The sequence below is a fragment of the Microbacterium sp. gxy059 genome (assembly GCF_050958665.1).
GTDB lineage: Bacteria > Actinomycetota > Actinomycetes > Actinomycetales > Microbacteriaceae > Microbacterium.
Window position 1 is genome coordinate 1 of the sequence record NZ_JAMXWT010000007.1, and the last position, 114304, is coordinate 114304.

Here is a 114304-nt window from a genome sequence, read left to right on the forward strand (position 1 = left end):
GGGGGGGGGGGGGGGGGGGGGGGGCGGGGGGGGGGGGCCCCCCCCCCCCCCCCCGTCCGCGCGCCGGGCGTCAGGCGTCGTGACCGGCGGCGCGGCGATGGTGCTGGATGACCTCGGCGACGACGAAGTTGAACCACTTCTCGGCGAACTCGGGATCGAGGTCGGCGTCGTGCGCGAGCTCGCGCAGCCGCGCGGTCTGGCGCTCCTCGCGGGCCGGATCGCTCGGCGGCAGGCTGTGGCGGGCCTTGAGCTCGCCCACCTGCTTCGTGCAGCGGAAGCGCTCGGCCAGCATGTACATGAGAGCGGCGTCGATGTTGTCGATGCTGGCGCGCAGGCGCAGCAGGGTGTCCATCGGATCCTCGTTCGTGTCGCTCATGCTTCGAGGGTATCCGCGATGGGGACTCCTGCCCGCGTCGGATGTCGGGCGTCGGATATAGCGTGGGGGCAGACGACGAATCCGCGTTCGAGAGGCTCGCCGATGACGACACCGCAGCAGAAGACGGCCCCCGCCGAGGAGGAGATCGCCCGCGCGCGGGCGGTGCTGAACCGCATCTCGCAGGCCTACTCGGCGAAGGTCGTGGGCCAGGAGCAGCTGCGCACGAGCCTCCTCGTGGCGCTCATCGCGGGCGGCCACGTGCTGCTCGAGAGCGTTCCGGGCCTCGCGAAGACGACCGCCGCGTCGACGCTCGCCGACACGGTCGAGGCCTCGTTCAAGCGCATCCAGTGCACGCCCGACCTCCTGCCGAGCGACATCACGGGCGGCCAGGTGTACGACGCCTCCACGGGCCGCTTCCGCACGGTCCTCGGCCCCGTGCACGCCAACTTCGTGCTCCTCGACGAGATCAACCGCTCGAGTGCCAAGACCCAGAGCGCGATGCTCGAGGCCATGCAGGAGCGGCAGACGACGATCGGCGGCGAGGTGCACCGCCTGCCGGATCCGTTCCTCGTGATCGCGACGCAGAACCCGATCGAGCAGGAGGGCACCTACGAGCTGCCCGAGGCGCAGCTCGACCGATTCCTGCTGAAGGAGATCGTGAAGTACCCGAGCCCGCAGGAGGAGTTCGAGGTGCTCGAGCGCCTCGACACGGGCGCCCTCGCCCCCGACCACCACGTGTCGGCCGACGCGACGCTCGACGACGTGCGCCTCATGCAGCAGGTCGCCTCGCGCATCCACGTCGCCCCCGCGATCCGCAACTACATCGTCGGGCTCACCTACGTCACCCGCAACCCGGGCGAGTACATCGGAGAGGAGCGCGCCCGCTACATCCGGTACGGCGCGAGCCCCCGGGGATCCATCGCGTTCCTGCAGGCGTCGCGCGCCCTCGCCCTCCTGCACGGCAGGTCGCACGTCATCCCCGAGGACATCCGCGACCTGCGGCACCTCGTGCTGCGCCACCGGGTGCTCCTCACCTTCGAGGCCGAGGCCGACGGCGTGCGCAGCGAGGAGCTCATCGACGCGATCTTCCAGGCCGTTCCGACCCCGTAGGGCGCGCATGACGGCACTGCTCACGCGGGTGAAGAGCCGCCTCTTCATCCACTCGCGCCTCACGTCGACGCACGCGCTCGACGGGGGATACGCGTCTCTGCAGCGCGGGCGCAGCCTCGACTTCGAGGATCTGCGCGCGTACGAGCACGGCGACGACGTGCGCGACATCGACTGGCGCGCCACCGCCCGGCACGGCGACCTCCTCGTCAAGCGCTCGCGGGCCACCCGCATGCACACGGTGCTGTTCGCGGTCGACACGGGCCGCGCGATGGCGGCGCTCGCCCCCGACGGGCAGCCGAAGATCGTCACCGCGATCACGGCCGTCGGAGCGCTCGGCATGCTCTCGACGCGGCACGGCGACGACGTGTCCGTCGTCTACGGCGACCGCGCGGGCATCGTGCGCACTCCCCCGCGCCGCTCGGACGGCGGCCTCGAGCACGCCCTGCGCGCCCTGCAGCGCGCGGCCTCCCCGCAGGCGGCGGCGAGCGACCGCGCGGGGCTCCTCGGCGCGATCACCCGCACCGTCTCGCGGCGCATGATCCTCGTCGTGGTCACCGACGAGGCCCCCATCTCGCCAGACGACGAGCGCCTGCTGCGCCGCCTGCAGGTGCAGCACGACGTGCTGTGGCTGACCGTGCGCGACGCCGACCCCGTCGCCCCCTCGGGGGATCCGCGCGGCCGCCGAGACGCCGACAGCGGCTGGGCCGTGCCCGCCTTCCTGCACGGCGACCCCGCCGTGCTCGCCGAGCTCGCCAGGGAGCGCGCCGAGGGCGACCGCGCCCGCGCGCACCTGCTCGAGCGCCTGGAGATCGACCACGCCGAGCTCGCGGGCGAGTCGGAGGCCGTCGCTCCCCTGCTGTCGCTGCTCGCGAGGAGGTCGCATGGACGCTCCTGAGCAGCTCTATCCCCCCGCGCAGTACGGAGGCGGGTGGATCCTCCTCGCCCTCGCCGTGCTCGCCGTCATCGCGGGCGGCGCCTGGCTGCTGTGGGCGCTGACCCGGCCGCCCCGGCCGGAGGACCTCCGCGACGCGACGCCTCCGCCGCTGCCCGTCGGAGCCGCCCTCGAACGGCTGAGGGACGACCACCTCGCGCAGATCCAGGGCATCGAGGACGCGTGGCGGCGAGGCGAGATCACCGCGCGGCAGGCCCACTACGACCTCAGCCGCGTGACGCGCGCCTTCGTGAACGCCTACACGGGCCTCGAGACGCCGGTGCTGTCGCTCGACGAGCTCGCCGCGCGCGGCGTGCATCCCGCGCTCCTCGACGCCCTCGAGCGCCACTACTACCCCAGCCTGTTCCGCGACGACGTCGTCATCGATCCGGCAGCGGGCGCCGATGCGGCGCGCAGGGTGGTGACCGCATGGCACTAGAGCACGTGTGGATCCTCGTCGCCCTCGCCGCGCTCCTCGTCGCCGCGGTCGCCGCCGGTCTGCTGCTCGGCGGCCGCCGCCCGCGCCGCGACGCGGCAGACGCCCCGGCGGTCGCGCGGGCGGAGCGCGTCGCCCGCCTCGACGCCACCCGGCGCGCGGTGCGGCGCCGCACGGCCGCCCTCGCCGCCGTCGCGGGCCTCGCGGTCGTCGGCGGCCTCGCCGCGGCCGCCGTCGCGGCGCGGCCGATGTCGACGCAGACGATCGTGCCCGAGAACACGAGCCGCGACATCATGCTCTGCCTCGACGTGTCGGGATCCATGACCGACGTCGACGCCGAGGTCGTGCAGGTCTTCGAGCAGCTCGCGCGCGGCTTCGAGGGCGAGCGCATCGGGCTGACGATCTTCAACTCGTCGGCCGTGCAGGTGTTCCCCCTCACCGACGACTACGCGTTCGTCGCCGAGCACCTGCAGCGCATCCGCGAGGGCTTCACGGGCTACGAGAGCAACCCCGAGCACTGGGCAGGCACCCTGGAGGGCGCCGGATCCTCGCTCATCGGCGACGGCCTCGCCTCCTGCGCGATGCGCTTCGACCACGACGACGAGGAGCGCTCGCGGTCGATCATCCTCGCCACCGACAACGAGCAGGTGGGATCCGGCATCGTCGACCTCGACGAGGCTGCCGCCTTCGCGGCGGATCGCGGGATCCGCGTCTTCTCGATCGATCCCGTGACCGACACGGAGGGCGAGACGGCCACGGCCCTCGCCGCGGCCGCCCGGCACACGGGCGGCGCCGGATACAGCCTGCGGGGGACCACGACCGTCGCCGACGTCATCGACGAGGTGCAGAAGGAGGAGGCGCGCGCCATCGCCGGGATGCCCGAGACCGTGCGCACCGACGCACCCGCGCCGTGGATCGTCGTGCTGCTCGCCGCCGCGCTCGCCTCGATCCTCGTCGCCTGGAGGATACGCGCATGAGCTTCCTCCCGATCCTGCCTCCCCTGCTGCTCGCCCTCGTCGTCGTGCCCGCGCTCGCCCTCACCGTCTGGCAGCTCGTGCGGGCGCGCGGCGCGGCGACCCGCACCGCGTGGGCGCTGCGCGTCGCGCTCGTCGTCGTCTGCGGGCTCCTCGCGCTGCGCCCGGGGCTGCCGGACGGATCCGCGCGCACCGTGGCCGCCGACGTCGACGTGTTCGTCGTCGTCGACAGCACGACGAGCGTGATGGCCGAGGACTGGGGCGACGGCGAGCCGCGCATCGAGGGGGTGCGGGCCGACGTGCGCGCGCTCGCGGAGGCCTATCCGGGGGCGCGGTTCTCGCTCATCAGCTCCGACAACAGCGCGACCGTGCGCCTGCCCCTCACCACCGACCGCGGCGCCCTCGCCGTCTCCGCCGACGTGCTCACTCCGCCCGTGACCGTCTACGCCACGGGCAGCTCGATCGCGGTCGCCGCGCCCCTCCTCGCCGAGACGCTCGAACGGGCGGCGGAGACCTCGCCCGACCGGGCGCGGCTCGTGTTCTACCTCGGCGACGGCGAGCAGACGATCGACGCCCCGCCCGAGTCGTTCGCCGACAGCGCCGAGTGGGTCGACGGCGGCGGCGTGCTGGGATACGGCACGGCCGAGGGCGGAGAGATGCGCCGCGTCACGGGCGTCGTCGGCGCGGACGACGCCGGCAGCCGCGACGACAGCTACCTCCAGTACCAGGGCGAGCCGGCCCGATCCGTCATCGACGAGCAGAACCTCCAGGCGATCGCCGACGAGCTCGGCGTCGCCTACCAGCACCGCACGGCAGGCGACGAGCCGACGTTCCCGCCCGCTCCCGCCACGACCACGACGACCGACGACGACACGGCCTCCCGCGCCGAGCTGTCGTGGGTCCTCGGCATCGCGGCCGCCGCGCTGCTCGCCGCCCTGGCGGGCATCGACGCCGGCCGCATCCGCCGCGTGCGCACGAGCGCGCGCCCGACCGGGGAGGGCGCGTCATGACCGTTCCGGATCGCCTCTCGGCCCTCGCCCGCAGCCGACGTCGCGCGCGCGTCTGGGGCATCGCGATCGGCATCCCGCTCGCGCTCGTCGGCCTCGCGCTCGTCGCGAAGATCCTCACGATGTACGCCTTCGCCCACCAGACGCTCGCCGCCTACGATCGCGAGGACGCGCCGGCGGCGGTCGCGGCGGCGGAGTCGCAGCAGGCCGTCAACCTGTTCGAACGGTGGCGCGCCCCGTACAACCTCGGCACCTCGCTGGCGCTCGCCGATCGCCTGCCCGAGGCGCGCGGCGCCCTGGAGAGCGCCCTCGACCTCGCCTCTGGCCTCGACGTCTGCCCCGTCGGCATCAACCTCGCGCTCGTGATCGAGCGCCAGGGCCTCGCGGCGCAGCAGCAGGATCCCGATCAGTCGGCCGCGCACATGGCCGACGCGCTCGCGGTCCTCGACGCCCTGCCGGAGGAGTGCGCGAGCGAGGAGGCCGCCGAGACGTCGCCCGACCCCGAGCGCGACCCCGACCAGATGATGACCGACCTGCGCGAGCGCCTCGAGCAGGCGCCTCCCCCGCCCGATCCGTCCGACGATCCCTCCAACGACGAGGAGCCGGAGGGCCCAGAGGGGCCGGAGGACGACAAGCTCGGCCAGCTGGAGGAGCAGCTCGAGAAGGGCGCCGAGCAGCGCGAGGCGCGCGACCAGCGCGGCGACGGAGACGGCGAGAACGACGGATTCCCGGAGGGGGACAAGCCGTGGTGACCGAGCACGAGCAGCGGGCGCACGCCAACCGCCACCTGTCGCGCGACTACCTCGCGAGCCGGGTCGGCGCGCCTCCCGTGCCGCCGCCTGGCGGCTACCGGGGCGTGCGGCGCTTCCCCTCGGATCCGTCGCAGCTGCCGCCGCCTGGCGCCCCTGCCGTGCCGCCGCGCGCCTCCGCGCCGCGGCCCCGCGCGCACCCGCTCGGATGGATCGCCCTCATCGGGGTGCTCCTGTTCGTCCTCGTCCTGCTCCTCGTCGCGCTCTCGGCGGGCCCCGGCGGCGTGTTCTCCACGGGCATGCTCATCGGGCAGCTCATCGTCGTGGGTCTCGTCGCGGCCGGCCTGTGCGTCCGGAGGGCGCGGCTGGTCGCGTCCATCGCGCTCACGGTCGCGCTCCTCGCCAACATCGGCACGGTCGGCGCGGCCTCCGCGGCGCTCGCGCCCCTCTCCCCCGCCCCGTTCGCCGGCGGCGCGGAGCGAGCGGGTCCGGGCGCGGTCTATCCGGGCAAGCACGACGTCGATCCGACGACCGTGCTCGAGGCGGCGCCCCTCGAGGAGACGCAGGCCGAGGGGGACGCGCTCATGGCCGAGGTGCGCGAGGCGCTCAGCGACCGCTTCGGCGTGACCTGGGTGCAGACGACCGATCCGATCACGCGCTACGAGCGCAACGGCTACGGGGGCGAGTCGCTGCTGCAGGAGTACCGCGGCGCCATGTGGGCGACCGAGCAGCCGGTGCAGGGGTACGAGCACAAGCTCGCGGTCATCGACGAGATCAACCGGGTGCTGGCGGCGTCCGAGCACTATCCGCCGATGTTCGCCCTGAACGATCCGACGCAGAGCCGTCAGGACGACGAGGTGCTCGAGCAGTTCTACGGCACGACGGATCCCCGCACGCAGGCCGTGTGGGAGTGGGTGACGAGCCGCGACTACGTGCTGTCGTCGACGGGCCACGTGGCGAGGCCGCCGCTGTTCTACGCGACGATCACCGACCTGTCGAACGACCCGACGGGCGAGTTCCGCCGCGGCGCCGACGGGACGGATGCGCCGCCGGAGGGCCTGCAGCTGCTGTTCCTCGCCCGCGAGCAGCTGAGCGAGGACGACCGCGCGGCGTTCGAGGAGGGCACCCGGGGCGGCCCGCCGCCCGACTCCGCCGTCGTCGAGGAGGGAGACGAGGAATGACCCGGATCTGGTCGCTCGCGCGGATCGCGGTGGCTCTGCTCGCGCTCGGGACCCTCGTGTTCCAGTTCGCGCACGACCTCTCGTACGTCGTCGCCGCCGAGGAGCCGTACGCCTCGCACGTGCCCACGTTCGCGTGGAACTTCGCCAGCTTCTTCACGAACCAGTCGAACGTGATCGCGGCCGCGTTCCTGCTGCTCGCGGCGTGGTGGTCCCTCGCGCGGCGAGACGGCGGCGAGCGCCCTCCGGTCTGGCTCGCGGCGCTGCAGGTGGTCGCGGCGACCTTCATGACGGTCACGTGCGTCGTCTACAACGTGCTGCTGCGCGGCACCGACACGGCGGGCGGGGTCGCCCCGCACGTCGAGTGGTCGAACGAGGTGATGCACGTCGTCGTGCCGGCGTTCGTCGTGCTCGACCTGCTGCTGATGACCGTGCCGCGGCGGGTGTCGTGGCGGCTGCTCATCGTGCTCGTCGCCTATCCGGCGCTGTACGCGGCCTACTCGCTGCTGCGGGCGCCGTTCGTGACGGCGCCCGTCGGCGGCGCGGCGGTCTGGTACCCGTACCCGTTCCTGGATCCGCAGGCGCAGGGCGGCTGGGGCGGCGTCGCGCTCTACGTCGCCGTGCTCGCGGCGGCGGTCACCGCCATCGGGGCCGTCTTCGTCGCGTACGCCCGGTGGCGGGTGGGGCGTTCGGAACGGAGAATGACGCCATGACCATGCACGATCCGGTGCACCCCGGCGCCATCCTGCGCGAAGACGTGCTCGGCGAGCTCGACCTCACGGTCGCGGAAGCCGCGGCACGCCTCGGCGTCTCGCGCGTCGCGCTGAGCCGGGTGCTGCACGAGCACGCCCGCGTCTCGCCGTCGCTGGCCGTGCGCCTGGAGGAGGCGGGCGCGGGAGATGCCCGCACCTGGCTGGCCCTGCAGACCGCCCACGACCTCGCCCGCGAGCGCGCGGCGGGCCGCCCGGAGGTGCGCCCCCTCGACGCGGCGTGACGCCCTGCGGCGGGTCGTCGGGCGGTGGCGCGCCCCGAGCGCATGTCTCACCTTCTGCGGAAGAGGCGATCCGATTCCCGCGCTTCGCGAGACATGGGCCAGGTGCGCGGCGAACCATGTCTCACGTTGGGTGGGTATGAGGCGCGCATACCCGCCGAAAGCGAGACATGCCCTCCCCGCCCGCGATCCGGTTGGGCCGCCGAGAACTGCGGCCTCGCGGCGGAGGCGACGTCCCCTGGTGCGCCACCGGGGTGACGAGCCGCCGTTCCGCCGGAGGGATCGGGAACAGCGGACGGGATCCACGCCCTCCATCCGCCACCGGCGAGATCTCCGCCGGAACGGGGCGCGCGGGGTCCCCTACCCGTCCTGCCGCCGCACGATCTCCGCGATCCAGAGGGGAGCGAAGGGCGACGTGCAGTTCGGCGGCGTCGGATAGTCCTTGAGCACCTCCAGGCGCTCGCCGATGTCGATCGCGCGGGCGCGCAGGTCGGGGTGCGAGATGCCGATCTGCGCGAGGCAGCTGTTCATCTCCCACTGCAGGCGCGACGGGGCGTCTGCCATCTCGGCCTCGATGCGGTCGAGGAGGCCGGGCAGGTCGAGCCCGTCGGGGTCCTTCGCGATGCGCGTCTGCGTGAGCGCCCAGCCCGCCGCCGCGATGTCGGGATCCGGATCCGCGAACCACGCCGCGCGCAGCGGCTCGGCGTGCGGCCCCTTCTTCACGACGTACGCGAGGAGCCAGTCGACGACCTTCGGATAGCGGGCCTCGCGCAGCATGGCGTCGAGCTGATCCGCGGCGAACTCCTTCGGACGGCCGACGAGCAGGGCGAGGAGGCGCGCGTTCGTGTCGCCCGTCGCCCAGAGATCCTCGGCGAGCGGCTGCTGCGTCTTCAGGCGCTTCGCGACGGCACGCAGCTTCGTGAGGTTCACGCCGTGATCGTCGCCGTGCCTCTCGTTGACGGCCCGGATCTTCGGATCCTCGAGCCCGCGCAGCTCCTCGAGGATCGCGGGCACGCGTTCGTCGCTCATGCGCCCACGGTAGCCGGGAGGGCGCGGCGGGCCCCTATTCCTCCCCGAGCTCGAGCCGCATCTCCCACTCGAGCCCGTACGGCGGGAGGGGGTACTCGGCGCGGTGGCCCGTGTCGACGAAGCCGCGGCGCGTGTAGAACGCGATCGCGCGGGGGTTGTCGGCGTGCACGTGCAGGGTGAGCCTGTCGTCGAGCTCGCGCGCCCAGTGGATCACGAGGTCGAGCAGCGCGTCGGCCACGCCCCGGGCGGCGCCGCGGGCGTCCGGATCCACGAAGACGCCCACGAGCATCGGCCCGAGCGCCTCGTCGATGTAGCCGCGCATCACGCCCAGCCAGCGGCCGTCGGCGTCGATGGCCGCGAATCCTGCGTCGCCGTGCCGCTCGACGCGCGCCGCCCGATCGCGCCAGACCTCGTCCGGCAGCGACTGCGCGTGGTCGAGGGTCTCGCCGAAGGCGATGGGCGTGTCCGCGAGCATCCGCAGGCGGATCTCCCGGTACTCCTTCCAGTCGTCCGCTCCGAAGGGCCGCACCGCGAAATCCGTCATGCCTCCCATCTCACCATCCCCCGGCCGTCCGCACCCCCTCGGAGGTGCGATCACCCGTGCACGACGACGCCGATCCGCACCCCAGCGGATCCAGAACACGCGAGAATCCCCGCATCTCACACCGCGCAGCACACGGATTGGCGTCGTCGTGCATACCGCGCGCCCGCGCAGCACGGCACCGCCTCGGCCGACAACGCACCGCGCACCGCGCACCGCGCACGCGTTGAAGATCTCGCGACCCAGCCGATGCGCAACGACGCCATTCCCCACCCGGCCGGATCCGAGACCCGCGGGAATCCGCACTTCTCACGCAACGCAGCGCACGAATTGGCGTCGTCCTGCACGACACCACGTCCGCACCACCGCGGAAAGCGGGGCCGGGCGACGCACGCCCGACCCCGCTCGCCTCCGCGCCTCAGGCGGGGCGCACCTTCGGGGCGGGCACCGGGGGCGCGGTCGCCGCGGGCGTCTCGTCGAGGCGGGCGAGCGCCTCCTCGATCGCGCGGTCGAGCTGCGGGTCGCGCTCGCCGAACAGATCGGCGGGCGTGTGCACGACCTCGATGTCGGGATCCACGCCGTGGTTCTCGACGCCCCACTCCTTGCCCTCGAGCCAGTACGCGTAGCGCGGCTGCGTCACGCGCGTGCCGTCGACGAGGTCGAAGCGGCTGTCGATGCCGACGACGCCGCCCCAGGTGCGCACGCCGACGACCGGGCCGATGCCCAGCGCCTGCGCGCGGGCGTTGACGATATCGCCGTCGGATCCCGAGAACTCGTTCGCGACCAGCACGACGGGGCCGCGCGGAGCCCGGTCGGGGTCCGGGATCATCGACGCGTACTGGCGGGCGTGCGTCCAGGCGATGACGCGGGTGGCGAGGCGCTCGATGACGAGCTGGCTCGTGTGCCCTCCGCGGTTGTAGCGCACATCGGCGACGATGCCCTCGGCGGCCGCCGCCGTCCGGAGATCGCGGTGCAGCTGCGCCCAGCCGGGGCTCGCCATGTCGGGCACGTGCACGTATCCGAGGCGCCCTCCCGAGACGCGAGCCACGTACTCGCGACGCGAGCGCACCCAGTCCTGATAGCGCAGAGGCTCCTCGTCCGCGAGCGGCACGACCACCACGCGGCGGTCCGCCCCGTCGCGGCGCAGCGTCAGCTCGACGGGCTTGTCCGCGGCGCCGACCAGCTGCGCGCCGGGGCCCGCGACGGGATCCACGGGGGCGCCGTCGACGGCGACGACGACGTCGCCCTCCTCCGCGCCGACGCCGGGCTGGCGCAGCGGGGAGCGCGCCCCGGGGTCGCTCGACTCCCCGGGGAGGATCCGCGTGATCCGCCACCCGTCGTCGGCGGGCTCGAGGTCGGCGCCGAGGAATCCGAGGCGTCGCGACGCGTCGCCCGGAGACGAGGCGGGGATGACGTAGGCGTGCGACGTGTTCAGCTCGCCGACGTGCTCCCAGAGGATGTCGACGAGGTCGTCGTGGGTGCGGGCGAGGGGGACGACCTCGCGCCAGCGGGCCGTCGCGGCCTCCCAGTCGACGCCGTCCATGTCGGACCGCCAGAAGTGGTCGCGCATGAGGCGCGCGTTCTCCTCGAACATCTGCCGCCACTCGGCCCGCGGATCGAGCTCGAAGCGCAGGCGCGACAGGTCGACCTTCACGGGCTCGTCCTTCGACTTGGCCTTGCGCGCCGCGTCGACGACCACGACATCGGATCGGCGCCGCACGACGAGCTTCCGGCCGTCGCCCGAGACGGACAGCGCGTCGACGCCCTCCCAGACCGTCCACGCCTCGCGGTCGTCGAACGACCAGCGCTCGATGCGGTTCGGCTGCCGGTCTCCGGCGACGCCGGCGCGGCGGGATCCCAGCACGCCGACGTCCTCCCCCTCGGCGATCCAGACGATGCCGCCGTCGGTCGCCGCGAGGTCGCGGTAGGCGGCGGAGGGCACGGGGAACGCGACGATCCGCTGCTCGGCGCCCTCGGCGTCGAGGCCGGGCGACGCGGGCGCGCCGCTCTTCTTCTGCTCGTCGCCGTCTGCGTCTCCCGCGGGGCGCCGCCAGCCCTGGGCGGTCGGTCCGAAGGGAGCGGGCTCCTCGGCCGACAGGGGGATGAGCCAGGGCCGCGTGGATCCCGAGAACGCGAGGTCGAACGCCTGCTGGTTGTACTCGGGGTCGAAGGTGCGATCGGAGAGGAGCACGATGTGCTTCCCGTCGCGGGTGATGTCGGGCGAGCGGTCGTGGAACTGCCCCGACGTGAGCTGCCGGGGCGCGGCGCCCTCGTCGCGGGTGTCGAGGATCCACACGGCGTGCAGCTCGCTCTCGCCGCTCGTCGGCTGCGACCACACGAGGTAGCGTCCGTCGGGCGAGAAACGCGGTGTGAGCGACTCACCCTGCGTGGAGCGCTGCACGTCGCGCGCGGTCCCCGAAGCGACGTCGATGAGGCGGATCCACCCGTCGTGCGAGATCGCGGCGAGGCGCTCGCCCGCGGGGTCGGCGGCGAGGTGCAGCACGCGGCCGAGCTGGCCCGTGAGCAGCGGCCAGGCGTCGTCTCCGGCGGACCCGTCGAGGGGCGCGATCTCGATGCCGTCCTCGCCCTCGGCGTCGGTGACGAAGGCGGCGCGGCCCGTGGATCCGAGCACGAGGGGCTCGCGCACGCGCACGCCGGAGTCGGCGGCGAGGGCGCGAGCGGGTCCTTCGCGGTGGGCGATCCAGAACGCCTTGCCGCGCCAGGCGACGACGCTCGCCTCGCCGGTGTCGTCGGAGGCGATCCGCGTGAGGTTGCGGGCCGGGTCGAGCGGCTCGTGCTCTGGCTCGACGCCGGGCAGCGACACGTCGATGGTGCGCGGCTCGCCGTCCAGCCCGTCGAGCAGGCGGATCCGCCCGCGGCTGTGCCAGACGATGCGGCGCCCGTCGGTGGTCGCGTCGCGCACGTATCCGTCGTCTGAGGTCTGGAACGTGATCTGCCGGGGCTCTCCCTCGCCGGGCGTCTCCCAGGCCCAGAGGTTGGCCTGCTCGTCGGCGCGGTCGGGGAACCGCGCGGCGCGGTCGGAGGCGACCACGAGCGCGTCGCCGACCCACATCGGGTCGGTGAGGGCGGCGTGCTCGTCGCGCAGCAGCGGCTGCCAGACGTCGCCGTCGGCGCGCAGCCAGAGCTTCGGCGCGGTGCCGCCGCGGTAGCGCTTCCACCAGGCGGGCGGGCGGCTGCCTGGCGTCGTGAGGGCGACGCGGCCGTCGGCGTGCACGGCGATCCCCGAGGCCATGCCGTGCTCGAGGCGGCGCACGCGCCCGTCGATCGAGACGGCCTTCACGACCGTGTGGCGCGAGTTCTGCTCGCCGGCGTTGGAGGCGATCAGCACCTCGCCGTCGGCCGTCCACCCGAGCAGCAGCGTCGACTGCGCGCCGGAGTAGGTGAGGCGGGTGACGGATCCGCTCGCCAGGTCGGCGAGCATCGCCTCCGGGTGGCCGTCGCGCAGCGACACGAACGCGATGTGCGCGCCGTCGGGCGAGAACCGGGGCTGCCGGACGGGCGCGTGATCGCTGGTGAGCCGCCAGGCGCGGCCTCCCTCGACGGGCGCGACCCAGATGTCGTCGGCGGCGGTGAAGGTGATGAGGTCGTCGTGGATGTGCGGATAGCGCAGGTACGCGGAGCTCATGGGGTCAACGTATCCCCGAAGCGCCGACCGCGGGGCGGGGCGCGGGGAATTCATCCGGGGCGATCCCCGCGGACGACGAAGCGGCGCGGGGATCCGTCGGATCCCCGCGCCGCCCGTACGTCTCGTCGTCAGTCGACGAGGTCATGGCGCACGATGACCTCATCGCGGCCGGGGCCGACGCCGATCACCGAGATGCGCGTGCCGCTCATCTCCTCGAGCGCGAGCACGTAGTCCTGCGCGTTCTTCGGCAGGTCGTCGAAGGTGCGGGCGCCGGTGATGTCCTCGGTCCAGCCGGGGAACTCCTCGAGGATCGGCGTCGCGTGGTGGAAGTCGCTCTGGTTGACGGGGACCTCCTCGAAGCGCTCGCCGTTCACGTCGTAGGCGACGCACACGGGGATCGTCGGGCGGCCGGTGAGCACGTCGAGCTTCGTGAGCACGAGGTCGGTGATGCCGTTGATGCGCGTCGCGTAGCGGGTGATGGGCGCGTCGTACCAGCCGACGCGGCGCTCGCGGCCCGTCGTGGTGCCGTACTCGTGCCCGCCCTCGCGCAGCCAGTCGCCGTCGGCGTCGAACAGCTCGGTCGGGAAGGGGCCGGCGCCGACGCGCGTCGTGTAGGCCTTGACGATGCCGACGATGCGGTCGAGGCGGTTCGGGCCGACGCCGGATCCCGTGGATGCGCCGCCCGCGGTCGCCGACGACGACGTGACGAACGGGTAGGTGCCGTGGTCGATGTCGAGCATCGTGGCCTGGCCGCCCTCGAACACGACGACCTCGCCGCGCTCGAGCGCGTCGTTCAGCAGCAGCCCCGTGTCGCACACCATGGGGCGCACGCGGTCGGCGTACGAGAGCAGATCCTCGACGATCTCGTCGACCGTGATGTCGCGCCGGTTGAACACCTTCACGAGCAGGTGGTTCTTCTGCTCAAGGGCGCCCTCGACCTTCTGCCGCAGGATCGACTCGTCGAAGAGATCCTGCATGCGGATGCCCATGCGGTTGATCTTGTCGGCGTAGGTGGGGCCGATGCCGCGCCCGGTGGTGCCGATCTGCCGCTTGCCGAGGAAGCGCTCCTGCACCTTGTCGAGGGTGCGGTGGTAGTGCGTGATGACGTGCGCGTTGGCGGAGATGCGCAGCTTCGAGATGTCGATGCCGCGCGCCTCGAGCGCATCGAGCTCCTGGAACAGCACCTCGAGGTCGACGACGACGCCGTTGCCGATGACGGGCGTCACGCCGGGCGAGAGGATGCCGGACGGGAGGAGGTGCAGGGCGTACTTCTCGTCGCCGATGACGACGGTGTGCCCGGCGTTGTTGCCGCCGTTGAACTTCACCACCCAGTCGGTGCGCTCGCCGAGCAGGTCGGTGGCCTTGCCCTTGCCCTCGTCGCCCCACTGGACGCCCACGATCACGATTCCCGGCATGGCTAGCCCCCTGAAAGCTCGGGTGTTGGACACCTCATCCTATCGGGAGGGTGCGACAGCACGAGGATCCGGGGATCGCGAGGCGACGCGGAGAGCACCCTGCGGATCCCTGCGGACCCCTCCGCGACGCCTCGGGGCGCCCCGGTCAGGCCCGGCCGACGCCGCGGCTGAACGACTGGCCGGCCTCGACGCCGTCCTGCATCTCCATGAGGCGCAGCGCCTCGTAGGCCTGAAGCGCCTCGACGGGCGAGTCGGCGTGCGCGAGCACCCGCCCGAGGACGAGGGCGTCCTCCGCGGCCTCCTCGAAGCCGGCGCCGGTCATCGGCGTCTGCGCGTGGGCGGCGTCGCCGAGCACCGCGACGCGTCCGGATGCGACCTGCTGCGGCACGTACTCCGTGATCGGCGTCGCGATGACCTCGCGGTCGCGGAAGGCCTCGATCACGCCCGAGCGGGAGGGCTCCGCCCACTGCGCCGCACGGCGGATCATCGCGTCGTAGACCTCGTCGGGGATCGCGGAGGCGCGCGGCGTGTGCAGCGCCTCGGTTCCGCGGATCGCGCCGATCTCCCGCAGGAGCCGGTTGTGGCCGGGGTCGAACCAACCCCAGCCGTAGCGGCGCACGCCGCCGTCGGCCTCCATCAGCGGGTAGGTGGCGAGCATCTCGCCCCCGCGCATGTCGAAGTCCGGGCCGCCGATGCGGCCGGCGAGGCCCGCGGGCAGCTCGGACTGGCCGAGCCACACGACGTAGCCGGCGTAGTCGGCGACGGGGTGGGTCTCGTCGACGTGACGGCGCACGATGCTGCGGCACCCGTCGACCCCCAGCACGATCTCGGCCGCGCGAACGGATCCGTCCTCGAGCGTCACGCGCGCCTCGTCGGCGTCCTGCGCGACGCCGACGACGCGGGCGTCCTCGACGATCTCGATGCGCGGATCCGCGTCGGCGGCCGTGCGGAGGGCCGAGTACACGTCCCACCACGCCTGGGGATAGGTGCCCTGCTGCAGGGCGCGCTCGCCGAGGGTGCGCTCGACGATGTCGTAGGCGTCCGCGGGCATGAGCCGTCGCAGCGCGCGTCCCGCGGCGCGGATGGCGACGCCGCGCTGCGTGCGGCCGGCGGTGCGCTCGAGCACGGTGGACGAGCGGCCGATGTTCGAGAGCGAGAGGGCGGTCGCGAGGCCGCCGAGGGAGCCGCCGACGATGATCGTCTCGGCGCGCGAGGAGGTGGTGGGGTCGTTCGGAGTCGACACGGTGCTCTCTTCTGGAGGAAGCGGAAGGGGATCCGCCCGGGCTCGGGCGGGGCGGGCGAGTCCGCGGGGTTCCGCGGCGTCGGGCGCGACGGCCCGGCGGAGCGGTGAGACAGCATGGCGCCAGCAGACGGGAGGGATCCCCCGGTGGCGGCCGAGATCAGTCGATCGTCATCACCTGTTGTTTAACCTGGGTCGGATCGGACCCACCCTCCGGAGGGCGCACGGGGCTCCCTCGCCCCGGCGCCGGTCGGCCGCGTCGCGGAAAGGCACCCGAGCCGGGCCGGAGAGATGCCTTTCCGGAACCCGGGGCGCGCGGAGACGAGCCGAGTCGCAGAAACGCACCCCTCCCGCCCCGCGAGCGGTGCCCTTCGCCGACTTGGAAGACCTCGCCCCGCCGAATCGCAGAAACGCACCCCGAGCCGGGCCGGATGGATGCCTTTCCGAGACCCGGGGCGCGCGGGGACGACCCGCGTCGCGGAAACGCACCCCCGGCCGGCGCGGAACCCGGCGCCAGCCGCCGTCTCGCGCGGCGGCCGGCGCGGCGAACCGGGCCGCCCGCCGAGCCGGATCCCCTACTCCGCCGCGCGCTCGGGCTCGGCAAGCACCCGCGTGAGCACGGGGCGCGTCGCGACGAGCGCGAGCCGCACGAGAGCGACGCCCGCGGCGAGGCACACGACGATGACGAGCACCGACAGCGGCGCGACGATCATCGCGAGCCCCACGACCGGGAACACGAGCAGCCCGCCCGCCAGGGCCGCGACGATCATCGTGAACAGCAGAGGCGACATCGTCGAGCGCACGCGCGCGCTCTCCATCACCTCGCGCGGCATCCCCATGCGGTCCGACGCGACGAAGACGGCACGGCGGTCGAGGATCGCCGCCGCCTGGTTGACGCCCACCGAGCAGGCGACCATGAGGAACGACACGACGAGGGTGATCAGCACGCCCGTGCGGATGTCGTCGGCGAGGAACATCTCCGGCCCGGCCATGTCGCCGGCGTCGATGCCGCCCGCGAACGCCATGCCGGATCCGCCCACGACCGCGATGAACGTCGTCATCGCGATGCCGCCGACCTGCCGCCAGGCCGCCTTCGGCGACTCGAGCACGGTGCGCGCCGCGATGAGGTGCCGCGCGTCCTTCGCCCGCCTGGCCTGCCCGCGGGCGTGCACGCCGACGAGCCACGGGCCGATGATCCCGAGCACCCCGACGCCCGCCGCGAAGACGCCCGCGAGCACGAGCATCATCGCGAGGGCGCTCCCCAGGGCCCCGAGCTGCCCCAGCACGACGGATCCCGCGATCACGACGACGGCGGCGATCGCGGCGCGGATCCACCGCATGCGCGGCACCTCCTGCTTCGTGCGCACGCCGAGGGGCGAGATGTTCACGCGGCGCAGGCCGACCGCGGCGCTGAGCGCGGCCACGATCGCGACGCCCGCGGCGACCGCGAGGAGGATCCACGGGCCGACCCACAGCGATCCGGCGCCGATCGCCTCGCCGCGGAACGGGATGAGGCCGACGAGCGGGATGAGCGCCGCGTAGAGCAGGATCCCCGCGACGGCGCCGATGATCGCGACGACGGTCGACTCCAGGACCGTCATGACCGTGACGAAGCCGGGCGTCGCGCCGAGGAGGCGCAGCGTCGCGAGGCGGTCGTCGCGGCGACGGGCGGAGAGGCGCGCGGCGGATCCGCCGAGGGACAGCAGCGGCACGGCGAGGAGCGCGAGGGCGAAGACGCTGAGCACGCGGTAGATGAGGACGAACCCGTCGTCGTCCATCGGCCACCGCCAGAACATGAGGGCGCCGCCCGCGACGACGAGCAGCAGCGCGGTGGTCACGGCGAACGCCGTGGCTGGCAGCGCGATCGTCGCGATGCTCTGCGCGCCGGGACGGGACAGGTGCCAGGTGAGGCCGGCGGCGCTCCCCCGGCGTCCGGTGCGGGCGAGCGGCTCCGGCGGAGCGGCGAGGGTCGCGGAGGTCATCGCGCGCCTCCCTCGGAGAACGGGGCGGGGGATCCGGGGGCGGGGTTCTGCGCCGCCGGGAACGCGGGTGCCTGCGCGACAGGGAACGCGAAGGCCTGCGTCGCGGGGGATCCGGGAGCCTGCGCGGGCACGGCGTGCGGGTCGGCGTACAGGGAGCCAGCGGGGGCAGCGGGCGCGGCGTGCGGGTCGGGCGCTCCAGGAGCCTGCGCCGGAGCCGCGAACCCGACAGCGGAGCCGCCGGGCGCACCCGCGGATCCCTGCCCTTCGTCCCCCACGACGCGCCCGTCGCGCAGGCGGATCGTGCGGGTGCAGCGGGCGGCGACGCCGGGGTCGTGGGTGACGACGACGAGCGCGTGGCCCTGCCGCAGGGTGGAGTCGAGGAGCGCGGTCATGACGTCGGCGGAGGTGGCGGAGTCGAGGGCGCCGGTGGGCTCGTCGGCGAAGATCACGTCGGCGCCGCCGGCCTGCGCGCGGGCGATCGCGACGCGCTGGGCCTGACCGCCGGAGAGCTGGCCGATGCGGCGATCCTCGAGCCCCGCGAGCCCGAGGGCGGCGAGCCACTGCGCGGCGTGCGCCTCGGCGGCGCGGCGCGGATGGCCGGCGAGCATGAGGGGCAGGGCGGCGTTCTCGACGGCGGTGAGCTCGGGCAGCAGGAGGCCCTGCTGGAAGACGAATCCGAGCTCCTCGCGCCGCAGGCGGGAGCGCTCGGCCTCGCTCATGTCGGTGATGACGCGCGCACCCCGCGCGGTCTGGAGGGCGACGGTTCCGGCGTCGGGGCGGATGATCCCCGCGAGCACGTGCAGCAGGGTCGTCTTGCCGGATCCCGAGGCGCCCATGATCGCGACGGCCTCGCCGGGATGCACGTCGATATCGACGCCGGCGAGGGCGTACGCGTCGCCGTAGGCCTTCGCGAGGCCGCGGCCGGACAGCAGCGGGTTCTGAGGTGCGGAAGTGTTCATGCTCCTATGCCACCCGACGCCCACCCCGCGCGTCGTCCGCCTGCGGAGGTGTCCGCGTCATCCTCGGGATGTATTCGAGGGGCGGGCGGATGGATCGGGCGGATCCGGTTCGGGGGCCGGGTGCGGCCCTCGGGAGCGCGGTGGGCGGGCGGGCGGATCCGGTGCAAGCTCGGTGCGGATCCGCGGGAGCGCGGCGGGCGACCGGGGTCGGGCGGGCGGATGGATCGAGTGCGCGGGGCGGGGTGCAGCGAATCCCGGATCCATCCGCGCCGCCGCGGGCTCGCGTGCGGCATCTGCGAGAGCGTCGTGTGCGGCGGGGTGGGGTCCGGGCGGGCGAGTCCGCGGAGCGCGGTGGGTCCGGTGTCCACCCCCTGACTCGCGGCATGTTCTGAGACGCGGATCTGCGGGGCGGAGCAGCGCGTCTCGACTGGCGCGGGTATGGCGGGAGGTTTCCGACATGTCGTGAGACACGGACCTCTGACCCAGAAGGCCATGTCTCGATTCGCGCTGTCATCGCCGCACGATTCCCGCACCTCGTGAGACAAGGATTCGCAGATCGGGTGGCTCCGGTGGAGGGCAGGCCATCGGCACGGATCGCGCGATCTGCGTCCGGATCCTCTCTCGACATTCGAATATTTGTTCGATAGAATGGAGCATGGCTACGACGCATACCCCCGATACCGGCGACCTCACGCCGGCGGAGCGTCGCTCCGTGAACGACTGCCTCGACCGGGTCATCGCCGCCGAGCGTGCGATCGCGCGGGAGCAGGCTGTGCTCGCGGAAGCACGCAGCCAGCTCGCCGATATCGCGGACCGGCAGCGGGAACGCCTCGGCGACACCGGCGGACACGATGTCGCAGGCCGTGCCATGGCAGCAGAACTCGCCGCCGCAGTGCGGGTCTCGCCGCGCACCGCGCAGGCGCACCTGTCCGAAGCGCAATCCCTCGTGCACGACTTCCCCGCCGCCGTCGCGGCGCTTCACGCGGGACGCATGTCCGCCTCGCAGGCACGCGCGGTCGCCGCAGAGGGCCTGCGCCTGCCCACCGAGATCCGCCCCGAGTACGCGCGCGACGCGGTCGACGCCGCCTCGTCGGCAACGCCCGGGCAGACGCGCCGCATCGCGCAGAAAGTCGCCGAGAGCCTCGACCCCGAGCCACTGCGAGAACGCCACCACCGTGCCCGACAGGACCGCCGGGTCGCCGCCACTCCGGTCGGTGACGGGATGAGCGAACTCTGGGCGCTCCTCCCCACCCCGATCGCAGAGGGCGTCTTCGACAGGCTCACCCGCATGGCGAGAACCGTGCGCGACGACCGCCGTGCAGTCGCGCGGGAACAGGCGAAGACACAGGGCACGACCGGCACCCCAGACGCAGCGCACCCGACGGGTCGCGCATTCGGCGTGGCACCCCTGGCGCAGGACGCGTTCGACACGGGTCCCGCGAGCACCGCGACACCCCTGGCACAGGGCGCGACCGGCACGGCACCCGCCCCCCCCGAACATGGCCGCGTCAGACCGTCGCGCCCTGGCGCAGCTGCGGGCCGACATCCTCGGTGACCTGCTCCTCTCCGCAGCCCCCACCGGCCACGACCTCCACACCGCCGGCACCACTACGACTCTCGCTCACCTCCAGGGCACAGTGACCGTCACGATCCCCCTCGACGAGCTCCACCGCTCCGACGGCGGTGCAGGAGCCACGATCGCTGGCAGCCCGGTCGATCCCGACAGCGCGCGCCTGATCGCAGGCCTCACCTCCGGCTGGGACCGCGCTCTCATCGACCCCACCACCGGGAACGTCCTCGCCACCGACCGATATCGACCCACCGCCGAACAGAAGCGCTTCCTCACCACCCGCGATGGCGGATGCCGATTCTCCGGATGCAGCATCACAGCGGATCGGTGCGATATCGATCACACGATCGACTACGCCCACGGAGGCCCGACCGCGACGAACAACCTCGCGCACCTCTGCGAGGCGCATCACGTGATGAAACACCACTCCGAATGGACCGTGACGAAGCTCCCGGACGGGCTCCTGGAATGGACCAGCCCAGCTGGCCGCGTCTACACCGATACCCCACCGGCACGGATCACGTTCCGCGACCCCGCAGCACCACCCCGGATGAGCGACGACGAGATCGAATCCAAGGCCGCGCTCTGCACAGACCACGACGCGTCCATCGAACCGGACGCGCACCGCGACACCCTCGGCGACCTGATCCTCGCCGGCGTAATCACCGACCCCGACCCACCCACGTGACAGGCACACGCCACCAGGCGAGGCGCGCACCCCGCCGGACGAGAGCGGAGCGGCGTCTCCGAACCGAGCGCTGGCTCGGGTCTGGCGAGCACGCGCACACGCCGAGCAACCGAGAAACGCCACCCGCTCAGACACAGATCACCCGGCAGCGCGCGAGCGGGACCGCGCCCGGATCCGAGACACCGCGCAGCGGGCTGACTCGCATCGGACGTACCCCGACGCGGCTCGGGAACGGGCTCCGGACGTCCCCGGGGGAGCTCCCGATCTACCGAGGACTGCGCGGTCCGAGGACGCGCGTGAGGGGTGCCGCTGCACTGCAGCGGCACCCCTCACGTCGCTCAGGTCGTCAGGCCTGGTGGCGGGAAGCGACCCCGCGTCGCCAGACGAGAACAGCACCCGCGGCCGTCAGCCCCGCGAACACCAGAGCCAGGGCCCCCAGGCTCAGCCCACCGGTCGGCGCCAGCCCCGCACCGGTGTCGTCGCCATCGGACCCGTCGTCACCCGGGGCCGACGCCTCATCGCCAGGCGCATCGTCACCCGACCCGTCGTCACCGGACTCGCTACCACCCGACTCGCTGCCGCCGGGCGCCGCGCCGCCGGGCCCGGAGTCATCCGGTCCGCCGTCACCGGACTCGGTCCCGTCACCGGGACCCTCGTCGCCGGCTCCGTCGTCACCAGACTCGTCCCCGCCGGGCGTCTCATCGACCGGAGCCTCGGCGATCGAGAGGTGCAGCGGCTCCGAGTCGGAGGCGAAGGCGGTCTCGGTTCGCGCGAAGCTCGCCACGATCTCGTGCTCGCCCGCGGGAAGCCCGTCGCTGAGGGCCAGCGTCGCCGCGCCGTCGACGACCTCGGCGGTGCCGAGCTCGCTCTCCTCCGCACCCGACGAGCGCTGGACGAAGGTGACGACGCCCTCGACGACCGGCTCATCGGCCGCCGCGACGCCGTCGAGGGCCGCGGAGCTCTCGCCCGTCGCGCCGCCATCGGGCGCCTCAGCGCCGTCGGGCACCTCGCCCGCCACCTCGGCGACGAGGGTCAGAGCATCGCCCTCGACGAGGTCTCCGCCCTCAGCAACACTCAGGGTGGTGCTCGTCGGCGTCAGCACGGAGATCTCCGCCTGCTGCACCCGCGCCGAGCCGGCGCCCGTCGCGGTCGCCTCGTGGGATCCGAGATCCGCGGCGGCGTCGATCACGAGCGTGGTGGTCGCCGTTCCGTCGGCATCGGCGATCACCGTGTCGATCTCGTCGCCGTCGAGCGCGAACATCACCGCCTCGCCCGCACGGTATCCGGTCGCGGTCAGCTCGACGTCGCCGCCGGGGGCGACCGCATCGGCAGAGGTGGTGAGGTCGCCGGGGCCGTCGAGCACCGCAGCGGCCTCGTCGCAGGCGTCGCCCTGCGCGCCGACCGGCGGCAGCTCGACCACCGGCTCGATCGCCTCGTCGTCCTCCGGCTCGATCACGCCGTCGTCCTCGCGGATGACGAGCTGCGAGAAGGCGCCCGCTCCCATGACGGCGTTCGCCGTGTTCGTGACGGCGACCGTGTATCCGGCCGCGCCGGCTTCCGACGGCTCGCTGTCGCCGTTCACCGGGAAGTCGACCACGCGGCACGTCTCGCCCGGAGCGAATCGCACCTTCTGCATGCCCGCCGCGACGGCGCCGTCTCCGCCGACCGAGTTGACGTATCCCACGACCTCCTGCTCGGAGGGCGCGTCGAGGTACACCGCGATGCCGGCCGTGCTGGGCCCGTCGCCCTCCTCCACGATCGTGGACGCGGTGTTCACCGTCGTGCGCGTGCCGACGACGGCGGATCCCGCCGACGGGGTCTCGAAGGCGAGATCCGAAAGGTAGAGCCCGCCCTCGGACGTGCCGTCGACGCCCACCTCGGCCGAGAAGCGCACCTCGCGCACATCGCCGAGATCGATGTCGGTCATCTCCGCGGTGGGGATCGTCAGCTGCTGCAGCACGAACTTGTTGAGCGTGGCGTGCGTGCCGCCCGGCATCCGGTTCACGGCCAGCGGCGCGACCTCCGAGGCGAGCGCGCTGAACTCGTTCCCTGCACCGTCGATCACAGTGAGGGTGAAGTCGGTTCCCGAGGGGACCGTGCGGTCGGGGGCGACCTTGACCGACAGCTGGGCGCGATCGGACACGTCACGCTGATCCGCGGGCACGCTGACCCGCAGCTCGCCCGTGCTGGGAGCGTCGGGATCCTCCTCCGACCCCGTCCAGGTCACGCGCGTGACCGGCGTCGCGGGCACGCTGCCGCCGAACCGCATGGCGGACCAGTGCGGCACGCGCCCCGATCCGATGTCGCTGGTCGTGCAGTACGGGGTCGTCGCCGGGATCGACGACCCCGTGTCCGAGCTGGCGCACACCTGCGCCGTCGCGTCGCCCGCCGTGCGGACGAGCGTGCTCGGCTCCGCGAAGTCGGCCACGAGCGTCGTCGCCTCGGTCGGCTGGCTCGCCATGACGCGGACGTCGGCGAACGACGTCGCCTCGGTGGTCGGCTTCACGGATCCGTCGAAGAGCGGCTGGAACTGCTCTTCTCCGCCCATCGTGAAGCGGAAGAAGCCGGTCATGTACGTCACGCCGAGCTGGTACTGCTCCTCGGCGGTCAGTCGCGTCTCGTCCTGGGTCGAGCAGCTGGAGGTCTCGTCCCGGACGCTCCAGTCGTCGCTCGCCGAGTGCGGGTAGAGACCGGGGGTCCAGATCGTGTTGAAGAAGTTGTGGTTGGCGCCCATCATCCACACCGCCGAGCGCAGCGCGTCATCGCCGAACGCATGGCGCGAGTCGTCGAACATGTGCTGACCCTGCTGGTTCGACACGTCGCCGTCGCAGTACGGGAGGAAGACGCCCATCGGCACGTCGGGCACGGTCATCCGCCCGAAGTCGACCGGCGCGAGGGGAAGCACCGACACGATCCCGAACGGATCGTCGCTGCCCTGGTTGAGCGTGACCGCGGAGGTGGCACCCTCGCCGCCGCGCGAGTGACCCATGATGCCCACCTGGTCGAGGTCGAAACGGCCCTCGAGCGAGGCCGCGGTGACGCCGGCGTCGGCCGCCGGCTCGTCGTCGCGGGTCGTCGCGTAGACGAGCGCCTCGTCGAGGGTGCGGGTGACCGTCGTGACCTCGCCGTCCTCGTCCGGCCAGCTGATGTCGTCGAACGACACCTCCTCGCCGTTCGACGCGTCGTCGAGCATCGAGAGCGTGTCGAGGATGAGCCGGCCTCGCGCCTGCGCGCCGTAGTCGAGGGCCAGCTGGTTGTCGTTGGAGTTGACGGCGTTGGCGGCGATCGACACCACGTTGTAGCCGTGCGAGGCGAGCACGCGCCCGGTCTCCTCGTACCCCTGGTAGGAGCGGATGTTCACCTGCTCGTCGATGCACGGCCAGCGAAGCGGGTTCTCCAGGCCGTCGATCCGCGAGCAGGAGCCGTGGCGGCCGTGGAGGAGGATGACCGTCGGCCGGGCGCCGGCGGCGTCCGTGAGGTACATCTTCCCCGTCATCTCACCGCGGATGCCGCCGATCGCCTCGAGCGCGACGGCCTGGTCGCCGAAGTCGTACTCCGCTTCGGTGACGCCGAACTCTCCGCGCTCGCTCGGCTCGGCGATGTCCGCCTCGAGCGCGAGATCCTGCACGCCTTCCAGCGCGTCGTCCTCGACCGTGAACGGCGCCGGGGCGCTCTCATCGGCCTTCGCATCGCCCGAGGCCCAGCCCTTCTCGACCGCCCCCGCCTCGGCGACGGTCGGGTCGCTGGTGACGACGGACAGCGACTCTCCGTCGTCGGACTCGGCGGCGAGGCCGATCTCGACGCCGTCCACGAGGAGCGTCGGCGCGTCGCTCACGATGGGCAGGGGCTCGTCGAGCTCGTACGTGACGAGGTACCCGCCGGGTGCGGTGGTCACCGACCAGCCGTCTCCGGAGGCCAGCACCCCGTCGTCGGGTGCGGCGGCGGCAGCGGGGGCGGATACGAGGACGGTCGCAGGCGCGAGCAGCGCGGCGGCAGCCACCGTCGCCGCAAGGCGCGAGGACGTGCTTCTCTTCATTTTTCTCCAGATACGGCATGGCGAAAGCCCGCGGCAGAGCGCTCTCGTGGCAGCGCGAAAGACGCCCGCAGGCGATCGGGGGAGGGAGAGCCGAGGTGACTCTGGGAGGAGTCTATGAACGCGAATGCGTCAGCTGAGCGCAGTTAATGACCGGGTAACAAACGTTTTTCCCCGCCGATACACGAGGCGTCGAGCGGGACGTGCGGTCTCCCCGTCAGCCCTCGATCTTCTTCATGCCGACGAACTTCATGCGGTCCTCGCCGTAGAAGCACGACTGCAGCGCGAGGTCGCCCTGCAGGCCGACGAGGTCGTCGGTGCTCGACCAGATCTTCGACGTGTACCGGATGTCGACGACCTCGTACACGTCGTCGGTGCCCTCGATGCCGACCTTCTGGCCCTCGTCCCACGAGAGCAGCACGTCGCCGCCGCAGTTGTTGTGCGCGGCGGCCGTCGTGGGAACGCCCTCGCGCTCGTAGGAGCGCATCGTGATGAAGGATCCGTCGCACCAGTCGAGCTCGGCGCGATCGCCCTCGACCCCGAGGCGCACGGTGGGGATGTCGTCGAAGACCTGCTCGCGCACGCGGTCGACCGTACCGATCGCCTCCGTGCGCACGTTGCCGTAGACCCGCTCGACCTCCTGGGGCGCGAGCCAGAGGGCGGTGAGCACCGCGACGCCGCCGAGGATGAGCACGCCACCCAGCGCGCCGAGCACGACGCCGCCGCGCTTCTTCTTCGTGCTGCCCTTGGCCATGGTTCTCCCCCGGTGGACCTGGCTCTCATGGTAACGCGAGCAGGTGACGCGCGGGCCCGCGTGCGTGCAGGGTGTAGGAGGCCCGCGCACGGAGCGCACGGCCGCGGAGCATTAGACTCGTCCGCATGTCGAACGTCCTTGAGAACCTGCCCGTCGGCGAGCGCGTCGGCATCGCCTTCTCCGGAGGTCTCGACACCTCCTGCGCGGTCGCGTGGATGCGCGACGCCGGGGCGGTGCCCTACACCTACACGGGAGATCTCGGTCAGTACGACGAGGACGACATCGCCTCGATCCCCGAGCGCGCGCTGCAGTACGGGGCGGAGAGATCGCGCCTCATCGACTGCAAGCCCCTCATGGTCGAGGAGGGTCTGTCGGCCCTCGCGTGCGGCGCGTTCCACATCCGCTCCGCCGGCCGCACCTACTTCAACACCACGCCCATCGGCCGCGCCGTCACCGGCACGCTGCTCGTGCGCGCCATGAAGGAGGACGGCGTCGAGATCTGGGGCGACGGGTCGACCTACAAGGGCAACGACATCGAGCGCTTCTACCGCTACGGCCTGCTCGCGAACCCCCGCCTGCGCATCTACAAGCCGTGGCTCGACGCGCAGTTCGTCAGCCAGCTCGGCGGCCGCCAGGAGATGAGCGAGTGGCTCGTCGCGCACGGCTACCCGTACCGCGACTCGGCGGAGAAGGCCTACTCGACCGACGCGAACATCTGGGGCGCGACGCACGAGGCGAAGACCCTCGAGGATCTCGACGCCTCGCTCGAGATCGTCGAGCCCATCATGGGCGTGCGGTTCTGGGATCCGTCGGTCGAGATCCCCACCGAGGACGTGCGGGTCACGTTCGACGCGGGCCGTCCCGTCGCGATCGACGGCGAGGAGTTCTCCGACGCCGTCGCCCTCGTGATGAAGGCCAACGAGATCGGCGGGCGCCACGGGCTCGGCATGAGCGACCAGATCGAGAACCGCATCATCGAGGCGAAGAGCCGCGGCATCTACGAGGCCCCCGGCATGGCGCTCCTGTTCATCGCCTACGAGCGCCTCGTCAACGCGATCCTCAACGAGGACACCCTCGCGACCTACCACGAGCAGGGGCGCCGCCTCGGCCGCCTCATGTACGAGGGCCGCTGGCTCGAGCCGCAGTCGCTCATGCTGCGCGAGTCGATCCAGAAGTGGGTCGGATCCGAGATCTCCGGCACGGTCACGATCCGCCTGCGCCGCGGCGAGGACTACACGATCCTCGACACCGAGGGCCCCTCGCTGTCGTACGCGGGCGAGAAGCTGTCGATGGAGCGCGTCGGAGACGCGGCCTTCGGGCCGGTCGACCGCATCGGCCAGCTCACCATGCGCAACCTCGACATCGCCGACTCGCGCGCTCGCCTCGAGGGCTACGTGTCGCGCGGCCTCATCGGGGGCACGACGGGCGACCTCATCGGCACGCTCGAGCAGGGCGAGGCGCAGAACATCACGCAGGGATCCGCGGGCGACGCCGATCTCGACCGCGCTGGCGAGGCCGCCGCGTTCGACGCCGGCACCGACTGACAGCGACGCGCGGGGGGGGCTTGCCCCCCCCCGCGCCCGGATCGCGACGGCCGCGGCGCCGCGGGCCCACTCGATGAAGTCGGCGGGGCGCACGACGACCTCGACCGGGTCAGCGCGCGGGTCGCGGCGCGCGGCGAGCTCCGCGTCGAAGGCATCTCGCGCGACGCCCAGCAGCTCGTCGCCCTCGCCGGAGACGACGATCGTGCGGGCGAAGGTGAAGTTGGCCGCGAGGGCGACGAGCCGCCCGAGGGCTCGGCCCGCGGCGCCGACGACCGCCGCCGCGGCGGGGTCCCCCTCCCCCGCGAGCCGCAGCACCTCGTCGTAGCCGACGGCGCGACCGAGGGCGGGTGACACCTGCGCGCAGATCGCGTCGGTGGTGAGCATCGCCATCGCGCACCCGCGGTGGCCGGCCGCGCACAGCGGCCCCGAGTCGTCGAGCGGGATGTGGCCGACGTGGCCGATGCCCGCGTCGGCGCTCTCCACGATCTGCCCGCCCGCGATGAGGCCGAAGCCGACGCCGGCGCCGATCGTGACGACGGCGACGTTCTCGGCGTCGCGCCCCGCCCCGAACCACTGCTCGGCGCGGACGAGCGCGGAGATGTCATTGCTCACGGCGACGGGCACGCCGGTCGCCGCCTCGACGAGGTCGGCGAGTTCGACCCGCTCGCGCCAGCCGAGGAAGGGCGAGTCGGCCACCGCGCGCCCGCCCGCGACCGGCCTGCTGATGCTGATGCCGAGCGCGGCGATGCCCTCTTCTCCGGCGAGGGTCGCGGCCGTGCGGGCGATCGCGTCCACGACGGCGGCGGGGTCGGTGTCCGCCAGGGGCTCGTCGCGGCGGGCGAGCTCCGCGCAGGTGAGGTCGACGAGCACGCCGTGCACGGCCGCGCCCGTGACCTTCACGCCGACGAACCGGCGGGCGCTCGGCACGACGGCGAGGGGCTGGCTCGGCCGCCCCGCGCGGCGCGGCCGATCGGGCCCGGCGTCGACCTCGGCGATGAGGCCGGAGGCCAGGAGGGGCTTGGTGAGCCGGGTCAGGCTCGGCTGCGACAGGCCGAGGCGACGGGCGAGGTCGGTGCGCGAGATCGGGCCGGAGACGAGCACCTCGAGCGCGACGTCGCGCACGGATCCGTCCTGCTCCCCTCGCCCCTGCCCCTACCGGATGCCGGAGGCGCGTGTCACCCTTCTTCCGTGACCGGGCGACGGCGTCCGGCTGAGCGAAGGAGAGACCGATGGCATTCCAGCAGGCTCCGTACATCATGCTGAACGGCGACGCCGCCAGCGCCCTCGAGTTCTACCGCGGGGTGTTCGGCGGCGGCGCCGTCGACATCACCCGATACAGCGACATGCCCATGGACGACGCGCCGGGCGAGCCCGACTGGGTCATGCACGGGCAGCTCGAGCTCAGGAACGGCATCACGATCATGGCCGCCGACGGCCCGGAGGAGCGCGCCGGGCGCTCGAAGGTCGAGATCTGCGTCTACGGAGACGACCGCGACGAGCTCGAGGGCTTCTTCCGCGCGCTGCACGACGGCGGATCCGTGGTGCTGCCGTTCGAGAAGGCGCCGTGGGGCTCGTGGTTCGGCCAGGTCGTCGACGCCTACGGCGTGACGTGGATGATCGAGGGAGGCGAGCCGGCCGCCGAGAGCGCCTGACCGCCGGCCCTCACACGCCGTCCGAGAGCGCGCCGGGCTCGATGGGCTGCAGCCCCTCGGGCTCGGCGTCGGTCTCGACGGTCTCGATCTCGGTCTCGCCGTTGAGGCGCGCGACCGCCTCGCCGAACTGCGTCTCGAGCGCGGCGACCGCCGCGGCGGCGTCTCCGCCGCGAAGAGCCGCGAGGAGCGCCTCGTAGCTGGGCGACACGCTCCGCCGCACGGAGTAGCCGTCGGGCTGGCTGAAGCTCGCGATGCGCGTCTCCATGACGAGCGTCGTCATCATGCGGCTGAGCCGCGGACTGCCCGCCGCGTCGACGAGGATCTGGTGGAACGCGAGATCCGCGTCGCCGATCTCGCGGGCGTCGTCGCCGTCGCTCACCCGCACGAGCTCGCGGTACCCGCGCTCGATCGCGTCGATGCCCGACGCCCGCCCGTCCTGCACGATGCGCCGCACGGCCTGCGCCTCGATGGCGAGGCGCGCCTCGTAGACGTCGCCGACGCTCTCCGGCGGGATCTGCGAGACCCGCAGGCCGCGTCCGGGGATCGCGGTGAGCAGGCCCTCCTGCACGAGGCGCTGCGCGGCTTCCCGGAAGGGACCGCGGCTCACGCCGAGCTGCGCGGAGATCTCGGCCTCGCCGAGCGAGGCGCCGACGGCGAGCGCCCCGGAGTAGATGGCGTTCCGCAGCTCGATCGCGATGAGATCGACCGTGGAGGTGCGCGCCACCCGGAACACGGACGCGGGAGCGTGCGCTCGCGAGACACCTGCCATCCGACTCCCTTTCCCGAAACGTCGACCCATCCTAGAACCCCTGCCCGCGGGGATGCCGCGCGGGGCGGATCCGACGCGCCGCCCGCGGACACGAAGCCGTCTCCGCGACAGAACATCACGATTGGGTATAGCTGTCAACAATCTTCGTGTGGGATTGTCCCCTCGTCGGCGGAGAACGTATCGTGTTCGACGGTCAACGCTCCATATCCGGCGCCCGCACCGGGTGCATCCGAGACGAAAGAGGATGACGATGACGTTCAGGACCCGCACGATGGCCGGGATCGCCGCGCTCGGCGCCGCAGGACTCGCCCTGGCCGGCTGCACGAGCACCGCGCCGACCGACGCAGACTCCGACGCGAGCACGCTCGAGCAGCTCCAGGAGAAGGGCTCGATCACGCTCGCCATCAACGGCGAGCAGCCCTACTCGTGGATCGACGAGTCCGGCGAGCCGACCGGCGCGACGATCGCGCTCCACAAGCAGATCTTCCAGAACCTCGGGATCGACGACGTGCAGGTCGAGGAGGTCGCATGGGACAACCTCATCCCCGGCCTCAACGCGGGCCGCTGGGACGCGGTCAGCGCGGGCATGTCGATCACGCCCGAGCGCTGCGCCGAGGCCGCGTTCAGCGACCCCGAGATCATGTACACGACGACCCTCGCGGTGCCCGCCGGCAACCCGAAGGGCCTGACCGACCTCGACTCCGTGCTGGAGTCGGACGGCGACGTCACCCTCGCGCTCCAGTCGGGCGCGATCGAGGACGGCTACGTCGATCAGCTCGGCGGCTACAGCAGCGTCGTGCAGGTCGACAGCGCCTCGTCGGGCCTCGAGACGGTGCAGGCGGGTCGCGCCGACGCGTTCGCGCTGACCGCCGTCTCGCTCGCCTGGATGACCGAGGACATGGACGACCTCGAGACCACCGACGCGTTCGTGCAGGAGATCGACGGCGTCAGCCAGATCGGCGCCGGCGCGACCGTCTTCCGTCCCGGCGACACCGAGCTGCTCGAGGCGTACAACGAGGAGCTCGCCAAGATCACGGGCGACGAGCAGGCCTACCTCGACCTCGTCGAGCCGTTCGGCTTCACGGCGGAGAACCTGCCGCCCGCCGATCTCACGACCGAGCAGCTCTGCTCGGGCGACCTCGAAGACCTGCAGCAGTGACGGCCGACGCGCGCGATTCTCGTGAGTGATCATCTCGAGGCGCTGGGGAGGCGCCTGCCGCAGATCCTCGACGGACTCCTCATCACCGTCGAGCTGACGATCGGCGGCGCCCTCCTCGCGCTCGTCATCGCCGTCGCACTCGGGCTGCTCGCGCGGTTCGAGAACATCCTCGTGCGGGGCTTCGCCCGCGTGGTCATCGAGTTCTTCCGCGGCACGTCGCTCGTCGTGCAGCTGTTCTTCCTGTTCTTCGTGCTGCCGCTGCCGCCGTTCTACATCGAGATCGAGCCGGTCGCGGTGGGCATCATCGGGCTCGGGCTGAACTACGGCGCCTACGCGGCGGAGGTCGTGCGCGGATCCATCGACTCCGTCCCGAGGGGGCAGTGGGAGGCGACGATCGCGCTGAGCATGTCGCGCGCGCAGCGCATGTGGCGGGTCATCTTCCCGCAGGCGTGGGCGCTCATGATCCCCTCGCTCAACAACCTGCTGATCCAGCTGCTGAAGGGGACGGCGGTGGTCTTCACGATCACGATCGTCGACATGACGGCCGTGTTCAACAAGCTGCGCGTGGAGACCGACGTGTTCTTCTCGTACTCGATCGCGCTCGTGATCTACTTCGTGCTCGCGTACGCGCTCTCGACCCTCATGGGCCTCCTGGAGCGCCGCGCGACCGCCAAGCTCGGGCGCCGCACGAAGCTCCAGACCGTGCCCGAGGTGGAAGGAGCCGCCGCATGATCGACGAATCCCTCTGGAACTGGGATCACGTCTGGGCGGCCCTGCCCGACATGCTCGTCGCCTTCGTGAAGGTGACGCTGCTCGTCACCGCCCTCGGCAGCGTGATCGCGATCGTGCTCGGTCTCGTCATCGCGCTCGTCCGCCGCCGCGCCCCGCAGCCGATCTCCGGCGTCGTGACGTTCCTCATGAACTTCATCCGCATGACGCCGCTGGTCGTGCAGCTGCTCTTCGTCTACTACGCGATCCCCAGCGTCCCGGGCATCGTGGTCGGCATCGTCGTGTTCGGCGTGCACTACGCGACGTTCATGGCCGAGGTGTACCGGGCCGGGATCGACGCGGTGCCGACGGGCCAGTGGGAGGCGACGACCGCCCTCAGCATGTCTCCCGCGCGCACCTGGATCGCGGTCGTCATCCCCCAGGCGGTGCGGGCGACCGTGCCCGCCCTCGGGAACTACGTCATCTCGATGTTCAAGGAGACCCCGTTCCTCGTCGCGATCGCGGTGATGGACATGGTCGGCACCGCCCGCGAGTACGGCGCCGGGACGTTCCGCTTCACCGAGGTGATCATCGTCGCGGGCGTGCTCTTCCTCGTCGCGAGCTACCCCACGTCCCTCCTCATCGCACGATTGGAGAAGCGCCTTGCCCACTACTGACAGCCACACCGGCGCCATCACCCTCCCCGACGGGGAGGTGCCCGCGATCCGATTCGACGGCATCGTGAAGAGATTCGGCGACCACACCGTGCTCGACGGCCTCGACTTCACCGTGCGCAAGGGCGATCGCGTGACGCTCATCGGGCCCAGCGGGTCCGGGAAGACGACGATCCTGCGCCTCGTCATGACCCTGGAGGAGTCGCAGGGCGGCTACATCCTCATCGACGGCAAGCCGCTGACGCACGTCGAGCGCGACGGCAAGCGCGTGGCGCTGAAGGAGAAGCACCGCACCGAGATGCGCAAGCGCATCGGCATGGTGTTCCAGCAGTTCAACCTGTTCCCGAACATGACCGTGATCGAGAACATCATCGAGGCGCCGGTGCACGTGCTGGGCATCCCGAAGGCCGACGCGCGGCGCCGCGCGCACGAGCTGCTCGAGCAGGTGGGGCTGCCCGACAAGGCCGACGCGCATCCCACGTCGCTGTCGGGCGGTCAGCAGCAGCGCGTCGCGATCGCCAGGGCCCTCGCGATGGATCCCGAGATCCTCCTGCTCGACGAGGTCACGAGCGCGCTCGACCCGGAGGTCGTCGGCGAGGTGCTGTCGATCCTGCGCGACATCGCGGAGAACACCGACGTGACGATGCTCATCGTCACGCACGAGATGCAGTTCGCGCGCGACGTGTCGAACCGCGTGCTCATGTTCGACGGCGGGCGCATCGTCGAGGAGGGCACGCCGGAGGAGATCTTCGCGAACCCGCAGGAGCAGCGCACGAAGGACTTCCTCGCGGCGGTGCTGTAGCGGCCGGGGGGAGATCTCGCCGCACGACTCCTGAGCACCCGCGAGCGACCACGAAATCCGCGAGTGACCAAGAAATTTCGTGGTCGCTCGCGGATCTCATGGTCACTCGGCGCGCGTGCCGCCCGCCCCGATCCGCGTGAGGAGTCGCAGGTGCGCGCGGAGGATGCGGCGGAGGTCGGCCGTCGCGAGGTCGCCGTGCGGGGTGATCGCGTCGATCGTCAGGCCGCCGATCAGCGCCGAGAGCTGGGCCGCCGCGAGATCGGCGTCCGGCGCCCCGACGGCCGCGAGGGCGTCGCGCAGCACCGCCGCGAGATCCGCGCCCATCCGCCCCGCGACATCGCGGAACACGGGCATGGTGCGGGAGGCCGCGATGAGCTCCATCACCACGGTCACCTCGTCGCGGCGCGCCTCGTCGACGGGCAGCACCGCCTCGACCAGCTCCTGCAGCGCCTCGAGCGCCGCTTCTCCCCGCAGGGCGCGCAGCGCCTCGACCGGATGCGCCGCGAGCCGCCTCCCCATCCGCTCGCCCGCCTCCTCCGCGGCGGCGGCGAGCAGGTCGTGATGGCCATCGAAGAAGTGCCGCACCGAGCCGATGTTCAGGCCGGCCTCGTCGGCGACCTTCCGCAGCGACATCCCCGCGACGCCCTCGGCGACGACGAGGCGGAACGCCGCCTCGACGACCCGCTGCCGCCGCGCGACCGGATCGATCCGCGCGGGCACGCCCTCAGCCCCTCTCCCTGGCGACGCGCCCCTCATCCCAGACCGGGTCGTCGCTCTCGTACACGCGCCCGTCGGCGCCGAACACGACGAACCGGTCGAAGTCGCGCGCGAACCACCGGTCGTGCGTGACGGCGAGCACCGTCCCCTCGAAGGCGCGCAGCGCCCCCTGCAGCGCCTCGGCCGAGACGAGGTCGAGGTTGTCCGTCGGCTCGTCCAGCAGCAGCATCGTCGCGCCGCCCAGCTCCAGGAGGAGCACCTGGAACCGCGCCTGCTGGCCGCCGGACAGCGCGTCGAACCGCTGCTCGGCCGATGCCGCCAGCTCGTACCGCGCGAGCGCCCGCGACGCCTCCTCGCGCGGCATCCCCGCGCGCCGGTCGTCGCCCCTGTGCAGGATCTCGAGCAGGGTGCGCCCCACGAGATCGGGGCGCCCGCGGTTCTGCGCGAACCATCCCGGCCTCACCCGAGCGCCCAGACGCGCGGATCCCGCATGCGGCACGGGCTCCACGACGGCGTCGGCGACCGGCTCCTGCCCCGGTTCGGGATCGGCGCCGCCCGCCGCGAGCAGGCGCAGGAAGTGCGACTTGCCGGATCCGTTCGAGCCGAGCACCGCGATCCGGTCGCCGTACCAGGCCTCGAGGTCGAACGGCCGCATCAGCCCCGTCAGCTCGAGCCCGTCGCAGACGAGCACCCGCTTGCCCGTGCGCCCGCCGCGCAGCCGCATCTCGAGGTGCTGCTCCCGCGGCTGCTCCTCCGGCGGCCCGGCCTGATCGAAGCGCTCGAGCCGCGTCTGCGCCGCGCGATAGCGGGACGCCATGTCGGAGTTGTACGCGGCCTTCTGCTTGTACATGAGCAGCAGCGCGCGCAGCTTCGCGCGCTCCTCGTCCCAGCGGCGGCGCAGCTCGTCGAGGCGCTCGAACCGCCGCTCCCGCGCACGGTGGTAGGTCTCGAAGCCTCCCGCGTGCGTCCACGAGGTGCTGCCCGCCGCGCCGAGCTCGAGCGTCGCGATCGAGGTCGCCGTGCGGGCGAGCAGCTCGCGGTCGTGGCTGACGTACAGCACGCCCTTGTCCGTCGCGCGCAGCCGCTCCTCGAGCCACCTCTTCCCGGGCACGTCGAGCGAGTTGTCGGGCTCGTCGAGCAGCAGCAGGTCGTCGGGCCCGGCGAGCAGCGCTTCCAGCGCGAGCCGCTTCTGCTCCCCGCCCGAGAGCGTGGACACCGCGCGATCGCGGCACCGGTCGAACGACGTGCCGAGCGCGGCGACCGTGCAGGTGTCCCACAGCACCTCGGCGTCGTATCCGCCCGCGTCGCCCCAGGCGGAGACGGCGTCGGCGAAGGCCATCTGGGATTCCGTGGTCCCGCTCTCCTCCATCGCCGCCTCGGCACGGGACAGGCGCCGCGCCGCCTCGCGGATCCGGGGAGGAGCGACCGACAGCAGCAGCTCGCGCACCGTTCCTCCGGGGAGGAACTGACGCATCACGCCGAGGCTCCCGTCGCGGGAGACGGCGCCGTCCTCCGCCGGCACCTCGCCGAGGATGATGCGCAGCAGCGTGCTCTTGCCAGCCCCGTTGGCGCCGATGAGGGCCACGCGCTCCCCGTCGCCGACGCGCAGCGACACGTCGCGCAGCAGGGGGCGCCCGTCGGGGAGCGCGTACGACATCGATGCCGCCTCGAGGTGAGCCATGGCCGCAGATTATCACGCCTGTGATAAACGGTCGGCTCCTCAGGCGAGCGCGAGCTCCTCCGGGAGGAGCGCCGCACCGCGCGCGGGGGCGTGGGCGACCTCGGACCCCCAGACGACGCGGTCGGCGAGGGCGAGCGTCGCGAGGAACGGCGCGGCCGCCGCCTCCGCGCGGAGCTCGCGGAGCACGAGGGGGCGCAGCCGCTCCCCCAGGTCGACGACGCCGCCGCCGAACACGATCCGCTCCACGTCGACCGACAGGGCGAGCACCCGCACGGCGGCCGCGATGGCGCGCACCGCGTCGTCGCGGATCCCCCTGGCGCGGGCATCGCCCGCATCGGCCGCGTCGAACACCTCGCGCACGGGCAGCGCCGCGTCGCTCCCCCAGCGGCGCCCGATCGCGCCGCCGCCCGTGAACGCCTCGATGCAGCCGCGCTGCCCGCAGGGGCACTCGGGCCCCGCGGGGTCCACCACGAGATGGCCGATCTCGCCCGCGGCGCCCGACGCCCCGCGCTGCAGGCGCCCGTCGAGGACGAGCCCCGCGGCGACGCCCGTGCCGATGTTGAGGAGCGCCAGCGACCGACCGCCGCGCGCCGCGAACTCGCCGAGGGCCGCCGCGCGCACGTCGTTGTCGACCGCCACGGCCGCGCCCGTGCGGGAGGCGAGCTCCGCCGCGAGCTCGAGGTCGACGACGCCGAGGTTCACGGCATGCCGCACGCGACCCGCGTCCACGAGCCCGGGGATCCCGATCCCGATCGACGCGGCCCCGTCGGGGGCGAGCAGGTCGACCGCCGCGAGGATCGTCTCGACGACCCCGTCGTTGCCGGTGCGGGTGGGCATCCGCACCTCGTCGACGATCGCGCCTGAGGGGCCGAGCGCGACGCCGGCGACCTTCGAGCCGCCGACGTCGAGCCCGATGCGCCTGGCCGTCATCCCTTGACCGCCCCTCCCACCATGCCCTGGGCCATGCGGCCCTGCACGATGAGGAAGAAGATGATGACGGGGATCGCGCACAGCGTCGACCCGGCCATGATCGCCGCCCAGTCGGTCTCCTTCGTCGCCTGCACGAAGGCGCGCAGCCACACGGGAAGGGTGCGGGTCTCGGGGCGCGTCATGACGACGAGCGCGTAGATGAACTCGTTCCACGCCTGGATGAAGACGAACACGCCGGTGGCGGCGAAGCCCGGGCCGAGCAGCGGGAACGTGACCCGCCAGAACGCGCCCATCCGGCTGCATCCGTCGATCATCGCCGCCTCCTCGAGCTCCGCGGGCACGCCGGCGACGAAACCGCGCAGCGTCCAGATCGTGAACGGCAGCACCATCGCGATGTACACGGCGGTGAGGCCGATCGCGCTGTTCAGCAGCTGCCACGAGTCGAGCACGCGATAGGTCGAGATGATGAGCGCCTCGACGGGGATCATCTGGATCACGAGGATCCCGATGATGATGCCCTTGCGGCTGCGGAAGCGGAACCGGCTGAGCGCGAGCGCCGCGAAGAACGCGAACAGCAGCGCCACGAGCACGGCCGTGATCGTCACGACGGCGCTCATCGCGAACGCCGGGAGGAACGCGATGCTGCCGCTCGGCTCGGTGATGACCTCGACGAAGTTCGACAGGGTGAACTGGTCGGGCCAGAAGTGCGGCGTCGACGAGGTGACGACCGAGTTCGGCAGGAGCGCCGAGTTGATCATCCAGTACACGGGGAACGCGCTCGCGACGAACACGATCACGGCGGCGACGTTCAGCAGCGTGCGCGAGACGGCACGGCGCGGCGAGAGACGGCGCGCTTTCCCGGTGCGGACGCCGCGCGGGGCCCGGTCGCCCGTCAGCAGGGCGCGGGTCTGGGTCGTGGTCACAGCTCCTCCTCGCGAACCGTCGCGAACACGTAGTAGCCCGAGACGACGAGCATGATGGCGACGAGGATCACGGCGATCGCGCCCGCGGCGCCCTGGTCGCCGCCGGCCGTCGCGACCTCGTAGATGTAGGTTCCGATGACGTTCGTCTCGCTGCGCAGGCCGCCGATCGTCTGCAGCGTGTAGATCTGCGTGAACACGCGCATGTCCCAGATGATCTGGAGCACGAGCACCACCACGACCACGCTGCGGATGAAGGGGAAGGTCACGGCGCGGAAGCGCTGCCACCCGTTGGCGCCGTCGAGCGACGCGGCCTCGAGCACCTCACCCGGCACCTGCATGAGGGCGGCGAACGTCGTGAACGCGACGAACGGCACGCCCATCCACGTGACGATCACGGTCGCCACGAAGAAGAAGCTGAACGGATCGAACAGCCACGAGTGCCCGATGAAGTCGACGCCCGTCAGCTGCGTGATCACGTAGTTGGCGAGCCCCGACCGGGTCTCGAAGATCCATCCCCAGATGGTCGTCGCCGAGATCGGCGGCATCGCCCACGCGAGCAGCAGGCCGATGGAGACGAGGATGCGCATGGGCTTCGCGAGCTTCGTCATCATCGCCGCGATGCCGACGCCCAGCACCATCGTGAGCGCCACGTTGACGCCCGCGAACGCGAGCGACCGCGTGAGCACGCCCCAGAACGCGGGGTCGGCGAGGACGCGCAGGTAGTTGTCGAACCAGACGAACTCCGGCGCCGCGCCGAAGATCTGGGCGCGCCCGTACTCCTGGAACGACATCACCAGGAGCTTCACGAGCGGCCAGCCCGTGAGGATCGCGACGATGATCCCCGCGGGGGCGAGGAGCGCGGCGGGGCCGCGCAGGAAGGATCCGCGCTTCGGCGGGCGACGCGGCCCGGATCCGGTCTTCTGGGGGGCGGGCCCCGGCGCGGAGGTCGCTCCGCGCCGGGGCCTCGTGGCTGTCTGCGTCATGGGGATCAGCCGTTGAGGATCTGCTCGATCTCCGTGTCGAGCGTCTCGGCGAGCTGGGCGACGTCGCCGCCGTTCGCGATCTGGACGAAGAAGTCCTGCAGCAGCTGCGCGGCCTCCACGTCGGCCCACTTCGGCGAGGCGGGCGTGAGCTTGGCGTTCGCGGCCGCCTCGGCGATCTGCGCGGCGAGCTCGGGGGTCGCGCCGGCGGTCTTGTCGCCGCGCGACGTGAGGGCCGGGACGAGACCGCCCTCGGCGAGGATGGTCTGGTACTCCTCGCTGAGCATGATCTTCAGCGCGCTCTCGGCCTGCTCGGGGCTGTTCGACTTCGCGGCGATCGCGATGTTGGATCCGCCGGCGAACACCTGCGCGGCGCCGCCGTCCTTGCCCGGCAGGGCGAAGGATCCGAGCGTGTCGGTCACGGCGGTGTCGTTGCCGTCGTCATCGGCGACGATCGACCAGTAGCCCCAGCTGGGGACGGAGAGGGTCGTCGCCTCCTCCTCGCGGAACGGCACCCAGGCGTCGGTCTCGTCGCCGTCCTTCGGCGCCTTCGACGAGGCCATGAGCTCCTGCACCTGCTCGAGGCCCGCGATCGATTCGGGGCTGGAGAGCTGCGCGTCCCACTCGTCGCCGTCCTGCACGGCGATCTCGCCGCCGTTCTCCCAGATGAACGGGAGGGCGTTGTACCAGTCCTTGCCGGGGAACCAGACGCCCGAGACGCCCGTCGCCTCGGCGAGCGTCGACGCGTTGGCGACGTACTCGTCGAGCGTGGTCGGCGCCTCGATGCCTGCCTCCTCGTACATCGCGGTGTTGTAGAAGACGATGCGCGAGCCCGAGTAGTACGGCACGGCGTAGACGGCGTCGTCGTACGTGCCGGCCTCGACGAAGCCGGGCAGCAGGTCGTCGCCGCCGAGGTCGTCGTAGATGTCGGTGAGGTCGCGGAACGCGCCCGCCGACGTGAAGGCCGCGGCCTGGGTGTTGCCGACCTCGACGATGTCGGGGCTGTCGGATCCGGACAGGCTCGTCGTCAGCAGGTCGACGAGGCCCGTCCACTGCTGCTCCTCGATCGTGAGCGTCCAGCCCTCGTTCTCGGACTCGAACGTCTCCTTCAGGTAGTCGCGCGCCTCGTCGGGGGTGTCCGACCCGACGAGCCAGACGCGCAGCTCGCCGGAGTCGGCAGAGCCTCCGCCGCCCTGGTCGCCGGATCCGCCGCTGGCGCAGCCGCTGAGGACGAGGGCCGTGGCGCCGACGATGGCGAGGCCTCCGATCATCCGCTTCATGGGAGTTCCTTCTCTCTTGGTGGGGCGCCCGGGGTCGTTCCCGGGCGGTGCGAGGGATATGGGTGTGTGAGGTGGGTCTCAGGCGACGCCGAGGCGTCCGGACATGACCATCGCGACGGCTCCGCGCAGCACGATGTCCTCGCCCTGCGATGAGCGCGCGACCTGCACGCCGTCGTGGAAGTCGGCGAGCGTGCGCTCGCGCAGCGTCGCGATCGTGTGGGCGATGAAGTCGTCGTCGTACAGCTCCGCGGGGCCGGCGATGACGATCTCGGCGAGGTCGAGCACGCCGACGACGGGCGCGAGCGCGATGCCGAGGCGCTCGGCGGCCTCCCGCAGCACGATCGCGCGGTCCTCGCCCGCGGCGATGCGGCTCGCGAGCGCCTGCGCCGAGACCCACGCCTCGAGGCAGCCGTGCTTGCCGCACGCGCAGAGGGGGCCGCCGTCGGTGCCGACCGTGACGTGGCCGATCTCGCCGGCGGCGTTGCGGGTGCCGAGCACGGGGCGCCCGTCGAACAGGAGCGCGGCGCCGAATCCGCGGCCCATGCGCACGAGCAGCAGCTCGGATCCGGAGGCGCCGAGGATCCACTCCGCGAGCGCCGCGGCGTTCGCGTCGTTCGCGACGATGACCGGCAGGTCGAGAGCCTCGTGCACGAGGCTCTCGAGGGGCACGTCGTGCCAGCCGAGGTTCGGCGAGACGAGCACGCGCCCGTCGGGCGCGACGATGCCCTGCGCGCCGATGCCGACGCCGAGGAGGGGCCGGGTGGCGACGGCGACGAGCTGGCGGGCGAGCGAGATCGTCGCCTCGACGGCCTCGTCGCCGGCGCGGTCGGCGGGGCGCGGCACGCTCGCGCGGGCGATCTCGGTGCCGTCGAGGTCCATGACGACGCCGACGAAGGCGTCGGCGCCCGACAGGTCGATTCCGACGACCTGGTGCCCGGAGCGGTCGATGTCGACGAGGATGGCGGGCTTGCCGGGGCCGGAGGCGCGGCGCGCGCCGTGCTCGACGAGCAGCCCCCCGTCGATGAGCTCGGCGACGAGGTCGGAGATCGTCACGCGCGTCAGCTCGGTGCGGCGCGCGAGGTCGGCGCGGCTGAGCGGCTCGCCGTTCTGGAACAGCGTCTGCAGCACGAGGGCGCGGTTGTGCGCCCGGACGTGTCCGGGCGAGACCTTCGCGCGGCGGGCCGTGCCCCGCGTCATCTCCGTCGATGGCATGTTTGGAAGTAGACCTTACAAATCGACCTCGCGCAAGCCCGGAGCGGATATTCGTGAGGAACATTTACAAATCCGAGACCTGTGTCGACGTCGGGCCCTCCGCGCTGATACCGTGCCTCGCTATGGCCCTTCCCCTCCTCCCCCTGCCCCAGTCGATCGACGAGCGCGACGGGGCGCTCGCCCTCGGGTCCGGGCTCGCCGTCGACGCCGACGATGCACTCCGCGCCGAGGCCGACCTGCTCGCGCGCGACCTCGCCGAGCGCATCGGATCCGGCCCCGCCGCCGACGCCCCGACCCTGACGCTCCGCCTCGGCGGCGACCACGGCGAGGAGGGGTACGCCCTCGCGGTCGACGAGACCGGCATCGCGATCGAGGCCTCCGCCCCCGCGGGCGCCTTCTGGGCCGGCCGCACCCTGCTGCAGCTCGTGGAAGGCGCGGGATCCGCCGCGCGCGTCCCGGCGGTCGAGGTGCGCGACGCCCCGCGCTTCGCTTACCGCGGCGTCATGCTCGACATCGCGCGGCACTTCCACCCGGTCGAGACGATCGTGCGCCTCATCCGGCAGGCGAGCGACCTGAAGAAGAACGTGCTGCACCTGCACCTCACCGACGACCAGGGGTGGCGCATCCGGCTCGACTCTCGGCCCGAGCTCGCGGAGGCCGCATCGGGATCCTCCGTGTGGGGCGACCCCGGCGGGTTCCTCACGCGCGACGACTACGCGACGATCGTGCGCGCCGCGGCCGAGCGGCACATGACGGTGGTGCCCGAGGTCGACGTGCCCGGCCACACGCACGCGGTCGGGCTCGCGTATCCCGAGCTCGCGGCGGATCCCGTCATCAGCGACGCCGTGCGCGAGGTCGCCGAGATCTACGGCGGGGGCCTCCCCGTCGCGGGCGAGCCGTACCACGGCCTCGGCGTGGGCTTCTCGTCGCTCGTCGCGGACGCGCCGGGCGTCGACGACTTCCTCCGCGACGTCTTCGGAGAGCTCGCCGAGATGACGCCCGGCCCGTATCTGCACCTCGGCGGGGACGAGGCGCTCGGCACGCCTCCCGACGTGTACCGCGAGTTCACGGCGCGCGCCGCGCGGATCGTCGCCGAGACGGGGAAGACCCCGATCGCGTGGCACGAGGCGGGCGCGGCGTCGACGCCGGAGGGGGCGATCGGGCAGTACTGGGGCCTCCTCGAACCGACCGACGGCGCCGACGAGAAGGCCAGGGCGTTCGTCGCGCGCGGCGGCCGGGTGATCCTCTCCCCCGCAGACGCGATCTACCTCGACATGAAGTACGACGCCGATCAGGCCGTGGGCCTGACCTGGGCGAACGGGCCGACGAGCGTCGAGCGCTCGTACCGATGGGATCCCGCGGGCGTCATCGAGGGGCTCGACGAGCGCGACGTCCTGGGCGTCGAGAGCGCGCTCTGGACCGAGACCGTGCGCACCCGCGACGACATCGACCACCAGGTGCTCCCGCGCCTCGCGAGCGGCGCGGAGGCGGGCTGGTCGGCGCCGCTCGGATCGACCCCCGAGCGCACCTGGGAGGGCTTCCGGTCGCGCGTCGCGGGCCTCGCGGGCGAGTGGGAGCGGCAGGGCGCGCGGTTCTTCCGCTCGCCCGAGATCCCCTGGAGGTGACGGACGGCCGAGTGCAATCTGCCCATCACGCGGCGCCGCGCTCTCGCAATCTGACGACGGATCTGCGACACTGAGGGGAGATTCCGTCACCGTCGACCGCGTCGACCGTCCGAGGAGTGCATCGATGAAGATCGCCGTCCCCACCGAGGTCAAGAACAGCGAGGGCCGCGTCGCCCTCACACCCGCCGGCGCCGACGCGCTCGTGCACGCGGGGCACGAGGTGATCGTGCAGCGCGGGGCGGGCGAGGGATCCCGGATCCCCGACAGCGCCTACGAGGCGGCAGGGGCGCGCATCGCGCCCGACGCCGAGGAGACGTGGGGCGAGGCCGATCTGCTCGTGAAGGTGAAGGAGCCCACGCCCGCCGAGTTCGGCTTCCTGCGCGACGACCTCACGCTCTTCGCCTACCTGCACCTCGCCGCCGATCGTCCGCTCACCCGGCGGCTCGTCGAGGCGGGGACGACCGCGGTCGCCTACGAGACGGTGCAGCTCGCCGACCGGTCGCTGCCCCTGCTCACCCCCATGAGCGAGGTGGCGGGCCGCCTGTCGATCGTGAACGGATCGCACCACCTGCTGCGCACGAAGGGCGGGCGCGGCATGCTGCTCGGCGGCATCGCGGGCACGCCGCGGGGCCGGGTCGCGGTGATCGGCGGCGGCGTCGCGGGCGAGCACGCCGCGGCGAGCGCGCTCGGCCTGGGGGCGCAGGTCACGGTGCTCGATGTGAGCCTGCCGCGGCTGCGCGAGCTCGAGCGCCGCTACGGCGGCGCGCTCGAGACGCGGCACTCGACCCGCCACGCCGTCGCGGAGGCCGTCGCGGGCGCCGACCTCGTCGTGGGATCCGTGCTCATCCCCGGCGCCGCCGCGCCGAAGCTCGTGACCGACGACATGGTGCGCGCCATGCGGGCCGGATCCGTGCTCGTCGACATCGCGATCGACCAGGGCGGCTGCTTCGAGGGGTCCCGCCCCACGACCCACGACGACCCCGTGTTCCCGGTGCACGACGTGCTGTTCTCGTGCGTCGCGAACCTGCCGGGCGCCGTGCCCGAGACGTCGACCCGCGCGCTCACGAACGCGACGCTCCCCTACATCCAGCGCATCGCCGACCTCGGCTGGGACGCCGCGGCCGCCGCCGACCCCGCCCTCGCGAAGGGCCTCAACGTCGCCGCCGGCGAGATCGCGAACGCCGGCGTCGCGGAGGCGTTCGCGGGCTGAGGCTGCGGCCGCGTCTCCCCGCGGGCCGCTCGAGTACCATGCCAACCGACAGCCCGCCGTGAGGAGCAGCAGTTCGTGGCAGACGACCAGAGCCGCGCGGCGGAAGAGATCGGCACGAACCGGCTGATGCGCCTGTGCGAGATGCTCGACGACGCCCCCGAGGTCGCGGAGGCCGTCGCACTCGCCGCCTCGCACCCGCAGCGGTACGTCGAGCGCCACGAGTTCGAGCTGCTGCAGCGCGGCATCGAGGAGCCCGCCGACGTCGATCCGTGGACCGACGCGCGGTGCGGCAAGCTGATCGGCAACACGCTCGCCCTAGTCGCGATCCTGCTGATCGCCGCCGCCGAGATCATCGCGGCCGCCGCACTCGCCGTGACCGACAGCGGACGGTGGGGCACGTACGTGCCGCTCGCGATCGCGCTGGCGATGACGATCCCGGCGTTCCTCACCGTGCGGCGGTTCCGCCTCGGCCTGACCGCCGCACGGGACGCGGGCCGGGAGTACATCGCGATCACTCGCGACGGGCTGCGCCTCGCCGGCACCCCCGTGCTCTGGTCAGACGTCTGCGGCGGGCTCATCACCGACGAACGCGGCGACACCGAGACGCACGGCACGCCACGCGCGGCACTGATGCGGGGGATCGGGTACTCGCGCGTCGAGGTGCATCTGGGTTTCCGAAAGGGGCTCGCGAAGCAGCTGCGCTCCCGAGCGACGCCGCCGGCCCGCCGCCTGTACATCGCGGATGTGATCAGCGGCCTGCGCATCCCGCTGGAGTGGGCGGTGCCTCCCGAGCAGATCGCGCCGGTGCTGCACGGCATCCGGGTCAGCGCCGCGCTCGCAGGCGTGCGGGTGGTCCGCTCGACCGATCCCGAGGTCATCCACGCGACCGTGATGCGCATCCTGGGCGGCGAGCAGCCGAAGAGCACTCTGTGAGCGAGAAGAGGCGCCATGACAGGTCGAGATCCCGGTGTCGTCACCGTGGGAGACGGCACGACGGTGCTGAACGGGGGCGCGTACGCACTGGTCGACGGAGTGATCTACCAGCTCGGCGGCCCCTCGACAACGAGCAGACGGACCCGGGTTCTCCACGCGGTGGATCCCTGGGCCAGTCCGCTCCGTCTCGAGGTGCCGATCGAGATGTCCCTCAGGCGCATCAGTCCGTCGGCGACCTATCGCGGAGCGCGGATGCAGGATCTCTCGTTCGGCGACGACGGGATGGTCTCCTTCTCCGTCTGGCCCTACCCTGCCGGGTGGCCGGACGGGATCGAGCTCCAGCGGTACGGCATGCCGGACGGGCCGGTGACGGCTTCTGGACCGGACGGATCGCGTTCTCGGAGCTCGAGGACCTCGACGACGACATCCCCGGCGAGTGGCGCGCTCACCTGCCGACAGGCAGGGTCGACGATGCCGCCGCGGCGACCGGTGCTCTGCGGGATCCGCGTGCGGACGAGGCGTACTTCGGCCGCCAGCTCGATCATCTGGCGCTGTTCATCGACGGCGACGGAGGGCGTCTGGCGAAGCCGGACGAGGCGTGGAGGATCGGCATCGAGTATCGGGGCAGCGCAGCGGGCGATCGCGCCCCGTTGGGACCGCTTCGCGGCGCTGTACTCGGCGGGAGCGGACGCCAATACGCTGCGCGTGGAGTTCCTCGGGCCGCTGTCGGCCGCGGAGCGCGCGGTGGCGTTCGCGAAGCGGGACATCCCGGACGACAGGCGGGCGACGATGTTCGCGATCGGGCAGAGCGGCCGGGATCGCTTCCTCGACAAGGACCATTACCGCGGGTGGCTGTGGCTCGTCTCGCTGGCGATCGTCTTCGAGGTCGACGAGGGCACCTTCGATCGGGTGGTCGACGCCGCGGAGTTCGGCTGGGGGGGATCGGCTGCTGGGCCGTCTGATCGCCGTCCGGATCATCCGGTGGGCGACGATCTGATGCTCCCGCGGGTGGTGGGCGCGCTGGACAGGGCGTTCGAGGCGAAGAGCCGGGAGTCGGCGGAGGAGGCCGTGGCCCAGTACCTCGCGAAGTGGTATCCGGCGTGGAAGGGCGTGTCCAGATGGGGCGGGCACGCTCTCGTCCCGAAGAAGAAGGTGTACGTCGGGTACTGGGCCTTCGAGGCGGTGGCCGTGACGGCCGCGCTCGGTCTGGACGACTCGGTCTTCCGCGCGGACGAGCACTATCCTCAGGACCTCGCGAGCCCCGCGGCGGCCTCCGGCTCCTGATCGCCGCGGTGACGACGCGGCGTTCTCCCGCATCGCCCCGCCGGGCGCGGCACCCGAGGCCTCGTCGCGCGGGCCGAGACCGAGGGCCTGCCCGTCTCGACGATGGCGAGCCTGCTCGTCACCCGAGGGCTGCGCGAGACGCCCCTCGAGGAGATGCTCCGCGCCACGATCCGGCCCGAGTTCCTCCGCGACGCGTCCTGAGCACCTCAGCACGCCTCGCGCAGGTGACCCGGGGATCCGACCGGCACGAGGTCGCGATCGCGGAGGATCGCGAGGGGCGCACGTCCGGGCGCCTCGCACGCGTCGGCGAAGGTCATCCCGGCCTCGTCGAGCGCTTCGGGGTACTCGATCTGCAGCACGCGGTCGCCGTACGCATCGGCGTACGCGCCGCACTCGCCCCACGCGGCGCACTCCTCCGTGACGGCGAAGTCGAACCCCAGCTCGTCGCGGGCGACCTCGGCGATCTCCGCGGCGTTCTTCTGGGCGACGGCGAGCCCCGCCTCGTGGGCGACGTCGACGTACGCGCGCGCCAGCTCGCGCGCGCCCTCCTCGTCGATCGCGTCGAACCGGGTCCACGTGTCGAGGTTGTCGATCTCGACCGCGTCGAAGCCGCCTGAGGCGCACCCCTCGATGATGGGCGCGAGGATCTCCAGGATCGCCCGCCGCTGCTCCGCGGTCGACGGGTCGAGCACCCGCTCGTCCGGCCAATCGGGATCCACGACGACGGATCCGTCCGCGTCGCGCAGGAGGACCTCCTCCGGCCACGCGTCGTCGCCCGGCTGCGTCTGAAAGCCGTTCACGTAGCAGACGCTGTACGCGTCCGCGAGCGGATCCGCCGCCGCATCGCGCACGACGACGTCGATCGGCTCGCCGCCGACCTCGTCGTACGCCCCGCCGAGCTGATAGTCGAAGACCCCCTCGGCGGGCGGGAGCACGGGCTCCGCCGCCCCGCTCGCGCACCCCGAGAGCAGGAGCACGAGCCCCGCCCCGAGACCGAGCACCCCGGCCGCTCCCCCGCGCCGCCCGCTCGATCCCCGCGCGCCGCCCGCTCGGCCCGCTCGGCCCGCTCGATCCACCTCACCCGCACCACCCGCTCGCGAGTGGCGCAGAAACTCGCGAGCGGCGCAGGAATCCGACCTCATATCAGCGCCGTTCGCGAAGATCTGCGCCACTCGCGAGCCCGAAGACGCCGTCAGCGGCCCTCGGGGTCGTCGGCGAGCTCGTCGACGATGAGGTTCTCGCGGTCGATCGTGCCGTTGCGGTAGGCCTGCCGCCCCACCATGTGGGCCGAGAGCGGGGCCGTGGCCATCTGGATCACGACGATCGGGATGATGAACGCGACGACGGGCCAGCTCTGCAGCGCGAGCGCCACGCCGATCAGGATGAGGATCAGGCCGAGCACCTGCGGCTTCGTCGCGGCATGCAGACGCGACGGCACGTCGCGGAAGCGCAGCAGGCCGATCGCCGCCGTCAGGCACAGCGCGGCGCCGATGAGCACGAGCACCAGGGCGGCGATCTCGAAGGCGTCGGTCATCGTTCGTCCCTCCTCTGGTCGCGGCGCGCGACGAAGCGCGCGACGGCGACGGTGCCGAGGATGCCCGTCGCCGCGATCATGAGCATCACGGGCAGCGTGTCGGTGCGCTGGTTGATGACCGCCTCCGCGCCCATCACGCAGAGCACCTCGGTGAGCAGCACGTCGCTCGCGACGGCGCGGTCGAGGATCGACGGACCCTTCACCATCCGGATCAGCGTCAGCACCGCCGCGACGGCGAACAGCGCGACGATGATCGCGATCAGCACGTTCTGGACGGTCATGCCGCGCCTCCCACCGACTCGGCTCGACGCTCGGCGACGGTCACGCCGCGACGCACATCCTCGACGGACTGCCGCGACCCCAGAGCGAGCGCGATGCGCTTCTCCCACCGCCACGCCGACCGGCGCACCCTCTCGACGTCGTCCATCGTCCGGGTGCGGATCGCGTGCAGGTACAGGATACGGTTCTCGCGATCGGCTTCGACCACCGTGGATCCCGGCACGAGCGACATCGTCACGGCGACGTGCGTCATGAGGAGGTCGTCGTCGACCTTCAGCGGCACCCTGATGACGGCGGCGTACGGCGGGTTCGGCGTGAGCGCCTCCCAGGCCACCTCGAGGGCTCCGCGCACGAGGTCGAGGAGGAACGCCACGACGAAGATCAGGAGACGCCACGGGTTCACCCGCCCCGACAGTTCGGCGCTCGGCAGGCGGAAGGCGGCCGTGACGAAGGCCGCGACCGCGACGCCCGTGATGGCGGCGAGCCAGGTGAACTGGCCCCACAGCAGCATCCAGAGGATGACGAGCCAGATCGAGAACGGCAGCTGCACCCAGAAGCGGCGCAGGGCGCTGCGCTTGGCGGCGATCATGATCCCTGCTCCACCCCCTCCAGCTGCACGAGCGAGATCGGCTCGAGCAGCGACTGGCCGACGCGCTCGCACACGTCGTAGATCGGCCCCGCGAACACCGTGAGCGCGACGGTCACGACCACCATGCCGATCGTCGTGCCCGTCATGATCTTCGGCGTCTCGAGCTTCTTCGTCTGCACGTCGGCGGCGGGAGCGCGCGTGAGGTACTGCACGCGCTCCTCCGTGAGGGCCGAGTCCTCTTTCTCGCGCCAGAAGGCGAGGTTCCATGCCCGCATGAGCGCGTAGAGCGTGAGCAGCGACGTGATGACGCCGGCGCCGATCGCCGTCCACATGAGCGGGGTGCCGATCTCGGCCGCCGCGTCGAACAGCGCGACCTTGCCGATGAACCCGGAGAACGGGGGCAAGCCGCCGAGGTTGAGCGCGGGGATGAAGTACAGCGCCGCGATGAGCGGAGCCGCCGCGACGAGGCCCTTCACCTTCAGGATCGACGTGGATCCCGCGTGCCGCTCGATGAGGCCCACGGCGAGGAACAGCGTCGTCTGCACGACGATGTGGTGGACCATGTAGAACACGGTCGCGCCGATCGCCGCCTCCGTCGCCATCGCGAGCCCGAACACCATGTACCCGACGTGGCTCACGAGGGTGAACGACAGGATGCGCTTCAGCTCGGCGTGCGCGACGGCGCCCAGGATGCCGACGACCATCGTCGCGATCGCGACGACCACGAGCACCCCGTTGATGCTCGAATCGTGGAACATCTGCGTCTCGGTGCGGATCATCGCGTAGACGCCGACCTTCGTCAGCAGGCCCGCGAAGACCGCCGTGACCGAGGCGGGGGCCGTCGGGTACGAGTCGGGCAGCCAGAACGACAGCGGGAACACCGCTGCCTTGATCGCGAACCCGAGGATCAGCATGATGTGCAGCACCATCTGCACGTGATCCGGCAGCTCGACCATGCGCTCGGCGATCTGCGCCATGTTCACGGTGCCGAGCGACGCGTAGATGAGGGCGATCGCCGAGAGGAACACGATGCTCGACACGAGCGACACCACGATGTAGACGGTGCCCGTGCGGATGCGCGACTCCGTGGATCCCAGGGTGATGAGCACGTACGACGCGACGAGCAGGATCTCGAAGCCGACGTAGAGGTTGAACAGGTCGCCCGCGATGAACGCGTTGAAGATGCCGGCGCCCAGGATCAGGTAGGTCGGGTGGAAGATCGAGACGGGCGCGTCGTCGTCGCGGTCGGTGGCTCCCTGGCCGATGGCGAAGAGGAGCACCGCGAGCAGCACGATGCTGGACACCGCGATGAGGAGCGCCGCGAAGCGGTCGACGTAGAGCACGATGCCGAGCGGCACGGGCCATCCGGCCACCGACACCGCCAGCGGCTCTCCGCGGTCCACCGCGACGAGCATGACGATCGCGAGCACGAACACCGCGGACAGCGTGACGACCGACACGGCGGCCTGCAGGCGGGCTCGGCGCCCGACCAGCAGCGCGAAGCCGGCTCCCAGGAGCGGAAGGGTCACGAACAGCGGAACGAGATTGCTCACCGATCCCCTCCTCTCTCGTCGGACTGCTGCGGGGTGACCGCCGTGAGCGGCGCCGCCTCGGTGCCGCTGAAGTCGGTCGTCTCCTCGTCTTCCTCCTCGGCGTCCTCCTCCTCGTCGTCGAGCACGCCCTCCGTCTCGCCGGCGCGCTCGTGCAGCGAGAGATCCTCTTCGTCGTCCTCGACCGTGTCGGCCTGGCCGAGCTGCCAGGAGCGGTAGATGAGCGCGAGCAGGAAGGCGCTGACCGCGAAGGTGATGACGATCGCGGTGAGCATGAGCGCCTGCGGCAGCGGATCGGACTGGTGCCCCTCGTTGCCGTGGAACGGCGAGACGCCGGGGAAGCCCATCGCGATGAGCAGGAGGAGGTTGGTGGCGTTGCCGAGCAGCAGGAACCCGATGAGCACGCGCGTGAGGCTGCGCTCCAGCATCGCGAAGACGCCGAGCGCGTAGAGCGCCCCCATGACGACGACGAGGGTGATCGAGACGGTCACGAGACGCCTCCCTTCGCCGGGGAGGCCACGAACGGGCGGCCGTCCTCCTCCTTGAGCTGGCGGTCGACCTCCGCGCCCAGCGAGCGCAGCACGTCGAGCACCAGGCCGATGACCACGAGGTACACGCCGATGTCGAAGAACGTCGACGAGACGAACTCGATGTGGCCGACGAGCGGGAGGTCGGCCTCCCAGATCGCCCGGGTGAGCGGCTCGGAGCCGAACAGCATCGGAGCGATCGCGGTCGTCACGGCGATGATGATGCCGAAGCCCAGCATGTGCCCGGCGTCGGTGGGCGCCGCGACGCCCAGCTCGTACCGCCCGCCCGCGACGTAGCGCATGACGAGGGCGAGACCGGCGACGAGCCCGCCCGCGAACCCGCCGCCCGGCAGGTTGTGCCCGGCGAACAGCAGGTAGATCGAGATGACGATGATCGTGTGGAACAGCACGCGCACGATCACCTCGAGGATGATCGACCGCGACTCGGGCGCCTGCGCCTGACCGCCGATGAGCCACGCCCGCGGGGCGCCCGCGTTGTCGGCGCTGCTGACGCGCGGGCCGTGCGTCGTCTCGACGATCGGACGGTGCCGGATCGCGCGTCGCGCGCCGGCGGGGATCTTCTCGCGCACCTTCGAGCGGATCTCGCTGAGGCGGTCTCCGCGCGCTGTGACGAACACGAGCGAGGCGACGCCGGTGGCGGCGAGCACGAGCACGCTGAGCTCGCCCATCGTGTCCCAGCCGCGCAGGTCGACGAGCGCCACGTTGACGACGTTCTTGCCGTGGCCGATCTGGTAGGCCAGCTCGGTCCACGGCTCCGAGACGGGGTCGTGGATGCGGGCGCCAGCCGCGACGACCACGAGGACCGCCATCATCGCGCCGACCGCGATGCCGAGGATCGCGCGCAGCACGGGGCTCGAGCTGCCGTTGTGGCTGCCGAGGCGCGCGGGGATGCGCCGCAGCACGAGCGAGAAGGTGATGAGGGTCACGGTCTCGACGAGCACCTGGGTGACGGCGAGGTCGGGGGCGCCGAAGAGCGAGAACAGCGTGATCATGCCGAGGCCGGTCACGGAGACGAGCACCACGCCCGTGAACCGCTTCTTCGCGCGGACCGCGATGATGCCCGCGACGATCATGAGGCCCGCCGCGATCGGCTCGATGGGGGTGTGCCAGGCCGCGAGATCGACCTTCCACTCCGTGCTCGACAGGAGAGCGACGCCCTCGGCGGCGAGCAGCACGAGGAACACGGTGCTCACGTAGATCGGCAGGGATCCGCGCTGGGTCTTGCTCGTGACGACGACCGCGAGGCGGTCGACCGAGCGGGTGATCGCGTAGTAGACGTCGTTCGCGTACACGTGCAGCACGCGCCCCTTGCGGCCCCAGCGTCCCGACCGGTTCGCGAGGAACAGGAGCACGCCCGCGACGATCGACAGGGCCGAGAACCCGAGCGCCGGCTCGAGGCCGTGCCAGAGCGCGAGGTGGTAGCCGTGCTCGCCCGGCGCGGTGTTCGCGTAGGGGGCGATGAGGTCGTCGATCATCGGCGCGACGATGCCGCCGGCGAGCGAGAGCGCCGCGAGGATGAGCGGGCTCGCGAGGAAGCCGAGGGGCGGATCCGGCCATTCGGTGACGGGACGCGCCTCGCCTGCGGTGTCGCGCTTCGTCGCGAACGCGCCCCAGAGGAAGCGCAGGCCGTAGGCGACGGTGAGCGCGGATCCGAGGATCACGCCGACGAGGGCGACCCAGCCCCACGGGCTGCCCGCGAGCGCCGCCTCGAGCAGCGAGGTGAGCGCGGCCTCCTTCGCGACGAAGCCGAGCATCGGCGGCAGGCCCGCCATCGAGGCGACGGCGACGATCGAGATGCCCGCGAGCGTCGGCGCCTGGCGGCCGAGGCCGCTGAGCTCGCCGATGTCGCGCGTCGAGAGCTGGCGGTCGATGATGCCGACGACGAGGAAGAGCGTGGCCTTGAACAGCGCGTGGCCGATGACGAGGGCGAGCCCCGCGAGCGCCGTGTCGCGCGTGCCGAAGCCGATGACGACCGAGATGAAGCCGAGCTGGCTGACCGTGCCGTAGGCGAGGATGCGCTTGAGGTCGCACTCGCGCAGCGACTGCAGGCCGCCGAGCAGCATCGTGACGATGCCGAGGACGACGAGCGTCGGCCGCCAGACGACGCCCTCGCCGAAGGTCGGCGCGAACAGGCCGAGCAGGTAGATGCCCGCCTTCACCATCGCCGCGGCGTGCAGGTAGGCGCTGACCGGCGTGGGCGCGGCCATCGCGCCCGGGAGCCAGTAGTGGAACGGGAAGATCGCCGACTTGCTGAGCGCGCCGACGAGCAGCAGGGCGAGCGCGACCTCGATGACCGTGCCCGACGGCGGATCGGCGAGGATCTCCTGGATGCTGTTGGTGCCCGCCTGCACGACCATCATGACCGCGCCGACGAACATCACGAGGCCGCCGAGGGTCGTCGTCAGCAGCGCCTGCAGGGCCGCACGGCGGCTGGCCGCGCGCTGGTAGTAGTGGCCGATCAGCAGGTACGACAGGATGCTCGTGATCTCCCAGAACATCACGAGGACGATGAGGTCGTCGGTGAGCACGAGGCCGTACATCGCGCCCGAGAAGGCGAGCAGCACGGCGGCGAACCGGCCGACTCCCTCGTGCTTGCCGCGGAAGTAGTCGCGGCAGTAGAGCAGCACGAGCGCGCCGACGCCCGTGACGATGAGCGTCATCACCCAGTTCAGGGTGCTCATGCGCATCGAGAGATCGATGCCGAGCGGGCGGATCCACTCGTATACCTCGGTCGGAATCCTTCCGGCGAGCACGTCGCCTGCGGAGAGGATCGCGTGCACGAGACCCGCGAGCGGGAAGAGCGCCGCGACGTAGAAGACGCGGGGCCCCATCAGCTTCGTCAGGGGAACGAGAAGCAGCGATCCGACCGCGAAGGCAGCGAGGATCGCGAGCATGGGCGTCTCCTCGGCGTCGGGCACCGTTCACACGGGCGCGGCGGGCGTCTGTCCTGTCCATTCTACGGGTACAGGATGTTCCGGCGGCGCGGGATCTGTCAGGAGATGCGGATCCGGGCATGCCCTTCGCGGCCGTCGCCGCTCCTCAGGCGCGCGCTCAGAACGAGGCGAGGGCCCGCTGGCGCACGATGCCGGCGACTCCCGCGATGACGACGTCGTCGCCTCGCGATCCCGGCCGCACGACGCATCGGCGCCCCGAGACGAGCGCGCGCCTGGTCGTGATCGCCTCCTGCGCCACGGCGGCGACGGCCGCGAGGTCGAGCACCGCCGGGCCCTGCACGATGACCTCGGGCACGTCGAGCATCGCCACCGCCGAGAGGAGCCCCTCGCCGAGCATCTCGCCGATCCGGCGGTGCGCCTCCGCCAGCTCCGCCCGGGTCTCCGCCCCCTGCTCCCCGTCCCGCAGCTCCCGCACGCGGGCGACGAGCTCCTGCACCGCGCGCTCGACCGTCGTCTCGTCGTCCGCGCCCGGGCGGAGCAGGATGTGGCCGATCTCGCCCCCGGCGTGATTGGCGCCCCGCACGAGGCGGCCCCCGATGACGGCCGCGCCGCCGACGCCCGTGCCGATTCGCACGAGGAGCGTGTCTGAGGGACGCGCGGAGCCGAGCTCTGCGGTGATCGCCGCGTTGACGTCGTTCTCGACGACCGCAGGCACCCCGAAGCGCTCGGTCAGCAGCTCGGCGAGCGCGAGGCGGCGCCAGCCGAGGTTGGTCGACTCGACGACGACCCCGTCGTCGTCGACGATGCCGGGGGATCCGACCCCGATGCCGCCGAGCGGGCTCTCCGAGGCGGCCGCGAGCCGCGCGACGAGATCGACCACGGCGGCGAGCGCCGCCTCGCCCCGCAGGTCGCCCTCGACGGCCGCCTCGTGCAGCGCGGCGCCGTCGAGGGCGACGAGGCGGCCGGCGAAGCGGCGCGGCTGGCTGAGGTCGACGGCGACGACCGCGAACGCGTCCGGGTTCACCCGGAGCAGCGTCGCCGGCTTGCCCGGCCGCCCCGTGGTCTCCCGCGCGCCGGCCTCCGCGATCGCCCCGTCGGCGACGAGCCCGCTGACGAGCTCCGACACGGTGATGCGCGAGAGCCCGGTGATGCGCGAGATGTCGGCGCGGCTGACCGGAGCGGCCCGCAGCACCGTGCGCAGCACGAGGGCGCGGTTGTGGGCCCTCGCGTCGGTCGGCAGGAGCTTCGCCTCCGGGCTCGGCGCAGAGCTCCTCCCCGTCGTGTCCCAGTCCATCGTCGCTCCCGCTCCTCGTTCGTCGGCCGCCGCGGCGCTGGCGGCCGTTCCATGATCCCCCTGTCGTCCTCATCGACGAACGGGAGGGCGCGCGGATTCGTATCGATCCCCTGCAGAACACATCGACACGCGACAGAAACATTCCGACCAATCGGGCGTAACCACCGCGCTCTTGAACCAGATTAGTTTGTATGGCACCTTTACAGAATCCCCGGCGCCGGGAGACCCACCTCACCCGTCGCGAGCGGTTCAATGTCGAATCCGCGCCGTCCCGGCGCATCACGAGAGGGACCACGATGACCACCACGAGACGCATCGCGATGGGAACGCTGCTCGTCGGCGCGCTCGCGCTGACGGGATGCAGCGGATCCGACGGATCCGGAGGCGGCGGGGAGTCGAGCCCCGACCTCACGGTCTGGTTCATGCGCGGCGACGTGCCCGACTCCGCGCAGGAGTGGCTCGTCGACGCCTGGGCCGAGAAGCACGACGGCGCCGAGCTCACGATCGAGATCCAGGACTGGGACGGCATCGTCACGAAGCTGCAGACGACCCTCGCGAGCGCCTCGCAGACGCCCGACCTCGTCGAGTTCGGCAACACGCAGGTGCGCACCTTCACCGAGGTGGGCGCGCTCTCCGACATCACCGACCTGACCGACGCGATCGGCGGAGACGACCTGATCCCGGCCCTCGTCGAGGCGGGCACGGCCGACGAGAAGCTGTACGCCGCGCCCTTCTTCGCCGGCACCCGCGTCATCTACTACCGCGAGTCGATGCTCGAGGCCGCCGGGGTCGACGTGCCCGAGACGCTCGAGGAGCTCGGCGACGCCGCCATCGCACTCAAGGAGGCGAACGTCGGCGACGTGCCCGACTTCGACGGCATCTTCCTCGGCGCGAAGGACTTCGGCTCCGGCCTCGGCTGGATCTTCACCTCCGGATCCTCGATCGCCGAGCAGGACGGCGACCAGTGGGTCGGCACGCTCTCGGAGCCCGAGGGCATCGCGGCGCTCGAGGAGCTGCAGCGCGTCTACCTCGAGGGCATGTCGACGGCCGCCACCGCCTCTGTGGACGAGACCCGCCAGCCCACCGTGAACGACAACGAGGGCCGCACCGCGATGTTCTCCGCGCTGCCGAGCCACTTCGCGAGCATCGACCCCGAGCTGCAGGACGACACGGGCGCCTTCGCCCTGCCCGGCCTCTCGGCGGGCGAGACCGGGCACGTGCTCGCCGGCGGATCCAACATCGGCATCCCGGCGCTCTCGCCCAACCAGGACCACGCGCGCGAGCTGCTGCACCTCATGTTCGAGCCCGAGTTCCAGGAGTCGTTCTCGACCGAGGGCGGCTGGGTTCCCGGCAACACCGCCTTCTCGGTGCCCGACGAGGCCAACCCGGCCGCGCTCGCCCAGGAGGACGCCGTGCAGGCCGCGGTGATGCCTCCGCCCACCCCCGGCTGGGGCATCGTCGAGAGCGACGACGTCGTGCGCGACCTGCTCACCGAGCTCGCCCAGGGCGAGGACCCCGCCGAGATCGCCCGGAAGTACGACGAGATCATCGCGTCGCACCTCAACGGAGACTGACGCGCCGTCGCGGCGCCGGCCCGCCCGGCGCCGCGACCCGTCAGCGGAGAGCCGCCTCATGACGAAGGTCCCCTCGCCCGTGCGGGTGTTCCTGCAGGTCGCGATGCTCCTCGCGTGGGCGATGCCGCACCTGTCGTCCCTGACCGTGTGGCAGTGGCTGTTCGACACCCGCAACGGCGTCGTGAACACCGTGCTCGTGGCGCTCGGCTTCGAGGGGTTCCGCAACCACGCCTGGCTCATGGATCCCGTCTCCTTCTTCGTCATCGCAGGGGCCGTCGTGACGTGGGGATCCGTTCCGCTCGTCATGTTCATGGTCTACGCGTCGCTGACGCAGCTCGACGACGCGGTCATCGAGGCCGCGCAGATCGACGGGGCCGGCCCCCTGCGGCGGTTCTTCTCGGTGACGATGCCGATGATCGCGCCCGTGCTGTTCCTCGTCGGCATGCTGCAGATCATCTGGGACCTGCGGGTGTTCACGCAGATCTCGGTGCTGCAGAACGCCGGCGGCGTGACCCGCGAGACCAACGTGCTGGGCACGTACATCTACCAGATCGGCCTCGGGCAGGGCGACTACGGGCAGGGGTCCGCCGTCGCGATGCTCATGCTGATCCTCACCCTGCTCGTCACGGCCGGCTACGTGCGCCAGCTGCTCAAGAATGCGAACCAGGCATGACCGCTCCCCAGGCTTCCCGCACCACGACGATGGCGGTCGTCACGCGCCGTCCCGGCGTCCGCCCCGCGACGAGGCGCCGCCGCGGCCCCCGCCCCCTCCTGTCGATCATCACGGTGCTGTTCGGCGCCCTGTGGATCTTCCCGATCTCCTGGATGATCAACTCGTCGCTGCAGACCGACGAGGAGCTCTACGGCTCCGGGCTGCTGTTCTTCCCCGTCTCGTTCGAGACGAGCAGCTACCTGACGGTGCTGCAGGACGGATCCTTCTGGAGCGCGATGGGGATGTCGGCGACGGTCACGGCCCTCGCCGTGGGGGTCTCGGTGCTCAGCGCGATCGTCGCGGCCGCCGCCGTCAGCCGCTTCCGGTTCCGCAGCAAGGGCGCCGTGATCGTGACGATCCTCGTGATCCAGATGATCCCCGCCGAGGCGATGTTCCTCTCGCAGTACCGGATGATGGACAGCTGGAGCCTCATCAACAGCGCCCTGGGCCTCGCCCTGCTCTACGCCGGCCACAGCATCCCCATCACGATCTGGATGCTCAAGGGCTTCATCGACGGCATCCCCTACGACCTCGAGGAGGCCGGCCAGGTCGACGGCCTGTCGCGGTTCGGCGCCTTCACCCGCGTCACCCTGCCGCTGCTCCTGCCCGGCCTCGTCGCCTCGGGGATCTTCGCCTTCCTGTCGGCGTGGAACGAGTACACGCTCGCGCTCGTCATCATGAAGGACAACGCCGCCGCGACGCTGCCCCTCTGGCTGCAGCGGTTCAACGTGAGCTACGAGGCGACCGACTGGGGAGGCATCATGGCGGGATCGGCGCTCATCGCGATCTCCGTCATCATCGTGTTCCTCATCGTGCAGGGCCGCATGGCGACGGGTCTCGTCGGCGGCGCCGTCAAGGGCTGACCCGGAAAGCGAGACCGCATGATCCCCTCCCCCGCCTCCCTGACGCCGGGCGACGGCGCGCTGCGCCTCGACGAGCGGACGACCATCGGCGGCGACGGCGCCGCGGCTCCCGTCGCCCGGTGGCTCGCCGAGCGGCTGCGCGAGCCCACCGGCCTGCCGCTCGCGGAGAGCGCGGATCCCGTGATCCGCCTGAGCGCGGATCCGTCGCTCGGCGCCGAGCGGTACCGGCTGTCGGTGACGCCGGACGGGGCGCGGATCATCGGGGGCGACGCCGACGGGGTGCGGCGCGGCGCGCAGACCCTCCGGCAGCTGCTGCCGCCCGCGGCGTTCCGCGAGGCGCCGGTGGGAGAGCGGGACTGGGAGGTGCCCGCCGTCGAGATCGACGACCGCCCGCGGCACGCGTGGCGGGGCGTCATGCTCGACGTGGCCAGGCACTTCCTGCCGCCGCGCGAGGTGAGGCGGTTCCTCGACCTCCTCGCGATGCACAAGATCAACGTGCTGCACCTGCACCTCACCGACGATCAGGGGTGGCGCATCGAGATCGAGCGCTTCCCGCTGCTGACCGAGGTGGGCGGCTGGCGCCCCCGGTCGCAGGTGGGGCACCGCACGGCCGGCGTCTTCGACCGGCGGCCGCACGGCGGCTTCTACACGCGCGACGACCTGCGCGAGATCGTCGCGCACGCCGAGCGCCTCGGCATCCTCGTCGTGCCCGAGATCGAGATGCCCGGCCACGTGGGAGCGGCCATCGCCGCCTACCCCGAGCTGGGCCTCGCGGGCGCGGCGCCCGCCGAGGTGCCCGGAGGATGGGGCATCGGCAGCCACGTGCTGAACCTGCGCGAGGAGACCGTCGACTTCTTCCGGCAGGTGCTCGACGAGGTCGTGGAGATCTTCCCCTCGCCCGTCATCGGGATCGGCGCCGACGAGTGCCCCGTGGAGCCATGGGAGGCCGACGCCGAGACGCGCGAGAGGCAGTCCGAGCTCGGGCTCGCCTCGGCGAGCGGGCTGCAGCCGTGGTTCGTCGCGCGGATCGAGGAGCACCTCGCCGCGCGGGGGCGCCGCGCGATCGGCTGGGAGGAGATCCTCGACGGGCCGCCGTCGCGCCCCGACACGGCCGTGCTCGCCTGGCGCGGCGACCACGCCGTGGCCCGCGCGGCCGAGGCCGGCGTCGACGTCGTCGCCTGCCCCGACATGTCGGCGTACCTCGACTACCGCCAGTCCGACGGCCCCGACGAGCCGATCCCGATCGGCACCGTCGTCGACGTCGACACGGTGGTCGCCTTCGATCCCGTGCCCCCGGGGCTCGCGGACGACGCCCGCGCCCACGTGCTCGGCGGCCAGGCGAACCTGTGGACCGAGAACATCGACCACCCGCGCGCGGTCGACTTCGCGGCGTTCCCGCGGGTCGCGGCGCTCGCGGAGGCCCTCTGGTCGGGCCCGGCGTCGCCCGACGCGTTCGCCCCGCGGCTCGCCGGGCACCTCGAGCGGCTGACCGCCGCGGGGGTGGAGTTCCGGCCCCCGGCCGGCCCTGCGCCCTGGCAGCGCCGCCCCGACGCGACGGGGCACCCGATCTCGCGAGCCGAGCGCGAGGCCGAGCTGCGCCGGGTGCGCGAGGCCGGTCGCACGACCGCGACGATGGGATGAGGGCGGGCGCAGCCGGTCCCCTCCCCGCCCGCCTCGGTTAGGCTCGCACGGTGCGCCTCGTCATCGCCCGCTGCTCCGTGGACTACACGGGCCGCCTCAACGCCCACCTGCCGCTCGCCACGCGCGTGCTCATGCACAAGGGCGACGGCAGCCTGCTCATCCACTCCGACGGCGGCTCGTACAAGCCGCTCAACTGGATGAGCCCGCCGTGCCGCCTCGACCACCTCGAGGTCGACGACGAGCTCGCCGAGGCGGGCGTGGCGGAGATGTGGAAGGTCACGCACCAGAAGTCGGGCGACTCGCTCACGGTGCGCATCCACGAGATCGTGGCCGACACGACGCACGACCTGGGCGCCGACCCCGGCCTCATCAAGGACGGCGTCGAGGCCGACCTGCAGCGCCTCCTCGCCGAGCAGGTGGACCTCATCGCCGACGGCGCGACGCTCGTGCGCCGCGAGTACCCGACCGCGATCGGCCCCGTCGACCTGCTCGTGCGCGACCCCGCCGGCGTCGCGATCGCCGTCGAGGTGAAGCGCCGCGGCGAGATCGACGGCGTCGAGCAGCTCACCCGCTACCTCGACCTCCTGGGCCGCGACCCGCTGCTCACGGGGATCCGGGGCGTCTTCGCGGCGCAGGAGATCAAGCCGCAGGCCCGCACCCTCGCGGAGGATCGGGGCGTCCGCTGCCTCACCCTCGACTACGCGGCGATGAAGGGCATCGACTCCGGCGTGCCGACGCTGTTCTGAGCGGGCCGGGGTCGACGCCCGCGGATCCCGCCGGGTTCGGCCGGGTGCGCGGCACCTCGTAGGGTGGGGAGCATGGCGGCATCACCCTGGTCCTGTGTCCTCTGGGACGTCGACGGCACGATCGCCGACGCGTCCGCCGGCATCGTGCCGCGCATCGCGCAGGTCCTCGCCGAGATCGGGGCGCCGCCCGTGCCCGCCGACCAGGTGAACCGGTGGATCGGGCCGCCCATGCTCGAGTCGTTCCAGGCGCTCGCGGGGCTCCCCGCGGATCAGGCTCGCGACGCCGTCGCCCGGTACCGCGGGCTCGCCGCCCAGCAGGGCTACGCCGCGTCCGTGCGCCTCTACGACGGGGTGCCCGACCTGATCCGCGCCGTGCACGCCGCCGGCGTGCCGCAGTCGACCGCGAGCACGAAGCCCGGCAACCAGGTCGAGGCGATCCTCGAGCACTACGACCTCTCCGGCTGCTTCGTCTCGATCCACGGCGCCGTGCCGGATCCCGACGCGCTCGACACCAAGTCCGACGTGCTCGGCCGTGCGCTGGCCGACCTCGCCGCCCGCGGCGTCGACGTCTCGAAGCCCGTGCTCATCGGCGACCGCCACCACGACGTCGAGGGGGCTGCCGAGCACGGCGTGCCCGTCATCTTCGCGCGGTGGGGCTTCGGGTCCTCCGAGGAGGAGGCCGGCGCGATCGCCGCCGTCGACACCCCCGACCAGCTGCGTCCCCTGATCCTCTCCGTCTGATGGGCGACCTCCTCTCTCGGATCGACCTCGAGGCCCTCCTCGAGGCGGCGCTCCCCGTCGGGATCGCGCTCGTCGTCCTGGCGGCGATCGTCGTCGTCGCCGTGATCGTCGCGAAGCGCGTGCGGCGCGGGAAGCGGGCGCAGGAGCGCGCGGCGGCCGAGCTCGCCGCCGCCGGCGCGAAGCTCGTCGAGCTCGACGACGCCGCGGCCGCGATCGACCTCGAGCTGGGCCTGTCCACGCCCCTCTACGGCGGCACCCCGCCCGCCTCGCTCCGGCGCGCGCGCCTGACCGCCCAGCACTCCCGCGACGACGCCTTCGCCGCCTACCGCACCGCGTCGGCCGAGGGGCGCCACCCCGCTGAGGTGCGCCGCGAGGCCCGCCGCCTCTCCCGCGCCATCGACGAGGCCCTGCGGATCACGTCCGCCGCGCGCGAGGAGAACGCCGCGTGGGTCGACGAGAACGCGTCGCCCGAGAGCCAGATCGACCTCGCCCAAGCCCGCATCGACGAGCTGCGCGAGCTGATGGGCGACCCGGCCGCGCTGCGCGTCGACCTCGAGCGCATCGCCGACGAGAGCGAGTGGGACGACGCCGCGCACGCCGACGAGCGCGCCCACGAGGCGATCGAGGAGGCCGAGGACCACTGGAACCGCGCCCTCGCCGCGATCGGGGATCCGTCGGCGTCCGTCCGCGAGGCGCTCGCCGACATGGAGCGCGCGCTCGTGCGCGCCGGCCAGAGCGCGCAGCTGCTGGAGGAGACCCACCGGCTCGTGACGGGCGCCGCGCAGGCGATCGGCGACGAGGAGAAGGCCGCCCGCTCCGCGATCCGCGCCGCAGAGGGCACCCTCGCGACGCTGTCGGAGGACGACGCCCCTCGCCTCGCCGAGGCGATCCGCGTCGCCGACTCGGCGCTCGAGCAGGCCATGCGCGTGGCGGAGCGGCGCCCCGTCACGGCCAACGAGCGGATCGCCCGCTTGCGGCACCGCCTCGACATCGCCCTCGGCGACTCCCGCACCCAGCAGCAGCGCCTCCGCGGCGCCCGCAGCGCCCTGCCCGGCTCGCTCAGCGCCGCGCGCAGCGCCCTCGCCCGCGCGGAGTCGATCGTGCTCGACGCGGAGCTCGACGCCCGCGTGCGCCTCGACAGCGCCCGCCATGAGCTCGCGGCGGCCCGCCAGGCGCACGACCCCATCGAGGCGCTCGAGGCCGCACGGCGCGCGACCCGCGACGCGGAGGAGGCCGCCGTGCTGGCGCGCTTCCGCAAGCGCCGCCGCTGACGAGCCCGATCCGCGAGGCCCCGCACACAGAGAAGCGCCCCGGGCCGGGGTCCGAAGACCACACGGCGCGGGGCGCGCAATCGCGCTGCGCTGAGTGCTTACAGCGGGACGATGTTCTCAGCCTGCAGGCCCTTGGGGCCCTGCGCGACCTCGAACTCCACGCGCTGGTTCTCTTCCAGCGAGCGGTATCCGCTGCTCTGGATCGCACTGTAGTGCGCGAAGACGTCCTGGCCGCCCTCGTCGGGGGAGATGAAGCCGAAGCCCTTCTCCGAGTTGAACCACTTGACGGTGCCCTGGGTGCTCATGTATTGCCGTTCTTTCGGGGCGGATGCCGGCGCAGTTTCACGCCGACGCTCTCAACCTAGCCCACACGCCTGGCGCGCAACAGGGGGCAGGCACGAAAACAGCCCTCACCGTCGGGGGAAACAGTGAGGGCCGGACGACCGAGAGAGGACGTCTGGATCCCAGCGTAGCGCCTCGCCGACGTCGGAGATGCGCCCCGCGCCCGGTCGTGGCGCGGATCTCGCGGCCGCGCGCCGCTCCACCGCGGGGACGCGCCCCCGGTCGCCCGGATCCGATTCCTCTCGTCGCGAACACGCCGCGGCGCGTCGGATCCGGATCCTCTTCCCCCGGCGCGCGGCAGGGCCCAGACTGAGCACATGAGCGACTCCCCCGCCCCCGGACGCCGCCTGCGCGAGCGGACCCGCGGATCCCGCTGGCCGCGCATCGTGCTGCCGGCCCTGCTCATCGTCGTCTGGCTCGCGGGAGCGGGGCTGGGCGGGCCGCTGTTCGGCAAGGTCTCCGAGGTGTCGTCGAACGACCAGACCGCCTACCTGCCGGAATCGGCCGACGCGACCCGCGTGCACGAGGCGCAGGAGGGCTTCGCGGACGGCGACGCGATCCCCGCGATCGTCGTCTTCTCGTCCGACGCCGAGCTGACGGACGACGACCTCGCGGCGCTCGGCACGGCGCTGGAGGACGTCGCCGCGCAGGACGACGTCGCGGGCGACGTGTCGCCGCCGATCCCGTCGGACGACGGCCTCGCGGCGCAGGCGTTCGTCCCCCTCGACGCGGAGGCCGACCTCGGCGACGCCGTCGCGGCGCTCGGCGATGCGCTCCGCGACGCGGCCCCCGAGGGCGTCGAGGTCTTCGTCACGGGCCCCGCCGGGTTCTCCGCCGACCTCGCGGCGGGGTTCGCCGGCATCGACGGCCTGCTGCTCGGCGTGGCCCTCGCGGCGGTGCTCGTGATCCTCGTGCTCGTCTACCGGTCGGCCCTGCTGCCCGTCGTCGTGCTGTCGACGAGCGTGTTCGCGCTCTGCGTCGCTCTGCTGGTCGTGTGGTGGCTCGCGAAGGCGGGGGTCCTGCTGCTCAGCGGGCAGACGCAGGGGATCCTCTTCATCCTCGTGATCGGCGCGGCGACCGACTACTCCCTGCTGCTCGTGGCGCGGTTCCGCGAGGAGCTGCGCCGGGAGCAGGACCGCGGCGCGGCGCTGTTCCGCGCCGTGAGGGGATCCGTCGAGCCGATCCTCGCGTCCGGAGGCACCGTCATCGCGGGCCTGCTGTGCCTGCTGCTGAGCGACCTGAAGTCGAACAGCACGCTCGGACCCGTCGCCGCGATCGGCATCGTCTTCGCGATGCTCGCCGCCCTCACCCTGCTGCCCGCCCTGCTGCTCGTGTTCGGCCGCACGGCGTTCTGGCCCCGCGTGCCGCGCGTCGCCGCCGACGCCGAGGAGACGCGCTCCGGCGGCTGGGCGCGCATCGCCGAGGCGGTACAGCGACGGCCGCGCCGCGTGTGGATCGCGACGACGCTGCTGCTCGTCGTCGGCTGCGTCGGCGTGACGCAGCTGCAGGCCGACGGCGTCGCGCAGTCGGAGCTCGTGCTCGGCGCCTCCGAGGCGCGCGACGGGCAGCGGGCGCTCGGCGAGCACTTCCCCGGCGGATCCGGCAGCCCCGCCGCCGTGCTCGCGCCCGAGTCCTCCTGGGAGGAGACGGCAGACGCGCTGCTCGACGCCGACGGGGTCTCGGGCGTCTCGATCGTCGCGCAGGACGCGCCGAGCGGATCCGCGACCGTCGACGCCGACGGCATCAGCGCGCAGGGCCCTCCCGGCACGCCCGCCCCCGAGCCGACCGTCGTCGACGGCGCCGTGATGCTGCAGGCGACGCTCGCCGACGCGGCCGACTCGGAGGCCGCAGCCGACACCGTGCGCGCCCTGCGCGACGCGGTGCCCGAGGGGGTGCTCATCGGCGGCGTGACGGCCACGGCGATCGACACGAACGACGCGTCGATCCACGACCGCACCCTCATCATCCCGATCGTGCTCGCGGTGATCCTCGCGATCCTCGCGATCCTGCTGCGCGCGATCGTCGCGCCGCTCGTGCTCATCGCGACGACCGTGCTGTCGTTCGGCACCGCGATGGGCGTCTCGGGGGTGCTGTTCGCGCACGTCTTCGACTTCCCGGGCGCCGACCCGGCCGTGCCGCTGTTCGGGTTCGTCTTCCTCGTGGCGCTCGGCATCGACTACAACATCTTCCTCATGACGCGCGTGCGCGAGGAGACCGCGAGGCACGGCACGCGGGAGGGGATCCGCCGCGGACTGACCGTCACGGGAGGGGTCATCACGTCGGCGGGCATCGTGCTCGCGGCGACATTCGCGGCGCTGTCGGTGATCCCGATCCTGTTCCTCGCGCAGCTGGCGTTCATCGTCGCCTTCGGGGTGCTGCTCGACACCTTCGTGGTGCGCACGCTGCTCGTGCCCGCCCTCGCGACCGACATCGGCCGCGCCGTGTGGTGGCCGTCGCGCCTCGCGCGGGGAGAGCGGTGACCGGGCCGGCGCGCGCTATGACGTTTCCTGATCCCAATACCCCGGATAGGATCGATTCCGCTCATCCGCACCGCACGAGAGGGATCCCATGACGCGAGACGCCGCCGTCCTCACCTGGCACGACGGGCGCTTCCTGAAGAACGGGGAGCCGCACCGGATCCTCGCCGGGTCGATGCACTCCTTCCGCGTGCACCCCGCGCAGTGGCGCGATCGCCTGCAGCGCCTCGCCGACCTCGGCCTGAACACCGTCGACACGTACGTGGCGTGGAACATGCACCAGCCCCGACGCGACGAGGCCCCCTCCTTCGACGGCTGGTGCGACCTGCCCCGGTTCGTCGAGACCGCGGGCGAGGTGGGCCTCGACGTCATCGTGCGCCCCGGCCCCTACATCTGCGCCGAGTGGGACAACGGCGGCCTGCCCGTGTGGCTCACGGCCGGCCACCCCGCGCTGCGCACGAGCGACCCGCGCTTCCTCGACCCCGTCGCCCGGTGGTTCGACGAGCTGCTGCCCCGCCTCGCGCCCCTGCAGGCCTCCGCGGGCGGCCCCATCGTCGCCTTCCAGGTGGAGAACGAGTTCGGCAGCTTCGGCGACGACCCCGCCTTCGTGCCCGCCATGCGCGACCTCATGACCGCGCGCGGGATCGTCGAGCTGACCTACACCGCCGACGGCCCGACCGAGCTGATGGTCGACGCCGGCACGATCGACGGATCCGTCATGGCGCTGAACCTCGGATCCCGCATCGCCGAGGCGCGCGCCTTCCAGCAGGAGCGCCGGCCAGGAGAGCCCTTCCTCGTCGGCGAGTTCTGGAACGGCTGGTTCGACCACTGGGAGCACCCGCACCACGTGCGCGACGCCGAGGGCGTGGCCGAGGTGCTCGGCGAGATCGTCGCCGACGGGGGCAGCGTGAGCATCTACATGGCGCACGGCGGCACGAACTTCGGCACGTGGGCGGGCGCGAACCGCGTCGACGGCGAGCTGCGCCCCACCGTCACGAGCTACGACTCCGACGCCCCGATCGCGGAGGACGGCCGGCTCACCGCGAAGTTCCACACCTACCGCGAGGTGCTCGGCGCCACCGCGCCGATCGTCTCGCCAGAGCCCCGCTTCGTGGAGCCGCGGACGATCCCCGTGACGCGCGGATCCGCCCTGCTGCCCGCCCTCGACACGATCGCCGGCGAGGCGCGCACGCTCTGGAACCGGGCGACGTTCGAGGAGCTCGGCCACGCCGGCGCGCTGCTGCGCGCCGAGGCCGACGTGCTGCTGCCGAACCGCCCCGTGCCGCTCGTGATCGAGGACGCGGGCGACCGCGTGCTCGTGTTCCTCGACGGCGCGCACGTCGGGACCATCCGGGAGAGCGGATCCCTCGAGCTCGCCGGAGACGGCGCCCGCCACCGGCTGACGCTCGTGACCGAGCGCCTGGGCCGCGTCAACTACGGCCACCGCCTCGGCGAGCCGAAGGGCCTCGTGGCACCCGTCACGATCGAGCGCCGCATGATCCAGCGCTGGGACGTGTCGCCGCTGCCCGTCGAGGAGGACGTCGCGGCCGCGCTGCGCGACCTGCCGGCGGACGCGTCCGGCCTCGCGGGCGTCGCGCACGCCCGGTTCGACCTCGAGGAGGCGCTCGACGCCCACCTCGCCCTCCCCGGCTTCGGCAAGGGGTTCGTGTGGGTCAACGGCTTCCTCCTCGGCCGGCACTGGGAGGTCGGCCCGCAGGTGACGCTCTACGTGCCCGCGCCCCTGCTGCGGGCGGGCGAGAACGAGATCGTCGTGCTCGACCTCGAGCGCCGCGGCGCCGCGATCGAGCTGCGCGACGAGCCAGAGCTCGGCCCGCGCGAGCAGTTCATCGAGGAGTTCTGATCCCGCTGCGCGCGGCCTGCCGGGCTCGCGAGCGAGGACGTCCCGTCGCGAGCAGGGACGCTCCTTCGCGGGCGAGGCGGACGACAGGCCGCGGGACGTCGCCCGCGAACCGGAAGCGCCGCCCTGGGTCGGGCGCTCGCGCAGTCGGGCCGGGCGCTCGCGCAGGCGGACGAGCGGGCGTCCGGACACCCCGCCCCCAAATGATTGTTTTTGATCGTTCAATCGCCTTATAATCATTGAGCGTCATGGTGCATGGCGCAGTTCCCCGAGAGAAGTGAGTTCGACCGTGACCTTCGTCGATGAAGAGATCGTCTCCCAGCCCGAGATGTGGCGCCGGGCAGCGCAGCTGCTGCCCGAGGTCGCCCACCTGCTCCCCCGCGCCGGAGAGCGCGTCGCGGTGGTCGGCTGCGGCACCAGCTGGTTCGTCGCCCAGAGCTACTCCGTGCTGCGCGAGAACGCGGGCCAGGGCGAGACCGACGCGTTCGCCGGATCCGAGTTCCGCTTCGGGCGCGCGTACGACCGGATCATCGCGCTGTCGCGCTCCGGCACCACGAGCGAGATCATCGACCTGATCCAGCGCGCGGGCGACACCCCGACGCTGCTCATCACGGGCGTCGCCGACTCCCCCGCCACCCAGATCGCGACCGAGACGATCGCCCTCGAGTTCGCAGACGAGCAGTCGGTCGTCCAGACCCGCTTCGCCACGACGACGCTCGCCCTGCTGCGCGCGCACCTCGGCGAGGACGTCGAGGCCCTCGCCGCCGACGCCGAGCGCGCGCTCGAGATCGGCGTCGACGAGCTCGTCGGCGCCGAGCAGGTCACGTTCCTCGGCCGCGGCTGGACCTGCGGCCTCGCCGAGGAGGCCGCGCTGAAGACCCGCGAGGCCGCCCAGTTCTGGGCCGAGTCGTACCCCGCCATGGACTACCGCCACGGCCCGCTCGCGATCGCGCAGCCCGGCCGCCTCGTGTGGGCGTTCGGCGAGCTTCCCGAGGGCCTCGACGCCGACGTGGCCGCGACCGGCGCGACGCTCGTGCGCCACGACCTCGACGGACTCGCCGGCCTCATCGTCGCGCAGCGCTTCGCCGTCGCCGTGTCGAAGAGCCGCGGCCTCGACCCCGACCACCCGCGCTCGCTCACCCGCTCGGTCATCCTCGAGCAGGCGTGACCCCGTGACCCGTCTCCCCTCCGTCGGCCCCGGGGCCCCGGCGCTCGTCGCCGACGTCGGCGGCACGACCATCAAGGTCGCCCGCATCGACGAGACCGGCGCGCTGAGCGAGCCCGTGCGCGTGCCCACGCCGCGCGACGGCGCCCGCACGCCCGAGCGGATCCTCGAGCGCATCGCGGCGGAGGGAGACGGGTCCGAGAGGATCCTCGGCATCGGGGTCCCCGGCATCGTCGACGACGCCCGCGGCGTCGGCGTCTTCTCCGAGAACCTCGGCTGGCGCGACGCGGACTTCCGCGCGCTCGGCCGGGAGGTCGCCGGCCTCGACACCGCCGTTCTGCACGACGTGCGCGCCGCGGGCCTCGCGGAGCAGCGCCTCGGGGCGGCCGCCGGCCTCGACGACGTCGTCGTCATCACCCTCGGCACCGGCATCTCGGCGGCCGTCGTGATCGGCGGATCCCTGCACGTCGCGGGCGGCTACGCGGGCGAGATCGGCCACGCGGTCGTCGTCGACGGCGGAGAGCCCTGCGTCTGCGGCAACACGGGCTGCCTCGAGGCCGTCGCCTCGGCGGCCGCGATCGCGCGCCGCTACGAGACCCGCACGGGCCGCGAGGTCGCGGGCGCCCACGAGGTGCTCGCCCTCGCAGACGCCGGCGACGCCGCCGCGCAGCGCGTGTGGAGCACCGCCGTCGACGCGCTCGCGGTCGGGATCTCGCACGTCGCCGCCCTCATCGCGCCGCAGGCCGTCGTGCTCGGCGGAGGCCTCTCCGAGGCCGGCGACGCCCTCTTCTCCCCCCTCGAGCGCCGCCTCGAGGAGCGCTACCGCCTGCGCCGCACGCCCGTCGTGCGGGCGCGGCTCGGCGAGAACGCGGGCGTCATCGGCGTCGCGCTGCACACGCGCGAGACCGAGCGCGCATGATCGTCTCCGTCACCCCGAACCCAGCGGCCGACCTCACGCTGCGCCCCGACGCGCTCGTCGACGGCGCGAGCCACCGCATCCCTCCGGCGGAGCGCCGCGCGGGAGGCAAGGGGCTCAACGTCGCGCGCGTGCTCGCGCAGCTCGGCATCGCCCACCGGGCGATCGCTCCCGTCGGCGAGGACGATCTCGCCTGGTTCTCCGCCGATCTCGACGGCGTGACGACGCACCTCGTGCCGTGCCCCGGATCCGTCCGGCGCACGTACGCGATCGTGCCGCGGGACGGATCCGCCACCTCGATCCTCAACGAGCGGGGCGCGCCCCGCGACGCCGCCGTGTGGGACGCCGTGCTCGCCGCGGCGGTCGAGGCCGCGTCCGCCGCGAGCGCGCTCGCGATCAGCGGATCCGTGCCGCAGGGCTCCGGGCCGACGAACGGCGCCGACGGGATCGTCCCCGCGCTCGTCCGCGCCGGGCGCGCGGCGGGCGTGCCCGTGATCGCCGACGTCAGCGGCGCCCACCTCGCCGCCGCGGCCGAGGCGGGGGCCGACGTGCTGAAGCCCAATCACGACGAGATCCGCCAGACCACCGGCCTCGACGACCCGCTCGCCGGCGCCCGCTCGCTGCAGCGCGCCGGAGCGGGATCCCTCGTCGTGTCGCTCGGCGAGGAGGGCATGCTCGGCGTCCCCTCGGATCCCGCCGCCCCGGTGCTCCGCGCGCGCCTCGGCCGCGTGCTCGTCGGCAACCCGACGGGAGCGGGCGACGCCGCCGTCGCCGCGATCGCGTCGGCGATCGGCCCCGACCGCCTCTCGTTCGAGAGCGACCTCCCCGAGATCCTGCGCCGCGCCACGGCGTGGTCGGCCGCGGCCGTGCTCGCGCCGCTCGCCGGATCCGTGGATCCCTCGCACGCCGATCTCGCCCGCGAGGTCGAGATCTCGCCGCTGTGACGCCCGCCCGTCCCCTCCGTCCGTCAGGAGCGAACCCATGCCTCTCGTGAGCACCGCCCCCCTCCTCGCCTCCGCCGCCGAGCGCCGCGCGGGCCTCGGGGCCTTCAACCTCGTCAACGTCGAGACCGCGGAGGCGCTCGTCGCCGCGGCCGAGCAGACCGGACTGCCCGTCATCCTGCAGATCTCGCAGAACTGCGTCGCCTACCACGGCAGCCGTCTCGCGCCCCTCGCCCGCTTCGCGCAGGCCCTCGCCGAGGGGTCAGACGCGCGGGTGGCGCTGCACCTCGACCACGCCGAGGACGCGGACCTGGCCCGCGAGGCGGTCGACCTGGGCTTCGGATCCGTCATGTACGACGGTGCGAAGCTGCCGTTCGACGAGAACGTCGCCACGACCCGCGGCGTCGTCGCGCACGCCCACGACGCCGGCGTCATCGTCGAGGCGGAGCTGGGCGAGATCGGCGGCAAGGACGGCGCCCACGCCCCCGGCGTGCGCACCGACCCCGACGAGGCGCGATCGTTCGTCGCCGACACCGGCGTCGACGCCCTCGCCGTCGCCGTCGGCTCCTCCCACGCCATGACCTCCCGCGAGGCGTCGCTCGACGACTCTCTCATCGGCCGGCTCGCGGAGGCGGTTCCCGTGCCGCTCGTGCTGCACGGGTCCTCCGGCGTCTCGGACGACGGCATCCGCTCCGCGATCCGCTCCGGCATCACGAAGGTGAACGTGTCGACGCACCTCAACGGCTTCTTCACGCGCGCCGTGCGCGAGCGCCTCGCCGACGAGGCCGTGGTCGACATCCGGAAGTACCTCGGCCCGGGCCGCGAGGCCATGACGGCCGAGACCGCCCGCCTGCTGCGCGTCTTCGCCGAGGCCTGAGGGGCGATGCCGTGGGGGCGCGGGTCCTGCGCGTGCCGGCCATGTCTCGACTCCGGTGGGAATGAGCGCGCGGATCCGGCGCCTCGTGAGACACGCCCCGGCCATGTCTCGATTTCGGTGGGAAAAAGGGCCGGGATCCCACAGCTTTCGAGACATGCCCCGGCGCACACCCCGACCGTGTCTCGACTTCGGCGGGAATCAGCGCACGGATCCCGCACCTCATGAGAAACGCGCCCACCCACACCCCGACCATGTCTCGACTTCGGCGGGAAAGAGGGCCGGGATCCCGCAGCTTTCGAGACATGCCCCGGCGCACACCCCGACCATGTCTCGACTTCAGCGGGAACGAGCGCTCAGACCCCGCACTTCGTGAGACATGCCCCGACCCCGACCCGATTCCTTCGGGAACGAGCGCACGGATCCCGCACCTCATGAGACACGCGCCCACCCACACCCCGACCATGTCTCCACTTCAGCGGGAAAGGACCCCGCATTCCCACCGCTTTCGAGACACGCACCGACCCACACCCAACCCGCCCCGACTCGTGCGGGAGAGGATCCCGCACCTTCCGAGACGCGCACCGCGGATCCCCGCGAGGCTCACCGACACCCGTCCGGCATGATGGACCTGACACCGCACCCCGAGGAGTGACATGGAACGCGAAGACCGACTCTCGCGCCTCGTCGACTACATCGTCGACAACGGCTCGGTGCGCGTCGAGGAGGTCATGGAGCGGTTCGGCGTCTCCCCCGCGACCGCTCGCCGCGACCTCGACACCCTCGCCGATCAGCAGCTCGTGACCCGCACGCGCGGCGGCGCGATGGCGAACAGCTCGTCGGGCGACCTGCCCCTCCGCTACCGCTCCGTGCGGCACGGCGGCGCGAAGCGCGCCATCGCCTCGAAGGTCGCCGAGCTCGTCGAGCCCGGCACGGCGATCGCGTTCAACGGCGGCACCACGACCACGACCGCCGCGTACGAGGTCGGCGTGCGCTCGGCGTCTGACCCCCGCTTCGCGCAGGAGGAGACGACGGTCATCACCAACGCGGTGAACATCGCCAACGACCTCATCGTGCGCCCGCAGCTGCGCATCGTCGTGGTCGGCGGCGTCGCGCGCATGCGCTCGTACGAGCTGATCGGCCCGCTGTCGTCGCTGATCCTGCCCGCGATCAACATCGACACGCTGTTCCTCGGCGTGACCGCGATCGACCCCGCCCGCGGCATCTTCACCCAGGACGACGGCGAGGCGACGATCAACGCCGCCCTCATGAAGGCCGCGCGCCGCACGGTCGTCGTGGCCGACTCGTCGAAGTTCGACACGACGGCCTTCGCCCGCATCGCGGGGCTCGAGGAGGCCGACGCGCTCCTCACCGACGCGGGCGTCACCGAGGATCAGGCGGCCGCCGTCCGCGCGGCGGGCGTCGAGCTCATCGTCGCGTAGGGGCTGCGCCGCGGATCCTGTTCTCCCGCTGTGCGGGGGATCCGCAGGGGTCGCTGCGCGGCGGATCCGTGCGCGGTCCCGTTCACACCGTGCACGGCCGATCCGTTCTCCCGCTGTGCGGGGGATCCGGACGGCTCGCTGCTCGGCGGATCCGGGCGCGGTCCCGTTCACGCCATGCACGGCCGATCCGCCCCCTCGCGCCGCGCCGGGGGATCCGTGCGCGTCGTTGCGCGGCGGCGGCCCGCGAACACCGGGAATCCCGCGAACACCGGATGGATCCCGGCGAATCGCTCCGGCGGAGGCGGGATCTCCGAACGAAGCGGTGTGCTCGGCTCTTCGGGAGGCATCCCGTCGTGTCGAGGATCCGGGGTGGGCGATGTCTCGACCTCCCGGAACGCGACGCGCGATCACCGAGAGATCGATGGCGCTGCGCGGCGCCTCGGGTCCGTGCCCGGCCCCGCTCGCGCCCTGCACCGTGATGCGCGCCTGAGCGGGCGGCGCCCCGGCGTCGCGCAGCAGGTGCGCGCGCTCGCCCGCCAGACCCGAACCAGCGCCCGGATCCGATTCCGGGCGGGGTGCGGTGCGATTCTGCGATGCGAAGGCCCCGCGTGCGCCGGGTCGCGGAAACGCACCTCTCGGGGCCGACTTTAGGTCCGATTCCGCGACTCGGGGCGCTTGGACGGCCACAGGCGACGCCGAGCATCTCGAAATCACCCGAGCGTCTCGCCGAATCACGCTGATCCGCCGCATCCCGACCGATTCCGAGACGCTCACCCCACACGCACCGCCTCGACCGCGGCGTGGGGACGGGAGCCCGGATCCGTGCGCGCCTCCGTCGCGACGACGCGGAAGCCGCACTCGTCGAGCAGGGCGCTGATCTCGGCGATGCTCCGCCAGCGCGCGGGGGCGACCGCGTGCGCGAACTCCTCCCCCGGCTCCCCCGCGAAGAAGCCGACGAGCAGCGATCCGCCGGGCTGAAGCACCCGCGCGAACTCGTCGAGCGCGGCCAGGAGCGCCGCGTCGTCGGCGTGGATCAGCGAGTACCAGGCGAGGATCCCGCGCACCGACGCGTCGGGCGCCGCGAGCGCATGCAGGGATCCCTCGCGGAACGGCGTCTGCGGGAAGGCCGCTCGGGCGTGGGCGACGAACTCCGGAACCATGTCGACGCCCACCGCGTCGCAGCCCGCGCGCCGCAGCAGATCGGTCCAGTGCCCGGGGCCGCACCCGGCGTCGATCACGCGGCCGCCACCGAGGGAGGCCGCCCACTCCGCGATGCGCACCCGGTCGGCCCCGCTCATCTGCTCGACCGACCCGAGCAGATCGATGTACTCCGCCGCCCGCGCCCCGTAAGCGTCCCGCACCGCGCTCTCGGACATGCGGCGAGCCTATCCGCGGCGCGGGGACCGGAGCCCATGGGGACACTCGGCTCTCCCGGAATCACTCGATCGCGATCTCGCGAATCACGAGATCGCGGAAGCGGGCGCGCCCACCGCTCGCACTCAGGCGGACCCGGTCATCGCCCGCGAGAGGGAACACGCGGTGCGAGTGGACGACCGTCCCCTCGCCCACGAAGAACTCGACGCTCGTCCGGTCGACCAGGATCCTCACTGCGAGACGACCGACATCCGCCGCGAACGGCGTCTGGCTCTCCCCCGCGGTGGGATTGATCGTGGGGCTGCGGTTCACGTAGACGTATCCGCCTTCGAGGAACGCGCCGACGGCGACGTGCCTGCCGCCGCCGGGAGCACGGAGCACCTCGAATCCGACGTTCTCGGGCGGCGAGGACGGATCCCAGACGATCTCGCAGGTCAGATCGAACGCACCGCAGCGCACGTCGAGATCGTGTGCACCCACGACCTCCACGTCGCCGAATTCGTAGGAGCGCACGGCGTGATCCGCCAGCGCGGCGGGCGGCGACGAGGCGAGTCGGTAGCCGTCCTCCCCCGGGACGAGACGCAGCTCGCGCACGATCATGTCGTCGCCGTTGTAGCCGTCGGTCGCGAGCGTGGGCGTGTTGTGCGGATAGTCCCAGAAGTTCGCCCACCCGATCGCGCGGCGGAGTCGGGGATTCTCCGTGCCGTCGGCGGCGTGGTCCGGGTAGGTCACGGCACCGTAGAAGTCGAAACCCGCGTCGAGCCAGTGCGGCTCGTCGTGAGAGGGCTCGAACGAGCTGCCGTCGAAGTCGCCCATCCAGTAGGCGTAGGTGGCCGGGAGATCGCGCGCCTTGCCGTTCGCGCTCGTGCCGAGCACCCAGTGGCTGGTGCCGTCCTCGGCCTCCATGCGGAACAGATCCGGGCATTCGAGCAGGCCGATGTCGTCGCGCCGGAACTCGCCGACACGCGACCACCGCCGCAGGTCCGACGAGACGTAGAAGCCCAGCGACCTCCCCTCCGCGTTCGCCAGGAACCACCGGCCGCGGTCGGCGTCCCAGATCACCTTCGGGTCCCGGAAGTCCGGCACCCCGGGGTTCGCGATGACCGGATCGTCCTGCGCCGAGACGAAGCTGCGCCCGCCGTCAGACGAGTGCCAGAGAAACTGGCTCTGCACCCCGTCCGGCGCTTGCGTGAGGATCGCGATCACGGCCCCGCGACCGAAGCCCGCCGTGTTCTCGGCATCGACCACGACGCTCCCCGACCAGCAGTCGCCGTTCCCGTTCGAGAACTTCGGGATGGCGACCCCCTGGTCCTCGAACCGGACGTGGTCGCGCGTCGTCGCCAGCCTCCAGGAGGTGCCGCCACCGCCCTCGAGGTAGTCCTCGTTGTAGAGGTAGTAGTACAGGTACTCGCCGTCGACGAAGACCGGCCGCTGCGGGTCGTTCTTCCAGTTGTCCGGCACGCTGAAGTGATACCTCGGCCGCTGAGACACGCACCCGCGCTTCCCGCGCGTCTCAGCGGCTCCGTCAGCCACCGCGGCCGCGGGCGTGCTTGCTGCCGTCATCATGATCCCTCCCAGAGCCGCCGCCCCCGCGCCGCCGACCAGCGATCGCCGCGAGATCCCCGCGGGACGTTCCGCACCCTCACCCGACATGCTCTTCCCTTCTGAGGGGCGCCGTGCCCATCGCTCTCACGGGCGCCTCCTGCCCGTCGAGCGCCCATCCCGCGATGGTCGAGATCGCGGATCGGCCTTGCGCCGCCGCGCTGACGATCCGAGCATCGGCTCGCGTCGGATAGACCCGGGTCGTCAGGGCGATGCCGTCGACGAACACCTCGACGGACGAGCGGTCGACGAACCCGCGGATCCGTACGACATCGCCGTCGCTCGGAACTGCCCCCACATGGTCTGACCTGTCGACGTGGTCGTCGAGAGACGAACGCGAGCGATCGAGCACCGCGCTCAGCTCGCCGGAGACCGCTCGGCTCACCCGCAGGCACGTGCGCTCCTCCCCATCCGCCGTCGCGAGCATCCCGATCTCCACACCGGACCCGATGGGGATGTCCGCGTCGATGGCGAACTCGATCTGGTCACCCGATGAGGTGAAGCGGTCGGTCTCCCCAGCCCAGTCCAGCTTCGCGCCGCGCGCCATCGACAGCTCCTCGACAGGCGCCTGGCGGAGCACGCCCGAGGCGTCGAGGGTCAGCGTGCGCGGAAGCGCCATGGCGCCCGACCAGCCAGCCTCCCGCTGCGCGTCGACGCTCCGCGATTCCTGCATCCAGCTCCACAGGATCCGACGCCCGCTCTCATCCGCGAACGACTGCGGCGCGTAGGCATGACGTCCGCCGAGATCAAGGCGCTGACAGCGCGAGATCTCGAAGCTCCGACCGTCGTAGGCGCCGATGGCGGCGAGCGGGTGCATCGTGCGCCCGTTGTCCCACGCGGAGAAGAGGAGCACGTGAGGGTCGTCGCTCGCGCCGTCGGGCGGCCCCGTGATCCCGTCCGGGTGCAGCCGGAAGAAGTCGACGCACTCCCACATCGTCCCGGTCCATGCCGGGTCAGCCGACGGAAGGGCCGCCGCGTCGCCTACGACGAGCGACCCCAGAGGCCGCCAGGAGAGCAGGTCATCCGATTCATAGAGGAAGGCCGTGCCCCCTTCTCCCCTGATGCCGCTTCCGATCAGCTGACGCCACCGCCCCCCTTCGCGCCACACGCAGTGGTCCCGGAATGCGGTGAGGTCGATGTCCGCGGGCGGTTCGATGACGGGGTTCCCGGCTTCCTTCGTCCAGGATGTGAGCGTCTCGTCCCCGTAGGCGAGGCAGGCGGTCTGTCTGCCCTCCGCGTGTCCGGAGTACATGATGACCGGACGCCCGCCGTCGTCGACGAGCACCCCCGACCAGCATCCCTCCGCGTCCGGCCCCTCCGACGGCGTCAGGGCGATCGGCCGGTCCTCCCATCGCACGAGATCCGTGCTCACAGCGTGCCCCCAGTGGATGAGCCGATGCTCCGCCGCGTACGGGTTGTACTGGTAGAAGAGGTGGTACTCGCCGCCCCGCTGTCCGGCCCCGTTCGGGTCGTTCAACCAGCCCGCCGGGGCCGTGAAGTGGTACGCAGGTCGGTGCGGGTCGGCCAGCGCCGCCGCACGCAGATCCCGTTCGTCCGTCACGACGCCGCCGCGCGTCCGGTCGTCGAGGTCGTCAGTCATCCTGTGCAGTCTCCTTCGGCTTCCAGACCCAGTGTCCGGACTCGTCATCGATCAGAACTCGCTCGGACGGAGAGCCCGCCCACGTCTCGATCTCCGCGCGGTATCGTGCTCTCTCCTCCGGATCGAAGGGCGCCTCGCGGGCGGGGTCCGGCACTGCGCCGACGAGCATCTGCGTGTAGGGATGCTGCGGAGCATCGAGAAGCGCGAGCGACTCGCCGCCCTCCACGAGGGTTCCCCGGTGCATCACGATGATCCGGTCCGCGAGATAGCGCGCCGACGCGAGATCATGCGTCACATACAGGATCGCGATGCCGCGCTCGTCGCGAAGCCGAGCGAGGAGGTTGAGCACGCCGATCCGCACCGAGACGTCGAGCATCGACGTGGGCTCATCCGCGAGCATCACCTCAGGCTCCACGGCGAGCACCCGCGCGATCGCGATGCGCTGCCGCTGCCCGCCGGACAGCTCGTGCGGGAACGAACCCAGCACCTCGGCGGGGAGACCCACCGACTCGACGAGATCGACCAGCTGAGACCGCAGGTCATCGCCTGCCTTGCCGTGGAGCTGCAGCGAACGAGTGAGGACGTGCTCGATGCGCTGCGTGGGGTTCAGCGAGCCGAACGGATCCTGGAACACCATCTGGACCTCGCTGCGGTATTCGCGGGACGCGCGCCGGCGCTGGGTGCGCAGCACGTCCTCACCGAGCACCTCCATCGTGCCGCGATCCGGCGACTCCAGGCGCGCGAGGCAGCGTGCGAGCGTCGACTTGCCCGATCCCGACTCTCCGACGAGCGCGACGATCTCACCCCGACCGATGTCGAGGTCGATGGAATCCAGCGCCTTGACCCGACGGCGGGATCCGAACCCCGACTGGACGAACGTCTTGTCGAGGCCGCGGATGCGAACGGCGGGCGTCTTCTCCTGAGTGCTCATCAGAATTCCTCCGTCTTCAGGCTGCTGACGCCCGGCGCCACGAAGTGGCCAGGTGCGACCTCTTCGAGATCCCCGATATCGGTGAAGCGGGTGCCCTCTGCCAGCCCGGTCAGCTTCACGCGAGGACCGGTGATCGAGGGGAAGGCGCCCAGCAGCGCCTGCGTGTAGGGGTGCCGCGCGTGCTTCCTGAGCGCAGAGGCCGGCGCGAGTTCCACGAGCCGACCCGCATACATGACGCCGATCCGATCCGACAGCTCGAGCATGAGCGACATGTCGTGCGTGATGAAGAGCACGGAGAACCCGAGCTCGCCCTGCAGGTCGGTGATCTGAGCGAGGATCTCCTGCTGGACGACGACGTCGAGCGCCGTCGTCGGCTCGTCCAGAATGAGCAGCTGAGGACGCAGCGCGCACGCCATCGCGATCACCACGCGCTGACGCTGCCCGCCTGAGAGCTGGTGAGGATAGGCTCGCAGCCGCCCCGGGTCGATGCGCACCAGCTCCATGAGCTGAACGGCCTCCGCCCGGGCCCGCCGGCGCGACATGCGGTGGTGGGTGGTGAAGATGTCCATGATCTGATCGCCGACGCGCATCACCGGGTTGAGCGAGTTCATGGCCGACTGGAACACCATCGCCGCCTCGCGCCAGCGCCAGTCCCGCAGACGGTCGGCGCTCATCTGCAGCACGTCCTGCCCGTCGAAGCGGATCGAGCCTCCCGTGATCCGCGCCGGGTCCTTCAGCAGCCGCATCACGGCGTTCGCGACGGTCGACTTGCCGCAGCCCGACTCGCCCGCGAGCCCGAGGATCTCCCCGGGTGCGATCGACAGGCTCACGCGGTCCGCGCCGCGCACGGCTCGCTCGTCGCTGACGTACTCGACGACGAGATCTTCGATCTCCAGCAGCCCGGTCATGACGCGCTCCCCTCGTTCTCCTCGTCGACGGTCACGAGCGTGGGCGCGCTCGCGCTCGCAGCACGCCGCGGCTTCCTCAGCCGCGGGTTCGTGATCTCGTCGACCGCGTAGTTGCACAGCGCCAGCGCGAATGCGATGAGCGCGATCGCCAGGCCAGACGGGATGAAGATCCACCACTGGCCGAGCATCAGAGATCCGTCGTTCGTCGCCCAGAACAGGTTGGTGCCCCAGGAGATCATGTTGGGGTCGCCGAGACCGAGGAACTCGAGCCCCGCCTGCGCGCCGATCGACCCGATGACGCAGCCGAGGAGCGTCGACATCACGATCGATGCCATGTTGGGAAGAATGTCGCGGAGCATGATGCGCAGCGGGCGCTCGCCCGTGACGATGGACGCCGCCACGTAGTCCTTGCCGCGGATCGACAGGCCCTGGGAACGGAGGATCCGGGCGCCACCCGCCCATCCGGTGATCGCGAGGACCGTGATCACCGTTCCCGCGCCGGGCGGGAGGAACGCCGCGAGGATCACCAGCAGCGGGAGGCCGGGGATGAGCAGGAAGACGTTCGTCGCCAGCCCGAGGATCTCGTCGAGCACTCCACCGAAGTACGCCCCGGCGAGACCGACGAGCACCGCGATCGCGGTGGCGATCAGACCGGCGACGAACCCGACGACGAGCGAGGAGCGCGCCCCCCACAGGGTGAGGGCGAGGACATCCTGCCCCTTCGCGGTCGTGCCGAGGAGGTGCTCCGCGCTCGGCGGAGCGGCCCCGCCCGCGACGATGCGCGAGGGGTCCTCCGGGAAGAACACGGGGGCGAGCAGCGCGAGGAGGACGAAGACGAGCACGATCCCGAGCCCGGTCATCGCCTTCCCGTTGCGAGCGAGGGTGCGCAGCATGCGGGTCAGTCCCCGCGTCGGACGCGGACGCGTCGCCAGAAGAGCCGTCTGCGAATAGGCCATGTCGTTCCTTCCCTCAGGAGACGCGCACGCGCGGGTCGAGGCGGACGTAGATGAGGTCGATCAGGAAGTTCGCCAGCAGAACGGCGCCCGTGATCGTCAGGAACATGCCCTGCATGAGCGGATAGTCGAGCCCCTGCACGGCGGCGAGGAGCTGATAGCCCACGCCCGGATAGGCGAACACGACCTCCGTGAGGAGCGCGCCGCCCACGATGAAGCCGATGCTCATCCCGACGTTCGTGACCGCGGGCAGCATCGCGTTGCGCGCGGAGTACGCGAACATGATCCGCGACGGGCGCAGGCCCTTCGCCTCGGCCATGAGGATGTAGTCCTCGCTGTTGGTGCTGATCATCGTGTTGCGCATCGCGAGCATCCACCCGCCGATCGAGACGATGACGATCGACAGTGCCGGCAGCACGAGGTGCGCCGCGACGTCGCTGACGAACTCGATGCTGAACGACGGCGCGAGACCGACCGAATAGGCGTGACTGAGCGGGGCCCAGCCGAGCACGATCCCGAAGCCGAAGAGGAGCGCCATCGCGAGCCAGAAGTAAGGGAAGGACCCGAGGAAGACGAGAGCCGGCGGGACGAACGAGTCGAGGAAGCTCCCCCGCCGCCACGCGGCCAGGATCCCGAGGACGTTGCCGATGACGACGGCGACGATGAGCGAGGTGAAGCCGAGCAGCAGCGTCCACGGGAGCTGACTGCCGATCACCTCCGTGACCGGCGTCGGGAAGCGGGAGATCGAGATCCCGAGGTCGCCGGTGACGACGCGCCACAGGTACTCCGGGTACTGCTCCCACCACGGTCGATCGTCGACGCCGAGAAGGCGACGCAGCGACTCGATCTGCGTGGGGTCGAGCTGCCCCTGCGATCGCGAGAGCATGCGAGAGACCGGGTCGCCGGGCATGAGCCTCGGCAGGAGGAAGTTGAGGGTGATGGAGAGCCAGAACGCCACGAGGTAGAACCCCAGCCGGCGCATGATGAATCTCATGACGGTTCCTTTCACGTCGGCGCGCTCCTCGCAGAGGCCGGGCCTGCGCCCAGCCTCTGCGAGTCACGTGCCCGCGAGCGTGTTTCAGTCGGCGGGCTGAAGCGACGTCAGCACGAGCACGGTGGTGGGCGCACGCGTCGAGAGCGTGGCGTAGGGGTCGGCCTCCGTCGGCCAGCCGGTGAAGCGCGCCTCGGTGTAAGCGCCCCACTCCGGACCGGGGAACAGCGGAATGACAGGCGCGTCCTGGAGGTAGAGAGCCTGCAGCTCGTCGACGACAGCGTGCTGATCCTCCTCCGTCCCGCTCGCGGCGAAGCCCTGGAGCAGCTCGTCAGCAGCCGGGTCGCTGAAGCGGTGGTAGTTGGAGAAGGTCTGCTCTCCGACCGGCTTGAGCGTCTCCGACGACATGAGCGCCCGGTAGTACTGGTACGGAGTGGGGGCGTTATCGCTCCAGACGATCCCGGTGTCGAACGTGCCCTGCTCGTAGTCGGAGGTCACCGCAGCCCAATCCGGCGCATCCACGTTCACCGTCACGCCGATGTCCGAGAGGTTCTGCGAGATGATGTTCGCCACCGACAGCCAGTCGGTCGACGCTGAGCCGACCGAGATGTCGAACGCGAAGGGTTCGCCGTCGGGCGTCGTGCGCGTGCCGTCGGCCTCGAGTTCAAAGCCCGCCTCGTCGAGAAGCGCCGCGGCCTCGTCAGGGTCGTAGCCGATCCAGTCGCAGGACTCGAGGAGGGACTCATCCTTCCAGGTCTCGTACGAGCCCGACAGCCCGGAGCAGTCGGCCGGCTCGGTGTAGCCGGACATCCCGACCTCGACGATCTGCTCGCGGTCGATCGCGAGGCTCAGCGCCTTCCGCACGTCGGCGTTCTCGAAGCGCGGATCGGTCGTGTTCAGCTGCCAGTTCACCATCGATCCTGTCGGCGGGAACCAGAAGGTGCGATTCTCCGGGTCCTTGTCCACGTAGGTCTTCTGGATATCCGGGATGAACTGCGGCGCCCAGTCGACGTCGCCGTTGATCGCCGCGAGGTTCGCGCCCTCGTTCCCGGCGAACGCGAGCATGCGCACGCCCGGGATCTGCACCCTGTCTTCCTGCCAATAGTGCGGGTTCGGGAGGAGATCGAAGGACTGCGTCTGGAACGCGGACACTTCCGTGAACGGGCCGGTGCCGATGGGCTCCTTGTTCTCGAACTTGTCCGGATCCTCCTGCGAAGCCCAGATGTGGTCCGGGACGATGACCTGCTGCCCGACCTCGAACAGGCCTGGCGAGAAGGGCGTCGAGAAGGTGAAGACCACCGTCGCCTCGTCCGTCGCCTCGACCGCGGAGACGTAGGGGAAGCTGCCCTCGACGATCTCCTGCTGGAGAGCGAACGTCGTGGCCACATCCTCCGCCGTGAGCGGCTCGCCGTCAGACCAGGAGACGCCGTCCCGGAGATGGAAGGTGATGCTCAGACCGTCATCGGCGACGTCCCAGGACTCGGCGAGCCACGGCGTCGTGGTCCCGTCCGCGGGGTTGTAGATGAGCATCGACTCGTAGATCGCCTGCTGCGTCATCGGCGCGGCGTTCGGCGAGAACGGGTTGAAGTTGCGGCTGAAGGTGCCCATGTCCTCACGGGGGATCGTGAGGAGGGCATCCGAGGCGCCACCGGCGCCCTGGTCTGCCGTGCAGCCGGTCAGCAGCAACGTCGCTGCCGTCGCCGCGGTCGCGAGGCCGGCGACGAAGCGCCGACCTCGAGTGGGTGCGGATATCATCGAAGTCATCCTTCCGATTTCTTCAGTGGTGCGGGAGGTCGCTCGTCACGGGATTACCGGTCCGACGGACGAGCGTGCGTGCAGCGGGCAGTCGATCTCGACGCGCATGTCGGCGATCGGTCTGCCCGCTGTCAATGAGGCGAGCGTGCTCACCCCGACTGAGCCCATCTCCGCGAACGGCAGGGCGACAGTGGTCAGTCCGGGGCGCAGGTAGGCCGCGAGGATCTCCTGGTTGTCGAATCCGACGACGGAGAGATCCCCGGGGATGGAAAGCCCCAGTTCTTTGGCGGCGTCGTAGACGCCCATAGCGATGCGGTCGTTTCCGCAGAAGATCGCGGTCGGGCGGTCGGCACGTTCGAGGAGTTCTCGCCCGCCGAGGTATCCGCTCTCCGCGGTTCCGTCGCCAAGACGGATGAGATCATCCGCGAGCGAGCGTCCCGACTCCGCGAGCTCCGCGCGAAAGCCCTCGAGGCGACCGACCTGCGCGGGGATGCCTTCCGTGAGGGTGACGTGACCGATGCGCTCATGTCCTGCTTCGATGAGTGCCGATGCGGCACGACGCCCACCCGATACCTCGTCGGGGACGACAGAGGGTAACTCTCCCGCTTCGTCGTAGCAGTTCACCAGCACGCACGGGAGCTCTCGCGCGGCGTCGGGAACCGTGATCGCCCGATGCCAGGTGGCGGCGAGGAGGATCCCCTCGACGCGCTGCTCGAGCAGCTTCTCGATCGCGAAGGCCTCCACCGCCTGCTCGTCCTCGCTGGGCGCAATGAGCAGGAATCGCTGCTCTTCCCAGGCCCGCTGCTGCGCACCTCGGATCACATCCACGGCGAAGGGAGACGTGACGATCTCCGTCACGAGCCCGAACAGACCGCTGCTCTGCTTCGCCAGTGCCTGAGCTGCGGCGTTTCGCCGATAACCGAGGTCGGTTGCGGCGCGATGGATGCGGTCGCGCGTCGCCTCGGGGATCATCACGTCATCACGCTCGTTCAGCACGAACGAGACGGCGGTGCGACTGACGCCAGCGGCGCGCGCGACATCGGCCATCGTCGCGGGTCTCCTCTGCCCCATGTCGACTCCTCTGTCGCGTCCTGACCTTCAGCAGGAGGGAATTTACCCGCTTTACTAACGCGCGTCAACAGATAGTCTCAGAACAGCGCAACCGCCCCTCTCCGCACCGGGGCGACAGCATGCAGCCGAAGGAGGAAAGCGTGACCGCACTCATCATCGGAGAGGCTCTGCTCGACGTGACGCATGAACGGGGACGGTCGCTCGCCGTCCCTGGCGGCTCGCCAGCGAACGTCGCCCTCGGTCTCGGACGCCTGGGGCGATCGCCCCTGCTGCACACGAGCATCGGCGACGACGACGCCGGTCTCCGCATCCGCGCTCACCTCGAGACCTCCGGCGTCGCCGTCACCCCGACCAGCATCGGGACCGCCTCCACCTCTCTCGCGCATGCGCGCCTGGCCGATGATGGGGATGCCCGGTATGACTTCGAGATCAGCTGGGATCCCGCGGCGCCGCCCGTCGAGAACGCCGAGCTCGTACACGTGGGCTCGATCGGGTCCTGGCTGCTGCCGGGATCCGCGACGGTCGCAGCCGCGCTCGCCGATGCGAGGGAACGCGGTGCCGTCATCACCTACGACCCGAACATCCGGCTGTCCATCGCCGCCGACGAGGAGACCCGCCGACGCATACTCCGTTCGGTTGCCGCCTCGGACCTCGTGAAGCTGAGCGACGAGGATGCCGCCTGGCTCTTCCCCGGCCTCGATCCCGATGCGGTCCTCGACGAGATCCTCTCGAGAGGGCCTCGACTCGCCGCCCTCACTCTGGGCGGGGACGGGGGGATGCTCGCCTCCCCGACGCACCGCGTCACGTGCCCTGCGGTCGCAGCCCGCGTAGTCGACACGATCGGCGCGGGCGACACGTTCATGACGATGCTCGTCGACGCGCTCATCTCCTCGCCGGGACTGCTCGCGGGCGGCGACCCCGCCGCTCTCGGACGAACGCTGGAGCGCGCGCTGAGGGGCGCGGCCATCACGGTGTCGCGCGCGGGAGCCGACCTGCCGTGGCTGGCGGAGCTGCCTCGCTGACCAGCCCGGATCATGCGATCCGCGTACCCGGATGGGCTCGCAGCGCCTGAGTCGCAGAAGCGCACCTGAACTCCGCCCTGATACGTGCGTTCCCGCGATCCGGGGCGCACGGGCCCGGCTGAGTCGCAGAAGTGCACTCCGGGAGGCGCGGGATCCGTGTCCTTCACGCACCCGAGAGGATCCGCCCGGCCCAGGTCGCAGAAAGGTACCGCGAACCGCCCCTGGCAGGCGCGTTACGCAGACCCGAAGAAGCCCGCGCCGGCCCGGGTCGCGGAAGCGCCCCGGGAGACGCGCGATCCGTGCGATTCGGCGGCCCGAAGGCCGGCGCCGCTCCGCGGGGGGCGGCACGGACCGTGCGGGCGAGGGATCCGAGGGCGCGACCCCCGAGAGCGCGGCCTCGGGAGCACGCGGCCCGGGAGGGTCAGGCGCGCAGACGAGGGAGCCTCCGAGAGAGACCGTGTCTCGATTTCTGCGGGAAAGGCGGCCGCTTTCCCGCAGAAATCGAGACACGCCACCCCGCCCCGCAGACCATGTCTCATGACACGTGGGAAAGAACGCGCCATTCCCACCCGAATCGAGACACGCTCTTCCCGGCACGCGGTCGCAGCCGCTGCACGCGGGCACCCCGCTCCGCACACCATGTCTCACGACACGTGGGAAAGAACGCGCCATTCCCACCCGAATCGAGACACGGTGCCCTCGGCGCCCCACCGCACCCGCCGCACCCTCAGAACCAGGTGTCGACGACCTCCACGATCCGGTCCTCGTCATCGAGGATCGGGAGCGCCCGCCACTTGTCGAACGCGGTGCACGGGTGCGAGATGCCGAAGCGCACGAGGTCTCCGGGGCGCAGCGCGAGCTCCTCGTCGAAGCGCACGTACCCGTGCTGGTCGTCCAGCGCGGGGACGCTCGCGCGCCCGTCGACGGCGATGACGGATCCGTCGGGCCGGCGCACGGCGAGCGGGGTGGGGAGCCCCTCGTCATAGGGCGCGTCGCGCTTGCCCATCGCCACGATCGCGAGTCCAGGCTCCGGGGCGGAGACGACGTGCGCCCACACCTCGACGGCGGCGGCGAGCCGCCCCTCCTCCGGGATGCGGTTGAACCCGGTCTTGCCGACGTACACGCCATCATCGTGCGAGAGGTAGGCGCCGCTGCGCAGCACGACCTGCACGCCCGCGTCGCGCGCCCAGTCGTCGCCGAGCTCCGCGCCGACCCGGTCGAAGTAGGCGCTCCCGCCCGCGGAGACGATCGGCGTCTCGGGGAGCGCGTCGCGCAGGCGGCCCACGACGTCGCGCACCCCGTCGAAGTAGGCGGTGACGTCGGCGACGGTCTTCAGCGCGCCCTCGTACGACGAGACGCCCCGCAGCGCGAGACCGACGGCCCCGTGGGCGCGGCGTCCGATCCGCTCGGCCTCCTCCCGGGTGCGCACGCCCGTGCGCCCGCCGGAGAAGCCGATGTCGACGAGCACCGGCAGCGTCGCTCCCGCGGCGAGCGCGGCGGCGGAGGCCGCGGCGATCCCCTCGTCGGAGTCGACGAGGAAGAGGATCTCCCCCGCCCCTCCGGCGGCGCTCTCCGCGGCGATCCAGGCGAGGGTCGCGGGGTCGAGCACCTCGTTGGCGATGAGGATCCGCTCCACGCCGAACGCGCGGGCGACGCGAGCCTGCTGTCCCGAGGCCACCGTGATGCCCCACGCGCCGGCGTCGAGCTGCCGCGCGAACAGCTGCGGCGACATCGTCGTCTTGCCGTGCGGCGCGAAGGCCAGCCCGTGCCGCTCGGCGAACGCGGCGAGCTGGCGCACGTTGTTCTCGAGGGCGCTCTCGCGCAGCGCCATGATCGGGAAGGCGATGCTGCCGTCGAACAGCGACCGCTCCCCCTCGTGTTCGGGCCAGAGCCCCTTCGCGGCCCAGGTGGGCATCTCCTGCGTCATCGTTCCTCCCTCCGGCGGGCGGCGAGCGCCCGCGCGTGCGGTGTCGGTCGTGGGGTCACGGCAGCGTCTCCGCGTCGGCGAAGCGCAGCCGTGCCCACGCGTCGTCGTCGAGGCGCGCGAGCTCGCGGATCCGCTCGGCGGGCACGGTGGGCGGGGTGTCGCCGCGGTGTCGCAGGGCGCGGGCCGCCATGACGTGCCCCGTGCGCAGGCAGGTCGCGGGATCGGATCCCGCGAGGTGCTCGGAGAGGAAGCCCGCGGCGAAGGCGTCGCCGGCGCCGACGGGCTCGACGACATCGACCGCGGGCGCGGGGACGTGCACGCGGTCGTCGCCGATCCAGCAGGTCGCGCCGATGTCGGCGTCCTTGACGACGAGCACGGCCGGCTCGGGCAGGAGGGCGCGCACGTCGTCTGCGTCCTGCGTGCCCCACAGCACGGCGGCCTCGTCGCGCCCGACGAACAGGATGCCGGCGCGGCGGGCGGCGGCGAGCAGCGCGGGCGCGGCGTCGTCGACGCTCCAGAGGCCTGGCCGGTAGTTCACGTCGAAGCTGACGGTCGCGCCCGGGGTGTCGAGGATCGCGTCGACGAGCGCCGCGCACGAGGCGGAGAGCGCGGGCGTGATGCCCGTCAGGTGGCAGACGCGCCGCTCGGGGACGCGCAGCGCCGCGAGGTCGTCCGGACCCATGCGCGAGGCCGCGGACCCGTCTCGGTAGTAGAGCACCTGCGTGCCGCCGCCCGCGGAGTCCTTGAAGTAGATGCCCGTGCGCGCGCCGTGCTCGGGCGCGACGGCGGCTTCGACGCCGCGCGCGGCGAGGGCGTCGAGGATGCGCCGCCCGAAGGGGTCGGCTCCGAGGCGGCCGAACCACTCGACGCGGGCGCCCAGCTGCGCGAGGCTGATCGCGACGTTCGACTCGGCGCCCGCGACGTGGAGGTCGACGGCGTCGGCGATCCGCAGGCTCGCGTCGGCCGAGGCGAGCAGCACCATGGCCTCGCCGATGCACAGCGCGGGAGCCGGGGCCTGCGGGGGATCCGCGTCGATCTCCGTCACATCTCCTCGTATCGTTGCATATGTTGCAATCACTGTTGCGTATAGTGATGCAGAGGCGAGTATAGGAGTGGGCGGGAAGCGGGGTCAAGAGCGCCTCCGCGCCCGGCGCGCGCCGTGACAGCATGAGCGCACCGCTCGGAGGACGACCTGAGGAGGCACGATGTCGCAGACCATCCAGCGCGCGACGGAGCTCATCGAGTTCATCGCGGAGGATCCGCGCACCCTCGCCGAGGCGGCGCAGCGCTTCGACGTGCACCGATCGACCGTGTTCCGCCAGCTGCAGACGCTGGAGAGGGCGGGCTTCCTCGTGCACCGCTCGGACGGGCGCTACGCCATCGGACCGCGGTTCATCGCGATCGCGCAGCAGGCGCTCGACCGCATCGACCTGCGCCGCGTCGCGCACCCGCATCTCGCGGCGCTGCAGCGCCGCGCCGGCTGCACCGTGCACCTCGCGCAGCTCGTCGACGACGGCATCGTGTACGTCGACAAGATCGAGGCCGCCTCGGGCGTGCGCATGTACTCGCGCATCGGCCGCACCGTGCTCCCCCAGGCCACCGGCGTCGGGAAGGTCATCCTCGCGCAGCTCGACGGCGACCGCCGCGACCGGATCCTGCGGGACGTGGAGTGGCGCGCCTACACGCCGACGACGCTCACCAGCCGCGCGGCGCTCGACGCCGAGCTCGACCGGATCTCCCAGCGCGGCTGGGGCGTCGACGACAGCGAGTTCGAGGAGTTCACGAACTGCATCGCGGCCCCCGTGGCGAGCTCGTCCGGCGCGGTGGTCGGCGCGATCTCCCTCACGTCGCTCCGGGCGCTCCACGACCTCGACGCGCTGCGCGCCCACCTCGACGACCTGCTCGAGACCGCCGGCCGCGTCTCCGCGGATCTGGGCTAGCGGGATCCCCGGCGCGCGAGCATCTCGGAATCGCGCGAGCATCTCGCACGATGCGCAGGATCCGCGGATCCTCGACGGATTCCGAGACCGCCAGCACAAGCGTGGGCCCCACCCCGAACACCCCGAAAACCACGCGAGCACCTCAGCCGAAAGCCCCGCACCGCCGCGCCCCACAGGATCCCAAGAACGCCCGCCCCCTCCCGAGCATCTCGAAATCGCGCGAGCATCTCGCACGATGCGCAGGATCCGCGGATCCTCGACGGATTCCGAGATGGCCGGGCAGGCGCCGCAGGGGCGCACCCGCGCGTCAGCCCGCGGCGCGATTGAGTCGGCGCATGCGGCCGAGCCTGGCGAGGGTGCCCGGCCCGAAGTCGTTCGGGGTGCCGTCGACGCTCAGCACGGCGAGCCCCGTCCGGGGGTCGTAGACGACGGGCAGCGACGCGCCCTCGACGACGGCGTCGCGCTCGGACGGCGGCACCTCCTGCCGCGCGAACGCCTCGAACGTCGCGTCGCCCGAGCCGGCCTCGGGCACGACCCGCATGCGCAGGTCGACCGACCGCGAGGCGGCCGCCTTCTCCGGGCCGCGCGCCTGCGCCGACGAGATCGTCGCGCGCCCCTGACGCCCGTCGCGGTGCAGACGGACGACCAGCATGCCGCGCACCCAGCTGCGCAGCACCATGCAGACGATCCCCGCGAGGAGCAGCCACCAGTTCCCGCGGGTCGGCGCGTCGTCGACGAACGTCGCGAGCAGCACCCACACCGCCCATCCGGCGATGAGGGCGCCTCCGGCCCACGTGAGCACCCGATGCATCCACACGATCGTCATGGCTCCATCCTCTCGCGCGCCGCCGGGTCCCCACGACTTCGCGGCATCCGCGCCGGATGACGCGGACGTCGCGACGACATGAGGACATCGGACGCGGACGTCGCGATGACGCGGAGGCCCCGGGGCAGGCCCGGGCCGCGTCGCTCCCCCGCTGCACGCGCCGGGCGCCGACGGGCCAGAGCGGATCCGCCCCTCAGCGCCGCGGGAGGTGTCGCAGGCCCAGCGCGATCGCGACGATGCCGAGGGCGCCGAGCACCGCGATCCCCGCGCCCATCGTCGCGGATCCGGCCGCGCCCGGACCGCCCACGGCGACGAGCACCCCGACGAGGGCCGACGAGAGGGCGTTCGCGATGAGCTCTGCGGTGCCGACGCCTGCGGCCGCCTTCGCCCCCTCGACGGGATCGTCGGTGCTGTGCATGGCGGCGACACTGAGGTGCGGGAAGGCGATGCCGACGCCCGCGCCGGCGACGACGAGCCCCGTGACCCACAGCGCGATCTCGACCCCGGAGGGGTCCGCCCGCTGCGTCACGGCGAACAGCGCCAGGCCCGCGGTCATGAGCACGGGGCCCGCCACCATGAGGCGCCGACGGGTGCGGGGGCGGTCGACGCTCGCGCTGAACAGCTGCACGCCGCTCCACCCGACCGACACCGTCGCGCCGAAGAGCCCGGCGACGAGGGGCGTCATGCCCGCGAGCTCCTGGCCGAACCGCGGCAGGAAGATCTCGACCATCGCGGCCGCGCTGAGGATGCCGAGCACGAGGTAGAGCCACTTCAGCGGGTTGCCGCGCCGGTACGCGATGTGCGGCAGCACGGGCGACGCCGACGCGCGCTCGATCAGCACGAAGACGACGCCGAGCGCGAGCCCGGCGCCGAGCGAGGCCGCCGTCGGCCACCCGACGGGCACGACCGCCGCGACGCTGAACGCGGCAGCGGCCAGCACGAGCGCGACGAGCGACGCGGCGGGGAGGCGCCCGATGTCCTCGGCCGCGCCCCCTCCCGCCGGCAGGCCGCGCACCGACATCACGCCGAGCACGACCGAGACGACCGCGAGCAGCCAGAAGGCGCCGCGCCAGGATCCCCACTGCGCGAAGAGCCCGCCGATAGCCGGGCCGACGAGCGTGCCGAGGCCCCACATCGCCGACACGAGTCCCGTGGCGCGGGTCCAGAGCCGCTCGGGGAGGGCGCTGCGGATCACGGCGTACCCCAGTCCGGCGAGGAGGCCGCCGCCGAGCCCCTGCAGCACCCGGGCGGCGACGAGCACCTCCATGACGGGCGCGAGCCCGGCTCCGAGGGATCCCGCGGCGAACAGGAGGAACGCGACAAGGTAGGCGCGAGCGGCGCCCCAGGCGGCGAGCGCGCGGGCGACGAGCATCGACGCGAGCACGGAGGCCACGAGGAACCCCGTGGTGACCCAGGAGAAGTAGGCCGCTCCCCCGATGTCGGCGACGGTCGATGGCAGCAGGGCCGCCGTGATGAACGTGTTCATCGCGTAGACGGCGACGCCGCCCGCGAGCACGAGGGAGGCGGTGAGGTGGCCGGGCCGGAACAGCTCGCCCCAGGTCCCCGCGGCCTGCCGCGGGGCATCGGAGGGCACGGGAATCTCGGCCGTGCCTGTGTCTTCTTCGCTCATGCCGGCTACGCTAGAACCTGAACAATTGTTGAGGTCAACCATGAGCGATGAGAAGCCCGTCCCCACCGATCTCCTGACGGTCGGAGAGGTCGCCCGCCGCACCGGCGTCGCGGTCTCGGCCCTGCACTTCTACGAACGGCAGGGCCTCATCTCGTCCACCCGCACGCCGGGCGGCCAGCGCCGCTACGCGCGGCACGTGATCCGCCGCGTCTCGGTGATCCAGGTGGCCAAGCGCATGGGCATCCCCCTCGCCGAGGTCGGCGAGGTGTTCGCCGACCTGCCCCAGGACCGCATGCCGGGCAAGACCGACTGGCGCCGCATCAGCGAGCGCTGGCGCGGGCGCCTCGAGGTCCGGCGCCGCGAGCTCGAGCGGATGGAGCGCGAGCTCGTCGAGTGCATCGGCTGCGGATGCGTCTCGCTGCGCAGCTGCCGCGTGCTCAACCCGGACGACGAGCTCGGCACGGACGGATCCGGACCGCGGCTGCTGCCCGAGATCCAGCCCGACGAGCAGGGCTGACCGTCACTCCCCTCGCGCGGGCGCGGCGAGCACCCGACGCAGCGCGGGAGAGGCGACGGCCGCCCCCGCGCGGATGAGGAGCAGCCCCAGCGCGAGCACGGCGACGATCGCGACGACGAACAGCGGCGCCACCGCGACGGCGATGAACACGAGCGGGAACGCGAACGCGACGGCCGCCGCCGCGGATCCGATGACGGCGACGGCCGCCGGCAGGGTCGCGCGCAGACGGCGCGCCCGCTCGAGCCGCGCCCGCGGCATGCCGATGCGGTCGAGGGCGACGTGCAGCTCCCGGCCCTCCAGAACCGCGGCGGTCTGCGTGATGGCGGCCTGGCAGGCGACGATGAGGAACGCGACCGCGACGAGCACGACGAGCATCGTGCGGGCGTCGCCGAACAGGAGCAGCTGGTCCTCGGTCATGATCTCGCGGCTCTGGCTGCGCGCGATCGTGTCGAGGTACCCGAGCAGCGACCCCGCGGGGATGAGGATGAAGGTCGCCAGCGCGAGCGCGGACACGCCGCGCCAGGCCGCCCGCGGGTCGTCCTCGATCCCGCGTGCGGCGACGAGGCGCGCGGGATCCGGGGTGCGCCGCGCGACGAGGCGCGCGATCGCCGAGCAGGCGAACGGACCGACGACGCCCAGGACGGCCATGAGCGCGAGGACCGCGAGCCCGAGCGCGCCGATGGCCGCGGCGACGCCCCAGCTCGGCGAGACCGTCTGCACGACGAGCACCGCGCCGCCGAGCACGGCGAGCGCGACGACGACGCGCAGCCAGCTCAGCCGGGGCGCGTCCTGGCGCGTGCGCACCCCGAGCGGCGAGAGCACCACGCGCCGCAGGCCGAGCAGCGCGCTGAGCGCCGCGACGAGCACGAGCGCGGGAGGGATCCCGACGATCAGCCACCAGGGCAGGCGCAGCTGCAGGGGATCCAGCGGGCGCCCGAAGACGGAGAGCAGGCCGAGCGCGGCGGGCAGCGCGAGGGAGGCGACGGATCCGGCGAGCACGCCGATCCCCGCGAAGAGGGTCGCCTCGGCGACCGCCAGCCGGCGCACGCGCCCGGCGGTCGCGCCGAGCAGCCGCAGGGTCGCGAGCCGGTCGTCGCGGCTGCGAGCGCCGAGCCGCGCGGTGGCGGTGCCGAGGGTGGCGAGCGGCACGAGCAGCACGCCGACGAGCCCCGCGGCGAGGATCGGATAGCCGATCTCGTCGGACGGGACGCTCCAGAAGGCGCGGGCGAGCAGGGCGACCGCGAAGGCGAGCAGCGTCGTCGCGGCGGAGGCCGCGATCTGCAGGGCGGCAACGGTCGCGGACTGCGCACGGGGGCGCGTGAGCAGGAGGCCGGCGCGGACGCTCACGACCCCTCCTCGATCCGGCCGTCGCGCAGCCGCACGACCCGGTCGCAGCGGGAGGCGACGTGCTCGTCGTGCGTGACGACGAGCACCGCCCGGTCCGGTCCGCGCCCGACCGCGAGGAGCGCGTCCAGCACCTCGTCGGCGGTGTGCGAGTCGAGCGCCCCCGTCGGCTCGTCGGCGAAGACGATGCTGGGGTCCGGCGCGAGCGCGCGGGCGATCGCGACGCGCTGCGCCTGACCGCCAGACAGCGCCCCGATGCGCCGGCCCCCGAGCCCGTCCAGCCCGAGCGCCCGCAGCTCCTCCTCGGCGCGCTGGGCGGCGTCGGCCCGCGAGGAGCCCGCGAGCAGGAGCGGCAGGGCGATGTTCTCGGCCGCCGTCAGCTCCGGCGGCAGCATGCCCTGCTGGAAGACGAAGCCGAAGCGGCGCAGCCGGAGCGCCGAGCGCTCGTCGTCGGAGAGGGCGGCGAGATCGTCGACGCCGTCTCCGTCCGGGCGGCGGAGGATCACGGCCCCGCTGTCGGCCGGGACGATCCCGGCCGGCGCGTGCGGGAGGGTCGACTTCCCGGATCCGGAAGGGCCCATGATCGCGACGGCCTCGCCGGGGCGGATGGACAGGTCGGCGGCGGCGAGCGCCTGCGTGGCGCCGAACGTCTTGCCGAGGCCCTCGGCGCGCAGGAGCCAGCCCGCTCGGGTGGTCGGAGAGGCGGTCATGGCGGTTCCCTTTCGCTCGGCGTGCGCGTCCTCTCATGCTCGGATCCGGGGCGGGCGCGCCGACACCGCCCGCGGGTCCATCCCGGGATCCGCGGATCTCCACCCGCGGGTGGTGGCCGCGCGGGGGCGGGACGCCTACGTCGTTCGAGAGCCCCGCACGGGGCGAGGAGGGGAGGAGCGATGGTGGCGCCTGCGGCCGTGCGCGACGACTTCGCGCTGCCCCGGCCGCGTCTCGCGCGCTGGTTCGCGGATCGGCCGCGCATCGCCGACGCGCTCGTGATCCTCTCCTGCACCGCGCCGACCGTCGCGGCGCTGCTCCTCGTCCCCCGCCTCACGCCTGGCTCGGGTGGGCGTGCGCGGCGGGCGTCGCGGTCGCGTTCTGGTGGCGCCGGTCGCATCCGCTCGCCGTGCTGCTCGTCGCCGTGTCGCTGGCGGCGCTCAGCCCTGTGGCCGCGCACAGCCCCCCGCCGGCGCTCTTCGAGAGCGTCTTCGCGGTCTGCGCCCTCGCGGCCGCCGTCCGCCTCCCCGTCGCGATCCTCGGCTATCTCGCGGGCGAGGCCGCGATCTTCGCGGTCTGCGGCGTCGGGATCCTCCTCGGCCTCCGCGGCGACTGGCCGGTCGTGCTGCTCCAGCCCGCGACGCTCGCGGCGCTCGCGCTGGGCGTCGCGGTGCGCGCGAGCCGGGCCGGGCGGGAGGCGATCGAGCAGCTCGTCGCGCTCCGCGAGGAGCGGGCGGCGGCCGACGTGCGGCTCGCCGTCGAGACCGATCTGCCCGAGGATCCCGCGCTGCGCACGACCGTGCACCGCATCGTGCAGGAGTCGCTCACGAACGCGCTCCGGCACGCGCAGGGCGCCACGTGGGTCGAGGTGAGGATCTCCCGCGAGCGCGAGCTGATCGCGGTGTCGGTCGTCGACAACGGGCGCCCCGCGCCGCGCCGCCGGAGCCCGGGCGCGGGGGTCGGGCTGCGCGCGATGCGCGAGCGCGCGGAGGCGTTCGGCGGCGAGGTCGAGGCGGGGCCGGTGCCGACGAGCGAGGGCTCGCCCGACGGCGGGTGGCGCACGCGGGCGTCGTTCCCCTGCGGGGAGGCGGTCTCGTGACGGGCCGGATCCGGGTGGTCGTCGTCGACGATCAGCCGCTCGAGCGGACGGGCATCGCGCTGATCCTCGACTCCGCCGACGGGATCGAGGTGGTCGGCGAGGCGGGCGACGGGGTCGAGGCGGTGGAGGTCGCGGCGCGCACGGAGCCGGACGTCGTGCTCATGGACGTGCGCATGCCGCGCCGGGACGGCATCGAGGCGACGCGGATCCTCGCCAGGCGCCGGCCGGCGACGCGCGTGATCGTGCTCACGACGTTCGACCTCGACGAGTACGCGTTCGGCAGCCTGCAGGCGGGCGCGAGCGCGTTCCTCCTGAAGAGCACGCGGCCGGAGGCGCTCGCGGACGCGGTGCGCACGGTCGCGGCGGGGTCCGCCGTCGCGGCCCCGCGGCTCACGGCGGAGCTCATCGCGCACTACCTGGACCCGACGCGCGCGCCGGAGCGCGCGCCTGCGGCCCTCCCGCCCGGGTTCGGGGCGCTCAGCCCGCGGGAGCGCGACGTGTTCCTCGCGATCGCGCGGGGGCTCAGCAACCCCGAGATCGCCGACGAGCTATTCCTCGCGCCGTCGACGGTCAAGTCGCACGTCAACGCGATCTTCGCGAAGCTCGGCGTGCGAGACCGCGTGCACGTCGTGATCCTCGCCTACGAGCACGGGCTCCTGCGCGGGGCGTGAGCGGGCGCCGAAGACGTCCCGGCACCACCACGGCCAAGTGTCGGAGGACCCGCGGCGGATGCCCACGCCGCTCGACCACCTCGACCGTCACTCCGGAGCTACGCGATCCGCTATCCGCTCCCTCATCGGCGAAGAGCCCCGTAAACTGCCGCCATGCTGACGCGACTCGAAGCCACGGGGTTCAAGAACCTGCTCGGGTTCAGCGTCGACTTCGGCCCGTACACCTGCATCGCCGGGCCGAACGCCGTGGGCAAGTCGAATATCTTCGACGCCATCGAGTTCCTCTCCGCCCTCGCGGACGAGACCTTCATCGAGGCGGCGCAGTCGCTCCGCGGCGACGCCGGTCAGGTTCCCACGGACATCTCGTCGCTGTTCTCGCGCCGTAGGGACGGCACGTACCGCGACATGGAGCTCGCGGTCGAGTGCATCGTCGATGCCCAGGTGACCGACGACTTCGGGCGCGAGGCTACCGCGCAGTCCACGTTCCTCCGCTACGAGATCGGCCTGCGATTCCTGCCTCCGGGCGACGAGCCGTTCCGGTCGCCCTACGGCATGGTGCAGCTGCTGCGCGAAGATCTGACCTACATCAAGTCGGGCGAGGCGATCGATCGGGCGCCGTGGCTCCGAGGGCGGAAGGCCTTCCGCGACTCGGTCGTGTGGAACAGGCGGAAGACGCCGGGCGGATTCATCTCCACCACCGAGACGGACGATGGGCTCACCGCCATCGCCGTCCATCAGGAGGGCAACCAGGGGCGCAAGAACACGTCCCCCGCGGCGCGCGCCCCGCGATCCGTCGTCTCGACCGTGACCACGGTGGATCAGCCGACGATCCTCGCCTTCCGCCGGGAGCTGCAGAGCTGGCGCACGTTCGCGTTGGAGCCCACGGCGATGCGCGCGCCGGACGGATTCTCGGCGCGACAGAGCATCGGAGCAGACGGCGCCCACATGCCCGCGACCCTCTACCGCCTGGCGAGGCAGCGCGACGACGACGTCGAGTCGCTCGTCGCCGACCGCGTGAGCGACCTCGTCGATGTGCGCTCGGTGTCGGTCTACGCGGATCCGCAGCGCGACGTCCTGACGCTTCGAGCACGGCTGGGCGGCTCCGACGCCGACTTCCCCGCGAAGTCGCTGTCGGACGGAACGCTGCGCTTCCTCGCCCTGAGCACGGTCCTCTTCGACGCCGACAGCCGCGGCGTGATCTGCATGGAGGAACCGGAGAACGGCATCCACCCCGGGAAGCTCGAGGGCATGGTCCGGCTGCTGCGCGACCTCGCCGTGAGCACCGATCAGCCCGTCGGACCGGACAACCCCCTCCGTCAGGTCATCGTGAACACGCATTCGCCGCACATGGTCTCGCTACAGAACGACGAGGAGCTGCTGGAAGCGGCTCCGGTCGCGAAACGCGAAGACGACGGCAGCGTCCGCACGGTGCGGCTGCTGGCAGCGCGCGGCACGTGGAGGGACGACGTGCCGGGAGGCGAGCGCTTCATGCGCTCCCGTAGGGCGCTCATCGACTACCTCAGCTACCCGCCGGACGCACCGCAGCAGAACATGCTCTCAGGACTCACGCCGACGGTCGCGGGGTAACCGTGCGCACGGACTACTGCCAGTTCGCCCTGCTGTGCGAGGGTACGAGCGACGCCCCGCTCGTCACGGCCCTCGAGACGCTGCTCGTCGAGGCCGGATTCGACGAGGTGTACGGGGAGGCGCACACGAAGCGCGGTTCGGTGGAGGATGCGCTCGCGGAGATGGCGGAGAACCGCGACTCCTTCCACATCGTCTTCGTACACAGGGACGCCGATCGAGCAGGGCGGGAGGCGCGCACGTCGGAGATCGCGCGCGCCGCGGCGAACATCGCCTGGGCGGAGGGCGACGAGCCGCGCATCGTCCCGGTGATCCCTGTCACGATGACCGAGGCGTGGCTGCTGCTCAACGAAGCGGAGATACGCGCGGTCTGCGGGAACCCGCGGGGATCCGAGGCGCTGGATCTCCCGAAACCACATGAGATCGAAGGGATCGCCGACCCGAAGGCGGTCCTCTTCGACGTGCTGCGACAGGCCGCACCGCAGGGCGGGCGACGACGGCTCACGGTCCAAGCGCTGAGCGCGTGGAGATCCCACCTGGTCGAACGACTCGACGTACACGGGCGCGTGCGGAGCCTGGGCGCGTGGCAGGCACTCGAAGACGAGATCGCCGCCGTCTGGGACGAGCACCGCGGCGTACGCCGCCCGTGACCCCCTACACCCCCGCGAGCGTTCGCGGGATCGGCCGGCGCAGCGCCGCGGCCGTCGGCGCGACGGTTGCGACGAGGAGCAGCACCAGCCCTCCGGCAGCGACGAGCGCCATCGGCGCGAACGCCACCCGAGGCCACGCGAGCCCGAGATGCCCGGCGATGACGGCGCCGTCGATGAGCACGGCGAGCGCCCCGAGGAGGGCCGCCGTGACGGCGTAGACGACCGCCTCGTAGACCGCGGCGAGCACGATCGTCGCGTGCGTGGATCCGGCCGCCTGGATCAGTGCGAACTCCCGCTCGCGCGCCCGCCCCGACATGAAGACGGTCGCGGCGGCGGCGACGGCCGAGAGCAGCAGCGGCCCGCCGAGCAGCAGCACGACGCCCTCGGGCTCGAGGCCGGCGTCAACGCTCTGCGCGGCCGCGATGCTGTCGGCCATCGTGGCGAGTCCTCCGGCGAGCGCGACCGCCACCATGAGCGGGCCGATCGCCGCGGTCGACCGGCCGAGCCGGTGCCGCGCGGCGTGCCGGGCGAGGAACCAGGCGGCCGACGCCCGGACGGGCGCAACCGCGGTCCACGCCCGCAGCGCGAGGGGGAACGTGAGCGGGCCGGCCGCCGCGAGCACGGCGGCGATCAGCGGGGTCATCAGGATCGCCTGCCCCGAGAACGCCGAGAGCGACGCGGATCCGTCGAGGCTCGCGCTCACGAGCACGACGGCCTCGCACAGCAGGAGCGTGAGGATCGAGCGGATCCACCCCATCCGCACCCGCGGGTCCTCGGGTTCGCGCAGCGCCTCGATCGGGGGCGTGCGGCCGGCTCGCCGGGCACCGCGGAACCCGCCCGCCACGACAACACCCACCTCGACCGCGACCGTCGCGCCGATGCCGGCGGGCCCGATCGCGGGCACGACGTCGCCCATGCCCGTCCAGTCGCCGAAGACCCAGCGGAACAGCTCAGCGAAGACCGGTCGGGCGAGCAGCGCGCCGACGAGGGCACCGAGAGCGCCCACGATCGCGAGCTGGGCCACCACCACCGCCATCACCCGCGCGGGCCGGATGCCGACGAGCTGCCAGAGCGCGTAGCTGCGGCGCTGCAGCGACACGGCGAGGTTCGCAGAGGATCCGATGACGACGAACGCCGCGATCGCGGTGAACATGATGACGGCCGCGCTGGCGCTCGCGAGGCCCTCCTGCACCTGCCCGCCGTACCGGCCGCCCGTCTCGAGCAGGCCCGCGGCCACGGCGCCGACGAGCCCCGCGGCGACCATCACGGCGAGCGTGCCCGCCCACACGCGGGCGTGCGCGGCGAGATCCGTCAGCACGAGGCGGATCATGCGCCGGCCCTCGCCTGCGTGAGGGCGTCGAGCACCTGCCGAGGCGACGGATCGCGCAGCTCGCGATGGATCTCGCCGTCGCGCAGCACGAGCACGCGGTCGGCGAGGGCCGCGGCGTCGAGGTCGTGCGTCACGACGACGACCGACCGGTCACCCCGCGCGACGTCGCGCAGAAGGCGCAGCACCTCGGCCCCCGTCGCGGTGTCGAGGGATCCGGTCGGCTCGTCGGCGAAGACGATGTCGGGACCCGCGGCGAGCACCCGGGCGATCGCGACGCGCTGCTGCTGACCACCCGAGAGCTGCCCCGGGCGGTGGCCGGCCCGATCCGCCAGCCCGACGGCGGCGAGGGCGCGATCGGCCGCGCCGCGATCCGCGCGCCGCCGCGCCAGCCGGGCGGGGAGCGCGACGTTCTCACGCGCGGACAGCGACGGGATGAGGTTGTACGACTGGAAGACGAAGCCGACGTGCTCGCGACGCAGGGCGGCGAGCGCGCCCCGCCCGAGCGATCCGAGGTCGCGTCCGGCGAGGCGCACGGATCCCGCGTCGTACGGCTCGAGGCCCGAAAGGCAGTGCAACAGCGTCGACTTGCCGGAGCCGGAAGGCCCGACGATGCTCACCATCTCGCCCGGGGCGACGTCGAGCGAGATGCCGCGCAGCACCGGCACGCTCGGCTGGCCCTTCGCGGCGGCGGGGAACGTCTTGCCCAGGCCCGCGGCCTGGATTCGGGGTTCTGTCATGCCTCCATCCGACGCGGCGCCGCGGCCGCGCACGAGAGAGCGGGAGGGAGACCGGGGGTGGAGCCAGCTCTACTCTTCCGCCCGGCGCGCGCCGCCGCTCCGTAGGGTGACGGCATGGGATCCCCGACCGTCTGGCACGCGCTGATGCGCCCGCCGTGGCGGTTCCTCGCGAGCCGGTGGCCGTGGCTCGCGCTCGTCTACCTCGCGGCGAGCGCGGCGCTCGGGCTGGTGCTGCTGCCCGTCGCGGTCGCGACCCTCCTGATCCTGCCGCTCTGGGGCATCGCGATCGGGGCGCTGGAGCGCCGGCGCACGCGGATCCTCGGGTTCCTGGTTCAGCGCTCCGGTCACGTGCCGCTCGCCGCGGAGCAGCGGCCGATCTGGCTGTCGGTGCGCATCACGGAGGGCGCGACGTGGCGCGAGACGGCCGCGCTCGTCGTCGACGTCGTCGCGGGCCTCGCGGCCGTCGTCGTGCTCTTCTTCGAGGCCGTCATGCTCGCGGTGCTCGTCGCGATCGCCGTCTTCGGGGCGCGGGGCGGCGGACGGATCCACCTCTTCGGCGACGTGCGCCCCGAGATCGGCCCCGGCACCTGGTGGCCCGTCGTGCCGCTCGCGTTCGTCGCGCTCTGCCTGTTCGGCTACGCGAACGCGCTGCTCGCGGCGGTGCAGGCCTCGGCGCTGCGCGCGCTGTGCGGGCCCCGGAACCGCGAGCTGGCGCGCAACGTCGAGCGGCTGCTGCAGTCGCGGGCGACGCTCGTCGAGGCGTTCGAGGCCGAGCGGCGGCGCATCGAGCGCGACCTGCACGACGGCGTGCAGCAGGAGCTCGTGACGCTCGCGGCGCGCCTCGGCATGGTGAGCATCGAGCTCGACGACCTCGCCGCCCGGGGTGCGGACGCCGCCGCGGCGAGCGCGGCGCTCGGATCCGTGCAGTGCCAGGCGGAGCGCGCGATGGCGACGCTCCGCGACACGGTACGGGGGATCCACCCCGCGCTCCTCGCCGATCACGGGCTCGCTGCCGCGCTCGACGACCTGGCGAGCAGGGCGCCGCTGCCGCTCGATCTCGACGTCGCAGGGCTCGGGCGGCTCCCCGCGCCCGTCGAGACGACCGCCTACTTCCTCGTCACCGAGGCGACCACCAACGCGGCCAAGCACGCGAGCGCGACGCGGCTGACGGTGCGGGCGCGGATCGCAGACGGCGCGCTCGTCGTGACGGCCGCCGACGACGGCCGGGGCGGCGCGGACGAGACCGTCGGCACGGGCCTGCGCGGCCTCCGCGAACACGCCGAGACGCTGGGCGGCGCGTTCTCGGTCCGCAGCCCCGCGGGCGGCCCGACGATCCTGAGCCTGTCGCTGCCCCTGACGCACGAGGGGGTCGAGCGCGATGCGGCTGCTGCTCGCTGAGGACTCCGCGCTGCTGCGCGAAGCTCTGACGGCCCTCCTGGAGCGCCTGGGCCACGAGGTCGTCGCCACCGCCCGATCCGCTCCCGAGCTGCGCGCCGTCTTCGCGCGCCTCATCCGCGACGGCGCCCGTCCCGACGTCGCCGTGACCGACGTGCGCATGCCGCCGGGCGACAGCGACGACGGCCTCCGCACGGCGCTCGCGATCCGCGCCGAGCACCTCGGCCAGCCGGTCCTCGTGCTGTCGCAGTACATCGCGGGCGCCTACGCGCGCGACCTGCTGACGCTCCCCAAGGGCGGGGTCGGCTACCTGCTGAAGGATCGCGTGAACCGCGTGCGCGACTTCACGGCGGCCCTCGAGACCGTCGCGTCGGGCGGCACGGTCATCGATCCGGACGTCGTGCGGCACCTGCTGCGCGGATCCGCGCCCGGCCCCCTCGACGCGCTCACGACCCGCGAGCGCGAGGTGCTGGAGCTCATGGCCGACGGCGCCTCGAACACCGGGATCGCCGAGGCCCTCGTGCTCTCTGACGCGGCCGTGAGCAAGCACATCGGCAGCATCTTCGCGAAGCTCGGCCTGGGCCCGGTCGAGGAGAACCGTCGCGTCCGCGCCGTGCTCACCTACCTGCAGAACACCCGCGACGGCGGGCCAGGTCGCTGACCACGAGGCATCTCGACTCGGCGCCCTGCCGCGTCACGAGCGGGCTGCGAGCCGAGCGGGGAGCGTGAGGATCTCCGCCCCGTCGTCGGTGATCGCGATGGTGTGCTCGCTGTGCGCGGCACGCGCGCCCGTCGCGCTGCGCAGGGTCCACCCGTCATCCGGGTCGGTGATGAGGCGGTCGGTGTCCTCCATCACCCAGGGCTCGAGCGCCAGCAGGAGGCCGGGACGCAATCGGTACCCGCGCCCGGGTCGCCCGGCGTTCGCGACGTGCGGGTCCTGGTGCATGGTCGAGCCGATGCCGTGCCCGCCGAACTCGGTGTTGATGAGGTACCCCGCACTCGAGAGCACGCGCTCGATCTCGTGGGAGAGGTCGCCGAGGCGCACCTCCGGGGCCGCGACGGCGATGGCGGCGGCCAGCGCCTGCTCGGTGGCGGCGATCATCGCCGCGTCGCCCGGGTCGCGGAGGCTCCCGACGACGAAGCTGATCGCGGCGTCGGCCGCGATGCCGTCCTTCGTGACCGCGAGGTCGAGCGTCAGGAGGTCGCCGTCGCGCAGGCGGTAGTCGCGCGGCATGCCGTGCAGCACCGCGTCGTTGACCGCCGTGCAGATGTGGTGTCCGAACGGGCCGCTCCCGAAGGAGGGCGCGTAGTCGACGTAGCAGGAGACCGCTCCGGCGTCGTGGATCATCTCCTTCGCCTGCCGGTCGATCTCGAGGAGGTTCGTGCCGACCCGGCATCGGGCGCGGAGGGCGTCGAGGATGTCGCCGACGACCCGGCCGGCGACCCTCGCCCGGTCGACCTCGGCGGGGGTGAGGATCTCGATCATGCGCGCACCTTCCGGGAAGACCGATAATTATACCGGTAATCCTATACCGGGATAGAATGAGCGCATGGTCAGACTTCCCCTCACCCCCGAGGACGTGCGGCGCGGGGAGCGCCTCGGGGCGCTGCTGCGCCGCGAGCGGGGCGCCCGATCCATGCTCGACGTCGCCCTGGACGCGGGCATCTCGCCGGAGACGCTGCGGAAGATCGAGTCCGGCCGCGTCGCCACCCCCGCCTTCACCACCGTCGCCGCGATCGCGACGGCGCTCGGACTCTCCCTCGATGCCATCTGGTCGGAGGTCGACGGCGCCCGCGATCAGCAGGCCCACCCGAACGCGGGTCGCGAGCCGCTCCTCGCGCCCCGGTAGCATCCCCGCAACGCAGAAGGCCCCGGATCCACCAGGATCCGGGGCCTTCTCGTTCGTGTGCGCGAGGGGGGACTTGAACCCCCACGTCCGTCAGGACACTGGCACCTGAAGCCAGCGCGTCTACCGATTCCGCCACTCGCGCAGAGAACGCGTTCGCGAACTCAACTTCCCGAAGATATCACGCCCGCCGAGCCGCACGCCAATCAGGCGCCGCCCGCGGGTGTCCCGGAATGTCAGGGCGGGCGGTTAGCATGACGCATACCTCTTCCCGACCCCGAGGAGAACCGTGGGATTGCTTGACAGCTTCGAGCGAGGTCTCTCGCGCGCCGTCAACGGCGCGTTCGCGAAGACCTTCCGCAGCGGCATCCAGCCCGTCGAGATCGCCTCGGCCGTGCGCCGGGAGATGGATACGAAGGCCGCCGTCGTCAGCCGCGAGCGCATCCTCGCCCCCCACAGCTACCGCGTGCGCCTCAACCCGTCCGACGCCGAGCGCATGGCCGCGCTCGGCCAAGCTCTGCACGACGAGCTGCGCGCCATCTCGCAGAAGCACGCGACCTCGCAGGGCTACAGCTTCGCGGGCCCCCTCAGCATCCAGCTGCTCTCCGACGAACAGGTCTCGGCCGGCACGATCGACGTCGACACCTCGCAGGTCTCCGACGACGTCTCCTGGCAGGCCGTGCTCGAGATCGACGGCCGCCGGCATCCGATCACGCACGCCCGCACGGTCATCGGCCGCGGGTCCGACGCCGACATCACGATCCCCGACGCCGGCACGAGCCGCCGCCACGTCGAGATCCTGTGGGACGGCGCGCGCGGGATGATGCGCGACCTCGGATCCACCAACGGCTCCTCCGTCGACGGCCAGAAGGTGAAGCAGTCGGGTCTCGCCGACGGCCAGACGATCACGATCGGCCGCACGCGCATCGTCTTCCGCGTGATCCCGGAGACGCGCCAGCGCGCACCGCGCCTACCGCAGCAGGCCGACGCGACGCAGATCATCGACGCGTTCGAGGGGGGCCGACGATGAGCTCCCTCACCCTGTTCATCCTGCAGTACGGCTTCCTGCTGCTGCTGTGGCTGTTCATCTTCATCCTCATCTTCTCGCTGCGCTCCGAGGTGTTCGGCGGCCGCGTGCGCAAGCTGCCCGAGAGCGCCGCGCCCGCGCCCCCCGCCGCCGTGCGCCCGGCCGGGCCCGACGCAGTCACCCAGGCGCACCAGGCCGCCGCGCCCGTGCGCGCCGAGGCCACCTCCCGCTCGGTGGGCCGTCTCGTCATCACCTCCGGCCCCAAGCAGGGGCTCGAGCTGCCGATCGGATCCGAGCCGCTCACGATCGGGCGCTCCAGCGACTCGGGCCTCGTGATCCGCGACGACTACACCTCGAGCCACCACGCGCGCCTCGTGCGCTACGCCGACCAGTGGATGCTCGAGGATCTCGACTCCACCAACGGCACCTTCCACGACGGACACCGGGTCGCGCCCCGCTCGCCCGTGGCGGTGCGCATCGGCGCCCCCATCACGGTCGGGCAGACGACGTTCGAGCTGAGGAAGTAAGCGCCCGTGGTCTTCCAGGGCTCCAGCGCCGCGATCTCCCATACGGGGCGCGTGCGCTCCAACAACCAGGATTCGGGCTACTCCGGGTCGAACCTGTTCGTCGTCGCCGACGGCATGGGCGGCCACGCGGGCGGAGACGTCGCCTCGGCGGTCGCCATCAGCCGGCTGCAGAACCTCGACGGGCACTACGACTCCCCCGCGGAGGCGGAGGAGCGCCTGCGCGACGAGATCGCGGCCGTCGCCGGAGACCTCATCGAGGTCGCCGGGCGCCGTCCCGAGCTGGCGGGGCTCGGCACCACGTGCAGCAGCATCGTCATGGTCGACGAGTACGCCGTCATCGGCCACATCGGCGACTCGCGCATCTACCTGTTCCGCGACGACGAGCTCACGCAGATCACGACCGACCACACCTTCGTGCAGCGCCTCGTCGAGACGGGCCGCATCACGCCGGAGGAGGCGCGCTACCACCCCCGCCGCTCCGTGCTCATGCGCGTGCTCGGCGACATGGACGCGCACCCCGAGGTCGACACGTTCATCATGCCGACCCGGCCGGGCGACCGCTGGCTGCTGTGCTCCGACGGCCTCTCGGGCGTCGTCGACGAGACGCACATCGCGAAGCTGTTCCGGCTGCAGCAGCCGCCCGCGCGCGCGGCCGACGCCCTGCTCAAGCAGGCCCTCGACGGGGGCGCCCCCGACAATGTGACCGTCGTCATCGTCGACGTCGGCGGGCAGCACCCGCTCTACACGGGCACCCCGACGATCGTCGGATCCGCCTCGAACCCCGACGGGGTGCACGTGCCCGCGTCGCGATCGCTGCTGCCCACGGGCTGGCTGCACCCCGCACGCACCGCCGCCAACGAGCCCACGCACTTCGAGCCCGACACCGAGTACCTCGAGGAGCTCATCGCCGAGGATCGCCGACGCACCCGCCGGCGCCGCCTCATCGGCATCACCTCGCTCGTGCTGCTGGCCGCGGCGGTCGCCGCCGCCGGCGCCGCGTTCTACAGCTGGACCCAGACCCGCTACTACGTCGGATCCGACGAGGACAGCGTCGTCATCTACCGCGGCATCCAGCAGACCGTCGGGCCCCTCGCGCTGTCGACGCCGGAGACCGACACCGAGATCCCGCTCGACGACCTGCCCGACGCCTACCGCCAGCAGGTCGAGCAGACCATCAGCGCCCGCTCCTTCGAGCACGCCGAGGTCATCGTCGACAACCTGCGGGCGCGCCTCGGCGACGACGACGCGGACGACGACCTGGCCGACCTGACCGATCCCGACATCGCGCCGGTCCCCGACCCGAGCCCCTCGCCCACGGCACCCGCGCCGAGCGAGAGCCCGCGCGCCGACGGAGGTGACGACCAGTGACCGACACCTCCGACGACACCCGCGCCGTCAAGGGCGTGCAGAAGGAGCTGCGGCGTCTGCGCAAGGCCCAGCAGCTGCGCAACCGCGAGCTGATCCTGCTGATCTTCGCGATCGCCCTCACGGGCGGCGCCTTCGTGCTCGTGCAGTTCGGCGCGATCGGCGAGATCCGTCTGCCGATCCTCTACGCGGTCGGCGCGCTGTGCGCGCTCGCGATCGCGCTCCACGTGGTGCTGCGCATCCGCGCCTCCCAGGCCGACCCGTTCCTCGTGCCCATCGGGCTGCTGCTCACCGGGCTCGGCACGGCGATGATCTACCGCCTCGACCTGCAGGACAAGCAGTCGTCCGCGATGACGCAGCTCGCCTACGCGGCGCTGTCGATCGCGCTGTGCGGCCTGCTCGTCTGGGCGCTGTCGAACTACCGCGTGCTGTTCCGCTACACCTACATCTTCGGCCTCACGGGCATCGTGCTGCTGATCCTGCCGTTCGTGCCCTTCCTGCACGGCGGCGGCAACGCGACCGTGTGGATCACGATCGCCGGGTTCAACTTCCAGCCCGGCGAGATCGCGAAGATCTGCCTCGCGATCTTCTTCGCCGGCTACCTCGTGAACACGCGCGAGAGCCTCACATCCACGGGGCGCCGGGTGCTCGGGTTCACCTTCCCCCGCGCCCGCGAGTTCGGGCCGCTGCTCGTCATCTGGCTCATCTCGATGGGCATCATCGTCGCCCAGCGCGACCTCGGCACGGGAATGCTCATCTTCGGCATGTTCGTCGCGATGCTCTACGTCGCGACGGGGAAGACCGGCTGGGTGCTCATCGGCGTGACCCTCGCGGGCGTCGGCGCCGTCGCCGCGACGTTCGTCATGCCGTACGTGCACAACCGCTTCAACGCGTGGATCAACGCGTTCGACGACGAGCTCTACAACGACCCGGCCGGCGGCAGCTTCCAGCTGGTCAACGGCGTCTTCGGCCTGGCGCACGGCGGCATGTTCGGCACGGGCCTCGGCCAGGGCCGGCCCTATCTCACGCCCGTCGCGAAGAGCGACTACATCATCCCGAGCCTCGGCGAGGAGCTCGGCCTCGTCGGCATCTTCGCGATCCTCGGCCTCTACCTCGTGTTCGCGAGCCGCGGCGCCCGCATCGGCGTCGCGGGGCAGGACGACTTCGGCAAGCTGCTCTCGGTCGGGCTGTCGTTCACGATCGCGCTGCAGGTGTTCATCATGGTCGGCGGCGTCACCCGGGTGATCCCGCTGACCGGCCTCACGACGCCGTTCCTCGCGGCGGGCGGATCCTCGCTGCTGGCCAACTGGCTCATCGTCGGCATCCTCCTGCGCATCAGCGACGCCGTGCGCAGACAGCCCAGGGCGGTGATCGGCTGATGACCAAGGAGATCCGACGACTGAGCATCATCGTGGTGTTCATGTTCGTGGCGCTGTTCGCGTCGACGAGCATCATCCAGGTCGTGAACCAGAACTCGCTTGCGAGCGACCCGAACAACCGGCGCACCCTGTACGACTCGTACGAGGTGCGGCGCGGCGCGATCGTCGCGGGGGGCGAGCAGATCGCCCGCTCGCAGTCCACCGACGACCTCTACGCGTTCCAGCGCCTGTACGCCGACCCGGAGATCTGGTCGGGCGTCACGGGCTGGTACAACCCCGCCCTCGGATCCGCGACGGGTCTCGAGCGCGCGCTCAACGCCGAGCTGTCCGGCCTCGCCGACTCGGCGTTCTTCGCCCGCATCGAGCAGGTCGTCACGGGGCAGGCGCCGCGCGGGTCCAGCATCGAGATCAGCCTCGACCCCGCCGTGCAGCGCGCCGCCTGGGAGGCGATGACGAACGCCGGATACACGGGCGCCGTCGTCGCCATCGAGCCCGACACGGGCCGCCTGCTCGCGCTCGTGTCCACGCCCGGCTTCGACGCGAACCAGCTCGCGGTGCACGACTCCGAGGCCGCGAACACCGCCTACGAGAGCCTCGAGGGGGCTCCGAACAGCCCGCTGCTGAACAACGCGACGGCCAACGTGTACCCGCCCGGATCCACGTTCAAGGTGCTCGTCGCGGCCGCCGCGCTCGAGTCGGGCGAGTACACGGCCGAGAGCACGTTCCCCAACAAGGCGGCCTACACGCTGCCCGGCACGTCCTTCGACGTGACGAACGCGACGGGCGGCACGTGCGGAGGCGGCGACGAGGTCACCCTCGCGACGGCGATCTCCCTCAGCTGCAACGTGCCGATGGCCGAGCTGGCCGTCGAGCTCGGCGACGACGCGATCCGCGAGCAGGCCGAGCGGTTCGGCTACAACAGCGAGTTCTCGTTCCCGCTCTCGCTCGCCGCGTCGAGCTACCCCGACGAGCTCTCGGACGACCAGACGGGTCAGACCGGCTTCGGCCAGGGACCCGTGACGTCGACGCCCCTCGAGGTCGCGATGACGACGGCCGCGCTCGCCAACGACGGCGTGCTCATGGAGCCGACGCTCGTCGACCAGGTGCTCGCCGACGACCTCACGGTCCAGGAGCAGTATTCCCCCCGTGAGCGGGGAAGATCCGTCGACTCCGACGTCGCCGATTCCGTTACCGAGATGATGGTGGCGAGCGTCCAGTCTGGGGCCGCGACAGGTGCAAGAATAGAGGGCGTCGACGTGGCCGGTAAGACGGGCACCGCAGAGAACGGCGGCGACGCGCCCTACACGCTGTGGTTCACGGGATTCGCTCCTGCGGACGACCCGGAGGTCGCCGTGGCGGTCGTGGTGGAAGACGGCGGCGGCATGGGTCAACAAGGTTCGGGAAACACGATCGCGGCTCCCATCGCGAAGAAGGTCATGGAGGCGGTGCTCGCACAATGAGGCCAACGCAGGGTGTGACGTTCGGCGGACGCTATGAGCTCCTCTCCCGCATCGCCATCGGCGGTATGGGCGAGGTCTGGGAGGCCACCGATCACGTGATCGGTCGCACGGTCGCCATCAAGATCCTCAAAGACGAGTACATGGGCGATCCGGGCTTCCTGGAGCGCTTCCGCGCCGAGGCGCGGCACGCGGCTCTCGTGAACCACGAGGGCATCGCGAGCGTGTTCGACTACGGCGAGGAGAACGGATCCGCGTACCTCGTCATGGAGCTCGTGCCCGGCGAGGCGCTCTCGACGATCCTCGAGCGCGACGCGACGCTGCCGGTCGACACGGCTCTCGACTACGTGTCGCAGACGGCGTCCGCGCTGCAGGCCGCCCACGCGGCGGGCCTCGTGCACCGCGACATCAAGCCGGGCAACCTGCTGATCACGCCAGACGGCCGCGTGAAGATCACCGACTTCGGCATCGCGCGCATCGCCGACCAGGTGCCGCTCACGGCCACCGGCCAGGTGATGGGCACCGTGCAGTACCTGTCGCCGGAGCAGGCGTCCGGTCACCCGGCGAGCCCCGCGACCGACATCTACTCGCTCGGCATCGTGCTGTACGAATCGCTCGCCGGCAAGCGCCCCTTCACGGGCGAGTCGCAGGTCGCGATCGCGATGGCGCAGATCAACGACACGCCTCCGCCGCTCCCCGAGGGCATCCCGGTGCCCGTGCAGCGCCTCGTGATGGCGATGATCGCGAAGAAGCCCGAGGAGCGTCCCGCGTCGGCGGCGGCGGTCGCGCGCGCGTGCAGCGCGCTGCGTCGCGGCGACCTCGCGGCGGCGATTCAGGCGGCGCCGATGATCGCGGAGGGCGGCGCCCTCGGCGACGACGCCACGACGCAGCTGCTCGGCGCGACCGGCGCGGCGACCATGATGATGCCCTCGACCTCCCCGCTGCCGCTCGGCGACGCGGAGGGGGAGGGCGACGAGGAGGAGCAGCCCGAGAAGAAGCGCAGCAAGTGGCGTGTGCCGCTGATCGCGCTCATCGTGCTGCTCGCGATCATCCTCGGCGGCGTCGTCTGGGGCATCATGTCGGGCGCCTTCGGCGGAGACGACGACGAGACGCCCTCGCCGTCCCCCACGCGCACCACGACGTCCCCGTCCCCCACGCCGACGGTCGACCGCGTCGACGTGACGGCGCTCGCGCTCGACGGGCTCCTCTGCGACGAGGCGCTGCAGAAGATCGACGAGGAGGGCGCCGACATCGCCCTGAGCTGCCAGGACGGCGACCCCGCGGAGTCCGCCGACCAGGTCGGCCGCATCTACCAGGTCGACCCGGCGGGCGTCGTCGAGGCCGGAACGACCGTGACGGCGCTCGTGTACGCGCCGCTCGTCGAGATCCCCGCGCCCGAGGCCGCGCCGCGCGTCGACCCGAACCCGGTCGAGCGCGGGAGCGAGGCGACCGTGAGCTGGGACGCCTTCGGCGGCTGCCCCGCAGGCGCTCCGACCGGCTACTACGTCAACGTGTCCGGCAACAACATGCCCGACCCGCTGTGGGTCGAGGCGAACCAGACCTCGGTGCGCGTGCCGATCAACCCGACCGCCGCCGACCGCATCGAGGTGGCGTACAAGGTCGTCTGCGGCGACCGCGAGAGCGCCGGCTTCTCGCCGTCCGCCGACGCGACGGTGCAGGATCCGCCGGAGCCCGAGCCCACCGAGGAGCCGACGCCGACCCAGGAGCCGACTCCCACGGAGGAGCCCACGACGCCCGCCGAGGACGAGAGCGCCGAGGCCGACGAGGCGTGACGAGGTCGGCCGGGAGCGGCGCTCTCGGCCGACTCGGTTAGGCTTGCCCTCGTATGTGCAACGACCGGCTCCCGGGGAGGGCTTGACGTGACGGACGAGCCCACCGAGGCGATGGAGGCGACCGACGCCGAGCCCCGCGTGCTGTCAGGGCGATATCGGGTCGACGCGCTCATCGGACGCGGCGGCATGGCGAGCGTCCATCGCGGCTACGACCTCACGCTCGGGCGCACGGTCGCCATCAAGATCCTGCATCGCGATCTCGCGAGCGACGACACGTTCCGCACCCGCTTCCGCCTCGAGGCGCAGGCAGCGAGCCGCATGGCGCACCCGTCGATCGTGCGCGTCTTCGACGCGGGCGAGGCCGTCGAGGCCGACGGCGCGGAGACGCGCCACACGCCGTACATCGTCATGGAGCTCGTGCGCGGCACCCTGCTGAAGGACGTGCTGCGCGACGGCCCCGTGGCCGCCGACGAGGCCTCGCGCTATGTGGACGGGATCCTCGAGGCGCTCGAGTACTCGCACCGCGCGGGCGTCGTGCACCGCGACATCAAGCCCGCGAACGTCATGATCACCGACTCCGGTCAGGTGAAGGTCATGGACTTCGGCATCGCGCGCGCCGTGAGCGACACGTCGGCGACGGTCGCGGAGACGACGACGATCCTCGGCACGGCCGCCTACTTCTCGCCCGAGCAGGCGAAGGGTGACGCGGTGGACGCGCGCGCCGACATCTACTCGACCGGAGTGGTCCTCTACGAGCTGCTCACGGGGCAGCCGCCGTTCCGGGGCGACTCGCCCGTGTCGGTCGCCTACCAGCACGTGCGCGAGGCCCCCGTGCCGCCGTCGCAGGCGAACCCGGCCGCGCCCGCGCGCCTCGACCCGATCGTCCTGCGGGCCCTCGCGAAGGATCCCGCCCAGCGGTTCCCCGACGCGGCGGCGTTCCGCGAGGCGCTCGACGCCGCGATGGACAGCGCCGAGATGTCGACGCGCCAGATCGCGGCGCTCACCGACGAGCTGTACGGCGACGGGCAGCGCGAGCAGGCCGACGTCGAGCACACCATCACGCAGCTGTCGTCGGCGACGGGCGTCACCCGCACGCAGTCGGGCCCGCCGGTCGCGTGGGTCTGGACGGCGATCATCGCGCTCATCGCGATCATCGCCGCCGTGGTCATCTGGGTCGTGCGGATGGATCCGCTCGAGCTGCGGGCCGCCGACTCGGTCGCGGTCCCCGACGTGTCGGGGGTGGCGTACGAGCGGGCCGTCGAGGATCTCGAGGCGGCGGATCTCGTGGCCGCGCAGCGCACGGAGCCGAGCGAGACGGTGCCTGAGGGCATCGTCATCCGCACGGATCCGGAGATCGGGGTCCCCGTGACGCCGGGCACGACCGTGCAGGTGTGGGTGTCGGAGGGCGAGCAGCTCGTGGCGGTGCCGGAGCTGGCGGGTCTCAGCGAGGACGCGGCGCGCTCGGCGATCACCGACGCCGGCCTGGAGATCGGCCGCACGACGCCCGTGAACGACCCCGAGAGCGACGCGGGTACGGTGCTCGCGGCGGCGAACGAGGGCCACGACGTGGCCACCGGCGACGAGCTGTCGAAGGGATCCGTCATCGACCTCACGGTCGCGACGGGGCGCGTGACCGTCGGCGACGTGAAGGGGTACACGATCGAGGCGGCGACGGAGCAGCTCGCGCAGCTCGGGCTCGACGTCACCGTGAGCGACGATGCGAGCTGCACCGCGGCCGATCCCGCGACGGTGCATGCGCAGTCGCGCGTCGGGGATGCCCCGGTGCATTCGACGATCGAGCTCTTCCAGTGCACGGGCACGGAGCCCGACGAGGAAGAGGAGCCGGCGGAGGAGTCGGGCGAGAGCGGCGACGAGGGCTGACCTCAGGCCGCGGCGGGCTCCTGCCAGCCGCTGACCGCGACGATCGCGTCGGCGAGGCCGCCGAGCTCGTCCTCGAGGGCGCCCGCGGGCACGCTGAACGTCGCGACGACGGCGCGGCGCGTGCCGGGGGCGACGAACCAGTATTCGAAGGCGGCCGTGCGCAGGGTCTCCTCGCTCCCGTCTGCGGTCGTCACCCGGTAGCGCACGCGGCGCAGCGCCGTTCCCGCCCGGGAGGGCACCTTCGCGGCCGGGGCCTCGTCGGCGCCCCGCGCCCGTTCGAGCGCCAGGGCGAGCACGTCGAGCGGGGTGAGCGACGGATCCGGCTGGTGCGGGATCGCGAGTTCGGGCGTCGCGATCATCGCGGTCATCGAGATGCGCGCGCCGGGGACGATCGACAGCGCGATCTGCAGGCTCCGGCCGTCGCCCTCGATCGCCTGGTCGAGGCTCGCCATGAGGCGCCGCTCCAGCTCGATGCGGCCGCGGGCGCGCTCGTCCGACGTGCCGAGCCGTGTGCGCAGCAGGCGCCGCACGGAGGCTCGCGCCTCGTCCCGGTCGCCGAGCGGCACGTCCCACCAGCTGCCCGGCAGGCGCAGCGCGAGATCCGGCAGGGCGGTGGCGGTCACGGCGTCTCCCCCTGCGCGCCGAACAGCTCCTCGAGCACATCGGCCTCCGCCGAGCACATGCGCCTCGAACAGCGCACGTCTTCCCCGTCGCCGACGCCGTCGAGCAGCAGGAAGTCGGGATCGAAGGCCTCGCTCAGCGCGACGGGCGTCACCTTCACCGAGATGCTGTCGGGCGCGAACGCCGCGTTCCGCCACGCCGCGGCGAAGGCGCCCATGACGATGTCGCCCGCGTTCTCCTCCGTCACGGACGACGCGGAGACGTCGACGCGGATCCACTGTTCGAACACGTCGCGGTGGATGACGGTCTCCACCTCCTCAGCCGCCGGCACGTCCGCGACGACGGCATCGGCGAGCCGCGCCTCCGCTCCCGGCCCCGCGGCGCACCCCGCGAGGACGCAGACGGCGACGAGCGCGACGGCGCCGGCACGTCCGATCCTCACTCGGACCCCTCGAACACGTAGTGCGTCTCGTCGTCGCTGAAGAAGAGATCCTGGTCGGCCATGATGCGGTCGATCGCGTCCTGCACCGAGTCGTCGACCCCGGGGTGCGCGCCGTCCTGGATCTGCTGGATCGTCTCCCCGTAGAGCCCGGAGTTGTGGCGCCCCGCGTCGAGCACGGCGTCGCCCTCGCCGGGAGGGTTGACGTGCACCGTGACGTGATTCTCCGACGGATCGGCCGGCGCCGTGCCGTCCAGCCGGTGCACGGGGTCGCCGACGTGCTGGATGGAGATGACGCTCACGTCGCTCGGGATGTCCATCGCGTCGATCGGCGCGCCCGCGACGACGATCGCCTGCACGTTGTAGTCGCCGGCCTCCGCCATGCGACCCGCGAGGATCCCGCTCTGCGAGAAGCCGTCGATCATGACCGGATCGTCGGGGCCGATGCCCGCCTGCTCCATGGCGTCGATCACCATGCGCTCGTAGGCGGCCGTCTCGTCGGGGGCGAGCATGAGCGCGAGGTTGGAGCCGAGGTCGTTGGCGGCGGGGGTGTCGAAGAGCAGCTCCCAGTCCTGCGTGCTCGGCGGCAGCACGCGCCAGATGTCGTTGCCGTGCTCGTCGACGCCGACGTGCACGATCTCCACACGGGTGCTGTCCGTCCCGCCATCGCGGTCGAGCTGGCGGATGCTCTCGAAGAGGTCGCGGTACCGGTGCGCGGGATCCGCGGCGCCGTGCCACACCTCGGTGAGGTTCATGCGCGGGGTCTCGCCGCCGATCTCGAACCAGATGGCGGGCACGAGCACGCCGTGGAGGGCGCCCAGGAGACCCATGGTGAGCGCGATGCCGCGATCGACGAGGTGGTTCAGGTCGATGTCGCCGATCGGAACGACGAGCACGCCGATGATGACGACGACGAGGATCGCGACGAGGGCGAGCGCCGCGACGATGAGATCGCTGACCCACATGACGAGCTGCTCGAACGCGTCGAGGAGCCAGTCGCCGATCGACGAGAAGAAGTCGCCGACCTGCGCCCACCAGCCGTCGTCGAGCGCGCCGAGGATCGGCTCGATGAGGTCGGCGGCCGCGTGGCCCGCCGCGTCGTGGTCGTCGATCGCCTGCTCGTAGGCGGCGAGGAGTCCGTCGAGGTCGTCCTCCCGGCTCTCGATCCGGCGGCGCAGGTCGTCGAGCGCGTCATCGTCGGCGTCGGGGTCGCGCAGCGCCTCCGTGCGGTCGTCGTAGAGGGGCCAGAGCTCGTCCTGCGTCTCGCGGATCCGCTCGATGGCCTCGTCGGCGCGGCGCTGCGCGTCGTCGAGCTCGCGCGCGTAGCCCGCGAGCGCCTCGCCCGTCCCGGCATACCGGGGTGCGACGGCGTCGACGTCGCCGGCCGCCGTGCGCGCATCGTCGCGGAACTGGTCGGCGGCCTTCCCGATGGCGTACTCGCCCTCGGCGGCGTCGCGCAG

General features: G+C 72.4%; 100 protein-coding genes, 1 tRNA gene and 2 pseudogenes (1 of these 103 cut by a window edge). 52 read left to right on the forward strand and 51 right to left on the reverse strand.

The genetic code is table 11. From position 1 onward, the window contains the following. Window positions 1–70: 70 nt before the first annotated feature. Window positions 71–376: a chorismate mutase gene (locus tag NHL53_RS05885; protein ID WP_433775920.1), complete on the reverse strand. Its 306-nt coding sequence runs from the start codon at window positions 374–376 to the stop codon at window positions 71–73. Between the two features lie 102 nt (window positions 377–478). Between NHL53_RS05885 and NHL53_RS05890 the strand changes: the two genes are divergently transcribed. From NHL53_RS05890 to NHL53_RS05930, 9 genes are read left to right on the forward strand one after another with little or no spacing between them, the layout of a single operon-like run. After that, on the forward strand, window positions 479–1486 hold the full coding sequence (locus NHL53_RS05890) for an AAA family ATPase (protein WP_433775921.1): 1008 nt from the start codon (window positions 479–481) through the stop codon (window positions 1484–1486). A 7-nt stretch (window positions 1487–1493) separates the two neighbouring features. Then, window positions 1494–2381, forward strand: coding sequence for a DUF58 domain-containing protein (locus NHL53_RS05895; RefSeq protein ID WP_433775922.1), 888 nt, complete (start codon window positions 1494–1496; stop codon window positions 2379–2381). Further along, on the forward strand, window positions 2368–2856 hold the full coding sequence (locus tag NHL53_RS05900; RefSeq protein WP_433775923.1) for a hypothetical protein: 489 nt from the start codon (window positions 2368–2370) through the stop codon (window positions 2854–2856). The genes NHL53_RS05895 and NHL53_RS05900 overlap by 14 nt, the downstream gene beginning before the upstream one ends. Then, on the forward strand, window positions 2847–3830 hold the full coding sequence (locus NHL53_RS05905) for a VWA domain-containing protein (protein WP_433775924.1): 984 nt from the start codon (window positions 2847–2849) through the stop codon (window positions 3828–3830). Before NHL53_RS05900 ends, NHL53_RS05905 begins: the two co-directional genes overlap by 10 nt. Then, a complete protein-coding gene (locus tag NHL53_RS05910; protein ID WP_433775925.1) occupies window positions 3827–4837 on the forward strand; it encodes a VWA domain-containing protein in 1011 nt (336 codons plus the stop codon). The genes NHL53_RS05905 and NHL53_RS05910 overlap by 4 nt, the downstream gene beginning before the upstream one ends. Further along, window positions 4834–5586, forward strand: a complete 753-nt coding sequence (locus NHL53_RS05915; protein WP_433775926.1) for a hypothetical protein — start codon at window positions 4834–4836, stop codon at window positions 5584–5586. The genes NHL53_RS05910 and NHL53_RS05915 overlap by 4 nt, the downstream gene beginning before the upstream one ends. Next, window positions 5580–6764, forward strand: a complete 1185-nt coding sequence (locus tag NHL53_RS05920; RefSeq protein ID WP_433775927.1) for a hypothetical protein — start codon at window positions 5580–5582, stop codon at window positions 6762–6764. The genes NHL53_RS05915 and NHL53_RS05920 overlap by 7 nt, the downstream gene beginning before the upstream one ends. Then, the gene (locus tag NHL53_RS05925; RefSeq protein ID WP_433775928.1) at window positions 6761–7474 is read left to right on the forward strand and encodes a Pr6Pr family membrane protein; all 714 of its coding nucleotides are present in this window, start codon (window positions 6761–6763) and stop codon (window positions 7472–7474) included. Before NHL53_RS05920 ends, NHL53_RS05925 begins: the two co-directional genes overlap by 4 nt. Further along, a complete protein-coding gene (locus NHL53_RS05930; RefSeq protein WP_433775929.1) occupies window positions 7471–7755 on the forward strand; it encodes a HigA family addiction module antitoxin in 285 nt (94 codons plus the stop codon). The genes NHL53_RS05925 and NHL53_RS05930 overlap by 4 nt, the downstream gene beginning before the upstream one ends. A gap of 357 nt (window positions 7756–8112) precedes the next feature. Here the strand turns inward: NHL53_RS05930 and NHL53_RS05935 are convergent, their stop codons facing one another. The 7 genes and pseudogenes from NHL53_RS05935 to NHL53_RS05965 all read right to left on the reverse strand — a co-directional run. Continuing rightward, entirely contained in the window at window positions 8113–8781 is a 669-nt protein-coding gene (locus NHL53_RS05935; RefSeq protein ID WP_433775930.1) for a DNA alkylation repair protein, read from the reverse strand. 34 nt (window positions 8782–8815) lie between these two features. Continuing rightward, the gene (locus tag NHL53_RS05940; RefSeq protein ID WP_433775931.1) at window positions 8816–9325 is read right to left on the reverse strand and encodes a GNAT family N-acetyltransferase; all 510 of its coding nucleotides are present in this window, start codon (window positions 9323–9325) and stop codon (window positions 8816–8818) included. 415 nt (window positions 9326–9740) lie between these two features. Beyond that, window positions 9741–12968 carry a S41 family peptidase gene (locus tag NHL53_RS05945; protein ID WP_433775932.1) on the reverse strand — a complete coding sequence of 1076 codons (3228 nt, stop codon included), beginning with the start codon at window positions 12966–12968 and terminating at the stop codon, window positions 9741–9743. Window positions 12969–13096: 128 nt separating this feature from the next. Continuing rightward, entirely contained in the window at window positions 13097–14383 is a 1287-nt protein-coding gene (locus NHL53_RS05950; protein WP_433775933.1) for an adenylosuccinate synthase, read from the reverse strand. A gap of 145 nt (window positions 14384–14528) precedes the next feature. Then, window positions 14529–15626, reverse strand: a complete 1098-nt coding sequence (locus NHL53_RS05955) for an FAD-dependent monooxygenase (protein ID WP_433775934.1) — start codon at window positions 15624–15626, stop codon at window positions 14529–14531. 572 nt (window positions 15627–16198) lie between these two features. Next, window positions 16199–17605 carry an FtsX-like permease family protein gene (locus tag NHL53_RS05960; RefSeq protein WP_433775935.1) on the reverse strand — a complete coding sequence of 469 codons (1407 nt, stop codon included), beginning with the start codon at window positions 17603–17605 and terminating at the stop codon, window positions 16199–16201. 266 nt (window positions 17606–17871) lie between these two features. Then, window positions 17872–18564: pseudogene (locus tag NHL53_RS05965) on the reverse strand (ABC transporter ATP-binding protein); the annotation flags it as partial. 655 nt (window positions 18565–19219) lie between these two features. Here NHL53_RS05965 and NHL53_RS05970 point away from each other — a divergent pair. Both NHL53_RS05970 and NHL53_RS05975 read left to right on the forward strand, forming a co-directional pair. Continuing rightward, window positions 19220–20119 carry a DUF222 domain-containing protein gene (locus tag NHL53_RS05970; protein ID WP_433775936.1) on the forward strand — a complete coding sequence of 300 codons (900 nt, stop codon included), beginning with the start codon at window positions 19220–19222 and terminating at the stop codon, window positions 20117–20119. Between the two features lie 82 nt (window positions 20120–20201). After that, window positions 20202–20822, forward strand: a complete 621-nt coding sequence (locus tag NHL53_RS05975) for an HNH endonuclease (RefSeq protein WP_433775937.1) — start codon at window positions 20202–20204, stop codon at window positions 20820–20822. A gap of 346 nt (window positions 20823–21168) precedes the next feature. On the opposite strand, the gene NHL53_RS05980 is transcribed toward NHL53_RS05975, so the two are convergent. Together NHL53_RS05980 and NHL53_RS05985 are read right to left on the reverse strand one after the other, a co-directional pair. Beyond that, window positions 21169–24858 carry a hypothetical protein gene (locus NHL53_RS05980; RefSeq protein ID WP_433775938.1) on the reverse strand — a complete coding sequence of 1230 codons (3690 nt, stop codon included), beginning with the start codon at window positions 24856–24858 and terminating at the stop codon, window positions 21169–21171. 214 nt (window positions 24859–25072) lie between these two features. Further along, window positions 25073–25609 carry a hypothetical protein gene (locus NHL53_RS05985; RefSeq protein ID WP_433775939.1) on the reverse strand — a complete coding sequence of 179 codons (537 nt, stop codon included), beginning with the start codon at window positions 25607–25609 and terminating at the stop codon, window positions 25073–25075. 125 nt (window positions 25610–25734) lie between these two features. Here NHL53_RS05985 and argG point away from each other — a divergent pair, with 125 nt between their 5' ends. Next, complete coding sequence (gene argG, locus NHL53_RS05990; RefSeq protein WP_433775940.1) at window positions 25735–27153, forward strand: argininosuccinate synthase; 1419 nt, start codon at window positions 25735–25737, stop codon at window positions 27151–27153. A 219-nt stretch (window positions 27154–27372) separates the two neighbouring features. Here the strand turns inward: argG and NHL53_RS05995 are convergent. Beyond that, window positions 27373–28275, reverse strand: a pseudogene (locus tag NHL53_RS05995) (ROK family protein); the annotation flags it as partial. 107 nt (window positions 28276–28382) lie between these two features. On the opposite strand from NHL53_RS05995, the gene NHL53_RS06000 reads away from it, so the two are divergent. Further along, window positions 28383–28805, forward strand: a complete 423-nt coding sequence (locus tag NHL53_RS06000; RefSeq protein ID WP_433775941.1) for a VOC family protein — start codon at window positions 28383–28385, stop codon at window positions 28803–28805. A gap of 10 nt (window positions 28806–28815) precedes the next feature. Here the strand turns inward: NHL53_RS06000 and NHL53_RS06005 are convergent, their stop codons facing one another. Continuing rightward, entirely contained in the window at window positions 28816–29574 is a 759-nt protein-coding gene (locus NHL53_RS06005; protein WP_433775942.1) for a GntR family transcriptional regulator, read from the reverse strand. A 250-nt stretch (window positions 29575–29824) separates the two neighbouring features. On the opposite strand from NHL53_RS06005, the gene NHL53_RS06010 reads away from it, so the two are divergent. Genes NHL53_RS06010 through ehuA form a run of 4 tightly spaced genes read left to right on the forward strand, consistent with a single transcriptional unit; the run spans window position 29825 to window position 32917 of the window. Continuing rightward, complete coding sequence (locus NHL53_RS06010) at window positions 29825–30733, forward strand: transporter substrate-binding domain-containing protein (RefSeq protein WP_433775943.1); 909 nt, start codon at window positions 29825–29827, stop codon at window positions 30731–30733. A gap of 21 nt (window positions 30734–30754) precedes the next feature. Beyond that, window positions 30755–31465: an amino acid ABC transporter permease gene (locus NHL53_RS06015; RefSeq protein ID WP_433775944.1), complete on the forward strand. Its 711-nt coding sequence runs from the start codon at window positions 30755–30757 to the stop codon at window positions 31463–31465. Beyond that, window positions 31462–32118: an ectoine/hydroxyectoine ABC transporter permease subunit EhuD gene (gene ehuD, locus NHL53_RS06020; RefSeq protein WP_433775945.1), complete on the forward strand. Its 657-nt coding sequence runs from the start codon at window positions 31462–31464 to the stop codon at window positions 32116–32118. Before NHL53_RS06015 ends, ehuD begins: the two co-directional genes overlap by 4 nt. Beyond that, window positions 32105–32917, forward strand: coding sequence for an ectoine/hydroxyectoine ABC transporter ATP-binding protein EhuA (ehuA, locus tag NHL53_RS06025; RefSeq protein ID WP_433775946.1), 813 nt, complete (start codon window positions 32105–32107; stop codon window positions 32915–32917). Before ehuD ends, ehuA begins: the two co-directional genes overlap by 14 nt. A 102-nt stretch (window positions 32918–33019) precedes the next feature. On the opposite strand, the gene NHL53_RS06030 is transcribed toward ehuA, so the two are convergent. The 7 genes from NHL53_RS06030 to NHL53_RS06060 all read right to left on the reverse strand — a co-directional run bounded on the left by NHL53_RS06030 (window position 33020) and on the right by NHL53_RS06060 (window position 40640). Beyond that, the gene (locus tag NHL53_RS06030) at window positions 33020–33637 is read right to left on the reverse strand and encodes a TetR/AcrR family transcriptional regulator (protein WP_433775947.1); all 618 of its coding nucleotides are present in this window, start codon (window positions 33635–33637) and stop codon (window positions 33020–33022) included. Between the two features lie 4 nt (window positions 33638–33641). Then, the gene (locus NHL53_RS06035) at window positions 33642–35315 is read right to left on the reverse strand and encodes an ABC-F family ATP-binding cassette domain-containing protein (RefSeq protein WP_433775948.1); all 1674 of its coding nucleotides are present in this window, start codon (window positions 35313–35315) and stop codon (window positions 33642–33644) included. A gap of 39 nt (window positions 35316–35354) precedes the next feature. Continuing rightward, window positions 35355–36245 (reverse strand): ROK family protein, encoded by an 891-nt coding sequence (locus tag NHL53_RS06040; protein WP_433775949.1) that lies wholly within the window; start codon window positions 36243–36245, stop codon window positions 35355–35357. Then, on the reverse strand, window positions 36242–37168 hold the full coding sequence (locus NHL53_RS06045; RefSeq protein ID WP_433775950.1) for a carbohydrate ABC transporter permease: 927 nt from the start codon (window positions 37166–37168) through the stop codon (window positions 36242–36244). Before NHL53_RS06045 ends, NHL53_RS06040 begins: the two co-directional genes overlap by 4 nt. After that, complete coding sequence (locus NHL53_RS06050) at window positions 37165–38151, reverse strand: carbohydrate ABC transporter permease (RefSeq protein WP_433775951.1); 987 nt, start codon at window positions 38149–38151, stop codon at window positions 37165–37167. The genes NHL53_RS06045 and NHL53_RS06050 overlap by 4 nt, the downstream gene beginning before the upstream one ends. 5 nt (window positions 38152–38156) lie before the next feature. Continuing rightward, complete coding sequence (locus NHL53_RS06055; RefSeq protein WP_433775952.1) at window positions 38157–39428, reverse strand: extracellular solute-binding protein; 1272 nt, start codon at window positions 39426–39428, stop codon at window positions 38157–38159. Between the two features lie 78 nt (window positions 39429–39506). Next, window positions 39507–40640, reverse strand: a complete 1134-nt coding sequence (locus NHL53_RS06060; RefSeq protein ID WP_433775953.1) for an ROK family transcriptional regulator — start codon at window positions 40638–40640, stop codon at window positions 39507–39509. Between the two features lie 122 nt (window positions 40641–40762). On the opposite strand from NHL53_RS06060, the gene NHL53_RS06065 reads away from it, so the two are divergent. From NHL53_RS06065 to NHL53_RS06075, 3 genes are all read left to right on the forward strand, one after another. After that, window positions 40763–42265, forward strand: coding sequence for a beta-N-acetylhexosaminidase (locus NHL53_RS06065; RefSeq protein WP_433775954.1), 1503 nt, complete (start codon window positions 40763–40765; stop codon window positions 42263–42265). A 124-nt stretch (window positions 42266–42389) separates the two neighbouring features. Next, window positions 42390–43475, forward strand: a complete 1086-nt coding sequence (gene ald, locus NHL53_RS06070; protein WP_433775955.1) for an alanine dehydrogenase — start codon at window positions 42390–42392, stop codon at window positions 43473–43475. Between the two features lie 75 nt (window positions 43476–43550). After that, window positions 43551–44408, forward strand: a complete 858-nt coding sequence (locus NHL53_RS06075) for a hypothetical protein (protein WP_433775956.1) — start codon at window positions 43551–43553, stop codon at window positions 44406–44408. A gap of 305 nt (window positions 44409–44713) precedes the next feature. Here the strand turns inward: NHL53_RS06075 and NHL53_RS06080 are convergent, their stop codons facing one another. After that, window positions 44714–44953 (reverse strand): hypothetical protein, encoded by a 240-nt coding sequence (locus NHL53_RS06080; protein ID WP_433776043.1) that lies wholly within the window; start codon window positions 44951–44953, stop codon window positions 44714–44716. Between NHL53_RS06080 and NHL53_RS06085 the strand changes: the two genes are divergently transcribed. After that, window positions 44880–45692, forward strand: a complete 813-nt coding sequence (locus tag NHL53_RS06085) for a PoNe immunity protein domain-containing protein (protein ID WP_433776040.1) — start codon at window positions 44880–44882, stop codon at window positions 45690–45692. The genes NHL53_RS06080 and NHL53_RS06085 overlap by 74 nt on opposite strands. Before the next feature lie 206 nt (window positions 45693–45898). Here NHL53_RS06085 and NHL53_RS06090 read toward each other — a convergent pair whose 3' ends face one another. The 8 genes from NHL53_RS06090 to NHL53_RS06125 all read right to left on the reverse strand — a co-directional run bounded on the left by NHL53_RS06090 (window position 45899) and on the right by NHL53_RS06125 (window position 54380). Continuing rightward, window positions 45899–46693, reverse strand: a complete 795-nt coding sequence (locus tag NHL53_RS06090) for an endo alpha-1,4 polygalactosaminidase (protein ID WP_433775957.1) — start codon at window positions 46691–46693, stop codon at window positions 45899–45901. A gap of 191 nt (window positions 46694–46884) precedes the next feature. Continuing rightward, on the reverse strand, window positions 46885–47226 hold the full coding sequence (gene mnhG / locus NHL53_RS06095; RefSeq protein ID WP_433775958.1) for a monovalent cation/H(+) antiporter subunit G: 342 nt from the start codon (window positions 47224–47226) through the stop codon (window positions 46885–46887). Then, window positions 47223–47507, reverse strand: a complete 285-nt coding sequence (locus NHL53_RS06100) for a monovalent cation/H+ antiporter complex subunit F (RefSeq protein WP_433775959.1) — start codon at window positions 47505–47507, stop codon at window positions 47223–47225. The genes mnhG and NHL53_RS06100 overlap by 4 nt, the downstream gene beginning before the upstream one ends. Next, complete coding sequence (locus NHL53_RS06105) at window positions 47504–48094, reverse strand: Na+/H+ antiporter subunit E (protein WP_433775960.1); 591 nt, start codon at window positions 48092–48094, stop codon at window positions 47504–47506. Before NHL53_RS06105 ends, NHL53_RS06100 begins: the two co-directional genes overlap by 4 nt. Further along, window positions 48091–49647 (reverse strand): Na+/H+ antiporter subunit D, encoded by a 1557-nt coding sequence (locus NHL53_RS06110; protein ID WP_433775961.1) that lies wholly within the window; start codon window positions 49645–49647, stop codon window positions 48091–48093. The genes NHL53_RS06105 and NHL53_RS06110 overlap by 4 nt, the downstream gene beginning before the upstream one ends. Further along, a complete protein-coding gene (locus NHL53_RS06115; RefSeq protein ID WP_433775962.1) occupies window positions 49644–50135 on the reverse strand; it encodes a Na(+)/H(+) antiporter subunit C in 492 nt (163 codons plus the stop codon). Before NHL53_RS06115 ends, NHL53_RS06110 begins: the two co-directional genes overlap by 4 nt. Continuing rightward, window positions 50132–53086, reverse strand: a complete 2955-nt coding sequence (locus NHL53_RS06120) for a Na+/H+ antiporter subunit A (RefSeq protein ID WP_433775963.1) — start codon at window positions 53084–53086, stop codon at window positions 50132–50134. Before NHL53_RS06120 ends, NHL53_RS06115 begins: the two co-directional genes overlap by 4 nt. A gap of 157 nt (window positions 53087–53243) precedes the next feature. Then, a complete protein-coding gene (locus NHL53_RS06125; protein WP_433775964.1) occupies window positions 53244–54380 on the reverse strand; it encodes an ROK family protein in 1137 nt (378 codons plus the stop codon). A 296-nt stretch (window positions 54381–54676) separates the two neighbouring features. Here NHL53_RS06125 and NHL53_RS06130 point away from each other — a divergent pair, with 296 nt between their 5' ends. The 7 genes from NHL53_RS06130 (at window position 54677) to NHL53_RS06160 (ending at window position 61928) form a co-directional block, all read left to right on the forward strand. After that, window positions 54677–55954 carry an extracellular solute-binding protein gene (locus NHL53_RS06130; protein ID WP_433775965.1) on the forward strand — a complete coding sequence of 426 codons (1278 nt, stop codon included), beginning with the start codon at window positions 54677–54679 and terminating at the stop codon, window positions 55952–55954. Between the two features lie 58 nt (window positions 55955–56012). Continuing rightward, on the forward strand, window positions 56013–56627 hold the full coding sequence (locus tag NHL53_RS06135; RefSeq protein ID WP_433775966.1) for a carbohydrate ABC transporter permease: 615 nt from the start codon (window positions 56013–56015) through the stop codon (window positions 56625–56627). Next, window positions 56624–57529 carry a carbohydrate ABC transporter permease gene (locus tag NHL53_RS06140; RefSeq protein ID WP_433775967.1) on the forward strand — a complete coding sequence of 302 codons (906 nt, stop codon included), beginning with the start codon at window positions 56624–56626 and terminating at the stop codon, window positions 57527–57529. The genes NHL53_RS06135 and NHL53_RS06140 overlap by 4 nt, the downstream gene beginning before the upstream one ends. 18 nt (window positions 57530–57547) lie before the next feature. Next, the gene (locus NHL53_RS06145) at window positions 57548–59170 is read left to right on the forward strand and encodes a beta-N-acetylhexosaminidase (protein ID WP_433775968.1); all 1623 of its coding nucleotides are present in this window, start codon (window positions 57548–57550) and stop codon (window positions 59168–59170) included. A 50-nt stretch (window positions 59171–59220) separates the two neighbouring features. Then, entirely contained in the window at window positions 59221–59916 is a 696-nt protein-coding gene (gene nucS / locus NHL53_RS06150; RefSeq protein ID WP_433775969.1) for an endonuclease NucS, read from the forward strand. Window positions 59917–59988: 72 nt separating this feature from the next. Next, a complete protein-coding gene (locus NHL53_RS06155) occupies window positions 59989–60657 on the forward strand; it encodes an HAD hydrolase-like protein (protein ID WP_433775970.1) in 669 nt (222 codons plus the stop codon). Then, window positions 60657–61928: a hypothetical protein gene (locus NHL53_RS06160; RefSeq protein ID WP_433775971.1), complete on the forward strand. Its 1272-nt coding sequence runs from the start codon at window positions 60657–60659 to the stop codon at window positions 61926–61928. Before NHL53_RS06155 ends, NHL53_RS06160 begins: the two co-directional genes overlap by 1 nt. Window positions 61929–62026: 98 nt before the next feature. Here the strand turns inward: NHL53_RS06160 and NHL53_RS06165 are convergent, their stop codons facing one another. Then, window positions 62027–62233: a cold-shock protein gene (locus NHL53_RS06165; RefSeq protein ID WP_433775972.1), complete on the reverse strand. Its 207-nt coding sequence runs from the start codon at window positions 62231–62233 to the stop codon at window positions 62027–62029. A gap of 354 nt (window positions 62234–62587) precedes the next feature. Between NHL53_RS06165 and NHL53_RS06170 the strand changes: the two genes are divergently transcribed. The 7 genes from NHL53_RS06170 (at window position 62588) to NHL53_RS06200 (ending at window position 71943) form a co-directional block, all read left to right on the forward strand. Next, the gene (locus NHL53_RS06170; RefSeq protein ID WP_433775973.1) at window positions 62588–64750 is read left to right on the forward strand and encodes an MMPL family transporter; all 2163 of its coding nucleotides are present in this window, start codon (window positions 62588–62590) and stop codon (window positions 64748–64750) included. A gap of 88 nt (window positions 64751–64838) precedes the next feature. Continuing rightward, window positions 64839–66608: a beta-galactosidase gene (locus NHL53_RS06175; protein WP_433775974.1), complete on the forward strand. Its 1770-nt coding sequence runs from the start codon at window positions 64839–64841 to the stop codon at window positions 66606–66608. A gap of 325 nt (window positions 66609–66933) precedes the next feature. Next, a complete protein-coding gene (locus NHL53_RS06180; RefSeq protein ID WP_433776041.1) occupies window positions 66934–67773 on the forward strand; it encodes an SIS domain-containing protein in 840 nt (279 codons plus the stop codon). A gap of 4 nt (window positions 67774–67777) precedes the next feature. Then, complete coding sequence (locus tag NHL53_RS06185) at window positions 67778–68689, forward strand: ROK family protein (protein WP_433775975.1); 912 nt, start codon at window positions 67778–67780, stop codon at window positions 68687–68689. Continuing rightward, complete coding sequence (locus tag NHL53_RS06190; RefSeq protein ID WP_433775976.1) at window positions 68686–69630, forward strand: 1-phosphofructokinase family hexose kinase; 945 nt, start codon at window positions 68686–68688, stop codon at window positions 69628–69630. The genes NHL53_RS06185 and NHL53_RS06190 overlap by 4 nt, the downstream gene beginning before the upstream one ends. Window positions 69631–69667: 37 nt before the next feature. Beyond that, window positions 69668–70504 carry a class II fructose-bisphosphate aldolase gene (locus NHL53_RS06195; RefSeq protein ID WP_433775977.1) on the forward strand — a complete coding sequence of 279 codons (837 nt, stop codon included), beginning with the start codon at window positions 69668–69670 and terminating at the stop codon, window positions 70502–70504. A 653-nt stretch (window positions 70505–71157) separates the two neighbouring features. Next, complete coding sequence (locus NHL53_RS06200; RefSeq protein WP_433775978.1) at window positions 71158–71943, forward strand: DeoR/GlpR family DNA-binding transcription regulator; 786 nt, start codon at window positions 71158–71160, stop codon at window positions 71941–71943. Window positions 71944–72713: 770 nt separating this feature from the next. Here NHL53_RS06200 and NHL53_RS06205 read toward each other — a convergent pair. The 9 genes from NHL53_RS06205 to NHL53_RS06245 all read right to left on the reverse strand — a co-directional run bounded on the left by NHL53_RS06205 (window position 72714) and on the right by NHL53_RS06245 (window position 83104). Beyond that, entirely contained in the window at window positions 72714–73319 is a 606-nt protein-coding gene (locus NHL53_RS06205) for a class I SAM-dependent methyltransferase (RefSeq protein WP_433775979.1), read from the reverse strand. A gap of 61 nt (window positions 73320–73380) precedes the next feature. After that, window positions 73381–74778, reverse strand: coding sequence for a glycoside hydrolase family 32 protein (locus NHL53_RS06210; protein WP_433775980.1), 1398 nt, complete (start codon window positions 74776–74778; stop codon window positions 73381–73383). Window positions 74779–74959: 181 nt separating this feature from the next. After that, window positions 74960–76519 carry a glycoside hydrolase family 32 protein gene (locus tag NHL53_RS06215; RefSeq protein ID WP_433775981.1) on the reverse strand — a complete coding sequence of 520 codons (1560 nt, stop codon included), beginning with the start codon at window positions 76517–76519 and terminating at the stop codon, window positions 74960–74962. Then, on the reverse strand, window positions 76512–77450 hold the full coding sequence (locus tag NHL53_RS06220) for an ABC transporter ATP-binding protein (protein WP_433775982.1): 939 nt from the start codon (window positions 77448–77450) through the stop codon (window positions 76512–76514). Before NHL53_RS06220 ends, NHL53_RS06215 begins: the two co-directional genes overlap by 8 nt. Further along, entirely contained in the window at window positions 77450–78358 is a 909-nt protein-coding gene (locus tag NHL53_RS06225; protein ID WP_433775983.1) for an ABC transporter ATP-binding protein, read from the reverse strand. Before NHL53_RS06225 ends, NHL53_RS06220 begins: the two co-directional genes overlap by 1 nt. Continuing rightward, window positions 78355–79314 (reverse strand): ABC transporter permease, encoded by a 960-nt coding sequence (locus NHL53_RS06230; RefSeq protein ID WP_433775984.1) that lies wholly within the window; start codon window positions 79312–79314, stop codon window positions 78355–78357. The genes NHL53_RS06225 and NHL53_RS06230 overlap by 4 nt, the downstream gene beginning before the upstream one ends. Before the next feature lie 13 nt (window positions 79315–79327). Further along, window positions 79328–80305, reverse strand: a complete 978-nt coding sequence (locus NHL53_RS06235; RefSeq protein WP_433775985.1) for an ABC transporter permease — start codon at window positions 80303–80305, stop codon at window positions 79328–79330. An 84-nt stretch (window positions 80306–80389) separates the two neighbouring features. After that, entirely contained in the window at window positions 80390–82057 is a 1668-nt protein-coding gene (locus NHL53_RS06240) for an ABC transporter substrate-binding protein (RefSeq protein ID WP_433775986.1), read from the reverse strand. Window positions 82058–82102: 45 nt separating this feature from the next. Then, the gene (locus NHL53_RS06245; RefSeq protein ID WP_433775987.1) at window positions 82103–83104 is read right to left on the reverse strand and encodes a LacI family DNA-binding transcriptional regulator; all 1002 of its coding nucleotides are present in this window, start codon (window positions 83102–83104) and stop codon (window positions 82103–82105) included. Between the two features lie 164 nt (window positions 83105–83268). On the opposite strand from NHL53_RS06245, the gene NHL53_RS06250 reads away from it, so the two are divergent. Further along, a complete protein-coding gene (locus tag NHL53_RS06250; RefSeq protein ID WP_433775988.1) occupies window positions 83269–84150 on the forward strand; it encodes a PfkB family carbohydrate kinase in 882 nt (293 codons plus the stop codon). Window positions 84151–84877: 727 nt separating this feature from the next. Here the strand turns inward: NHL53_RS06250 and NHL53_RS06255 are convergent. Beyond that, entirely contained in the window at window positions 84878–86077 is a 1200-nt protein-coding gene (locus NHL53_RS06255) for an alanine racemase (RefSeq protein WP_433775989.1), read from the reverse strand. Between the two features lie 55 nt (window positions 86078–86132). Further along, window positions 86133–87122, reverse strand: coding sequence for a sugar kinase (locus NHL53_RS06260; protein ID WP_433775990.1), 990 nt, complete (start codon window positions 87120–87122; stop codon window positions 86133–86135). Between the two features lie 160 nt (window positions 87123–87282). Between NHL53_RS06260 and NHL53_RS06265 the strand changes: the two genes are divergently transcribed. Next, a complete protein-coding gene (locus NHL53_RS06265) occupies window positions 87283–88017 on the forward strand; it encodes an IclR family transcriptional regulator (RefSeq protein ID WP_433775991.1) in 735 nt (244 codons plus the stop codon). Window positions 88018–88324: 307 nt separating this feature from the next. On the opposite strand, the gene NHL53_RS06270 is transcribed toward NHL53_RS06265, so the two are convergent. Next, window positions 88325–88843: a hypothetical protein gene (locus tag NHL53_RS06270; protein ID WP_433775992.1), complete on the reverse strand. Its 519-nt coding sequence runs from the start codon at window positions 88841–88843 to the stop codon at window positions 88325–88327. Between the two features lie 193 nt (window positions 88844–89036). Next, the gene (locus NHL53_RS06275; RefSeq protein WP_433775993.1) at window positions 89037–90473 is read right to left on the reverse strand and encodes an MFS transporter; all 1437 of its coding nucleotides are present in this window, start codon (window positions 90471–90473) and stop codon (window positions 89037–89039) included. Window positions 90474–90513: 40 nt separating this feature from the next. Here NHL53_RS06275 and soxR point away from each other — a divergent pair, with 40 nt between their 5' ends. Then, window positions 90514–90990 carry a redox-sensitive transcriptional activator SoxR gene (soxR, locus tag NHL53_RS06280; RefSeq protein ID WP_433775994.1) on the forward strand — a complete coding sequence of 159 codons (477 nt, stop codon included), beginning with the start codon at window positions 90514–90516 and terminating at the stop codon, window positions 90988–90990. Window positions 90991–90993: 3 nt separating this feature from the next. On the opposite strand, the gene NHL53_RS06285 is transcribed toward soxR, so the two are convergent. Next, a complete protein-coding gene (locus tag NHL53_RS06285; protein ID WP_433775995.1) occupies window positions 90994–92337 on the reverse strand; it encodes an FtsX-like permease family protein in 1344 nt (447 codons plus the stop codon). Then, window positions 92334–93044 (reverse strand): ABC transporter ATP-binding protein, encoded by a 711-nt coding sequence (locus tag NHL53_RS06290; protein ID WP_433775996.1) that lies wholly within the window; start codon window positions 93042–93044, stop codon window positions 92334–92336. The genes NHL53_RS06285 and NHL53_RS06290 overlap by 4 nt, the downstream gene beginning before the upstream one ends. A 407-nt stretch (window positions 93045–93451) precedes the next feature. Between NHL53_RS06290 and NHL53_RS06295 the strand changes: the two genes are divergently transcribed. The 4 genes from NHL53_RS06295 (at window position 93452) to NHL53_RS06310 (ending at window position 97046) form a co-directional block, all read left to right on the forward strand. Next, complete coding sequence (locus tag NHL53_RS06295; RefSeq protein ID WP_433775997.1) at window positions 93452–94141, forward strand: sensor histidine kinase; 690 nt, start codon at window positions 93452–93454, stop codon at window positions 94139–94141. After that, a complete protein-coding gene (locus NHL53_RS06300) occupies window positions 94138–94812 on the forward strand; it encodes a response regulator (protein WP_433775998.1) in 675 nt (224 codons plus the stop codon). The genes NHL53_RS06295 and NHL53_RS06300 overlap by 4 nt, the downstream gene beginning before the upstream one ends. 153 nt (window positions 94813–94965) lie before the next feature. Next, window positions 94966–96399: an AAA family ATPase gene (locus tag NHL53_RS06305; protein ID WP_433775999.1), complete on the forward strand. Its 1434-nt coding sequence runs from the start codon at window positions 94966–94968 to the stop codon at window positions 96397–96399. 2 nt (window positions 96400–96401) lie between these two features. After that, the gene (locus NHL53_RS06310) at window positions 96402–97046 is read left to right on the forward strand and encodes a hypothetical protein (RefSeq protein ID WP_433776000.1); all 645 of its coding nucleotides are present in this window, start codon (window positions 96402–96404) and stop codon (window positions 97044–97046) included. A 4-nt stretch (window positions 97047–97050) separates the two neighbouring features. Here the strand turns inward: NHL53_RS06310 and NHL53_RS06315 are convergent, their stop codons facing one another. Continuing rightward, complete coding sequence (locus NHL53_RS06315; RefSeq protein ID WP_433776001.1) at window positions 97051–98376, reverse strand: FtsX-like permease family protein; 1326 nt, start codon at window positions 98374–98376, stop codon at window positions 97051–97053. After that, on the reverse strand, window positions 98373–99113 hold the full coding sequence (locus NHL53_RS06320; RefSeq protein ID WP_433776002.1) for an ABC transporter ATP-binding protein: 741 nt from the start codon (window positions 99111–99113) through the stop codon (window positions 98373–98375). Before NHL53_RS06320 ends, NHL53_RS06315 begins: the two co-directional genes overlap by 4 nt. Window positions 99114–99227: 114 nt before the next feature. Between NHL53_RS06320 and NHL53_RS06325 the strand changes: the two genes are divergently transcribed. Together NHL53_RS06325 and NHL53_RS06330 are read left to right on the forward strand one after the other, a co-directional pair. Then, window positions 99228–100511, forward strand: coding sequence for a sensor histidine kinase (locus tag NHL53_RS06325; protein WP_433776003.1), 1284 nt, complete (start codon window positions 99228–99230; stop codon window positions 100509–100511). After that, window positions 100492–101169, forward strand: coding sequence for a LuxR C-terminal-related transcriptional regulator (locus NHL53_RS06330; RefSeq protein ID WP_433776004.1), 678 nt, complete (start codon window positions 100492–100494; stop codon window positions 101167–101169). Before NHL53_RS06325 ends, NHL53_RS06330 begins: the two co-directional genes overlap by 20 nt. Window positions 101170–101202: 33 nt before the next feature. Here NHL53_RS06330 and map read toward each other — a convergent pair whose 3' ends face one another. Further along, window positions 101203–101994 carry a type I methionyl aminopeptidase gene (gene map, locus NHL53_RS06335; protein WP_433776005.1) on the reverse strand — a complete coding sequence of 264 codons (792 nt, stop codon included), beginning with the start codon at window positions 101992–101994 and terminating at the stop codon, window positions 101203–101205. A 64-nt stretch (window positions 101995–102058) separates the two neighbouring features. On the opposite strand from map, the gene NHL53_RS06340 reads away from it, so the two are divergent. Next, window positions 102059–102358 (forward strand): helix-turn-helix domain-containing protein, encoded by a 300-nt coding sequence (locus tag NHL53_RS06340; RefSeq protein WP_433776006.1) that lies wholly within the window; start codon window positions 102059–102061, stop codon window positions 102356–102358. Between the two features lie 58 nt (window positions 102359–102416). On the opposite strand, the gene NHL53_RS06345 is transcribed toward NHL53_RS06340, so the two are convergent. Beyond that, a tRNA-Leu gene (locus NHL53_RS06345) sits at window positions 102417–102500 on the reverse strand. Between the two features lie 144 nt (window positions 102501–102644). Here NHL53_RS06345 and NHL53_RS06350 point away from each other — a divergent pair. The 7 genes from NHL53_RS06350 to pknB all read left to right on the forward strand — a co-directional run bounded on the left by NHL53_RS06350 (window position 102645) and on the right by pknB (window position 111784). Further along, window positions 102645–103385 carry an FhaA domain-containing protein gene (locus tag NHL53_RS06350; protein WP_433776007.1) on the forward strand — a complete coding sequence of 247 codons (741 nt, stop codon included), beginning with the start codon at window positions 102645–102647 and terminating at the stop codon, window positions 103383–103385. Next, window positions 103382–103909 carry an FHA domain-containing protein FhaB/FipA gene (locus NHL53_RS06355; protein WP_433776008.1) on the forward strand — a complete coding sequence of 176 codons (528 nt, stop codon included), beginning with the start codon at window positions 103382–103384 and terminating at the stop codon, window positions 103907–103909. The genes NHL53_RS06350 and NHL53_RS06355 overlap by 4 nt, the downstream gene beginning before the upstream one ends. Window positions 103910–103915: 6 nt before the next feature. Next, entirely contained in the window at window positions 103916–105277 is a 1362-nt protein-coding gene (locus tag NHL53_RS06360) for a PP2C family protein-serine/threonine phosphatase (protein WP_433776009.1), read from the forward strand. Then, window positions 105274–106653: an FtsW/RodA/SpoVE family cell cycle protein gene (locus tag NHL53_RS06365; RefSeq protein ID WP_433776010.1), complete on the forward strand. Its 1380-nt coding sequence runs from the start codon at window positions 105274–105276 to the stop codon at window positions 106651–106653. Before NHL53_RS06360 ends, NHL53_RS06365 begins: the two co-directional genes overlap by 4 nt. Then, window positions 106653–108113 carry a peptidoglycan D,D-transpeptidase FtsI family protein gene (locus NHL53_RS06370; RefSeq protein WP_433776011.1) on the forward strand — a complete coding sequence of 487 codons (1461 nt, stop codon included), beginning with the start codon at window positions 106653–106655 and terminating at the stop codon, window positions 108111–108113. Before NHL53_RS06365 ends, NHL53_RS06370 begins: the two co-directional genes overlap by 1 nt. Beyond that, window positions 108110–109903 (forward strand): protein kinase domain-containing protein, encoded by a 1794-nt coding sequence (locus NHL53_RS06375; protein WP_433776012.1) that lies wholly within the window; start codon window positions 108110–108112, stop codon window positions 109901–109903. Before NHL53_RS06370 ends, NHL53_RS06375 begins: the two co-directional genes overlap by 4 nt. A 111-nt stretch (window positions 109904–110014) precedes the next feature. Continuing rightward, the gene (pknB, locus tag NHL53_RS06380; RefSeq protein ID WP_433776042.1) at window positions 110015–111784 is read left to right on the forward strand and encodes a Stk1 family PASTA domain-containing Ser/Thr kinase; all 1770 of its coding nucleotides are present in this window, start codon (window positions 110015–110017) and stop codon (window positions 111782–111784) included. Window positions 111785–111786: 2 nt separating this feature from the next. Here the strand turns inward: pknB and NHL53_RS06385 are convergent, their stop codons facing one another. The 3 genes in view from NHL53_RS06385 to NHL53_RS06395 are tightly spaced (each overlapping or abutting the next) and all read right to left on the reverse strand, a layout consistent with a single transcriptional unit that may run on beyond the window. Then, window positions 111787–112407 (reverse strand): hypothetical protein, encoded by a 621-nt coding sequence (locus NHL53_RS06385; RefSeq protein WP_433776013.1) that lies wholly within the window; start codon window positions 112405–112407, stop codon window positions 111787–111789. After that, on the reverse strand, window positions 112404–112847 hold the full coding sequence (locus NHL53_RS06390; RefSeq protein WP_433776014.1) for a hypothetical protein: 444 nt from the start codon (window positions 112845–112847) through the stop codon (window positions 112404–112406). The genes NHL53_RS06385 and NHL53_RS06390 overlap by 4 nt, the downstream gene beginning before the upstream one ends. Then, a protein-coding gene (locus NHL53_RS06395; protein ID WP_433776015.1) for a WXG100 family type VII secretion target crosses the window boundary here: on the reverse strand, window positions 112844–114304 show its 3' portion. Its footprint extends 117 nt past the window's final position; 1461 of the gene's 1578 nt are visible here — the last part of the coding sequence; the start codon falls outside the window, past its right edge; its stop codon occupies window positions 112844–112846. The genes NHL53_RS06390 and NHL53_RS06395 overlap by 4 nt, the downstream gene beginning before the upstream one ends.

Bases quoted from the DNA above. Each gene is read 5' to 3' on its own strand.
- NHL53_RS05885 (WP_433775920.1), bottom strand. From the start codon at position 376: ATGAGCGACACGAACGAGGATCCGATGGACACCCTGCTGCGCCTGCGC.
- NHL53_RS05890 (WP_433775921.1), top strand. From the start codon at position 479: ATGACGACACCGCAGCAGAAGACGGCCCCCGCCGAGGAGGAGATCGCC.
- NHL53_RS05895 (WP_433775922.1), top strand. From the start codon at position 1,494: ATGACGGCACTGCTCACGCGGGTGAAGAGCCGCCTCTTCATCCACTCG.
- NHL53_RS05900 (WP_433775923.1), top strand. From the start codon at position 2,368: ATGGACGCTCCTGAGCAGCTCTATCCCCCCGCGCAGTACGGAGGCGGG.
- NHL53_RS05905 (WP_433775924.1), top strand. From the start codon at position 2,847: ATGGCACTAGAGCACGTGTGGATCCTCGTCGCCCTCGCCGCGCTCCTC.
- NHL53_RS05910 (WP_433775925.1), top strand. From the start codon at position 3,827: ATGAGCTTCCTCCCGATCCTGCCTCCCCTGCTGCTCGCCCTCGTCGTC.
- NHL53_RS05915 (WP_433775926.1), top strand. From the start codon at position 4,834: ATGACCGTTCCGGATCGCCTCTCGGCCCTCGCCCGCAGCCGACGTCGC.
- NHL53_RS05925 (WP_433775928.1), top strand. From the start codon at position 6,761: ATGACCCGGATCTGGTCGCTCGCGCGGATCGCGGTGGCTCTGCTCGCG.
- NHL53_RS05930 (WP_433775929.1), top strand. From the start codon at position 7,471: ATGACCATGCACGATCCGGTGCACCCCGGCGCCATCCTGCGCGAAGAC.
- NHL53_RS05935 (WP_433775930.1), bottom strand. From the start codon at position 8,781: ATGAGCGACGAACGCGTGCCCGCGATCCTCGAGGAGCTGCGCGGGCTC.
- NHL53_RS05940 (WP_433775931.1), bottom strand. From the start codon at position 9,325: ATGACGGATTTCGCGGTGCGGCCCTTCGGAGCGGACGACTGGAAGGAG.
- NHL53_RS05945 (WP_433775932.1), bottom strand. From the start codon at position 12,968: ATGAGCTCCGCGTACCTGCGCTATCCGCACATCCACGACGACCTCATC.
- NHL53_RS05950 (WP_433775933.1), bottom strand. From the start codon at position 14,383: ATGCCGGGAATCGTGATCGTGGGCGTCCAGTGGGGCGACGAGGGCAAG.
- NHL53_RS05960 (WP_433775935.1), bottom strand. From the start codon at position 17,605: ATGACCTCCGCGACCCTCGCCGCTCCGCCGGAGCCGCTCGCCCGCACC.
- NHL53_RS05970 (WP_433775936.1), top strand. From the start codon at position 19,220: ATGGCTACGACGCATACCCCCGATACCGGCGACCTCACGCCGGCGGAG.
- NHL53_RS05980 (WP_433775938.1), bottom strand. From the start codon at position 24,858: ATGAAGAGAAGCACGTCCTCGCGCCTTGCGGCGACGGTGGCTGCCGCC.
- NHL53_RS05985 (WP_433775939.1), bottom strand. From the start codon at position 25,609: ATGGCCAAGGGCAGCACGAAGAAGAAGCGCGGCGGCGTCGTGCTCGGC.
- argG (WP_433775940.1), top strand. From the start codon at position 25,735: ATGTCGAACGTCCTTGAGAACCTGCCCGTCGGCGAGCGCGTCGGCATC.
- NHL53_RS06000 (WP_433775941.1), top strand. From the start codon at position 28,383: ATGGCATTCCAGCAGGCTCCGTACATCATGCTGAACGGCGACGCCGCC.
- NHL53_RS06005 (WP_433775942.1), bottom strand. From the start codon at position 29,574: ATGGCAGGTGTCTCGCGAGCGCACGCTCCCGCGTCCGTGTTCCGGGTG.
- NHL53_RS06010 (WP_433775943.1), top strand. From the start codon at position 29,825: ATGACGTTCAGGACCCGCACGATGGCCGGGATCGCCGCGCTCGGCGCC.
- ehuD (WP_433775945.1), top strand. From the start codon at position 31,462: ATGATCGACGAATCCCTCTGGAACTGGGATCACGTCTGGGCGGCCCTG.
- NHL53_RS06035 (WP_433775948.1), bottom strand. From the start codon at position 35,315: ATGGCTCACCTCGAGGCGGCATCGATGTCGTACGCGCTCCCCGACGGG.
- NHL53_RS06040 (WP_433775949.1), bottom strand. From the start codon at position 36,245: ATGACGGCCAGGCGCATCGGGCTCGACGTCGGCGGCTCGAAGGTCGCC.
- NHL53_RS06050 (WP_433775951.1), bottom strand. From the start codon at position 38,151: ATGACGCAGACAGCCACGAGGCCCCGGCGCGGAGCGACCTCCGCGCCG.
- NHL53_RS06055 (WP_433775952.1), bottom strand. From the start codon at position 39,428: ATGAAGCGGATGATCGGAGGCCTCGCCATCGTCGGCGCCACGGCCCTC.
- NHL53_RS06060 (WP_433775953.1), bottom strand. From the start codon at position 40,640: ATGCCATCGACGGAGATGACGCGGGGCACGGCCCGCCGCGCGAAGGTC.
- NHL53_RS06065 (WP_433775954.1), top strand. From the start codon at position 40,763: ATGGCCCTTCCCCTCCTCCCCCTGCCCCAGTCGATCGACGAGCGCGAC.
- ald (WP_433775955.1), top strand. From the start codon at position 42,390: ATGAAGATCGCCGTCCCCACCGAGGTCAAGAACAGCGAGGGCCGCGTC.
- NHL53_RS06085 (WP_433776040.1), top strand. From the start codon at position 44,880: ATGCCGCCGCGGCGACCGGTGCTCTGCGGGATCCGCGTGCGGACGAGG.
- NHL53_RS06080 (WP_433776043.1), bottom strand. From the start codon at position 44,953: ATGATCGAGCTGGCGGCCGAAGTACGCCTCGTCCGCACGCGGATCCCG.
- mnhG (WP_433775958.1), bottom strand. From the start codon at position 47,226: ATGACCGACGCCTTCGAGATCGCCGCCCTGGTGCTCGTGCTCATCGGC.
- NHL53_RS06100 (WP_433775959.1), bottom strand. From the start codon at position 47,507: ATGACCGTCCAGAACGTGCTGATCGCGATCATCGTCGCGCTGTTCGCC.
- NHL53_RS06105 (WP_433775960.1), bottom strand. From the start codon at position 48,094: ATGATCGCCGCCAAGCGCAGCGCCCTGCGCCGCTTCTGGGTGCAGCTG.
- NHL53_RS06120 (WP_433775963.1), bottom strand. From the start codon at position 53,086: ATGCTCGCGATCCTCGCTGCCTTCGCGGTCGGATCGCTGCTTCTCGTT.
- NHL53_RS06125 (WP_433775964.1), bottom strand. From the start codon at position 54,380: ATGGACTGGGACACGACGGGGAGGAGCTCTGCGCCGAGCCCGGAGGCG.
- NHL53_RS06130 (WP_433775965.1), top strand. From the start codon at position 54,677: ATGACCACCACGAGACGCATCGCGATGGGAACGCTGCTCGTCGGCGCG.
- NHL53_RS06135 (WP_433775966.1), top strand. From the start codon at position 56,013: ATGACGAAGGTCCCCTCGCCCGTGCGGGTGTTCCTGCAGGTCGCGATG.
- NHL53_RS06140 (WP_433775967.1), top strand. From the start codon at position 56,624: ATGACCGCTCCCCAGGCTTCCCGCACCACGACGATGGCGGTCGTCACG.
- NHL53_RS06145 (WP_433775968.1), top strand. From the start codon at position 57,548: ATGATCCCCTCCCCCGCCTCCCTGACGCCGGGCGACGGCGCGCTGCGC.
- NHL53_RS06155 (WP_433775970.1), top strand. From the start codon at position 59,989: ATGGCGGCATCACCCTGGTCCTGTGTCCTCTGGGACGTCGACGGCACG.
- NHL53_RS06160 (WP_433775971.1), top strand. From the start codon at position 60,657: ATGGGCGACCTCCTCTCTCGGATCGACCTCGAGGCCCTCCTCGAGGCG.
- NHL53_RS06165 (WP_433775972.1), bottom strand. From the start codon at position 62,233: ATGAGCACCCAGGGCACCGTCAAGTGGTTCAACTCGGAGAAGGGCTTC.
- NHL53_RS06170 (WP_433775973.1), top strand. From the start codon at position 62,588: ATGAGCGACTCCCCCGCCCCCGGACGCCGCCTGCGCGAGCGGACCCGC.
- NHL53_RS06175 (WP_433775974.1), top strand. From the start codon at position 64,839: ATGACGCGAGACGCCGCCGTCCTCACCTGGCACGACGGGCGCTTCCTG.
- NHL53_RS06180 (WP_433776041.1), top strand. From the start codon at position 66,934: ATGTGGCGCCGGGCAGCGCAGCTGCTGCCCGAGGTCGCCCACCTGCTC.
- NHL53_RS06190 (WP_433775976.1), top strand. From the start codon at position 68,686: ATGATCGTCTCCGTCACCCCGAACCCAGCGGCCGACCTCACGCTGCGC.
- NHL53_RS06195 (WP_433775977.1), top strand. From the start codon at position 69,668: ATGCCTCTCGTGAGCACCGCCCCCCTCCTCGCCTCCGCCGCCGAGCGC.
- NHL53_RS06200 (WP_433775978.1), top strand. From the start codon at position 71,158: ATGGAACGCGAAGACCGACTCTCGCGCCTCGTCGACTACATCGTCGAC.
- NHL53_RS06205 (WP_433775979.1), bottom strand. From the start codon at position 73,319: ATGTCCGAGAGCGCGGTGCGGGACGCTTACGGGGCGCGGGCGGCGGAG.
- NHL53_RS06215 (WP_433775981.1), bottom strand. From the start codon at position 76,519: ATGACTGACGACCTCGACGACCGGACGCGCGGCGGCGTCGTGACGGAC.
- NHL53_RS06220 (WP_433775982.1), bottom strand. From the start codon at position 77,450: ATGAGCACTCAGGAGAAGACGCCCGCCGTTCGCATCCGCGGCCTCGAC.
- NHL53_RS06225 (WP_433775983.1), bottom strand. From the start codon at position 78,358: ATGACCGGGCTGCTGGAGATCGAAGATCTCGTCGTCGAGTACGTCAGC.
- NHL53_RS06230 (WP_433775984.1), bottom strand. From the start codon at position 79,314: ATGGCCTATTCGCAGACGGCTCTTCTGGCGACGCGTCCGCGTCCGACG.
- NHL53_RS06235 (WP_433775985.1), bottom strand. From the start codon at position 80,305: ATGAGATTCATCATGCGCCGGCTGGGGTTCTACCTCGTGGCGTTCTGG.
- NHL53_RS06240 (WP_433775986.1), bottom strand. From the start codon at position 82,057: ATGATATCCGCACCCACTCGAGGTCGGCGCTTCGTCGCCGGCCTCGCG.
- NHL53_RS06245 (WP_433775987.1), bottom strand. From the start codon at position 83,104: ATGGCCGATGTCGCGCGCGCCGCTGGCGTCAGTCGCACCGCCGTCTCG.
- NHL53_RS06255 (WP_433775989.1), bottom strand. From the start codon at position 86,077: ATGACGCAGGAGATGCCCACCTGGGCCGCGAAGGGGCTCTGGCCCGAA.
- NHL53_RS06265 (WP_433775991.1), top strand. From the start codon at position 87,283: ATGTCGCAGACCATCCAGCGCGCGACGGAGCTCATCGAGTTCATCGCG.
- NHL53_RS06270 (WP_433775992.1), bottom strand. From the start codon at position 88,843: ATGACGATCGTGTGGATGCATCGGGTGCTCACGTGGGCCGGAGGCGCC.
- NHL53_RS06275 (WP_433775993.1), bottom strand. From the start codon at position 90,473: ATGAGCGAAGAAGACACAGGCACGGCCGAGATTCCCGTGCCCTCCGAT.
- soxR (WP_433775994.1), top strand. From the start codon at position 90,514: ATGAGCGATGAGAAGCCCGTCCCCACCGATCTCCTGACGGTCGGAGAG.
- NHL53_RS06290 (WP_433775996.1), bottom strand. From the start codon at position 93,044: ATGACCGCCTCTCCGACCACCCGAGCGGGCTGGCTCCTGCGCGCCGAG.
- NHL53_RS06305 (WP_433775999.1), top strand. From the start codon at position 94,966: ATGCTGACGCGACTCGAAGCCACGGGGTTCAAGAACCTGCTCGGGTTC.
- NHL53_RS06315 (WP_433776001.1), bottom strand. From the start codon at position 98,376: ATGATCCGCCTCGTGCTGACGGATCTCGCCGCGCACGCCCGCGTGTGG.
- NHL53_RS06320 (WP_433776002.1), bottom strand. From the start codon at position 99,113: ATGACAGAACCCCGAATCCAGGCCGCGGGCCTGGGCAAGACGTTCCCC.
- NHL53_RS06325 (WP_433776003.1), top strand. From the start codon at position 99,228: ATGGGATCCCCGACCGTCTGGCACGCGCTGATGCGCCCGCCGTGGCGG.
- NHL53_RS06330 (WP_433776004.1), top strand. From the start codon at position 100,492: ATGCGGCTGCTGCTCGCTGAGGACTCCGCGCTGCTGCGCGAAGCTCTG.
- map (WP_433776005.1), bottom strand. From the start codon at position 101,994: ATGATCGAGATCCTCACCCCCGCCGAGGTCGACCGGGCGAGGGTCGCC.
- NHL53_RS06340 (WP_433776006.1), top strand. From the start codon at position 102,059: ATGGTCAGACTTCCCCTCACCCCCGAGGACGTGCGGCGCGGGGAGCGC.
- NHL53_RS06355 (WP_433776008.1), top strand. From the start codon at position 103,382: ATGAGCTCCCTCACCCTGTTCATCCTGCAGTACGGCTTCCTGCTGCTG.
- NHL53_RS06370 (WP_433776011.1), top strand. From the start codon at position 106,653: ATGACCAAGGAGATCCGACGACTGAGCATCATCGTGGTGTTCATGTTC.
- NHL53_RS06375 (WP_433776012.1), top strand. From the start codon at position 108,110: ATGAGGCCAACGCAGGGTGTGACGTTCGGCGGACGCTATGAGCTCCTC.
- pknB (WP_433776042.1), top strand. From the start codon at position 110,015: ATGGAGGCGACCGACGCCGAGCCCCGCGTGCTGTCAGGGCGATATCGG.